At 73.9% G+C, this 94,334-nt stretch carries 78 protein-coding genes and 2 pseudogenes (1 of these 80 only partly in view); 37 read left to right on the top strand and 43 right to left on the bottom strand.

All coding sequences use genetic code 11. The annotated features are described in order from the left end of the window. Nucleotides 1-277: 277 nt before the first annotated feature. Together ACIBAI_RS15530 and ACIBAI_RS15525 are read right to left on the bottom strand one after the other, a co-directional pair. Entirely contained in the window at nt 278-727 is a 450-nt protein-coding gene (locus ACIBAI_RS15530) for an SSI family serine proteinase inhibitor (protein ID WP_399034414.1), read from the bottom strand. After that, nucleotides 724-2,082 carry a M14 family zinc carboxypeptidase gene (locus tag ACIBAI_RS15525; RefSeq protein ID WP_399034435.1) on the bottom strand — a complete coding sequence of 453 codons (1,359 nt, stop codon included), beginning with the start codon at nt 2,080-2,082 and terminating at the stop codon, nt 724-726. The genes ACIBAI_RS15530 and ACIBAI_RS15525 overlap by 4 nt, the downstream gene beginning before the upstream one ends. A 367-nt stretch (nt 2,083-2,449) precedes the next feature. Between ACIBAI_RS15525 and treZ the strand changes: the two genes are divergently transcribed. Further along, nucleotides 2,450-4,195 carry a malto-oligosyltrehalose trehalohydrolase gene (gene treZ / locus ACIBAI_RS15520; protein ID WP_399034412.1) on the top strand — a complete coding sequence of 582 codons (1,746 nt, stop codon included), beginning with the start codon at nt 2,450-2,452 and terminating at the stop codon, nt 4,193-4,195. A gap of 52 nt (nt 4,196-4,247) precedes the next feature. Here treZ and ACIBAI_RS15515 read toward each other — a convergent pair whose 3' ends face one another. From ACIBAI_RS15515 to ACIBAI_RS15485, 7 genes and pseudogenes are all read right to left on the bottom strand, one after another. After that, entirely contained in the window at nt 4,248-5,201 is a 954-nt protein-coding gene (locus tag ACIBAI_RS15515; RefSeq protein ID WP_399034411.1) for a phosphotransferase, read from the bottom strand. 111 nt (nt 5,202-5,312) lie between these two features. Then, nucleotides 5,313-6,440, bottom strand: coding sequence for an aminopeptidase P family protein (locus ACIBAI_RS15510; protein ID WP_399034409.1), 1,128 nt, complete (start codon nt 6,438-6,440; stop codon nt 5,313-5,315). Between the two features lie 245 nt (nt 6,441-6,685). After that, nucleotides 6,686-7,181 (bottom strand): annotated as a pseudogene (locus ACIBAI_RS15505) (phenoxazinone synthase); the annotation flags it as partial. Nucleotides 7,182-7,291: 110 nt separating this feature from the next. Beyond that, nucleotides 7,292-9,478, bottom strand: coding sequence for a germacradienol/geosmin synthase Cyc2 (gene cyc2 / locus ACIBAI_RS15500; protein WP_399034407.1), 2,187 nt, complete (start codon nt 9,476-9,478; stop codon nt 7,292-7,294). A gap of 137 nt (nt 9,479-9,615) precedes the next feature. Beyond that, nucleotides 9,616-10,794, bottom strand: a complete 1,179-nt coding sequence (locus ACIBAI_RS15495) for a damage-control phosphatase ARMT1 family protein (RefSeq protein ID WP_399034405.1) — start codon at nt 10,792-10,794, stop codon at nt 9,616-9,618. A gap of 52 nt (nt 10,795-10,846) precedes the next feature. Then, nucleotides 10,847-11,494: a ScbR family autoregulator-binding transcription factor gene (locus tag ACIBAI_RS15490; RefSeq protein ID WP_399034404.1), complete on the bottom strand. Its 648-nt coding sequence runs from the start codon at nt 11,492-11,494 to the stop codon at nt 10,847-10,849. A 242-nt stretch (nt 11,495-11,736) separates the two neighbouring features. Then, complete coding sequence (locus ACIBAI_RS15485; RefSeq protein WP_399034402.1) at nt 11,737-12,939, bottom strand: erythromycin esterase family protein; 1,203 nt, start codon at nt 12,937-12,939, stop codon at nt 11,737-11,739. Between the two features lie 58 nt (nt 12,940-12,997). On the opposite strand from ACIBAI_RS15485, the gene ACIBAI_RS15480 reads away from it, so the two are divergent. Further along, nucleotides 12,998-13,747: a TioE family transcriptional regulator gene (locus tag ACIBAI_RS15480; protein WP_399034400.1), complete on the top strand. Its 750-nt coding sequence runs from the start codon at nt 12,998-13,000 to the stop codon at nt 13,745-13,747. 222 nt (nt 13,748-13,969) lie between these two features. On the opposite strand, the gene ACIBAI_RS15475 is transcribed toward ACIBAI_RS15480, so the two are convergent. Then, a complete protein-coding gene (locus ACIBAI_RS15475; RefSeq protein ID WP_399034398.1) occupies nt 13,970-14,617 on the bottom strand; it encodes a Tat pathway signal sequence domain protein in 648 nt (215 codons plus the stop codon). A 479-nt stretch (nt 14,618-15,096) separates the two neighbouring features. Between ACIBAI_RS15475 and ACIBAI_RS15470 the strand changes: the two genes are divergently transcribed. Then, nucleotides 15,097-15,804: a DUF6230 family protein gene (locus ACIBAI_RS15470; protein ID WP_399034396.1), complete on the top strand. Its 708-nt coding sequence runs from the start codon at nt 15,097-15,099 to the stop codon at nt 15,802-15,804. Between the two features lie 4 nt (nt 15,805-15,808). Continuing rightward, nucleotides 15,809-16,294 carry a DUF6114 domain-containing protein gene (locus ACIBAI_RS15465; protein WP_399034394.1) on the top strand — a complete coding sequence of 162 codons (486 nt, stop codon included), beginning with the start codon at nt 15,809-15,811 and terminating at the stop codon, nt 16,292-16,294. On the opposite strand, the gene ACIBAI_RS15460 is transcribed toward ACIBAI_RS15465, so the two are convergent. Then, nucleotides 16,207-16,542 (bottom strand): ArsR/SmtB family transcription factor, encoded by a 336-nt coding sequence (locus tag ACIBAI_RS15460; protein WP_399034393.1) that lies wholly within the window; start codon nt 16,540-16,542, stop codon nt 16,207-16,209. The genes ACIBAI_RS15465 and ACIBAI_RS15460 overlap by 88 nt on opposite strands. A gap of 321 nt (nt 16,543-16,863) precedes the next feature. Between ACIBAI_RS15460 and ACIBAI_RS15455 the strand changes: the two genes are divergently transcribed. The 5 genes and pseudogenes from ACIBAI_RS15455 (at nt 16,864) to ACIBAI_RS15435 (ending at nt 21,852) form a co-directional block, all read left to right on the top strand. Then, nucleotides 16,864-17,862 (top strand): substrate-binding domain-containing protein, encoded by a 999-nt coding sequence (locus tag ACIBAI_RS15455; RefSeq protein WP_399034392.1) that lies wholly within the window; start codon nt 16,864-16,866, stop codon nt 17,860-17,862. A 132-nt stretch (nt 17,863-17,994) separates the two neighbouring features. Then, a pseudogene (locus ACIBAI_RS15450) lies at nt 17,995-20,382 on the top strand (nitrate- and nitrite sensing domain-containing protein); the annotation flags it as partial. 94 nt (nt 20,383-20,476) lie between these two features. Further along, a complete protein-coding gene (locus tag ACIBAI_RS15445) occupies nt 20,477-20,896 on the top strand; it encodes a roadblock/LC7 domain-containing protein (RefSeq protein ID WP_399034434.1) in 420 nt (139 codons plus the stop codon). 1 nt (nt 20,897) lies between these two features. Further along, complete coding sequence (locus ACIBAI_RS15440) at nt 20,898-21,257, top strand: DUF742 domain-containing protein (RefSeq protein ID WP_399034391.1); 360 nt, start codon at nt 20,898-20,900, stop codon at nt 21,255-21,257. Next, the gene (locus ACIBAI_RS15435; protein ID WP_399034390.1) at nt 21,244-21,852 is read left to right on the top strand and encodes a GTP-binding protein; all 609 of its coding nucleotides are present in this window, start codon (nt 21,244-21,246) and stop codon (nt 21,850-21,852) included. Before ACIBAI_RS15440 ends, ACIBAI_RS15435 begins: the two co-directional genes overlap by 14 nt. Nucleotides 21,853-21,881: 29 nt before the next feature. Here the strand turns inward: ACIBAI_RS15435 and ACIBAI_RS15430 are convergent, their stop codons facing one another. From ACIBAI_RS15430 to ACIBAI_RS15400, 7 genes are all read right to left on the bottom strand, one after another. Further along, nucleotides 21,882-22,838: an ABC transporter substrate-binding protein gene (locus ACIBAI_RS15430; protein WP_399034388.1), complete on the bottom strand. Its 957-nt coding sequence runs from the start codon at nt 22,836-22,838 to the stop codon at nt 21,882-21,884. A gap of 83 nt (nt 22,839-22,921) precedes the next feature. Beyond that, the gene (locus ACIBAI_RS15425) at nt 22,922-23,587 is read right to left on the bottom strand and encodes an ABC transporter permease (protein ID WP_399034387.1); all 666 of its coding nucleotides are present in this window, start codon (nt 23,585-23,587) and stop codon (nt 22,922-22,924) included. Beyond that, complete coding sequence (locus tag ACIBAI_RS15420) at nt 23,584-24,291, bottom strand: ABC transporter permease (RefSeq protein WP_399034431.1); 708 nt, start codon at nt 24,289-24,291, stop codon at nt 23,584-23,586. Before ACIBAI_RS15420 ends, ACIBAI_RS15425 begins: the two co-directional genes overlap by 4 nt. Before the next feature lie 8 nt (nt 24,292-24,299). Further along, complete coding sequence (locus ACIBAI_RS15415; protein ID WP_399034385.1) at nt 24,300-25,421, bottom strand: ABC transporter ATP-binding protein; 1,122 nt, start codon at nt 25,419-25,421, stop codon at nt 24,300-24,302. 433 nt (nt 25,422-25,854) lie between these two features. Further along, nucleotides 25,855-26,571: an FAD:protein FMN transferase gene (locus ACIBAI_RS15410; protein WP_399034383.1), complete on the bottom strand. Its 717-nt coding sequence runs from the start codon at nt 26,569-26,571 to the stop codon at nt 25,855-25,857. 1 nt (nt 26,572) lies between these two features. Then, a complete protein-coding gene (locus ACIBAI_RS15405; RefSeq protein ID WP_399034381.1) occupies nt 26,573-26,980 on the bottom strand; it encodes an FMN-binding protein in 408 nt (135 codons plus the stop codon). A 19-nt stretch (nt 26,981-26,999) separates the two neighbouring features. Beyond that, complete coding sequence (locus ACIBAI_RS15400) at nt 27,000-28,337, bottom strand: ferric reductase-like transmembrane domain-containing protein (protein ID WP_399034379.1); 1,338 nt, start codon at nt 28,335-28,337, stop codon at nt 27,000-27,002. A 91-nt stretch (nt 28,338-28,428) separates the two neighbouring features. On the opposite strand from ACIBAI_RS15400, the gene ACIBAI_RS15395 reads away from it, so the two are divergent. Then, nucleotides 28,429-29,178 (top strand): response regulator transcription factor, encoded by a 750-nt coding sequence (locus ACIBAI_RS15395; RefSeq protein ID WP_399034378.1) that lies wholly within the window; start codon nt 28,429-28,431, stop codon nt 29,176-29,178. Then, nucleotides 29,175-30,608 (top strand): ATP-binding protein, encoded by a 1,434-nt coding sequence (locus ACIBAI_RS15390; RefSeq protein ID WP_399034376.1) that lies wholly within the window; start codon nt 29,175-29,177, stop codon nt 30,606-30,608. The genes ACIBAI_RS15395 and ACIBAI_RS15390 overlap by 4 nt, the downstream gene beginning before the upstream one ends. Before the next feature lie 73 nt (nt 30,609-30,681). Here the strand turns inward: ACIBAI_RS15390 and ACIBAI_RS15385 are convergent, their stop codons facing one another. Both ACIBAI_RS15385 and ctaD read right to left on the bottom strand, forming a co-directional pair. Beyond that, on the bottom strand, nt 30,682-31,056 hold the full coding sequence (locus ACIBAI_RS15385; RefSeq protein WP_399034374.1) for a hypothetical protein: 375 nt from the start codon (nt 31,054-31,056) through the stop codon (nt 30,682-30,684). Further along, on the bottom strand, nt 31,053-32,765 hold the full coding sequence (gene ctaD / locus ACIBAI_RS15380) for a cytochrome c oxidase subunit I (RefSeq protein WP_399034372.1): 1,713 nt from the start codon (nt 32,763-32,765) through the stop codon (nt 31,053-31,055). Before ctaD ends, ACIBAI_RS15385 begins: the two co-directional genes overlap by 4 nt. Nucleotides 32,766-32,994: 229 nt before the next feature. Between ctaD and ACIBAI_RS15375 the strand changes: the two genes are divergently transcribed. Next, nucleotides 32,995-33,285 carry a DUF3040 domain-containing protein gene (locus ACIBAI_RS15375; RefSeq protein ID WP_399034370.1) on the top strand — a complete coding sequence of 97 codons (291 nt, stop codon included), beginning with the start codon at nt 32,995-32,997 and terminating at the stop codon, nt 33,283-33,285. Between the two features lie 103 nt (nt 33,286-33,388). Here the strand turns inward: ACIBAI_RS15375 and ACIBAI_RS15370 are convergent, their stop codons facing one another. The 5 genes from ACIBAI_RS15370 to ACIBAI_RS15350 form a co-directional block, all read right to left on the bottom strand. Next, complete coding sequence (locus ACIBAI_RS15370; protein WP_399034369.1) at nt 33,389-34,636, bottom strand: cytochrome P450; 1,248 nt, start codon at nt 34,634-34,636, stop codon at nt 33,389-33,391. A gap of 54 nt (nt 34,637-34,690) precedes the next feature. Next, on the bottom strand, nt 34,691-35,098 hold the full coding sequence (gene msrB, locus ACIBAI_RS15365) for a peptide-methionine (R)-S-oxide reductase MsrB (protein ID WP_344600250.1): 408 nt from the start codon (nt 35,096-35,098) through the stop codon (nt 34,691-34,693). A 13-nt stretch (nt 35,099-35,111) separates the two neighbouring features. Further along, on the bottom strand, nt 35,112-36,500 hold the full coding sequence (gene murC, locus ACIBAI_RS15360) for a UDP-N-acetylmuramate--L-alanine ligase (RefSeq protein ID WP_399034366.1): 1,389 nt from the start codon (nt 36,498-36,500) through the stop codon (nt 35,112-35,114). A gap of 72 nt (nt 36,501-36,572) precedes the next feature. Next, nucleotides 36,573-37,046, bottom strand: coding sequence for an indole-3-glycerol phosphate synthase (locus ACIBAI_RS15355; RefSeq protein WP_344600253.1), 474 nt, complete (start codon nt 37,044-37,046; stop codon nt 36,573-36,575). Nucleotides 37,047-37,236: 190 nt separating this feature from the next. Then, entirely contained in the window at nt 37,237-38,124 is an 888-nt protein-coding gene (locus ACIBAI_RS15350) for a pyrimidine reductase family protein (protein ID WP_399034363.1), read from the bottom strand. Between the two features lie 37 nt (nt 38,125-38,161). Between ACIBAI_RS15350 and zapE the strand changes: the two genes are divergently transcribed. From zapE to ACIBAI_RS15285, 13 genes are all read left to right on the top strand, one after another. Further along, nucleotides 38,162-39,265 carry a cell division protein ZapE gene (zapE, locus tag ACIBAI_RS15345; RefSeq protein WP_399034361.1) on the top strand — a complete coding sequence of 368 codons (1,104 nt, stop codon included), beginning with the start codon at nt 38,162-38,164 and terminating at the stop codon, nt 39,263-39,265. Nucleotides 39,266-39,466: 201 nt separating this feature from the next. Then, entirely contained in the window at nt 39,467-39,856 is a 390-nt protein-coding gene (locus ACIBAI_RS15340) for a hypothetical protein (RefSeq protein WP_344600259.1), read from the top strand. Nucleotides 39,857-39,932: 76 nt separating this feature from the next. Next, nucleotides 39,933-40,514 (top strand): carbonic anhydrase, encoded by a 582-nt coding sequence (locus ACIBAI_RS15335; RefSeq protein WP_399034359.1) that lies wholly within the window; start codon nt 39,933-39,935, stop codon nt 40,512-40,514. Nucleotides 40,515-40,522: 8 nt separating this feature from the next. Then, complete coding sequence (locus tag ACIBAI_RS15330) at nt 40,523-42,031, top strand: SulP family inorganic anion transporter (RefSeq protein WP_399034357.1); 1,509 nt, start codon at nt 40,523-40,525, stop codon at nt 42,029-42,031. Between the two features lie 115 nt (nt 42,032-42,146). Beyond that, entirely contained in the window at nt 42,147-42,932 is a 786-nt protein-coding gene (locus ACIBAI_RS15325; RefSeq protein WP_399034355.1) for a slipin family protein, read from the top strand. A gap of 89 nt (nt 42,933-43,021) precedes the next feature. Next, complete coding sequence (locus ACIBAI_RS15320) at nt 43,022-44,413, top strand: alkaline phosphatase PhoX (protein WP_399034353.1); 1,392 nt, start codon at nt 43,022-43,024, stop codon at nt 44,411-44,413. Between the two features lie 165 nt (nt 44,414-44,578). After that, entirely contained in the window at nt 44,579-46,102 is a 1,524-nt protein-coding gene (locus tag ACIBAI_RS15315) for an FAD-dependent oxidoreductase (RefSeq protein WP_399034352.1), read from the top strand. Between the two features lie 107 nt (nt 46,103-46,209). Then, nucleotides 46,210-47,067, top strand: a complete 858-nt coding sequence (locus ACIBAI_RS15310) for a polysaccharide deacetylase family protein (protein ID WP_399034349.1) — start codon at nt 46,210-46,212, stop codon at nt 47,065-47,067. Between the two features lie 36 nt (nt 47,068-47,103). Beyond that, a complete protein-coding gene (locus ACIBAI_RS15305) occupies nt 47,104-47,283 on the top strand; it encodes a hypothetical protein (RefSeq protein ID WP_399034347.1) in 180 nt (59 codons plus the stop codon). Between the two features lie 28 nt (nt 47,284-47,311). Then, on the top strand, nt 47,312-48,007 hold the full coding sequence (locus ACIBAI_RS15300; protein WP_399034345.1) for a peptidyl-tRNA hydrolase: 696 nt from the start codon (nt 47,312-47,314) through the stop codon (nt 48,005-48,007). Nucleotides 48,008-48,271: 264 nt separating this feature from the next. Next, nucleotides 48,272-49,624, top strand: coding sequence for a DUF692 domain-containing protein (locus ACIBAI_RS15295; protein ID WP_399034343.1), 1,353 nt, complete (start codon nt 48,272-48,274; stop codon nt 49,622-49,624). A 116-nt stretch (nt 49,625-49,740) separates the two neighbouring features. Beyond that, the gene (locus tag ACIBAI_RS15290) at nt 49,741-50,520 is read left to right on the top strand and encodes a TIGR04222 domain-containing membrane protein (protein WP_399034342.1); all 780 of its coding nucleotides are present in this window, start codon (nt 49,741-49,743) and stop codon (nt 50,518-50,520) included. A gap of 115 nt (nt 50,521-50,635) precedes the next feature. Continuing rightward, complete coding sequence (locus tag ACIBAI_RS15285) at nt 50,636-52,222, top strand: alpha/beta hydrolase (protein WP_399034340.1); 1,587 nt, start codon at nt 50,636-50,638, stop codon at nt 52,220-52,222. A 28-nt stretch (nt 52,223-52,250) separates the two neighbouring features. On the opposite strand, the gene hemQ is transcribed toward ACIBAI_RS15285, so the two are convergent. Both hemQ and hemG read right to left on the bottom strand, forming a co-directional pair. After that, nucleotides 52,251-52,982 (bottom strand): hydrogen peroxide-dependent heme synthase, encoded by a 732-nt coding sequence (gene hemQ, locus ACIBAI_RS15280; RefSeq protein WP_399034338.1) that lies wholly within the window; start codon nt 52,980-52,982, stop codon nt 52,251-52,253. A gap of 5 nt (nt 52,983-52,987) precedes the next feature. Then, complete coding sequence (gene hemG, locus ACIBAI_RS15275; RefSeq protein WP_399034336.1) at nt 52,988-54,442, bottom strand: protoporphyrinogen oxidase; 1,455 nt, start codon at nt 54,440-54,442, stop codon at nt 52,988-52,990. 210 nt (nt 54,443-54,652) lie between these two features. Here hemG and ACIBAI_RS15270 point away from each other — a divergent pair, with 210 nt between their 5' ends. Together ACIBAI_RS15270 and ACIBAI_RS15265 are read left to right on the top strand one after the other, a co-directional pair. Beyond that, entirely contained in the window at nt 54,653-56,050 is a 1,398-nt protein-coding gene (locus ACIBAI_RS15270; protein WP_399034334.1) for an FAD-dependent oxidoreductase, read from the top strand. A 117-nt stretch (nt 56,051-56,167) separates the two neighbouring features. After that, nucleotides 56,168-56,986: a rhomboid family intramembrane serine protease gene (locus ACIBAI_RS15265; protein WP_399034332.1), complete on the top strand. Its 819-nt coding sequence runs from the start codon at nt 56,168-56,170 to the stop codon at nt 56,984-56,986. A gap of 87 nt (nt 56,987-57,073) precedes the next feature. Here the strand turns inward: ACIBAI_RS15265 and hemE are convergent, their stop codons facing one another. Next, nucleotides 57,074-58,153 (bottom strand): uroporphyrinogen decarboxylase, encoded by a 1,080-nt coding sequence (gene hemE / locus ACIBAI_RS15260; protein ID WP_399034330.1) that lies wholly within the window; start codon nt 58,151-58,153, stop codon nt 57,074-57,076. Nucleotides 58,154-58,277: 124 nt separating this feature from the next. On the opposite strand from hemE, the gene ACIBAI_RS15255 reads away from it, so the two are divergent. From ACIBAI_RS15255 to ACIBAI_RS15245, 3 genes are all read left to right on the top strand, one after another. Next, nucleotides 58,278-58,955, top strand: coding sequence for a DUF3000 domain-containing protein (locus ACIBAI_RS15255; protein WP_344600292.1), 678 nt, complete (start codon nt 58,278-58,280; stop codon nt 58,953-58,955). Between the two features lie 414 nt (nt 58,956-59,369). Next, the gene (locus ACIBAI_RS15250; RefSeq protein WP_003972894.1) at nt 59,370-60,032 is read left to right on the top strand and encodes a response regulator transcription factor; all 663 of its coding nucleotides are present in this window, start codon (nt 59,370-59,372) and stop codon (nt 60,030-60,032) included. Between the two features lie 214 nt (nt 60,033-60,246). After that, nucleotides 60,247-61,524 carry an HRDC domain-containing protein gene (locus ACIBAI_RS15245; RefSeq protein ID WP_399034326.1) on the top strand — a complete coding sequence of 426 codons (1,278 nt, stop codon included), beginning with the start codon at nt 60,247-60,249 and terminating at the stop codon, nt 61,522-61,524. A gap of 78 nt (nt 61,525-61,602) precedes the next feature. On the opposite strand, the gene ACIBAI_RS15240 is transcribed toward ACIBAI_RS15245, so the two are convergent. The 3 genes from ACIBAI_RS15240 to ACIBAI_RS15230 are packed head-to-tail and all read right to left on the bottom strand — an operon-like array spanning nt 61,603 to nt 64,696. Continuing rightward, entirely contained in the window at nt 61,603-62,433 is an 831-nt protein-coding gene (locus ACIBAI_RS15240; protein WP_399034323.1) for a carbohydrate ABC transporter permease, read from the bottom strand. Then, nucleotides 62,430-63,380: a carbohydrate ABC transporter permease gene (locus ACIBAI_RS15235; RefSeq protein ID WP_399034322.1), complete on the bottom strand. Its 951-nt coding sequence runs from the start codon at nt 63,378-63,380 to the stop codon at nt 62,430-62,432. Before ACIBAI_RS15235 ends, ACIBAI_RS15240 begins: the two co-directional genes overlap by 4 nt. Beyond that, nucleotides 63,380-64,696 carry an ABC transporter substrate-binding protein gene (locus ACIBAI_RS15230; protein ID WP_399034319.1) on the bottom strand — a complete coding sequence of 439 codons (1,317 nt, stop codon included), beginning with the start codon at nt 64,694-64,696 and terminating at the stop codon, nt 63,380-63,382. Before ACIBAI_RS15230 ends, ACIBAI_RS15235 begins: the two co-directional genes overlap by 1 nt. A 150-nt stretch (nt 64,697-64,846) precedes the next feature. On the opposite strand from ACIBAI_RS15230, the gene ACIBAI_RS15225 reads away from it, so the two are divergent. From ACIBAI_RS15225 to ACIBAI_RS15210, 4 genes are all read left to right on the top strand, one after another. Continuing rightward, complete coding sequence (locus ACIBAI_RS15225) at nt 64,847-67,225, top strand: glycoside hydrolase family 2 protein (protein WP_399034318.1); 2,379 nt, start codon at nt 64,847-64,849, stop codon at nt 67,223-67,225. Then, nucleotides 67,222-68,298 carry a LacI family DNA-binding transcriptional regulator gene (locus ACIBAI_RS15220; RefSeq protein ID WP_399034316.1) on the top strand — a complete coding sequence of 359 codons (1,077 nt, stop codon included), beginning with the start codon at nt 67,222-67,224 and terminating at the stop codon, nt 68,296-68,298. The genes ACIBAI_RS15225 and ACIBAI_RS15220 overlap by 4 nt, the downstream gene beginning before the upstream one ends. A gap of 216 nt (nt 68,299-68,514) precedes the next feature. Beyond that, nucleotides 68,515-69,732: a thiolase family protein gene (locus tag ACIBAI_RS15215; protein ID WP_399034314.1), complete on the top strand. Its 1,218-nt coding sequence runs from the start codon at nt 68,515-68,517 to the stop codon at nt 69,730-69,732. Then, a complete protein-coding gene (locus tag ACIBAI_RS15210; RefSeq protein ID WP_399034312.1) occupies nt 69,729-71,858 on the top strand; it encodes a 3-hydroxyacyl-CoA dehydrogenase NAD-binding domain-containing protein in 2,130 nt (709 codons plus the stop codon). Before ACIBAI_RS15215 ends, ACIBAI_RS15210 begins: the two co-directional genes overlap by 4 nt. 79 nt (nt 71,859-71,937) lie before the next feature. On the opposite strand, the gene ACIBAI_RS15205 is transcribed toward ACIBAI_RS15210, so the two are convergent. After that, a complete protein-coding gene (locus ACIBAI_RS15205; RefSeq protein WP_399034311.1) occupies nt 71,938-72,951 on the bottom strand; it encodes a hypothetical protein in 1,014 nt (337 codons plus the stop codon). An 83-nt stretch (nt 72,952-73,034) separates the two neighbouring features. Here ACIBAI_RS15205 and ACIBAI_RS15200 point away from each other — a divergent pair, with 83 nt between their 5' ends. After that, nucleotides 73,035-73,406, top strand: a complete 372-nt coding sequence (locus ACIBAI_RS15200) for an NTP pyrophosphohydrolase (RefSeq protein WP_399034310.1) — start codon at nt 73,035-73,037, stop codon at nt 73,404-73,406. A gap of 37 nt (nt 73,407-73,443) precedes the next feature. Here ACIBAI_RS15200 and ACIBAI_RS15195 read toward each other — a convergent pair whose 3' ends face one another. From ACIBAI_RS15195 to ngcE, 9 genes are all read right to left on the bottom strand, one after another. After that, nucleotides 73,444-74,967 carry an amino acid permease gene (locus ACIBAI_RS15195; RefSeq protein WP_399034308.1) on the bottom strand — a complete coding sequence of 508 codons (1,524 nt, stop codon included), beginning with the start codon at nt 74,965-74,967 and terminating at the stop codon, nt 73,444-73,446. A gap of 152 nt (nt 74,968-75,119) precedes the next feature. Continuing rightward, nucleotides 75,120-77,042 (bottom strand): 1-deoxy-D-xylulose-5-phosphate synthase, encoded by a 1,923-nt coding sequence (gene dxs / locus ACIBAI_RS15190; protein WP_399034306.1) that lies wholly within the window; start codon nt 77,040-77,042, stop codon nt 75,120-75,122. Between the two features lie 196 nt (nt 77,043-77,238). Continuing rightward, nucleotides 77,239-78,540 (bottom strand): sugar ABC transporter permease, encoded by a 1,302-nt coding sequence (locus ACIBAI_RS15185; protein ID WP_344600317.1) that lies wholly within the window; start codon nt 78,538-78,540, stop codon nt 77,239-77,241. Beyond that, nucleotides 78,537-79,328, bottom strand: a complete 792-nt coding sequence (locus tag ACIBAI_RS15180) for an ATP-binding cassette domain-containing protein (RefSeq protein ID WP_399034303.1) — start codon at nt 79,326-79,328, stop codon at nt 78,537-78,539. The genes ACIBAI_RS15185 and ACIBAI_RS15180 overlap by 4 nt, the downstream gene beginning before the upstream one ends. Nucleotides 79,329-79,552: 224 nt before the next feature. Then, a complete protein-coding gene (locus tag ACIBAI_RS15175; protein WP_399034429.1) occupies nt 79,553-80,653 on the bottom strand; it encodes a sugar ABC transporter substrate-binding protein in 1,101 nt (366 codons plus the stop codon). A 133-nt stretch (nt 80,654-80,786) separates the two neighbouring features. Further along, a complete protein-coding gene (locus ACIBAI_RS15170) occupies nt 80,787-81,986 on the bottom strand; it encodes an ROK family transcriptional regulator (protein WP_399034427.1) in 1,200 nt (399 codons plus the stop codon). A 181-nt stretch (nt 81,987-82,167) separates the two neighbouring features. Further along, a complete protein-coding gene (locus tag ACIBAI_RS15165; RefSeq protein ID WP_399034300.1) occupies nt 82,168-83,091 on the bottom strand; it encodes a carbohydrate ABC transporter permease in 924 nt (307 codons plus the stop codon). A gap of 4 nt (nt 83,092-83,095) precedes the next feature. Beyond that, a complete protein-coding gene (locus ACIBAI_RS15160) occupies nt 83,096-84,022 on the bottom strand; it encodes a carbohydrate ABC transporter permease (protein WP_399034297.1) in 927 nt (308 codons plus the stop codon). Nucleotides 84,023-84,104: 82 nt separating this feature from the next. Then, the gene (ngcE, locus tag ACIBAI_RS15155) at nt 84,105-85,556 is read right to left on the bottom strand and encodes an N-acetylglucosamine/diacetylchitobiose ABC transporter substrate-binding protein (RefSeq protein WP_399034295.1); all 1,452 of its coding nucleotides are present in this window, start codon (nt 85,554-85,556) and stop codon (nt 84,105-84,107) included. A gap of 382 nt (nt 85,557-85,938) precedes the next feature. Between ngcE and ACIBAI_RS15150 the strand changes: the two genes are divergently transcribed. Both ACIBAI_RS15150 and ACIBAI_RS15145 read left to right on the top strand, forming a co-directional pair. After that, nucleotides 85,939-89,766 (top strand): GH92 family glycosyl hydrolase, encoded by a 3,828-nt coding sequence (locus tag ACIBAI_RS15150; protein ID WP_399034293.1) that lies wholly within the window; start codon nt 85,939-85,941, stop codon nt 89,764-89,766. A gap of 19 nt (nt 89,767-89,785) precedes the next feature. Beyond that, nucleotides 89,786-91,765, top strand: a complete 1,980-nt coding sequence (locus ACIBAI_RS15145; protein ID WP_399034292.1) for an alpha-glucuronidase — start codon at nt 89,786-89,788, stop codon at nt 91,763-91,765. Here ACIBAI_RS15145 and ACIBAI_RS15140 read toward each other — a convergent pair. Together ACIBAI_RS15140 and ACIBAI_RS15135 are read right to left on the bottom strand one after the other, a co-directional pair. Further along, nucleotides 91,759-93,765 (bottom strand): beta-galactosidase, encoded by a 2,007-nt coding sequence (locus tag ACIBAI_RS15140; protein ID WP_399034290.1) that lies wholly within the window; start codon nt 93,763-93,765, stop codon nt 91,759-91,761. The two genes, ACIBAI_RS15145 and ACIBAI_RS15140, sit on opposite strands and share 7 nt — an antisense overlap. Continuing rightward, nucleotides 93,762-94,334, bottom strand: partial view of a hypothetical protein gene (locus ACIBAI_RS15135; protein WP_344600330.1) — the 3' portion only. Its footprint extends 108 nt past the window's final position; only the last 573 of its 681 coding nucleotides appear in the window; the start codon falls outside the window, past its right edge; the stop codon is at nt 93,762-93,764. The genes ACIBAI_RS15140 and ACIBAI_RS15135 overlap by 4 nt, the downstream gene beginning before the upstream one ends.

Raw genomic sequence — 94,334 nt, 5'->3', positions numbered from 1 at the left:
TATCTCGATGTCGAGATAACTCTAGTACATGGGGGCGGTCTGGTCATGCCCGGGCCCGCATCCCCCTCCCCCGCCCCCACGCGCCGCGGCCGGTGCCCCCGGGGCGGCCCCCCCCCGCCCGCGCGGGCCCCCCCCGGGCCCCCCGGGCCCCCCCCCCGCGGGCGGGCCCCCCCGGGGCGGCGCGGCCCGCGGCCCGCCCCGGGGCCGGCCGGGGCGGGCGGGGGGGGGGGGCCCCGCCCCCCCCCCCGGGGCCCCCCCCCCCCCCCCGCCACGCCCGTCAGGCCGTGTGCGACGGACTCGGTCCCGCGCCGTCCAGGGCGAACACCGACCCCGTCCGGACCGCCATCACGCAGCCGTTGGGGAAGGTCGCCGTGTACTCGACCGGCCGGCCCCGCCACTGCCCGCGCGCGTGGGCGGTCACCGGGGCGTAGACCATCGGGCAGTGGGCGTCCTGCGGCCGCAGGCCCGCGATGTCGCCGTTCGCCGTGCCGAGCTCCGCGCAGGCCCGGGCGGCGCGGGGATGGCCCTGGGGCGGATCGCAGCGCAGCAGGGCGCCGCGCGTGACCGCGGACGGGGTCTCGCCCCGGGTGACCGTGAGGTGCAGCCAGGTGCCCGCGTGGGCGCCCCCGGCGGTCGCCGACGCCGGCGTGGCGCAGGCGGCGAGGAGGGCGGCCGCCGTCAGCAGGCCGCTCCGCAGCGCTCTTGTCGTGGTGGTGGTGTACGTCATTCCCGGTGCATCGGCACGGCGGCACCGGACCCCCAGCCCTGCTCACCCGAACGGGAGCGGGCGGGTGCGTACCGCGCCGCCAGTTCGAACGCGGCGAGCACCACGCGCGTCTGGTACTCGGCCTGGCGTGCGACCGGGATCCAGCGCGCCACGCAGCCGTCGCGGTAGTCGGCGCACCACGCGTCGATGAGCCGGTCCAGTTCCGGCAGCGCCCCGGCCGGATCGCGCCCGGCGCCCGTGACCAGCTGGTGCAGCAGCCCGGCCGTGCGCAGGGCCAGCCGCCGCCCGGCGATGCGCAGGGCGGTCAGGTGGGCGGTGCTCAGCGGCGGGAGCGCGTGTCCCGGGCCGTCGCCGGTGGCGGTGTCGGGGTCCCACGCGTCGGCGAGGCCGGGGCAGACCAGGAGGTAGTCGTCGACCGGCGCGAGCAGCCGGGCCGCTTCCGGCAGGGCGGCGAGGTGGGGCCGGACGCGGGCGAGGATGCCCCGCAGCAGCCGGGTGTCGTGCCGCAGCGTCCGGCTGACGGCGCGCAGCGCCCCGTCCCGGTCCGCGGGCGGTGAGCCGTCCTCCACGGCGGCCACCCCCCACATGGGCGCCTCGACGACGGCCGTGACGGTGCCGTAGCGGCGCGGGTGGCTCCACGTGGACTCGACGGCGGCCTCCGTGATGGCCGCCACGAGGTCGCCCCGGCGCGGCGGCGGGATCCGGTAGACGGCCGGCCCCAGGGCGGGCCAGTACAGGGTGTCGTACGCGCCGAGCTCGCGGGGGATGCCGAGGCGGGCCGCGGAGTGCGCGACCCGCCGGGCGAGGCCGGGCAGGTCGTGGGTCACCTCGGCGAAACCGCCGCCCACGTCGACGCCGTGCAGGGAGCACTGGAGGAAGGGCCGCAGCTCGTCCTGGAGGGCGAGCAGGGCGCGGGTCTCCGGCAGCGTGGCCGCGGCCGCGCCGTCGGGCAGCCACTCGGGCTGCTCCAGGAAGCCGGGCCGGAAGAAGTGGCGGGCGTAGCGGTCGAGGGTGTACGGGCCCGTGAGCCAGCCCTCGTTGCGGCGCAGGCCGTCGGGGTCCAGGCACAGCAGCAGGTTCCAGGTGGCGTCCGCGTCCTCGGTGAGCCGGGGATCGCCCAGCGCGCGTTCGGCCAGCCGCAGGACGGTGGCGCCGCCGACGGGCTCGTTGGCGTGCGGTCCGGCGACGACGAGGGCCTGGCGGCTGCCGTGCCCGACGGACAGCAGCCACAGGGGCGTGCCCGCGCGGGAGGTGCCGACGCGGCGCAGCCGGGCGTCGCGGGGACGGCGGGCGGCCAGGGCGGCGGCCCGGACGCCCAGCTCGTCGACGGTCGGGTAGCGGTGGAGGGGCGGCAGGGCACACCTCCACGTTGCGAAGCCGTCGGTTCACCCGGGGTGCGCGGGGTACGCACAGTCAGTCACGACTTCGGGGGTACGTCAACACCTCGACGGCGACGGGGACAGGGGCCGCCCACCGGCGCCGACGGTGCGTAATGCCCAGGCCAGAGCCGGGGCCCTTCCGGGGGTCCGCGCGGCGGCGGGGGCGGCGGGCGGAGTGCGCGCCGGGCGGCGCGGCGCGCACTCCGCCGGAAGGGCGCCGGGGTCCGGCTCGGCCCGCCGCGCGACGCGGCGGGTGAAAACCGGGGATGCGAAAGCGGAACGATCTCGTTTGACGCACCATGGACGGGCTACATCACGGTGAGCAGACGAAGGGGAACCGTCCGTGCAGTTCGAGGTGTGGGCACCACAGGCCGGCCGTGTGACGCTCCGGTGCGACGGCGTCACGCGTGCGATGGAACGCGATCCCGAGCGGGTGGGGTGGTGGCGGGGGGAGGCCGAGGCGCGGGACGGCTCGCGGTACGGCTTCGCGCTGGACGACGGCCCCGTGCTGCCGGACCCGCGCTCGCGCCGCCAGCCGGACGGCCCGGACGGGCTGAGCGCGGTCGTCGACCACGGGCGGTACGCGTGGCGCACCGAGTGGGCCGGACGCCCGCTGCCCGGCGCGGTCCTGTACGAGCTGCACGTGGGCACCTACACCCGCGAGGGCACCCTGGACGCGGCCGCCGAGCGGCTCGACCACCTCGTCGGACTCGGCGTCACCCACGTGGAGTTGATGCCCCTGTGCCCGTTCCCGGGCCGGCACGGCTGGGGGTACGAGGGGGTCTCGCTGTGGGCGGTGCACGAGCCGTACGGCGGCCCCGAGGCGCTGAAACGGTTCGTCGACCGGGCGCACGAACTCGGCCTGGGCGTCGTCCTGGACGTCGTCCACAACCACCTGGGGCCGTCCGGCAACTACCTGCCGCAGTTCGGGCCGTACTTCACGGAGACGCACCACACCCCCTGGGGCGCCGCCGTCAACCTGGACGCGCCCGGCTCGGACGAGGTGCGCGCGTACTTCGTGGGCAGCGCGCTGGCGTGGCTGCGCGACTACCGGCTGGACGGACTGCGGCTGGACGCGGTGCACGCGCTGGCCGACACGCGCGCGTGCCACTTCCTGGAGGAGCTGTCGGCGGCCGTGGACGCGCTCGCCGCCGAGGTGGGCCGCCCGCTGTTCCTGATCGCCGAGTCCGACCTGAACGACCCGCGGGTCGTCACCCCGCGCGAGGCGGGCGGCCTCGGGGTGCACGCCCAGTGGAACGACGACTTCCACCACGCCGTCCACACCGCTCTGACCGGCGAGTCCCAGGGCTACTACGCCGACTTCGCGCGCGCCCCCCTGGCCGCCCTGGCCAAGACGCTCACCGGCGGCTACTTCCACGACGGCACGTACTCCAGCTTCCGGGAGCGGCACCACGGCCGTCCCCTGGACCGCACCCGCACGGCCGCGCACCGGCTGCTCGGCTACAGCCAGACCCACGACCAGATCGGCAACCGCGCCCAGGGGGACCGCCTGTCGGCGCTGGTCTCCCCCGGGCTGCTGGCCTGCGCGGCCACGCTGGTCCTGACCGCCCCGTTCACGCCGATGCTGTTCATGGGCGAGGAGTGGGCGGCGGGCACGCCGTGGCAGTTCTTCACCGACCACACCGACCCCGAGCTCGCGGAGGCGGTACGGCACGGGCGGCGGCGGGAGTTCGCCGCGCACGGCTGGAAGGAGGAGGACGTGCCCGACCCGCAGGACCCCGCGACCCGCGACCGCTCCTGCCTGGACTGGTCCGAGCCGGAGCGCGAGCCCCACGCGCGCGTGCTGGCCTGGTACCGCCGGCTCATCGCCCTGCGCGCCGAGCAGCCGGACCTCACCGACCCGGACCTCGCCGACACCAAGGTGGCCTACGACGAGGAGGGACGCTGGCTCGCGTTCCGGCGCGGGGACATCCGCGTCGCCGTGAACCTCGGCACGCGGCCGGCGGCGATCCCGCTGGGCGCCCGCCCCGCGCGCGTGCTGGCCGCGTGGGAGCCCGTCGAGGCGCCGGGCGGGGACGGGGTGCTGCGGCTGCCCGGGGAGTCGGGCGTGGTGCTGCTGCAGTCGTGAGGGCGGCCCGGAGGGCGCGGGTGGCGCCGGAGGACGTCGTCGGAGGGCGCCGTCAGAGGGCGTCGTCCTCCCCGTCCTCCCGCGGTTCCGTCACCCGTTCGAGCAGGATCGCCTCCCAGGCGCGCCGCAGCCGGGTGCGCAGCGGCGGGAGGGGGCCCGCGGCGCGGCCGGCTAGGGCGTCGGCGAGGCGGACCACGCTGTCGCAGCGGGCGAGCCAGAGGCCGCGCAGGCAGGGGCGGGCACCGTAGCCGGCCAGGGTGGCGGCGCGGACGGCGGCGGGGGCGCCCACGGCGAGCGCGAGCCCCGCGATGTCCTCGGCGGGGTCCCCGACGACCGCGTCGGCCCAGCCCAGGACGCCGCGCACCCGCCCGTCGGCGCCGACCACGAGGTGCTCGTCGGTGAGCCCGTGGTGGACGAGGACGGCCGAACCGGGCTGGGCGGCGAGCTGGACCGCGGCCGGCGGCGTGAGCTGGGCCAGGCGGGCGGGGTCGAACTCGTCGGCCTCGGCGAGCCGCCGGGCGGCGCGTTCGGCGGCGCGGCGCAGCGCCTCCAGGGAGCGCGGGGCGACCCGCGGCACGCCGAGGGCCTCGGCCTGGCGGACGGGCACCGCGCGCAGCCCCGTGAGCAGCTCGGCCAGGTCGGCCTCGCCGAGCGCCGACACCTCGTGCCCCTTCCCCGAGCCGCCGGGCACCTTGGTGTCCAGCGTGTAGGTCATGCCGGGCGCCCACTCCCCGTGGGCCACGCTCACCGGCACCGCGACCGGGACGTGCGGGCGGACCAGGTCGCGCAGGCGCAGCTCGCGGCGCTGCCGCAGGGCGGCCTCGTGGCCGGGGGCGAGGCGCAGCACATGGCGGGTGCCGACCCACCACGTGGCGTGCCCGCCCCCCGCCGCGACGGGCCGGACGTCGGGCCAGGCGGTGTCGTCCGCGTCGCCCGGGCCTTCCTTGAGCAGGGAGCGGACCAGTCGGCGGACGGTGTCCGCGGTGGGTGTCGGTGCCTGGGTCATGGATCGCGCCGTTGTCGGTCGGGGGCTGCGGGGCTGCGGGGTCGGGGGCCGGGCGGCGCCGGGCCCGGGAGGCCGTCGCGGTGCCCGTCCGCCCCGGGTTCCCGGTGCCCGTCAGTCCACTATGACCATTTCGCGTGTCGTGTTGTTGAGGCGGCGGCCGCCGTCCTCGGTGACCGTGACGATGTCCTCGATGCGCACCCCGAAACGGCCGGGGAGGTAGACGCCGGGTTCCACGGAGAAGCACATGCCCGGCACGAGCGGTTGCGGCTCGCCCTCGACCAGGTACGGCGGCTCGTGCGTGGTGACGCCGATGCCGTGCCCGGTGCGGTGGACGAACCGCTCCCCGTGTCCGGCGCCGGCGATGACCGCGCGGGCGGCCCGGTCGACCTCCTGGCAGGCGACGCCCGGCCGCACGGCCCGGAAGCCGGCCTCCTGGGCCTCGCGCACGAGGTCGTGCACCCGGCGCTCCTCGTCGGTGGGTTCCCCGACGTGGACCGTGCGGGAGGTGTCGGAGCCGTAGCCGTCCCTGAGGCCGCCGAAGTCCAGGACGACCATGTCGCCGCGTTCGATGACGCGGTCGCCGGCCTCGTGGTGCGGGTCGGCGCCGTTCGGGCCGGAGGCGACGATGGTGAAGTCGACCTGGGAGTGGCCGAACCGGCGCAGCAGATCGGCGAGGTCGGCGGCGACGTCGCGCTCGCGGCGCCCTCCGAAGGGGACCTTGCGGATCTCCTCGAACGCCGCGTCCGCGGCCGCGCCCGCGGCCTCCAGCAGGGCCAGTTCCGACGCGTCCTTGACCGCGCGCAGCATCGGCAGCGCCTCGGTGAGGGAGGCGTACGAGGTGCCCGGCAGCGCCTGCTGGAGGCCGAGCAGGTGCATCGCCCAGGCGTTGTCGCTGATCCCGTACCGTCCCGAGGCGTCCAGGAGTGCGGCGGTGGCGGCGTAGGGGTCGTCGCCGTCGGTCCAGTCGCGCAGGGCCGGCACGACCGCCCCGGCCGCCTTCTCGGCGTCCGGGGCCTCCAGGGCGGGGACGACGAGGACGGGGTCCCGGCCGGGGGCGAGGACCAGCAGGGTGAGCCGCTCGGTGACCGCGGGCGGCGCGTACCCGGTGAGCCAGACCAGGTCCGGTCCGGGCGCCACCAGGAGCCCGGCCAGCCCCGCCTCGGCGGCCGCCCGCGCGGCGCGCTCCATCCGGGCCCGGTAGTCGTCGGCGGTGAAGGGCGCGGGCGTACTGCCGGTCATCCGGGCCTCCCTGGCGTGTGAGGGGACTACGGACAGCATCCTGCCCGGCGGGAAAGGGCCGCGCGAGCCGATCGGGGGGAGTGTCCGGGGCGCGGCCGCCGGACCGGGCGCCCGGCGCGAGCCGCGGCGGGCCGTGCGGCGCGCGGTCCGGGATCAGCCCGTGCGCCCCTCGCCGTGGCCGCCGTGCGCCCCGCCGTGGTCGAACCCCAGCGCCTTCGGGGGCAGGACGGCGAAGGGCCGCGTCATGCCCAGCCGTCGCTGCCGCCGCCCGTCCGGGCGGCGTGCAGGCGGGTGACCGACCGGGCGGGCAGGGCCGCGACGTCCTCGTCGGGTTCGGCGCCGCCGCGGCCGGGCCCGGCGGTGGCGGGCGGCGTGCCCCGGTCGCGCGAGGGCACCTCGACGGAGGTGACCGGGTACCCGCCGTCCCCGGGGATGCGGTCGGTCCAGGCGATGCGGACGCGCTGTCCGCGCCGCACCCCGATGGCCGGGCCGGGCACGTGCCCGTCGCGGCCCCGCGTCAGGGTCGGCGGGAGCTGCGGGTGCAGCCGCACCCAGGTCGGACGCGGGGCGGTCCCGGTCTCGCGCAGGACGTCGCCGGACGCAGGCCGCAGGACGGGCGGGATGGTCAACCGCGTACGGCGTCGGTTCGGTTCCCGCCGGTGCCTCCGCCCGCGTGGGCCGCTCCCCCGGGACGCCGTCGTGGTCCGCTCGATGACGCCGGTCGAGGTCGAGCACCCGCATGCGTTCCACTTGTTCGTTCCTTTCACTCGGAGGCCCCGGCACACCCCGCGAAGTTCCCTGAACACCGCATTCCGGACGAAAGGGTTCGGCGACGGGGTGACCGCGCGGGCTCATCCGTACGCGGGCGCGGCCGCGGGCGGCCGGGGCACGGGCAGGGCGGGCGGCCGGTCCGGGAGGAAGCCGTGGGCGCGACGCGCCAGGAAGTCCGCCTTGTAACGGTCCACGGTCAGGTGCCAGTGGAGGACGCCGGCGATCCAGTTCCGCAGCTCCTCCACGTACCGTTCCACCGCCGCGCGTTCCCGTTCCGACAGAGCCAGGTCCCGCTGGACGACGGGGAGTTCGTGCGCGTAGACGTGCTCGAACTGCCGCATGCGCTGGTTGGCCAGGTCGGCGACGATGCCGGCGGCCGTCGGGTAGTCGCACCGGAAGAAGTTCTGCACGACCAGGACGCCGTTGTGGAACTCCCCCTCGTACTCGATCTCCTTCTGGTACGACACGAGGTCGTTGGCGAGCATGAGGAAGTCCGTGGCGGAGTGTTCCAGCGACTGCACCGGGCCGCTGCGGTAGACCTGGTCCGGAATGGCCGGGCCGTGCCCCAGGCGGCTCAGGCTCCGGTGGAAGTCGCCCCCGAAGGTGGCTCTGCGCATCTCCAGGTAGTCGACGGGGTCGGGGACGCGGTTCTGCAGTTGGTTGGACAGCTCCCACAGCCAGCTGTGGGTCATGGCGTTCACCGAGTCGCGCACGCCGAGCCGCTGCCGCGGGGTCATGGCGGCGGTCGTCCGCGCCCAGAGGTCGGCCAGGGACCGCTCCAGCCCGTTCGCCGGCGGCGGGACCGGCTCGCCGGTCAGGGGCATGAACGCCGACAGGCGCTCGGTGCAGTGCCTGGCGCCGGCCAGGTCGCGGCGGTGCCCGAAGACGGCCGGGTAGTAGTCGTCGGCGTAGGTGCCCCACACCAGCCACCGGGTGATGAGGTCGATCTCCTCCGGGCCCGCCTCGGGGTGCATGCCGGCCGAGGCCAGGGGGAGGTCGTAGACCGTGAGCTTGTCCTCGTCCCACACGCCTTCGGAGAGCAGGCCCATACGGTGGCACCAGCCGGGGATGCGTTCGCGCGCCCCCTCCAGATGAGGGCTGAGCCTCACCTCGAACGGCATGTGGAGCTCGGGCAGGAGGGACGGGCCGACCCGCTGGAACGGCACGTGGGTGTAGGCGCGCAGCCGCTCGGCGCCGGCCGCGGCGAGGAGTGCCCCGACGTCGGCGGCCGAGGTGCCGGGCCCGGCGGGGAGCTGCCAGGGGGTGCGGGAGCGGGCACGCTCGTTCATGTAGCGGCTGGAGCGCGTGTGCCATTCGTGGCCGCCGGACTGCCAGTCCTGCAGGCCCTTCACGTAGGCCGCGACCGCCGCGGTCTCGGCGGGGGTGAGGCCCTTCTCCAGGGCCAGCGCGGGCACTTCGGTGAACGCGGTGTGCTCGAACTGCTGCAGCCGGGAGGTGAGGACGTCGTTGACGGTGTCGGCGGCCTCCTGCGTGGTGCAGCCGAAGAAGGTCTCCAGCACGAGCACGCCGTTGCTGAGCTCGCCCTCCTCCTGGACCTCCCGCTGGTAGGAGAACAGGTCGTTGCGCAGGTGCACCGCGTCGGAGAACGTCTCCGTCAGCACTCTCAGCGGCCTGGAGCCGGCGACGCGGGCGGGCACTTCGGCGGTCGCGTACTCCACGAGCCCGGCCGACCAGGGCGCGCCGCCCACCTTGCGGCGCATCTCGATGTACTCGACGGGGTTGGCGATCCGCCCCTCGTTGATGTTGGACAGCTCCCACAGGGACTCGTTGAGCAGGTGCTCGGTGGCGACGGAGAAGCGGCGGCGCCAGGCGGCCGACATCGACGGCACCGTGCGCGCCCACAGGTCGGCGAGACCGGCCTCGACCGGATTCTCCGGCTCCGGTACGGGCGTCGACGGGTCGAGCGGCATGAACAGCGGCAGCCGGTCCAGGTGGGCCTTGCCGGCGGCGCGGTCCTGGGTGCGCTTGTACCGCTCCAGGAAGTGGTCGTCGAAGAAGAAGACCCACACGTACCAGTCGGTGATGAGCGAGAGCGCGGGGCCGTCGCAGTCGGGGTGGGTGTAGGCGCAGAGCAGGCCGTAGTCGTGCGCGTCGAGGTCGGACCGCTCCCAGACACCGGAGCCCTCCAGCATGCCCATCTCGCGTGCCCACGCCGCCGAGTGCGCGCGGGCCTCGTCGACGTGCGGGTTCAGCCGCGCGGGATGCGGCAGGTAGAAGTGCGGGAGTTCGAAGGGCTGCTGCGTCATGGCCGGGGGCTACCCGTGGCCGTCCCGCGCCATCCGCGGGGCCGGACCCGATCACACCATCGCGTGAATCGAGGCGGGACCGGGAACGTCCGCCGACGTTCGCGCCGGCCGCCGGCGCGGCGGGGTGAGCCCGCCGGTCAGCCCCGCACCTGGATCAGCGCGTGTGTGCCGCTCGTCCGCCACCGCTGCCCCTCGGCGGCGGACAGCCGGGCTTCCGTACCGGCGTCGAGGCCGGTGATCACGTCGGACTTCAGGGTGCGCAGCGCGGCGACCGGGCCGGGGAAGTGGGCGGTGACGGCCGCGAAGGGGGTGGTGGGGGGCCAACGGCGGTCGCCGACCAGGCGGCGGTAGTTGAGGTCGCCCTTGACGACGGTGACCGTGGCCGCGGCGAACTCCTCGCGCAGGTCGCGCGGCATGGCCTGGTACGGCAGCGGCGCGCAGGAGAAGGGGTGGGCGCGGACGGCGAGGCGGCCGTCGGCCATGGCGGCCCACAGGCGGTGCCCGTACGCGGCGGCGGCTCCCCGTGCCCCGGTCAGCCGGCGCAGGGCGTCGACCACGTCGGCGGTGGTGGCGTCGGAGACGTAGTACGGGTGCGGTTTGACGTGCAGGACGGCCCGCGCGATGCGCCCCCGGGCGAGGAGGTGGGCGACGAGCAGCAGGTCGGGGACGAGTTCGCGGCCGGCGTTGTCCGCGACCAGGCACAGCGTGCCGGTGCCGGAGGCGCCGAGGAGCGACCGGAGGGCGTCGCTGTCGTCGGCGACCAGCCCGGGGGCGGCGGCCGCGGCCGTGGCGCCCTCGGCGGACAGGCGGAAGCCGAGGTCCGCGCGGTTGCCCCACAGGGAGCCGTGCAGCAGGGCCTCTTCCTGTTCGTCGGCGGGACGGCCGGCGAGGTCGTCGAGCGCGGCCAGTTCCTCGTCCGTCCCGGGGGCGTCCAGCTCGGCGCGCTTGAAGGGGCGGAAGGGGTCGATGCCCTGCCAGGGGCCGGGGGTGAAGTAGCCGACGGCCTGGAGCAGCCGGCGGTAGAAGTAGCTCTCGGACCACAGCCAGGGCACGTCGAACCAGGACCGGCCGGCGTGCTCGTCCATGCCCCAGGCCACCCAGCGGTCCCGGTCGTGCGCGTCGGCGGGCAGCGGTTCGATCTCGCCCTCGGTGCAGTTCGCCAGCAGCGCGTCGAGCGCACGGTGCTGGTCGGGGCCGTAGGGGAAGGCGTCCCGCACCTGACGGATGATCGCGGGGTGCCGCTCGGCCAGCACGCTGCGGGGGAACGACCCGGGCTCGTCGCCGAGGATCACGGGCGCGGACGGAATGTCGGGCATACGCCTCACCGTAGCGCGCGGGCCCGCCCGGCCCGCCGTTCCCGGACGCGGTTCAGGCGAGCCCGGCCTCCCGCTCCAGCCGCGCGGCGAGGCTCAGGTAGCGGGCGCGGCGGGTCACCGGCACCAGGCCCCGGATCACTATGTGCCACATCTCGGCCAGCCGGCGGGGCTGCCGGGCCACGGGTTCCTGGGTGCGGCCCACGACGCGGGTGCCGACGAAGGAGGAGACCAGGAAGTGGGCGACGGCGTCGACATCGATGTCCGGGTGGACGTCGGCCTCCTTGACCGCGCCGAGAAGCCTGCTGGTGACGATGTCCATCCACTCCTCGAAGGGGTGCCGGAGCGGTGGCTTCACCGGCACTCCCCCGGTGGCGAGCCGGAGGCCGGCCCGCAGGATCGGCCCCTCGACGGACAGCCGCGCGAGGCCGAAGGTGATGCGCATCAGTGCTTCCAGGGACGTGAGTCCCCGGCTGTCCATCTCCCTCGCCAGCTGGCGGGAGGCCCTGGACTGCAGCTCCATGATGGCGTGGGCCAGGTCTTCCTTGGCCGCGAAGTGGAAGTACAGCGCGCCCTTGGTGACGTGGGCGTGCTCCACGATGTCGCTGAGGCTGGTCGATTCGTAGCCGTGACGGTCGAACAGGTCAGCGGCGGCCGTGATGATCGTCGCGCGGGTCTGCTCGGCGCGTAACTGCCTCGCCATCGGCGGAACTCTCCTGGGAACGAGAAAGGAACGGGTCGTGCCGTTTGTTCGTAACCCGACGTACACAGTAACTCATCGCAGCGTAGCTGCGGTTGCGTTTTCGCAGGACGTGCCGGCCCTCCCCACGGAATGAAACGGGTTGTGCGGTATCTTACTCGCGCCGATGCCGTGCGGAAGGCGGGCCGGCCGGTGATCCGTTCCGCGCCGGGCCGGACCGCCGGGCCGGACCGCCGACGGTGGCGTCAGCCCTGCGGGACGTCCTTGACGAACACGAGGCCGTCGCTGTCCGCGAGGTGGGCCGGGTCCAGCGGGGAGTAGCCGAACCAGGGGGACACGCGGGGAGCGGGCCGGGTGTCCCCGAGGGCGGCGGCCAGCCGGGGGGCGTCGACGACGCAGCGGTCCTGCGGGAGCGCGTACAGGAGTCCCTCGACGGTGTCCGGGGGCGGGGCGTCCACTCCCCGGTGCCGGATGGTGCCGAGGGCCGTGGCCAGGAAGGCGTACCGCTCGCCCAGGTGGGCGCTCACGATCGCGCCGGCGCTCCACCACTCCAGCGGCGTCCCGCCCATCCGCGTCGCGCTCCTGTTCCGCTGGAGATGGCCGTTGTGGGCGTGGAGGAGTGCCGGGCCCCGTTCGGCGAGGGCGAGGAGGTTGCCGGCCATCATCTGGTCCCGCAGCCCCATCAGCCGCGCCATGCGGCTCGGTGCGGCGTCGGCCATCCGGAAGTGGTAGCGCAGCAGGCCGGTGGCGGTGCGTCCGTACAGGCGCGCCCGGTCCCAGTCGTCCCGCGAGGTCGCCTCGACGAGGTGCGGTGTCTGCGCGTCGAGCAGCGCCACCAGGTCGTCGGCGAGCAGCCGCAGCCGCCCGGCCTCGGGCGACCGGCCCACGGACCGGGCCGGATCCGTCATCGCGGCGGGATCGGTCCAGCGGTCGTCGTCGCCGAGCAGGCGGTCGAGCGTTTCCGCCGTGCAGGGGAGCAGGTCCGCTTCCACCCGGGCCGAGAGGTAGCCGTGGAGCGCGGTGAGGGCCTGCCGGGGGCTCGCGGCACCGGTGATCTCCAGCGGGCCGTCGAAACCGGCGAAGCGCACCTGCTCGGACGCGGGCCGGCCGTCGTTGTAGGCGCGCATCCAGCGCACGAGCTCGCGGTTGGCCGCGAAGGCGCCCCAGCCGTGGCTGAATCCGCGCTCCATGACCTCGTCGAGAGCGCCCGTGCCCGAGGTGACGTGGTCGTCCACGACCAGGCCCGCCAGGCAGTCGCTCTCGATCGCGATCGTCCGGTAGCCCTCCTGTTCGACGAGCTGCCGGAAGAGCTCGTTGCGCAGGCCGAGCAGAGCGTCCTCGCCATGGGTGGGCTCGCCCAGGGCGAGCAGCCGCGGCCGGGCCGGGAGCAGCCTCATCACGGCGGCGGCCTCGACGGCATGGACGGCGTTCTCGACGACAGTGGCCATGCCTTCAACGCTATCGTTGAACTCTCGGTTGAGACTTTTCCGCGATACCTTCGGCCGCATGGGGCGAAACCTTCAAAGGGGCGGACGGCTCCGGCCGGTTGATCTGGCCCGCGGGCACGGTCTGTCCACGCAGGCGATCAGGAACTACGAGGAGGCCGGCGTCCTTCCGGCCGCCGACCGCACCCCCCACGGCCACCGCGCCTACACCCCGCTGCACGCGCAGGCCCTGCGCGCGTTCCTCGCCCTGGTGCCCGGCCACGGCCACCGGACGGCGGCGTCGATCATGCGGGCCGTGAACCGGGGCGCGGTCGACGAGGCGTTCCACCTGATCGACGACAGCCACGCCCAGCTCCTCGACGACCGGCGGACCCTGCGGGCCGTGGAGCGCGCCCTCGGCGACCTGGAGTCCGGCACGGCGCCCGGGCCCGGTGCGGGGTCCGGGCCGGCCCCGGTGTCCGGGGCGGGCGGCACGTTCATCGGGCCGCTGGCCCACAAGCTCGGCATCCGGCCCGCGACGCTGCGCGCCTGGGAGCGGGCCGGGGTGGTGCGTCCGCGCCGCGATCCGCGGACCGGGTACCGCGTGTACGACGAGGCCGACGTGCGGGACGCCCGGCTGGCGCACCAGCTCAGGCGGGGCGGCTACCCGCTGGAGCAGATCGCCCCGCTGATCGCCCGGGTGCGGGAGGCGGGCGGGCCGGGGCCGCTCCGGGCCGCCCTGCGCGACTGGCAGGGCCGGCTGTCCGCCCGGGGGCGGGCGATGCTGGCCGGGGCCGCGGAGCTGGAGGCGTACCTGCGCGAGCGCGGATGAGGCTCCGGTCGCCGGCCGAGGAGAGCAGCCGAGGGGGCAGGGGCCGCCGACGGTTCCGTCCGCCGACGCCGCCCTGGTCCGGGCCGGCCCCGCTCCCCGCCGGCCGCGACCGGATCAGCCGCGGGCCGCGGGCCACCGGGCGGACCGGGGAGCCGCGCCGGCCTCCGCCTGCGCCCGCCCGGCCCTGGGCCCACGGCCGTACCGGCTCCTGCCGGGCAGCGGTCAGTTGACGAAGACCGCGGCTCCGCCGTCGGTCACCGGGGCGTACCTGGCGGTGAAGTAGCCGTTGCCGAAGCAGAGCGCCGAGCCGGAGACCTTCGTGAAGTGCTGGTCGGTGAAGGTGATGCTGTTGCCGGTGTTGCTCGCCGTTCCCGACAGGCCGGGCGCCTGGTAGACGCAGGTGACGGTGCCCAGCAGGGTGCGCAGCGCGACCGTGGCCCGGACGCTGGAGCCGCTCGGCGGGGTCACGGTGACCGTGCCGTCCGAGGAGACGGCGGTGGTGTACGGCAGTTGGTCGATCCGGATGCCGTTGACGCCGAGCACACCGGTGACGTTGCTGGTGCAGCTGCCGAAGGTGTGGGCGGTGAGCGACTCGGTGGCCGTGCCGGGGGCGGTCGGGTTGTCGGTGACGGTGACGGTGAACTGCGAGGACGCGCAGGACACTCCGCTGGTGCCGGTCGCGCTGGAGTAGAAGGTGGCGCTGGTGCCGCTCGCCAGCGACGCGGTGAGGGTGTCGCCGGCCGCGACCGGCGCGCCGTCGGCGGATCCGGTGGTCAGGACGGGGGTGTCGGCGGCGGAGGCGGGTACGGCCGCCGGGACCGACAGCGCGGCGACGGCGGCGGCGAGGGTGAGGAGGGTGCGCGTACGCATGCGGGTACCTCTTCTCGTACGTCGGAAGTGGGGGGAGGAGCTGCGAGAGCGACCGCGCCGAGGCCGGGCGGGCCGGGCTCGGGCGGTGACGTACGGCCGTACGGGGAAACGGGCCGGGAACGCGGGCTGCGCCGCGGGAACGGATCCGGCGCCACGGATCCGGGGAAACGAGAAGAGTTGTAGACCTGAAAGTCCGTCAGCGTCAATAACACGTACCGGAGTCGCCCGGCCGGGGCGAGTGCGGCGGACCCCTGGCCGACGCCGGGCGCACGACGGACGCATCATCCCCACCTTTTGCGCACAACTTGCTTGACCCTCCCGTGTAACCACCGGTAACTTCCTCGACGTGTACCGGGGCGTAACAAGGGCCCTCGCGACCGCCGGGAGTGGCGAGGGCGAGCGCGCCCCGGCCGCCGTCCGCGCCAGGACACCGTGCCACGGAAGCCGGACCCGCAGTGACCACGCCTCTGGGAGCAGACATGGCCTCGTCCTCGCACTCCACCCCACCCGCCGGCCCCGCCCCGGGCGGCCCCGGCGACCCCGGCGGCCCGGACAGCGCCTCCGGGCCCGACTCCTTCGACGGCCCCGCGAGAAGCGGACGGGTGCGGCTGCGCCGGGCCGCGGTGATGGCGGTGCCGGCCGTCGCGGCCACCGCGGGCCTCGCGATCCTCACCGCCCAGGGCGCGCTCGGCGTGCAGTTCGCGATCTCCGGCATGCCTTTCACGGTCACCGCGACGGAACTCGACGGCACCGGTTTCGCGCAGTTCGGCGGGCTCGACACCATGGCCGAGGGCAGTCCCAACGCGGGGGACACCGGCGGACAGGTGCTGGTGGTCACCTCCGTGATCAAGGAGGCGACGCTCACCAAGCTGTGCCAGAGCGTCGACCTGGGCGGCACCAACCTGGTCATCACGGCCGGCGGCGGCGCGCGCAAGGTCACCGCGAGCGACCTGACCACCGACTCCACGGAACTGTCGGGCGACGCCGCCTTCCGCGAGATGGAGATCGGCAACGACGCCGGCACGCTGGACAAGGCCGGACCCAAGGGCCGGGGGCCGATCGGCGTGTTCAGCCAGCAGTCCGACACCGTGCACATCGACGACCTGCGGCAGACCAACTACGCGACCACCGCCGGGGTGTTCCGGCTACCGGGGCTCAGACTCCGGTTCAGCGAGTCGGGGTGCTGACCCGATGCCGGGTACGCCGGGTGCCCCGCGCGACGGGTTCCGGGCCGCCTTCCGGCGCTGGCGGGGCCGCCGGCCCTTCTGGGGCGGGCTGCTGCTCGCCCTGGGCGGGGCGGAGATCCTGCTCACCCAGAAGGCGTCGCCGACGGTCGTCCTGCACGTCGGCATGCAGGGCCTGGCCGGCTATCTCCTCCCGGTCCTGATGCTGCTGTGCGGCCTGCTGACCCTCGTCAACCCCGCCCAGCGCCTCTTCTACTCGCTCACCGGCGTCCTGCTCTCCCTGGGCACGTGGCTCACCTCCAACCTGGGCGGTTTCTTCGTCGGTCTCCTGCTCGGCTGCGTCGGCAGCTGCCTGGTCTTCGGCTGGCTGCCGGACCAGGAGCCGCGCCGCAGCCGCCGGCGGTCTCAGCCGCGGCCGGCCGGCGGGGTGCGCCGGGCCAGGCGGCCCAGCAGCAGCCGTACGACGTCCACGACGTCCGGGTCGTCGACGTAGTACACCTGGCGGCGGCCCTCGCGGCGGGCCCGGACCAGGCCGGCGAGTTTCAGCTTGGTCAGGTGCTGGCTGATCGCCGGCAGCGCGCCGCCGACCCGCCGCGCGAGCCCGCTCACATCGCTCTCGCCCTGGGCCAGGGCCCACAGGATGCGCAGCCGGGCGGGCGTGCCCAGCAGCTGGAAGGTCGCGGCCGCCCGCTCGACCACGTCGGCGGACGGGTCGTCCGCGCCACTGCCGGCTGCCGCCACCTCGTCGCCCTCCCGTATCGGTCCGCAACCTCTTCCGCGGTGCCCGCCCGCGGGGACCGGCCGCAGCGGCGGCAGCGGCCCGCGGGCGGCCCCCTCCCCCGCGGGTTCCCTTGCGATTCCGTCGTGAACCGCTCGCCGCCCCGCGCACATCACGAAGCAGCGGCAACGACCCGCACCACGTGGTCGTTCACTTGACTACCACCGGTCACCCACGATGGGCTCCGGGCCAGCGAGAGTCACCCGGCCGACGCGCACGCCCCGCGGCCCGGCCCGCCTCGCCCCGTTCCGCCTGCTCGGCCGCACAGCGAGGTGCCGCACTCCATGAACACACCCCTGTCCTCCGCCTCCCCCCGGCCTGCCCGCGCGGCGGCCCTGACGGCCGCCGTCTGCCTGCTCCTCGCCGGCTGCTCCGGCTCCGGCGGGGACGGCGGGGACGCGGCGGGCCGGACCGGCACCGGCCGGACGAGGGTCGCCCTGGTCACCCACGGCGGGGCGGGCGACGCCTTCTGGGACCTGGTGAGGAAGGGCGCCGAAGCGGCCGCCGCCAAGGACGGCATCGACCTGGCCTACGCGAGCGACCCCGACACCGCGGGCCAGGCCGAACTGGTGCGGGACGCGGTCCGCGACAAGGTGGACGGCATCGCGGTGACCCTGGCCAAGCCGCAGGCGATGAAGGGTCCGGTCGCCGCGGCCGCGGCCGCGGGCATCCCCGTGGTCGGACTCAACTCCGGCATCGACGCCTGGCGGCCGGCGGGCCTGCTGGAGTACTTCGGGCAGGACGAGAGCGTCGCGGGCCGGGCCGTCGGCGACAAGCTCGACGGCCTCAAAGCCGAGCACGCCCTGTGCGTCGTCCACGAGCGGGGCAACATCGCCCTGGAGGCCCGCTGCGCCGGCGTGAGGAAGACGTTCGGGGGCCGCACCGACAACCTCTGCGTGGAGGGCACCGACACGGACGCGGCGAGCGCGGCGATCACGGCCCGGCTGCGTCAGGACCCGGGCATCGACGAGGTCGTCATGAACGGCGCGCAGTACGCGCTCGAGGCGGTCGAGGCGGTCGAGGAGGCGGGCAGCGGGGCCGAGGTCGCCACCTTCGACCTCAACGAGGACCTGGTGAAGGCCGTCCGGGCCGGGAACGTGCGGTTCGCGGTGGACCAGCAGCCGTATCTGCAGGGTTATCTCGCGGTGGACGCGCTCTGGCTGTACCGGACCAACGGCAACGTCAGCGGCGGCGGCGTGTCCCCCGTCCTCACCGGCCCCGCCTTCGTCACCGAGGCGAACGTCGACGCGGTCGCCCGTTTCGCCGCCGACGGCACGCGCTGACCGTTCGCTCCGCGCGGCGCCGAAGCCGAGGATTCGGCCAGACACGGCCCGTACGGTCACTTGTACGGATAGCATCCTGCGCACCCCGTTCCCCCGCCGTCCCCGCAGCCCCGCCGATCGTCTAGGACCACGATGTCTCCTCGGACAGGTGCCCGGCGCCGTCTCGGTTCCCTACGTCTTTCGCTGATCCTCCTGGCGCTGGTCCCCGGCGTCACGCTCACCGCCGTCCGGGGCGTGACGACGATCCGGATGTTCTCCGAAGGGCTGCGGCTGCGGACGCAGACGGAGCTGAGCCGGTCGACCGGGGCCATGGGCACCGAAGCGGCGCTCGCGCTGCAGTCGGAGCGCCGCCTGTCGGCCGCGTGGCTGGCCTCGCCGCACGGCTCCCGGGCCGACCTGGACGCGCAGCGGAAGAGGACGGACGCCGTGGTCGCCGAACTCGCCGGCCGGTCCGACGCCATCGCGCAGGCACCGTCACGCATCTCGGACCGGCTGTACTCGGTGCTCGGCGCGCTGGGCAGCCTGGAGTACTACCGGAACCAGGTCGACAACCCCACCGACATCACCGCCGAGCAGGCGCTCGACCAGTACAGCTCGATCATCGACGACCAGATCCACGCCTTCCAGGAGCTCTCCCAGGTCGACGACGGCGACCTCACCTCGCAGGCCGGTCCGCTGGTCGCGCTGGAGCACGCGGCGGAGCTGGTCTCGCAGGAGGACGCGGAACTCACCCTGGCCTGGCCGGCCGGCGAGCTGGACCAGGAGGCCTGGTCCCGGTTCACCGGGCTGGTCAACACGCGCCGGTGGCTGGTGGAGGACCAGATCATGCCGCAGCTGAGCGGCAGCGCGAAGACGCGGACCGAGCGGATCCTGCGCAGCCCGGAGTGGCGGACCCTGCAGGGCATCGAGGACCGGGTGCTGGCGGCCCGGCCCGCCGGCAGCGACGGCACCGTCGCCCTGCCCGACGCGCGGCGGCGGTGGAGCGAGGCGATGGACACGCTCACCGAGCGCTACAAGGCGCTGATCCGGCAGCAGACGGCGGACCTGCTCACCCGGAGCGCCGACGAGGCCCGCGGGCTGCTGCTGGTGGCCGCGTCGCTGAGCGCGGGCGGGCTGGCCGCCCTGCTGGTGTGCGTCGGCATGTCCTGGCGGATCACGCGGTCGCTCTCCCGGCGGCTGCGCGGCCTGCGGCTGGCCACCCTCGGCCTGGCGCAGGAGCGGCTGCCCGACGTGGTGGCCCGGCTGGAGCGGGGCGAGACGGTCGACGTGGAGTCGGCGACCCCGCCGCTGGACTACGGGCAGGACGAACTCGGCCAGGTGGCCCAGGCGTTCAACACCGCCCAGCGCACCGCCGTGCACACCGCGGTCGAACTCGCCGACATCCGGCGCGGCTTCCAGAAGGTGATCCTGGGCATCGCCCGGGAGAGCCAGAACCTGGTCAACATGCAGCTCACCAAGCTGGACGCGCTGGAACGCGAGCACACCGACCCGGACGTCCTCAAAGGACTGTACGAACTGGACTCCACCGCCAGCCAGTTGCGCCGGTACGAGGAGAACCTGGTCATCATCAGCGGTGAGCGGCCCCGGCGCAGCTGGCGGGAGCCGGTCGCGCTGATCGACATCCTGCGCGGCGCCGTCGGCGAGGTCGCCGAGTACCAGCGGGTGGAGGTGCACACCGACGAGGAGGTGCACCTCGCGCCGCCCGCGGTGGCGGACGTGATCCACCTGCTGGCCGAGCTGATCGACAACGCGACCGTGTACTCCCCCGCGCCCAGCCCGGTCGGGGTGCGCGCCGCGATGGTGGCCAGGGGACTGGCGATCGAGGTCGAGGACCGCGGCCTCGGCCTGTCGGAGGAGGACTACGCCGCGCTCAACGCCCAGCTGGCGGTGGCCCCGAAGTTCGACGTGGTGGCGCTCGCCGACGACCTGCGGCTCGGCATGTTCGTGGTCGCCCGGCTCGCCCGCCGGCACGGCATCACCGTCACCCTGCGCCCTTCGCCGTACGGCGGGACCACGGCGACCGTGCTGGTCCCGCACGACATCGTGGTCCGGGACGTGCCCGACGCCGGTGCCCCGGAGACGGTGGACGCCCGGGCCGCCGGGCGGGCCGCGCGGGCCGGAGCCGGCGAGGCCGCGCGGTCCGCCCGGCCGGCTCCGGCCCGGAGCGTCGCCGCCCCGCCGCTCGCCGCCCGCCGGGACGGCCTCGTCCCGCTGCCGCGCCGGGTGCCGCAGACCAGCCTGTCCGCCGAGCTGCGCGAGGAGGCGCCGCCCGCCGGTGACGACGGCTTCCCCGACGAGTTCACCGCGGAGCGTGCGGCCTCCTCGCTGGCCGGCTTCCAGCGCGGCACGCTCCGGGCGCGGGACACCGGCACCGACACCGACACCGACACCGACACCGACACCGACCGTACCGGCCCGGACCGCGCCGGCCCGGGTCCCCGCGACCCGCAGGGCCCCGCCGCACCGGGCGGCCCCGGTGCGCGGGTTCCCGGCCCCTCCCCGGCGCCGCCCGCCGACCGCGGTCCCCGGGCCGCGGTTCCCCGCCCCGGGGACCGCGGCTCTGCGACCACAGATCGCCGACTCCCGACTTCCGACCGCCGACGAAGGGCACCCCATGACACGCCCCGTTCCCGCCACGAACACCCAGCTGGACCAGCTGCTCACCGGCCTCGTGGAGAGGGTCGCCGACGTGAACCAGGCCGTCGTCCTCTCCGAGGACGGACTGGTTGTCAGCAAGTCCACGGGCTTCCTGCGCGACGACGCCGAGCGGCTGGCGGCGACCGCGTCCGGCCTGATGAGCCTCAGCAGGGGCGTCAGCAGGGACTTCCGCGGCGGTCCGGTGCGCCAGGCGCTGATCGAGATGGCCCACGGCTATCTGATCCTCACCTCCGCGGGCCCCGGCGCCCATCTCGTCGTGCTCACCGGTCCGAACGCGGACGTCGGTGTGGTGGCGTACCAGATGAACATGCTGGTGAAGAAGATCGGCGAGCATCTCAGCGCGGCACCGCGGGCCACCGCCGGCCCCGGCGAGTGAAGTGAGCGGAGGCGATGCGGGGGGCCGGCTCGTCAGGCCGTTCACCCTGACCGGCGGACGGACCCGGCCCAGCCGCGCCGACTTCACGCTCATCACGACGGTGACCGCGGTGGACCCGCAGCCCGAGCGGACCGCGCGGCCCCAGCCGGAGCACCTGCGGATCCTTCGGCTGTGCGCGGAGCCCGTCGCCGTGGCGGAGATCGCCGCCCGGCTCGACCTTCCGGTGAGCGTGGTGGTGGTCATGCTCAGCGATCTGCTGGACGCGGGGCGGATCACCGCCCGTGCGCCGCGCCCCGTCTCCCGCACCACCCCGGACCTGGACCTGCTGCAGAAAGTGAGGGACGGCCTTGACCGGCTCTGACGCCGCCTCCCCGGCGCCCACGGCACCCGACACGGTCAAGATCCTCGTCGCCGGGGGCTTCGGCGTCGGCAAGACGACCCTGGTCGGGTCGGTCAGCGAGATCGCCCCGCTGCGCACCGAGGAACCGCTGACCACCGCGGGCCTCGGCGTCGACGACCTCGCGGGCGTCGAGGAGAAGCGGGCCACCACCGTGGCCCTGGACTTCGGCCGCATCACCATGGGCCGGGACCTCGTGCTGTACCTCTTCGGCACGCCGGGACAGCAGCGGTTCTGGTTCATGTGGAACGACCTGGCGATCGGCGCGCTGGGGGCGGTGGTGCTGGTCGACGTCCGCCGGCCGCGGAGCAGCTTCGCCGCGATCGACTTCTTCGAGCGCCGGGGTATCCCCTTCGTCGTCGGCGTCAACGGCTTCTTCGGGGAGCACCCGTACCCGGCGGAGGACGTCCGGGAGGCGCTGGCGCTGCCCGAGGACGTCCGGGTGCTGCTGTGCGACGCGCGTGAGCGGGAGTCGTGCCGGGACGTGCTGATCGCGCTGGTCGACCAGCTGATCGCCTCGGCGGCCGGCGACAGCGCCGGCCGCCGCACCGCGCCCTGACCGGGGCGCCGCCGGGGCCCGGCGGTGTCCTAGCCGAGGCCGACGGACTTCAGCCAGGCCCTGGCCACGTCCAGGGGGTCCTTCTTCTCCAGCTGGACCTGGGCGTCCAGGTCCCGCAGCGTGGCCGTGTCGAGCTTGGCGGAGACGGCGTCGAGGACGTCGGCCCCCTTGTCGTCCAGGCCGTCCTCGTGGACGAGGGGCTGGACGTTCTGGAAGCCGAAGAGGTTCTTCGGGTCCTTCAGGACGACGAACTTCTCCCTGGCGATGGCGGGGTCGGTGGTGAAGACGTTCGCCGCCTGCACGGTGTTCTTCCGCAGCGCCGACTGGGTCAGCGGGCCGCCCGCGTCCAGCGCCTTGAAGGACTTGAACTCCACGCCGTACACGGACTTCAGTCCCGTCAGGCCCTGGTGCCGGGTCTGGAACTCCGGGGAGCCGCCGATCACCATCTCGTCGGCGACGTCCTTCAGGTCGGCGATGCCGGAGTCGGCGGTGAGGCCGTACTTCTTCGCCGTGGCCGCGTTGACGGTGACGGAGTCCTTGTTCTGCGCGGGCGCGGGACGGAGCAGCGTCAGTCCGTCGTCGAGCTTCGCCTCGATGGCGGCCGTGGTCTCCTCGACCGTCCTCGGGGTGGCCTCGGGGTCGAGGTAGGCCAGCAACGCGCCGTTGTACTCGGGCAGGACGGTGACGGAGCCGTTCTTCAGCAGGCCGTACGTCGTCTCGCGGCTGCCGATGTTGGGCTGGTAGGTGACCTTGACGCCCTTGGCCTTGAGGGCCTCGCCGTAGATGTCGGCGAGCAGGATGCTCTCGGCGAAGTTGTTCGAGCCGACGACGACCGTGTCGCCGCCGGCCCGGTCGTCCTTCAACGGGTCGTCGGAGGTGCCGGAGGAGGAGCAGCCCGCGAGGAGCGCCGCCGTGGCGGCGAGCGCGACGGCGGCCGCGCCCGGGTGCCTCGTTCTGGACCAGCTGCTCTTCGCGATGAAAGTCATCCACTGATCCAATCCAGCCGATCACGGCCCGTCAAGACCGGACCGGTCGTCGATCCGCGCCGGCGGGCGGGCCGGTCGCGACGTCACCTCCCGCGCACGCCGGGCGACACCGCGAGCCGCGCCACCGCCCAGAACACCGCCAGGGTCAGCAGGGCCAGCACGGCCACCAGCGTGGCGCCGCCGACCACTTTCTCGTAGTCGCGCTGGTAGAGCCCGTCCACGATGTACCGGCCGAGGCCGCCGAGGCTGACGTAGGCGGCGATGGTGGCCGTGGACACGATCTGGATGGCGGCCGAGCGCAGGCCGCCGAGGATCAGCGGCAGGGCGACCGGCAGTTCGACCCGGAGGAGGACGCGCGTCTCGCCCATGCCCATGCCGCGGGCGGCGTCCACCGGCGCGGGGTCGACGGCGCGGACCGCCTCGTACGTCGTGACGAGGATCGGCGGGACGGCGAGCACGACCAGCGGGATCATCACCGGCAGCAGGCCCAGCCCGAGCAGCACGAACATCAGCACCAGCAGGCCGAAGCTGGGCAGCGCCCGGGCGGCGGTGGCGATGAGGGCGAGCACGTTGCCGCCGCGCCCGGTGTGTCCGGTCAGCAGCCCGGCCGGCAGCCCGATCGCGGCGGCGAGGGCGAGGGCCAGCAGCGAGTACAGCACGTGCTGTCCCAGGCGGTGCGGGATGCCGTCGTAGCCGTGCCAGTGGGCGCTGTCGCCGAAGAAGGCGTGGACGAAGTTCAGTACGTTCACCGGGCCGCGTCCTCGAGGGCGGGGGCCGCCGCGTCGGGCCGGCCGGTCCGCGGGGCGCCGCGGGTCCCGCGCGGCATCCACGGCGTCAGCAGGGTCCGGAGCAGGACCAGCAGGACGTCGCACGAAAGGGCCAGCGCGGCCGTGGTGACCACGGAGTTCACCGCGAGCACCGGCCGGTCGTAGATCAGCGCGTCCGTGAGCAGGTTGCCCAGGGCGCCCTGATTGCCGATCAGGGCGCCGACGCTGACCAGCGAGATGCTGGACACGGTGGCGACCCGGAGCCCGGCGATGATGGCGGGCGCGGCGATCGGCAACTGCACCTGGAGGTAGCGGCGTACGGGTCCGAAGCCCATGGCGGTGGCCGCGGCGAGGGTCTCCCGCGGCACCGACCGGACGCCGTCGACGATGGCCGGGACCAGCACGACCAGGCTGTAGACGGCGAGCGGGATCATCACGGTGAGCTCGGTCTGGCCGGTGTAGTCGATCAGGACGACGAAGAACGCCAGCGACGGGACGGCGTAGAGCACGGTCGTCACGGCGAGCACGGGCGGGTACAGCCAGCGCAGCCGCACGCACAGCTGGGCGAGCGGCAGCGCGGTCAGCAGCCCGGCCAGCACCGGCAGCAGGGCTTCGCGCAGGTGCAGCCCGATCAGGCCCGGCCAGCTGTGCTGGAGGTCGCTGGGGATGTCGAAGAAGTCGTTCAGGAAGCCGCTCATCCGGCGACCCTGGCGTCGTCGCGGGCGCCGGCGTGGGCGCTGCGGATCGCCTCGCCGATGGACTGCTGCGACACCACCCCGGTCACCCGGCCGTCGGCGTCCACGGCGACGGCCCAGCCGGTGGGCGACAGCACGGCGCAGTCCAGGGCGGCGCGCAGCGAGTCGGCGCCGGGCGTGAACGGCCGTCCGTACGGCAGCAGCCGCTCCGGCCGGATGTCCCCGGCGATCAGCTCCCGCGGCTCGGCCCAGCCCAGGGGCCTGCGGTCCGCGTCGATGACCAGGAGGTAGGGGGCGTCCGGGGCGGCGAGCTGTTCGGCGGTGGCGTCCACGGGCACGACCGGGCCGGTGGTCAGCTCCAGGCCCGCGGCGGGGAAGAAGGACAGCCGGCGGATGCCGCGGTCGGCGCCGAGGAAGTCCTCGACGAAGGCGTCCGCCGGGTCGGACAGCAGTTCGGCGGGCGGCGCGAACTGGGCGAGCCGGCCGCCGGTGCGCAGCACGGCGACCATCGTGCCCAGCTTGACCGCCTCGTCGATGTCGTGGGTGACGAACACGATCGTCTTGCCCAGCTCGTCCTGGATGCGCAGCAGTTCGTCCTGCAGTCCCTTGCGCACCACGGGGTCGACCGCGGAGAACGGCTCGTCCATCAGCAGCACCGGCGGGTCGGCGGCGAGCGCCCGCGCCACGCCGACGCGCTGCTGCTGCCCGCCGGACAGCTGGTAGGGGTACCGCCGGGCGAGGGAGGCGTCGAGTCCGACCCGCTCCATCAGCTCCGCCGCCCGCGCGCGGGCCCGCCGCCTGCCCCAGCCGAGGAGGCGCGGCACGGTGGCGATGTTGTCGAGGACGGTGCGGTGCGGGAAGAGCCCGGCGTTCTGGATGACGTACCCCATGGAGCGGCGCAGGGCGGTGACCGGCTGCCGCTGGACGTCCTCGCCGTCGAGGAGGACGGTGCCCTCGCTGGGCTCGACCATTCTGTTGATCATGCGGAGGGTGGTCGTCTTGCCGCAGCCCGACGGGCCGACGAGGACGGTGATCGCCCGGTCGGGGATCTCCAGGGAGAGCCGGTCGACCGCCACCGTGCCGTCCGGGTAGCGCTTGCTGACTGAGTCCATCCGTATCACAACGCCGAACACCCTTCGGTTGGCGGCAGTTTCCGGCCGGGGGGCGCGCGGCCCGTCGCCGGGAGAGTCTAGACGCTCCGGTGCGCACGGTTCCGGTGGGCGAGGGGTGCCCGCTGCGCCATCTCCCCCAGTCCGGCCGGGATTTCGTGGGCCGCTCCCCTTCTCCCGGCGCTCCGGAGCCGCTGTGCGGCCGCGGCGGGACCGGCCTCCCCGCGTCCCGCGGCGTGCGTCCGGCGCCCCGTCGCGGTCCCGGCCCTCGGGGCCGCCGGCCCGCGCACGGCGGGAAGGCCGCGCGCGGCGGCGTCGGTCTCCGCGGGGCTCGCCCCCCACGCCGTCGGCCCGGACGGCGCAGGCCGGACCACCGCCGTCCGGTTCCTGTCCGCTCCGGTCCGCGCCGGCGGCGGCCGGGGCCGTGCCCGCCCGGTCCGGTCCCCTAGGCGGCCACCGGCAGTCCCGCCGTGCGGAACACCCGCCGGTCCGCGTCCACGGCGAACACCTCGCAGCCCTCCCGGGAGGCGGCCCACTCGACGCCCTCGGCGCCCAGGGCGAACGCCGCCGTGGCCACCGTGTCCGCCTCCGTCAGCGTGGGCGCCACCACCGTCATGCTGAGCAGACCGGTCGCCGGCCGGCCCGTGCGGCCGTCGACGATGTGGTCCCCGCGTTCGTAGCGGGCGGAGGTGGCGACCGCGGCGTCGGCGACCTCCAGCACCGTGCACAGCCGGCCGGCGTGGTCGGGGTGCCGTACGCCGACGCGCCAGGGCCCGCCGGCGGCGACCACGTCGCCGCCGGCGTTCAGGCAGAACCGGCGCGCCCCGGCCGCCGTCAGCAGCCCGGCCGCCTTCTGCACCGACCAGCCCTTCACCACCGCGCAGGGGTCCAGTCCCCGGCCCGGCAGCCGTACGTCGAAGGCGCCGCCGGTGGCGGCCCGGTACTCCTCGCACAGGGCGAGGACGTCCCGCAGCCCGGCGCTGGGACCGGTCACCTCGCCCCGGTCCAGCCGGGACACCTCGCTGTCCGGCCTGAACGGGCTGAACCGGGCGTCGGCCTCGCGCAGCCAGGCGAACACCGCGTCCGCCGCCCGCTCGGGCACGTCCGCGTCGTCCACCCGCAGCGAGACCGGGAACCCCATCACGTGTTCGACGCGCCGCACCTCAGGCGCCCCTCGCGTCGATGGCGGCCTGGAGGGACTCCCGGTAGCCGTCGCTGGTGACCGTCGCCCCGGACACCGTGTCGATGTCCGCGCTCTGCGCCCGCAGCGTCTCCTCGATCAGCTTCGGCACCGCCGCCGCGGTCTGCGGATGGTCCGGCTGCCGCAGCATCCGCACCGACGTGATCTCCTCCCCCTCGAAGACCACCTCCACCTGCACCGGGCCCTTGTCCGTGGTCACCGTGGGCCCCGCGACGACCCGGGTGGCGGAGCCGGTGGCAGCCGGGGCGTCCGGGGAGCCGGGGGTGGCGGCCGGGGCGGTGGCGGAGGGGGCGCCGGTCGGCGGTTCGTAGCGCCAGACCGGGATCAGGCCCGCGACGCTCAGGACCAGGACGGGTATCGCTCGTTTCACCGTGCTCGCCTCGTCTTCCTCATCCGGCCAGGCTGAAGCGCTCGAAGTGGATCTGCGGCCCCGGCACGCCCAGCTCGCGCAGGCCGGCCAGCACCGCCCGCATCATCGGGGGCGGCCCGCACGGGAAGACGTCCCGGTCGGCGACGTCCGGCACCAGCCGGGCCAGCTCGGCGGGGGCCAGCTTGTCGGGGACGGGCGGCCCGGTCACCAGGTGCAGCTCGGCGCCCTTGGCGCGGGCGAGGTCGCGCAGTTCGTCGTGGAGGACCGCGTCCCGCTCGGCGGTCACCCGGTAGACGACCACCGCGTGCCCCTGGAGTTCCTCCAGCAGCGCCCGGATGGGCGTGACGCCCACGCCGCCGGCGATCAGCAGGGAGTGCGGGCGGGTGCGGTGCAGCGCGGTGAAGGCGCCGTAGGGGCCCTCGGCGAAGACCCGCGTGCCCGCCTTCAGGTGCCGCAGGCCCGCGGTGCCGTCGCCGGCCGCCTTGACGGTCAGCCGGAGGGTGCGGCCGTCGGGCGCGGCGGACAGGGAGAACGGGTGGGCCTGCCACCAGCGGTCCCTCGTCAGGAACCGCCACAGGAAGAACTGGCCGGCCCGCGCGGGCAACCGGTCCAGGTCGCGGCCGGTGACGTAGACCGAGACGACCTGGTCGTTCTCGGGGACGACGGCGGCGACCCGCAGCCGGTGGCGCCGGTTCCGCCACAGCGGCAGCAGCACGCGGCCCGTCAGCACCGAGCCGAGCGCGACGCCCCACAGCCCGTACCAGTACGCCGTCGCGGCGGGCGAGGCGGTGAAGGTGGTCCCGGCCGCGACCTGGTGGGTGAAGGCCAGCACCACGGCGACGTAGGTGTACAGGTGGACGAAGTGCCACGTCTCGTAGGCGAGCCGGCGCCGGGCGGAGCGGGCGGAGACGGCGCCCACGACGAGGAGGAGGCCGAGCGCGACGACCGCGCGCAGCACGCCCTCGACGGTCCCGGCGAGGTCCACGAGCTGGTCCACCGGGTCCAGCGAGGACGCCCGGGCGTAGCCGAGGGCGAGGAACACGGCGTGCGCGAGCAGCGTCCACAGCAGGCCGAAGCCGGTCCAGCGGTGCCAGGAGGTCAGCCGGTCCATGCCGATGCGGCGGTCGAGCCACGGCAGGCGGGCCACCAGCAGCAGCTGGAAGGCCATCAGCAGCGCGCCGTACAGGCCGGTCAGCCGGCCCAGCACGATCAGGGCGTTCGACGCGAAGCCCGCCTGGGCGAAGAAGTACGCCACCACGGCCGCGTTGGCGGCCAGCACGGCGTACAGGGCCGTGCGGGCCGCCACCCCGGGACGGATCGCCCGGGGAGGCGCGGGGGGTGCTTGGAGGGTCGTCACGGGCGGCAGCTCCTCGGTCGGGTGCGGGGACACCGAGCTTGACCGGCCGGAGCTGTCGATCACCTGTCGTAGGGCTTTCAAGCGGTTATCGATGTGGCCGCGGCGCCGCACCGGCGTCGGCTTCCGCGGCCGGGTGCCGCACCATGAGCGGGTGGAGAAAGTACGACTTCTCGTCGTGGACGACGACCCGCCCATCGCGGACCTGGTCGCGACGGTCGCCCGATACGAGGGCTGGGACGCGGTCACCGCGAACTCCGGTGCGGAGGCGCTGCGGCTGGCCGGCGAGTTCCGGCCGGACATCGTGGTGCTGGACCTGATGCTGCCCGACGTGGACGGCTTCGGGGTGCTGGACCGGCTGCGCCGCTCGGGGACGATGGTGCCGGTGGTGTTCCTCACCGCGCGGGACGGGGTCGCCGACCGGGTGGCGGGGCTGACGCGGGGCGGCGACGACTACCTGGTCAAGCCGTTCGCGGTGGAGGAGCTGATGGCCCGGCTGCGGACCGTGCTGCGGCGCAGCGCCGGGCCCCGCTTCCAGCGGTCGGTGCTGCGGGTGGCGGACCTGACGATGGACGAGGACACCCGGGAGGTGCGGCGCGGGGAACGGCTGCTGAACCTGACCCCGACCGAGTACGAGGTGCTGCGCTACCTGATGCGCAAGTCGCCGACGGTGCTGACCAAGGCGCAGATCCTCGACCACGTGTGGGAGTACGGCTTCGGCGGCCGGTCCAACGTCGTGGAGCTGGTCGTCAGCCGGCTGCGCCGCAAGCTGGACGAGCCCGGCGACGGCCGGGCCCCGCTGATCCGGACCGTGCGCGGCTTCGGGTACGTGATCCGGCAGTGATCCGGCGGCTGCGGTCGGCGTACCGGCGGCTGCGGCTCGGCACCCGGCTGGCGCTGGGTCTCGGGGCGCTGTCGCTGGTGGTGTTCGCGGTCGTCGGCACCGCGCTGACCACGTACATGGGCGACTATCTGGAGCGGCAGCTGGGCGAGCAGATGAAGCTGGTCCAGGTCGTGCAGTCCAAGGACGCGGCGGTGCACGGCACGGTGCGGCGGCAGCCGTACTACGGCTGGTACACGGCCGTGTACGACGTGTCGGGCGGCTCGGCCAGGCTGCGCAAGCCGGCCGACGTGCCGGCCGACGTCCGCCCGCTCACCGCCCTCGCCGAGCAGCGGGCGCACTCCCGCGACGAGCTGGTGCGCACCGCGCGGATCGGGGGCCAGGGCCGCTACCGGCTGCGGGCCTGCGCGGTCGAGCCCGGGGTGGTGCTGGTCAGCGCCGCGCCCATGGACGGCATCGAGGACACCGTGGACCAGCTGATCACGGTGCAGGTCGTCGCGTTCGGGCTGGCGCTGCTGGCGCTGGTGCCGGCCGGGCGGCGGCTGCTGCGGCGCGGGCTGAAACCGCTGAGCGACATGGCGCACACCGCGCACGGCATCGCCTCCCACGACCTGACCGAGTCGGCGGCGCGGCTGCCGCTGCGCGACGACGGCCGGGACGGCGGGCCGGAGGTGGAGGAGCTGCGCACCGCGTTCAACACGATGCTGGAGCACATCGACGACTCCCTCGCGGTGCGCGCGGAGGCGGAGCGGCGGCTGCGGCGGTTCGTCGCGGACGCCTCGCACGAGCTGCGCACGCCGCTGATGTCGGTGCGGGGCTACGCCGACCTGTTCCAGTACGCGGCGGCCAACGCGCCCGGGGAGCGGGACCGGCACCTGGCGCGGCTGCGCGCCGAGGCGGCCCGGATGGGGGTGCTGCTGGACGATCTGCTGCTGCTCGCCCGGCTGGACGCGGCGGAGGCGGAGACGCCGCTGCGGCCGGCGGAGACGGACCTGGCGGAGCTGGTGCGGCAGGCCGCGGACGCGTTCCGCGCGAGCCACCCGGACCATCCGCTGACGGTGACGGCCGGCCCGCGGGCGGTGAGGCTGCGGCTGGACCCGCAGCGCGTCCGGCAGGTGCTGGACAACCTGCTCACCAACGCGGCCGTGCACACCCCGGCCGGCACGGACGTCTCGGTGGCGGTCCGCGTCGCCCCCGGCACGGCGCGTGTGACGGTCGCCGACGCCGGTCCCGGCATCCCGCCCGCGGACCGGGAGCGGGTCTTCGACCGCTTCTACCGCGTCGACAAGGCCCGCAGCCGCGACCGCGGCGGCAGCGGCCTCGGCCTCGCGGTCGCCCGGTCCCTGGTGCGGGCCCACGGCGGCGCGATCGACCTGACCAGCCGGCCGGGGGAGACGGTGTTCACGGTGTCGCTGCCGCTCGGGGAACGGTGAACGAGGACTCGCCGGGGGCCCCCGCCCGCCCGGCCCGCACCCGCCGGGGCCGGCGGGCACGCGGCAGGCGCCCCTACCGCGCCAGCGTGCCCACCGCCGCGCCGAGGCCGGTCGCGCAGGACAGGACCGCGCAGGCGCCGACGGCGTGGCGGCGGAGCAGGGCGCCGCGCAGTTCGCGGTAGCGGGCCTCGTACTCCTGGCGCAGTTCGGCGGCGCGCCGGACCGTGCTGCGCAGCATGTGGCGGGTCAGGTCGAGCCGCAGGTCGACGTAGTGGCGGGCCACCTCCTCGGCCTGACCGGTGGTCAGCCACGGCATCCGGGTGCACAGCTCCCGGGCCTCCCGGCGCGCGGCCTCGTAGTGGTCGTGCGCCAGGAGGTAGCCCTCGGCCTCGGCGGCCAGGGACGCGCCGGTACCGGTCCGCGGCCGGCCGTCCCGGTCCTTGATCATGACCGGTCGCTCTCGTGTCCGGCGGCGTCGATCGTGTCGCGCTTGCCGACGTTCTCCTTCTCGTCCAGCTGGGCCACGTCGGGGTGGTGCAGGTCGAAGGCGGGGGACTCGGAGCGGATCCGCGGCAGGGTGACGAAGTTGTGGCGGGGCGGCGGGCAGGAGGTCGCCCACTCCAGCGAACGCCCGTATCCCCAGGGGTCGTCGACCTCGACCTTCGTGCCGCTCTTCGCCGTCTTCCAGACGTTGTAGAGGAACGGCAGCGTGGACAGGCCCAGCAGGAACGCGCCGATGGAGGAGATGGTGTTCAGGGCCGTGAAGCCGTCGGCGGCCAGGTAGTCGGAGTACCGGCGGGGCATGCCCTCGGCGCCGAGCCAGTGCTGCACCAGGAACGTCAGGTGGAAGCCGGTGAACAGCGACCAGAAGTGCACCTTCTCCAGCCGGTCGTCGAGCATGGTGCCGGTCATCTTCGGCCACCAGAAGCTGAATCCGCCGAACATCGCGAACACGATGGTGCCGAACAGCACGTAGTGGAAGTGGGCGACGACGAAGTAGGAGTCGGTGACGTGCCAGTCCAGCGGGGGCGAGCCGAGGATGACGCCGGTCAGCCCGCCGAAGAGGAAGGTCACCAGGAAGCCGACCGCCCACAGCATCGGGGGTTCGAACGACAGGGAGCCCGTCCACATCGTGCCGATCCAGTTGAAGAACTTCACCCCGGTCGGCACCGCGATCAGGTAGGTCATGAAGGAGAAGAACGGCAGCAGGGCCCCTTGGGTGGCGAACATGTGGTGCGCCCACACCGTCGCCGACAGGCCCGTGATGGCGATGGTCGCGCCGACCAGGCCGGTGTAGCCGAAGATGGGCTTGCGCGAGAAGACCGGGATGATCTCGGTGATCACGCCGAAGAACGGCAGGGCCAGGATGTAGACCTCGGGATGGCCGAAGAACCAGAACAGGTGCTGCCACAGCAGCGCCCCTCCGTAGTGGGCGTCGAAGATGTGGGAGCCGAAGCGCCGGTCCGCCTCCAGCGCGAACAGGGCCGCCGCCAGCACGGGGAAGGCGAGCAGCACCAGCACCGAGGTGAGCAGCACGTTCCAGGTGAACAGCGGCATCCGGAACATCGTCATGCCGGGCGCGCGCATGCAGATGATGGTGGTGATGAAGTTGACCGCGCCGAGGATGGTGCCGAAGCCGGACAGCGCCAGGCCCATGATCCACAGGTCGCCGCCGAGATAGCCGGTGCGGGTCGGCCCGCTCAGCGGCGTGTAGGCGGTCCAGCCGAAGTCGGCGGCGCCCTGGGGCGTGAGGAAGCTGCTGATCACGATCAGGCCGCCGAAGGCGAACAGCCAGTACGAGAGCATGTTCAGCCGGGGGAAGGCCACGTCCGGCGAACCGATCTGCAACGGCATGATCGCGTTGGCGAAGCCCGCGAAGGTGGGGGTGGCGAACAGCAGCAGCATGATCGTGCCGTGCATCGTGAACGCCTGGTTGTACTGCTCGTTGGACAGCAGCTGCAGCCCGGGCCGGGCGAGCTCCGCCCGGATCGCCATCGCCAGTACTCCACCGACCAGGAAGAACGCGAACGATGTGATCAGATACAGGTGCCCGATCTTCTTGTGGTCCGTCGTGGTGATCCAGGCGATGATCACCTGGCCCCGGCCACGGCGTTCCGCCGCCGGAACCGGGGCAATCGGTTCAGTGTGTGTGGCCATCTGCGTCCTAGGTTGCAACCCTGAGTGTCGAGCAGTGCGTAACCAGATCACGGGAAGCCAATCCCGTCGTCCCGGCGCCGCGCCACGGAACGGGGGAGATTGAGCTGAATGGCCCAATGTTCAGTCCGGTGGCGCGCCCCGGACCGTCGAACGCATCGCCGGGTGCAGGCTCCGTTCGAACGGGTACTCGTGGCGGTGTCCCGTCTCCGCCGAACGCAGGGCACACGTCATGGATGACCGGCGACTGAGCACACGCGAGGCACGCATCCTCAGGGAGCTGGAGGCCTCCTTGCGCCAGGACAGACAGTTCGCGGCGGCCTTCGACGCCTTCCCCGCCCCGCCGGACGGCCGGCCCTCGCGGCTGGGGCCGTTCTACTGCTTCGGCCTCGTCGCGGGATCGGTGCTGACCGTCTTCCACCCCGCGCTCGGCGGCCTCATGTTCTCGGCGGTGCTGGCCACCGCGGTCCTGTCCCGCGTCACCCGGGGCCGGCGCCGCGGCGGCCGTGAGCGGCGGCCGTGAGCGCGGCTCCGGGCGGCCGACGGCGTCCGTGACGGCGCGCCCGGCCGTCCCGCCCCCCGGAACCGCCGGCCGTCCCGGTCCCCCGGAGCCGGCCGCCGGACGCTCAGCCGGCGGGGGCCCGTACGTCGGCGACGACGAAGCCGCTGCGCGGCCGTGCCGGGATGCGCCGCAGGGAGATCGTCAGGTCCTGCTCGGGGACGCTGTGGTCCAGCCGGGCCAGGCGTACGGCGAGGGCCTCCAGCAGGCCGATGGTGATGCCCTCGCCCGGGCAGCGGTGGTTGGTGTCCGGCGCGCCGCCGCCCTGCGGGATCAGCTCGTCGCGCTCGACCGGCCGCTCCAGGAACCGCTGGGGGCGGAAGGCGTACGGGTCGCCCCACAGCTTCTCGTCGTGGTTCTGCCCGTACACGTCCAGCAGCACCAGCCCGCCGGCCGGGAGGCGCTCGCCCTGCCAGGACAGGTCCGTGACCGCGCGGCCGCCCAGGAACGGGGCGAACGGGTAGAAGCGGCGGACCTCGTGAGCGAACGCCGCGGCGTACGCGGCGTCCCCGGCCCGCAGCCGGTCCCGGTGCTCCGGCCAGCGGTGCAGCGCGTGCGCCGAGAAGGCGACGAACCAGCAGACGGCGACCGTGGGGCGGATGACGTTGAGGAGTTCCACCGCGGCCGTCCCCGGCTCCAGCGGCTCGCCGTCCGGGTGGCGGTGCCGGGCCACCCGCGCGAGCACCGAGTCCGCGGGCGCGGTGACCGCGCCGGAGCGGACGTCCCGCACCAGCCGGGCCAGCCGGGCCTCCTGCCGGCCGCGGGCGCGCCGGGCCCGCCAGTGGCGCGGCCCGGCGGTGGCGAACCCGTCGACCATCGCGACCAGGTCGCGGGCCAGCGGCTCCGCCTCCTCCTCGGCCAGCGGGATCCCCGCCCAGCGGCAGACCCCGCGGGTGAGGACGACGCTCGCCGCGTCGAACAGCGTGACGCGGGGCCGCGCGGCCCAGGAGGGGACCGCCTCGTCCCACGCCGCGGTGACGTGCTCGACGACGCCGGCGATCCGGTCGACGTGCAGCAGCGGCAGGAACAGCGCCTTGCGCGCGCGGTGGGCGTCCCCGTCGAGGGTGTGCACCGCGCCGTGGCCGAACAGGGTGCCCCGCACGGGTTCGGGAATGGCCCGGTGGCGGCGTACGTGCCGCTCGTCGTAGAAGAACCGCACCGCGTCCGGGCCCCGCACGGCCAGCGCCGGGCGGCCCATGAGGCGGGTCCGCACCACCTGGCCCCCGCTCTCGCGCATGCGGTTGGGGAGCCAGGCGTAGCCCTCGGCCAGCAGGGCCGGGCTGCGGTCGAGCAGGGGCCGGTGGAGTGCGTCCATGCGGGACGGGTTCCCCGGCCGCCCGCCGGAACACCCGTCACCGGCGCCGCCCGGTCAGCGCTCGGCCGGCTCCAGCCGCAGCGCGATGCTGTTGATGCAGTACCGCTGGTCGGTCGGGGTCGGATACCCCTCCCCCTCGAACACGTGCCCGAGGTGGGAGCCGCAGCGGGCGCAGCGCACCTCGGTGCGCACCATCCCGTGCGAGCGGTCCTCCAGCAGTTCCACGGCGTCGGAGTCCTTCGGGTCGAAGAAGGACGGCCAGCCGCAGTGCGACTCGAACTTGGTGTCCGAGGTGAACAGCTCGGCGCCGCAGGCCCGGCAGGAGTAGACGCCCTCGGTCCTGGTGTCGGTGTACTCACCGGTGAAGGCGGGCTCCGTCGCGGCCTGCCGCAGCACGGCGTACTCGGCCGGGGACAGCTCCGCGCGCCACTGCTCGTCCGGCTTCTCCACGTCGTACGGCATGAGCCTCAGCCCCTCACTTCGACAGCTGGTCCAGGATGCGCGGTCCGAGGTCGGTGACGTCGCCCGCGCCCATGGTGAGAACGAGATCACCGGCCTTCGCCATTCCCGCGATCACCTCCGGGACGTCCGCCTTGTCGTGCACCGGCGTCACGTCCGCGCCCGCGGCCCGCGCCGCCTCGACGATCAGCTCGCTGGTCACGCCCGGGATCGGGTCCTCGCGGGCCGGATAGACGTCCAGGACGACGGAGGCGTCGGCGAGGGCCAGGGAGTGGCCCATCTCCGTGCCGAGCTCCTGCGTGCGCGAGAACAGGTGGGGCTGGAAGACGACCAGGATGCGGCCGTCGCCCGCCGCCGCGCGCATCGCCTCCAGGTCCGCCGTCATCTCGGTCGGGTGGTGCGCGTAGGAGTCGACGACCTGCACGCCGGCCGCCTCGCCCGTCAGCTGCAGGCGCCGCTTGACGCCGGTGTACGCGGCGAGCGCCGGGGCGAGCTCGGCGGCCGGGACGCCGAGCGCCGCGCCCGCCGCGAGGGCGGCGACCGCGTTGTGCGCGTAGTGGCGGCCGGGGACGGAGACCGCGAAGGTGAGCCGCGCGCCGTCCAGCTCGACGGTCACCTCGCTCCGCAGGCCCTGCGGCACGACCGACAGCACGCGCACGTCGGCGTCCTCGGCCTCGCCGTACGTCACCGTCCGCACCGAGCCGGCCAGCCGCCGCGTCAGCTCCCGGGCGCCCTCGTGGTCCGCCGAGATCACCAGCGTGCCGCCGGGCACGATCCGGCCCGCGAAGGTCTCGAAGGACTCGTAGATCTCGTCCATCGAGGCGTAGTTGGCGTGGTGGTCGAGTTCGACGTTGAGGACGATGGCGACCTCGGGGGCGTACTTGTGGAAGCTGCGGTCCGACTCGTCGGCCTCGGCGACGAAGATCTCGCCCGCTCCGTGCAGCGCGTTGGAGCCGGGGGCGTCCAGGTCGCCGCCGATCGCGTACGACGGGTCCAGGCCCAGCTCGGTCAGCGCCACCGCCAGCATCGAGGTCGTGGTGGTCTTGCCGTGGGTGCCGGCGACGGCGATCGGGCGCAGGCCCGCCATCAGGGCGGCCAGGGCGTCGGAGCGGTGGATCACCGGGATGCCCAGCTCGGCCGCGCGGGCCAGCTCCGGGTTGTCGGTGCGGATCGCCGAGGAGACGACCACGCAGCTCGCGTCGTCGGCGAGGTGCTCGGCCGCGTGCCCGATGTGCACGGTGGCGCCCAGCGCGCGCAGGGCGTCGGCGGTGGCGGAGTCCTTGGCGTCGCTGCCCGCCACCTCGGCGCCGCGTTGCGCGAGGATCTTGGCGATGCCCGACATCCCGGCACCGCCGATGCCGATGAAGTGCGGTCGGTCCATGGCGGGGGGAAGGCCGGGTGCCATGCGCTGTTCTCCCAGGTGCGGCTCGGGCGGTACGACGGTCGCGGCGCCCTCGGCCGAGGGCGCCGCCCCAGCCTATGCCTTGCTGTGGGAGAACAGTTTCAGCACCGGCACCCCGACCTTGTGCCGGGCGCGGGACGCCCAGTCGCGGTGGAAGAACTCCTCCACGTAGTGCGGGTCGGTCAGGACGATCACCTCGTCCGCCCCCACCTCGTCGACCAGGGTCTTCAGCGCGTCCAGCGGGTGGTCCTCGACGAGGCGGCCCTCGGCCTCGCTGCCGGCCGCGTGCAGGGCCTGCAGGGACACGTCCAGGGCCTGCCGGCCGACGCTCCTGGCCTCCTCGCCCTCGGGGGTCTCGCCCTCCCGGACGGCCTCGTCCAGCTCGCCGATCGCGATGTCGTCGATGGCGCGCAGCAGGCGGTCCGCCTGCTCGCCGCGCGGCTGGAGCAGCACGTGGAAGAAGACCGGCTCGTCGCCGTGCAGGGTGGTGACGAACTCCACGTCGGCGGACGTCAGGGCCTTCTCGATCATCAGTACGCTCGTGAACATCAGACGCCCCTTCTCCTTCGAGAACCTCGCCGGCCCTCTTCCTCCACGGGCCGCGCCGGGCCCTGCCGAAACCATCCTGCCTGCCGGAAACCGGGCGGAGCGGTAGATTCCGCCGTTTCCGGGAGGTGCGGCACCGACCGGGCGCACAGGCGCGCGGTACCGACCGGACGTATATCCGGGCCGGTTCCGCTCACGCCCTCCGGTACCGGCCGAAGAGGAAACCCTCCTCCTCCAGCAGGGACACCAGGGCGAACCGCCGCGGCACGGCGAGGGACGGCCCGCCCGCGATGCGCTGCGCGCCGCCCGCGGCGAGCAGGGGCGAGACGGTCAGGCAGAGCTCGTCGAGCACGTCCGCCGCCACCAGCTGCCCGAGCAGCCGCGGGCCGCCCTCGGTCAGCAGCCGGGTGTGGCCGAGCCCGGCGAGGGCCCGGACGGCGCGGGCGGGGTCCACGCCGGTGCCGTCGCCGGCGACCACCACCCGGGCGCCCGCCTTCTCCGCCGCCGCGACGCGGTCCGGAGGCGCCGCGGCGCCCGTGAGGACCAGCGTGGGCACCAGCGGCGAGGTGAACAGCGGCAGACCGAAGTCCAGCTCCAGGCCGGCGGTGACCACCGCGATCGCCGGGGCCGGGCCCTGGCCGGCCGCCTTGCGCGCCGCCGCGAACTCGGCCCGCGCGCGGGCCGGCCGGTACCCCTCCTGGCGCACCGTCTCCGCGCCGACGACGACCACGTCCGCCAGCGCCCGCAGCGTGCCGAAGATCCGCATGTCGGCGGCGCCGGAGATGGGCTGCGAGCGGCCCTCGTGCTGCGCGGCCCCGTCGAGCGTGGACACCATGTTGGCCCGCAGCCACGGCCGCCCGCCGGGTCCGGGGTCGGGGTAGGCGTAGGCGGCGGCCAGTTCGCCGAGGCTCCACTCGCGGTCCGCGTGGCCGAAACCGTTCGGTTCGGCGGCGCCGGCGGTCCCGTACGCCTCCGGCGCCGCGGTCGCCCCGGAAGGCTCGGGAGCCCCGGAGGGCCCACCGGCCCCCGGAGCCGGGGCGCCGGCTGCTGTCTCGTCGGTCACAGGGAACAGGCGTCGCATGTCGTGCAGTGTGGCACGGCGCTTAGCATGGGGAACCGTGCCGACCTCCTCCGCCGCCTCCGGACCGACCCCGACAGCCGACACCGCTCCGCTGTCCCTGTGCGCCCGTGAGCCGCACGTCCCCGCAGAGCGGCTGGTGGCCGAGATGGTGCCGCCGCCGCGCTTCGACTCGGTGCGCTTCGCCACCTACCTCCCGGACCCGAACCAGCCCAGCCAGTCCGAGGCCGTGCGCGTCCTGGAGGAGTTCGCGGCCGGGCTGGGCGGCGCGCCGGCCGCGGGATCCGGCAGGCGGCGGCTGTTCGGCTTCGGGAAGGCGCCGAGGAAGGCCCCCTCCGGCCCCCGCGGCGTCTACCTCGACGGCGGCTACGGCGTCGGCAAGACCCACCTGCTGGCCTCCCTGTGGCACGCCACCGACGCCGAGCCCGCCCGCAAGGCGTTCGGCACGTTCGTGGAGCTGACCAACCTGGTCGGCGCCCTCGGCTTCCAGCAGACCGTGCGGACGCTCTCCGGCCACCGGCTGCTGTGCATCGACGAGTTCGAGCTGGACGACCCGGGCGACACCGTCCTGGTCTCCACCCTGCTCGGCAAGCTCGTCGACGCGGGTGTCGCGCTCGCCGCCACCTCCAACACGCTGCCCGGCAAGCTCGGCGAGGGCCGGTTCGCGGCGGCCGACTTCCTGCGCGAGATCCAGGGCCTGTCGGCCCACTTCCGCACCCTGCGCATCGACGGCGAGGACTACCGCCACCGCGGTCTGCCCGAGGCGCCGGCGCCGTTCTCCGACGAGCAGGTGACACGGGCGGCGCACGCCACCCGGGGCGCCTCCCTCGACGCCTTCCCGCAGCTCCTGGAGCACCTCGCCCGCGTCCACCCCAGCCGGTACGGCGCCCTGACCGACGGCGTGCGGGCCGTCTGCCTCACCGGCGTGCGGCCGGTGCCCGACCAGTCGACGGCGCTGCGGCTCGTCGTCCTCGCCGACCGGCTCTACGACCGCGAGGTACCGGTCCTGGCCTCCGGTCTGCCCTTCGACCAGCTGTTCTCCGAGGAGATGCTCAGGGGCGGCTACCGCAAGAAGTACTTCCGGGCGATCTCCCGGCTCACCGCGCTCGCCCGGGACGCCCGGCACCTCGTCGAACCCCGGTGACCGGGCCCCGATAACTCACGGACTCCCTCTCCGCAAGGGCGTTTTCACGCCGCGTCAGGTGCGGTTTTCAGGCTCTCTTCAGCTTGAAACGTCCAGTTAACCCTGCAAACGACTTTGCCGGGCTAAGGTGTTTCTTGACCATCCGTTGACCAAGCGTTGGTGCGCGCTAAACGGTGTGAACTTCCTGGAGGGAGGGGCAGGATGCGAGGCACGACAGTCCGGATCGCGGTCGCGTTCCTCGCCGTCGTCCTGTTCTCCCTCCAGTTCTCCTCCCTCACCGCGTCCTTCGCATCCGCGCACACGACGAGTCGCACCCTGGCCGAGCCCGGAGCGAACCCCTCCGCGAAGGCCCAGCGCGACGAGCACGCGAACTGCCAGAAATCCGGCACCCTCGGGGATCCGACCGGTCCCCTGCGCGTCCGCGACCGGCACCGCACCACCGACTGCGCGGCCGAGTCGCCCGACCGCCCGCTGCCCGGGCCGTGCGCCCCGGCCGCACCCGAACCGGCCGCACCCCACGCCGCGTACGACAGCACACCCAGACGGCCGGCCGCCCACTCCCCGGCCGCCCTGCAGGTGTTCCGCTGCTGAGCAGCAGAGCAGTCCCCCCACCTCTGTCCTGTTGGCCCGACGCGCCCCCCACTGGCGCGCCAGGAGGAAATCCCCTATGCAGCCCCTCATCGACAACGCCCGCACGTTCGGACAGCGCCCTGAGGAGTTCGCCAAACTGGCCGAAGGCCAGTCGCCCGAGGTCCTGTTCATCACCTGCTCCGACTCCCGGGTCGTACCGGCCCTGATCACGGGCGCCCGCCCCGGCCAGCTGTTCGAGCTGCGCACCGCGGGCAACATCGTCCCGCCGTACGGCTCCGGCACCCCCACCGGCGAGGCGGCCACCATCGAGTACGCGGTGGAGGTGCTCGGCGTCGGCGACATCGTGGTCTGCGGCCACTCCCACTGCGGTGCCGTCGGCGCGCTGGTGCGCGGCGACGACCTCGCCGCCGTGCCCGCCGTGCGCGACTGGCTCGCGCACGCCGCGGAGGACCCCAAGGCGTCCGACGCGAACGACCCGACGGTCGCCGAGGCCGTGCAGAACCACGTCCTGACCCAGCTGCTGCGGCTGCGGTCCTACCCGTGCGTCGAGCAGCGGCTGGCCGACGGCCGGCTCCGGCTGCGCGGCTGGTACTACGAGGTGCACACCGGAGCCGTGCGGGAACACCGCGCGCAGACCGACTCCTTCGAGGCGCTGTGAGGGACGCGATGAGCAAGTTCCCTTACCTGAGGCAGGACTTCACCGCCTCCATCGTCGTGTTCCTGGTCGCCGTGCCGCTGTGCGTGGGCGTCGCCGTCGCCTCCGGCGTCCCGGCCGAACTCGGCCTGGTCACCGGCATCGTGGGCGGCATCGTCACCGGTCTGCTGCCGGGCAGCAGCCTGCAGGTGTCCGGGCCGGCCGCCGGCCTGACCGTGCTGGTCTTCGAGGCCGTCAGCGAGTTCGGGCTGCCCGCGCTCGGGGTCATCGTGCTGGTCGCCGGACTGCTCCAGCTCGTCATGGGCGCCCTGAAACTGGGGCGCTGGTTCCGGGCGATATCCGTCTCGGTGGTCGAGGGCATGCTGGCCGGAATCGGCCTGGTGATCATCGCCGGTCAGCTGTACGCGGCGGCCGGGCTGGAGGCCCCCGCCTCCGGCATCGACAAGATCCTGGGGCTGCCCGGGGCCACCGTCGACGCCCTCGGCAGCACCGCGGCGCTCGCCTCGCTCGCCATCGGCGCGGGCACCATCGCGGTGGTGGTGCTGTGGAAGAAGCTGCCGAAGGCGGCGCAGACGGTGCCCGGCGCGCTCGCCGCGGTGGTCCTGGCGACGCTGGCCACGCTCGCGTTCAGCCTGCCGGTCGCCACCGTCGAGGTGCACGGCCTGCTGGGCGCCATCCAGCCGCCCGGCCTGGACGCCTTCGGGGAGCTGGCCAGCCCGGCTCTGATCGGCACCATTCTCGCCTTCACCCTGATCGCCTCCGCCGAGTCGCTGTTCAGCGCCGCCGCGGTGGACCGGCTGCACGACGGTCCGCGCACCCAGTACGACAAGGAGCTGATGGCGCAGGGCGCGGGCAACGCCGTCTGCGGCGTGCTGGGCGCGCTGCCGATGACCGCGGTGATCGTGCGCAGCTCCGCCAATGTCGGGGCCGGCGCGCGGACCAAGGCGTCCCGGGTGCTGCACGGCGTGTGGCTGCTGCTGTTCGCGGCGCTGCTGCCGGCCGCGCTGGCGCTGATACCCCTGCCGGCGCTGGCGGGCATCCTGGTCCACGCGGGGTGGAAGCTGATCCCGTTCCGCAGCGTCGCCGCGCTGTGGCGGTCGCACCGCGGTGAGGCGCTGATCCTGGTGGTCACCGCCGTGTCGATCGTCGCGGTGAACATGTTCGAGGGCGTGCTCATCGGTCTGGCGCTTGCGGTGATCAAGACCGCCTGGGAGGCCTCGCACGTCAAGCTGGAGATCGTCGACAAGGGCGCCGGACCCGTCCAGGCGCACCTGTCGGGCAACGCGACCTTCCTCCGGCTGCCGAGGATCCTGGACAGCCTGGAGGCGCTGCCCCAGGACCGGCCCGTCGAGCTGGACCTGTCCGGGCTGCACCACCTCGACCACGCCTGCCGGACGGCCCTGGAGGACTGGGCCGAGCGGCACAGCATGGTCGGCACGGTCCCCGTGAAGGTCACGGAACCGCCGAAGGCCACCGAGCGGGCGAAGGTCGCCGAGCCGCCGAAGGTCACGGCGGTCTGACGCCGGCGTCCCCGCCGTCCGTTCCTGTCGCCCGGTCCGGGGCATGGCCCCGGACCGGGCATCGGGCATATCGTGACAGGAACACACATAACGGACCTCTGGACGGGAGGTCGTCATGCTCCAGGAGCTGCTGACGGCGGCGGTGGCGACCGGCTCCGCGGGCGTGCTGTACGCGGCCGCGGCGGCGCGGGTCGTCAAGCAGTACGAGCGCGGGGTGGTCTTCCGCCTCGGACGTCTGCACGGCGATGCCCGCCGGCCCGGCTTCACGCTGATCGTCCCCGCCGTGGACCGGCTGCGCAAGGTCAACATGCAGATCGTGACGCTGCCCGTCCCCGCCCAGGAGGGCATCACCCGCGACAACGTCACCGTGCGGGTCGACGCGGTCGTCTACTTCAAGGTCGTCGACGCGGCGGCGGCGATCGTCAACGTCGAGGACTACCGCTTCGCGGTCTCCCAGATGGCGCAGACCTCGCTGCGCTCGATCATCGGCAAGAGCGACCTGGACGACCTGCTGTCCAACCGCGAGAAGCTCAACCAGGGCCTGGAGCTGATGATCGACAGCCCGGCGATCGGCTGGGGCGTGCAGATCGACCGTGTGGAGATCAAGGACGTGTCGCTGCCGGACACCATGAAGCGGTCCATGGCTCGGCAGGCCGAGGCCGACCGCGAGCGGCGCGCCCGGATCATCAACGCCGACGCCGAGTACCAGGCGTCGAAGAAGCTGGCGGAGGCCGCGCAGGCGATGTCCGACACGCCGTCCGCGCTCCAGCTGCGGCTGCTGCAGACGGTGATGGCGGTGGCGGCGGAGAAGAACTCCACACTGGTGCTGCCCATCCCGGTGGAGCTGCTGCGCTTCCTGGAGAAGGGCCAGGAGACGCCGCCGGGGCGCATCGCCGGGTGACGGGCGCCTTCCGCATGGTTCCCGCACCGGGCGGCGGGTGATAGACACGGCGGGTCACAGTTCCTGTCCGCCAGCAGGAAGGCCGTTCCATGACAGAGACCGGTCGTGCCACGACCCGACGTCAGCTGCTCGCCCGCACCGGTGCCCTGGGAGCGGGCATCGTCTTCACCGGGGCCCTGTCCGAGCTCTTCGCCGGCACCGCCGCCGCCCAGGACCTGGGCCACACCGGCTACGGCCCGCTCGTGCCGGACCCGGACGGGCTGCTCGACCTTCCGGAGGGCTTCCGCTACCGGGTGCTCTCCCGTGAGGGCGACCCGCTCCGCTCCGGCGAGGGCCCGGTGCCCTCCCACCACGACGGCATGTCGGCCTTCGCGGGCGGACACGGCCGGGTCCACCTCGTCCGCAACCACGAGAACCGCGCCGACGCCCGGTTCCCGGTCCCGCCGGTCGACGGCCTCACCTACGACCCGGCGGCCAAGGGCGGCTGCACGGCACTGACCCTGGACTCGCGCGGCCGCGTCCTGTCGGAGCGGGTCGCGATCGCCGGCACGGCCGTCAACTGCGCGGGCGGGCCCACCCCGTGGGGCACCTGGCTGACCTGTGAGGAGACCGAGGACCGGGCCGGCACCGCCGGCTACGCCGAGGACCACGGCTTCGTCTTCGAGGTCGACCCGGCCGACCCGCGCCGCACCGGAGCGGTCCCGCTGACCGCGCTGGGCCGCTTCCCGCACGAGGCGGTCGCCGTCGACCCGCAGCGGGGCGTGGTGTACGAGACCGAGGACGCCTTCCAGCGTCCCTTCGGCCTGTTCTACCGCTTCCTGCCGGACAAGCCGCTGGGCGGCCCCGGCTCGCTGCGCGCGGGCGGCCGGCTGCAGGCGATGCGGGTGCCCGGCGTACCCGACCTGTCCTGCGTCCAGGAGCCCGGCGCCCGCTTCGACGGCGTCGAGTGGGCCGACGTGCCGGACCCGCGGGCCGCCCGGACCCCCGTCCGGCTGCAGGACTTCGGCCCGAGGGGCATCACGCACGCGCAGAAGCTGGAGGGCTGCTACTGGGGCGGACGGTCGGTGTACTTCGTGTCGTCCTTCGCCCGCAGCGCGGAGGGGTCGCAGGCCGACCACCACGGGCAGGTCTGGCGGTACGACCCGGACCGGCGCCGCCTGACCCTGGTGGTCGTCTTCGGCCCGGACACCGACGTCCGGCTGCCCGGCGAGGCCCCGGACAACATCTGCCTCGCCGCCGGCGGCGGCCTGATGGTCTGCGAGGACGGCGCCGGCGCCCAGCACGTCTTCGGCGTCACCCGGCACGGCGAGGTGTACGCGATGGCCCGCAACCGCCAGGCGATCGCGGCGGGCGGCGCCGCGGACCCGGAGTGGGGCGAGTTCGCCGGCGTCACCTTCTCCCCCGACGGGCGGACGATGTACCTCAACTGCTACGCGCCCGGGACGACGTTCGCGGTGACGGGCCCCTGGCGCCGCCGCTAGGCCCGGTCGTCGCCCTCCCGCCTCCGCCCGCGGGGCGGGCCGCGCGGCGTCGGACGCGCGCTCCCGGCGCGCGTGCACGGCGGCGCGCGGCAGGCGGGCGGGAGGGCGACGGCGGGGCCCGGCCGCGCCCGGTGAGGTCCGGGCGCCACGGGGTACCCGGGCCGTATGGCAGACACCCCGCGCGTCAACGGCTCGTACTGGCTCCAGACCGCCCCCGGCGGCACGTACCCCGCGCTGGAGGACGACCTCGACGTCGACGTGGCCGTGATCGGCGGCGGCATCGCCGGACTGAGCACGGCGTGGGAGCTGGCGCGGGCCGGGCGGAGCGTGGCCGTGCTGGAGGCCGGGCGGATCGCGGCCGGCGTCACCGGCCACACCACCGCCAAGTTCACCGCCCTGCACGGCCTGGTCTACGACAAGCTGCGGCGCACCCGCGGCCCCGAGGGCGCCCGCCTGTACGCCCGTTCGCAGTCCGAGGCGGTCGAGCGCGCCGCCGGGATCGTGGCGGAACTCGGCATCGACTGCGACTGGGAGCGCCGCAGCGCCTACACCTACGCGTGCGACGCGGGCCGGGTGGACGAGCTGCGCGCCGAGGCGGCCGCCGCCCGGGAGGCGGGCCTGCCGGCCTCGTTCGTGACGGAGACGGGACTGCCGTTCCCCGTGGCGGGCGCGGTCGAGGTCACCGGGCAGGCGCAGTTCCATCCGCGCAAGTACCTGCTGGCCCTCACCGACGACCTGGTCCGCCGCGGCGGGCGGGTCTTCGAGCACACCACCGTGCACGGCCTGGACGAGGGCGAGCCGTGCCGGGTGTCGACCGGCACGGGGGCGACGGTGACCGCCCGGGACGTCGTGGTCGCCACGCACTACCCGGTCTTCGACCGGGCCCTGCTGTTCACCCGGCTCTCCCCGCGCCGCGAGCTGGTGGTCGCCGGGACCGTCGAGGCGGACCGCGACCCGGGCGGCATGTACATCACCCCGGACGAGGGCACCCGCTCGGTCCGCACCGCGCCCCACGGCACCGACGGCACCCGGCGGCTGCTGGTGATCACCGGGGAGCACTTCACGCCCGGCACCGGCGACACCCGCGCCCGCTTCGAGAAGCTGTCCGCCTGGGCCGGCGAGCACTTCCCCGGCGTCGAGCTCACCCACGCCTGGGCCACGCAGGACAACGACCCCACCGACACCGTGCCCCTGGTCGGCCCGCTGCACCCGGGCGCCCGGCACACCTACGTGGCCACCGGCTTCGGCGGCTGGGGCATGAGCGGCGGCGTGATGGCGGGCCGGCTGCTCACCGCGCTGATCACCGGCGAGCCGTGCGCGTGGAGCGAGCTGTACGACCCGCGCCGGCTGCGCACGACGGTGCGCGAGGCGCCGCAGTTCCTCATGACGCAGGCCAAGGTCGCCGGTCACTTCGTCGGCGACCGGCTCAGGCCCGCGCCGCCGGTGGACGCCCTGTCGCCCGGCGAGGGCGCCGTCGTCCGGGTCGACGGCCGGCGCGTGGCGGTCTACCGGGACGACGACGGCGCCCTGCACGCCGTCTCCGCGCGCTGCACCCACCTCGGCTGCCTGGTCGACTTCAACGCCGCCGAACGCGCCTGGGAGTGCCCCTGCCACGGCTCCCGCTTCGACACGGACGGCAAGGTGATCCAGGGGCCGGCGACGCGGCCGCTGGAGCGGCGGGACATCTGACGGCGGGCGGCGGGCGCGGGGGCGGCGCACCGCCGGACGGGTGACCGCGCGGCCGGCGCCCCGGCGCGCCGGCCGTCCCGTCCGGCACACCACCGTACGTTCGTACGGTGATCACACGTGCACGACGTGTCGCCGCCGCCTGTCTGCTGAGCGCCGCTCTCGCCGCCTGCGGCACCGTCCAGGCGCCCCGCGCGCCCCGCCCGGCCTCCGCCGCGCCGGCCTCCGCCGCGCCGTCCGCCGTCCCGACGCGGGTTCCCACCCTCGCCCCCGGCCCCGCGGGCCTCACCCCCGTCTTCCGGCACGGTCCGCGCACCGGGGGAAAGGCCGTCGCCCTCACCTTCGACGCCGACATGACCGCCGGGCAGGGAGCGCGGGCCGCGGCGGGCGAGCGGTTCGACAACCCGGGCCTGATCGCGGCGCTGCGGGAGCTGAGGGTGCCGGCCACGGTGTTCATGACGGGCCGGTGGGCCGAGGAGTACCCGGGCCAGGCCCGGTCCATCGGGCGGGACCCGCTCTTCGAGGTCGCCAACCACTCCTACAGCCACCACGCCTTCACCGGCGACTGCTACGGCCTGCCCACCATGCCCCGCAGCCGGATGCGGGCCGACGTCGAGCGGGCCTACGCGGCGTTCCGGAAGGCGGGCGTGCCCGATCCCAAGCCGTACTTCCGCTTCCCCGGCGGCTGCTACGACCGGCGGGCCCTGCGGGAGCTGACCGCCACCGGCGTCACCGCCGTGCAGTGGGACGTGGTGAGCGGGGACGCGTTCGCGACGGACGCGGACGCGGTGGCCCGGCAGGTGCTGGACGGGGTGCGGCCGGGCTCCGTGGTCGTCCTGCACTGCACCCGCAGCGCCGCCCCGGCGACCGAGCGGGCCGTGCGGACCGTCGTGCCGGAACTGCGCCGGCAGGGCTTCCGGTTCGTCAGGGTGTCCGAGCTGGTCGGCACCACCGCCGGCCGGAGCTGACCGCGCCGCGGCCGGCGGTGGTCCTAGGCTGGAGGCATGAGCGAGGACTACTGCCTCATCACCGAGGTCGAACCACCGCCCAGGGCCGACGGGCCGCCGTACGCGGAGTGCGTGCTGTGCCGGGAGCCGACGGAGTATCCGGAGTCGTACCGGGGGATCACCCTCTGCCCGGTCTGCGAGTGGCAGGAGGCCCAGCGCACGGCCTGCTCGGGGTGAGACCGGGCCGGTCCCGTACCCTGCATCCGTGAGCGACAGCCCTTTCCGGACCGAACCCGACCCCCGCGACCGGGCCCCCCAGTTCGTCCTCCCGCTGGTCGTACGGATCGAGCGGGCGGCCCCGCCGGCCCGTACCGACGCGCTGGAGACCGCGGCCCGCGCCGTGCTGGTGCTGCTCGCCGACGAGCGGTCGGCGGGCGACGGCGTCTGGGCCGGGGCCGTGCGGGACTGGCAGGACGCCCGGATCCGCAAGGTGGTGCGGCGGGCGCGCGGCGCCGAGTGGCGGCGCGCCGAGGCGCTGCCCGGGATCACGGTCACCGGCAAGACGGCCGAGGTGCGGGTCTTCCCCCCGGTCCCGCTGGACGGCTGGCCCAGGGACCTGGCCCGGCTGCAGGTCTCCGGCACCGACCTCGACGACCCCGAGCCGCCGCCGGCGGCGGACCCGTCCGCGCCCGTGCTGTGGCTGAACCCCGAGCTGGAGATGTCGGCCGGCAAGGCGATGGCGCAGGCGGGCCACGGGGCCCAGCTCGCCTGGTGGGAGCTGTCCGGCGAGGAGCGCGCCGCCTGGCGCGACGCGGGCTTCCCCCTCGCCGTGCGCACCGCGGATCCCGCGCGCTGGCCCGGCCTGACCGCCGCCGGGCTGCCGCTGGTGCGGGACGCGGGCTTCACGGAGATCGCGCCGGGCTCCTGCACGGTCGTCGCGGACCATCCCGCGCTGCGGTAGGCGCGTTCGCGCCGTCCGGGTCCGTGCCCCCTTCCGGGCGCCCCGCGGCGCCCCACGGCCGCCGCGCGCACCCTCCCGCGGCGGGCCGGGCCCCGTCCCGCCGGGCCGGACCGGCGGCGGGCTTCCCGGAACCTCAAATGTTGCTCTGAACGTGTCCGTGAGGGGGTTCGGCCGCGCACCGCGGGGCCATATCCCCGTCACGTCCCGCGGGGACGCCCCGGGGGGTCCGGGTGAGCGAGCGGCCGGGTGGAGGAGGGGGCGACGATGGAGCGACTGGGCACGGGCATCGGGTGGCGGCCGGAGATCGCGGACGCCGTGGAGCGCATGCCGGGCATCGACTGGGTCGAGGTCGTGGCCGAGAACGTCTGCCCCGGCCATCTGCCCGAGTCGCTGCTGCGGCTGCGCGAGCGCGGCGTGACCGTCGTGCCGCACGGCGTCGCGCTCGGCCTCGGCGGCGCGGACCGGCCCGACGCGGGGCGGCTGAGGGCGCTGGCCGAGCGGGCCGAGGCGCTGGGCTCCCCCCTGGTCACCGAGCACATCGCGTTCGTGCGGGCGGGCGGCCCGCTGACCGCCTCCCCGCGGCTGGAGGCCGGACACCTGCTGCCGGTGCCGCGCACCCGGGACGCCCTCGACGTGCTGTGCGAGAACGTGCGCATCGCGCAGGACGCGCTGCCCGTGCCGCTCGCCGTGGAGAACATCGCCGCGCTGTTCTCCTGGCCCGGCGAGGAGATGACGGAGGGCCAGTTCCTGTACGAGCTGGCCGACCGGACCGGGGTGCGGCTCCTCATCGACGTAACGAACCTGCACACCAACCACGTCAACCGCGGCGAGGACCCGGCCGAGGCGCTCGCCGAACTGCCGCTGGAGGCCATCGCCTACGTCCATGTCGCGGGCGGCTTCGAACGCGACGGCGTCTGGCACGACAGCCACGCCCACCCCGTGCCCGAGCCGGTCCTGGGCATCCTCACCGACCTCGCGTCCCGCGCCGACCTGCCGGGCGTGCTCCTGGAACGGGACGAGAACTTCCCCGAACCGGCCGAGCTGGAGGGGGAGATGAGGGCGATCGGGGAGGCCGTGGCGAAGGGCCGCGCGTCGGCCGGGGAACCCGCCGGGCCGGCCGGAACTCCCCGGCGCGTCCGGGAGCGCGCCCCCGCCTCCCCCGGGACGCCCGCCCCCGCGGGCGAGGAGTCCGCCCCGGACGGCTCCGTCCGTGAGCGGCTCGGGCTCGCCCAGGCCGCGCTGCTGTCCGCGCTGGTCGCCGGGACGCCGGCGCCGGAAGGGTTCGACCGGGTGCGGCTGCGGGTGCAGGCGCGGGCACTCGCCGGGAAGCGGGCGGACGTCGTGGCCAAGGTCGCGCCCGAACTGCCGGAGATCCTCGGCGGGGAGTACCGGCCGGCCTTCCTCGCCTACGCCCACGGCCGCCCGATGACCGGCGGCTACCGCCGGGACGCGCTGGACTTCGCCGGGCACCTGCTGCGCGGCGGCCGGCCGCGGGACCCCCGGGCCCGGCACGAGCTGCGCCGGTGGTGGCGGGAGCGGTCGGGTCCGGTGCCGTGGTCCGCGCGGCCGGCGGTCCGCCTGGCCCGCGCCACCCGGCGGGTGCTGCTGCGCCGCTGACCGCCGCGCCCGCCCCGACCGGGCGCGGGGCGCGGGACGTCGCAGGCCGGGGGCGCCGCGGCCCGGAGGGCGAAATCCCCTGGCGTCCGGGCCCGGCCCTGGCGTACAAACACGGCATGTCATGGCTCCTTCTGCTGCTGCCGGCCTGGGCCGTGGCCGGCACGGCGTGCGCGCGGCTGTGCCTGGCCGCCGCCCGGGCGGCGGCCGTGGACACCGGCGGCGCGGCCGCGGCCCGGGAACGTGAACTGACGCTGTACGAGGCCGCGTTCCTGTCCGGCGGGCCCCGGCGGGTCGCCGACCTCACCCTGGTCTCCATGGCGCGCCGGCGCCGGCTGCTGCTGGCGCGCACCGGGTGGGCGACCGTCGTCGATCCGCACGGACGCGACGAGATGGAACGGTCCGTCATCGGGGCCATCGGACCCGGGGGGCAGTCCCGGATCGCGCCGGTGCGGGCCGCCACGGCGGCGGCGGACGCGGTGCGCGGCCTCGCCGACCGGCTCGTCGAAGCGGGCCTGGCCGTGCCGGACGGCGCCGGGAACGGCGTCGCGGACGGGGTGCGGCGGGTGCGGCTCGCCGCGGCGGCCGTGTCCGCGCTGGGCGCGGCCGCCCTCGCGCTGCCGGTGCCGCCGGACGTGCCGCGGCACCTGGTCGCCCTGTGGTTCGCGCTGCCGCTCGCCCTGACGCTGGGCTGCCTCGTCCTGGCGCGGATCGAGGCCCACCCGTACTCGCGCTGGGCCTCCCCGGCCGGGCAGCGGCTGCTGCACGCGCTGGCCCGGCGCACCGGCGGCGCCGAGGACGACCGTGCGTACCTCGCCGCCGTCGCCGTACGCGGCATCCGCGCGGTCGGCGAGCCGGAACTGCGCGCGGCCCTCGCGCACCGCGAACGGCACGGCTGAGGGCGCCGGGGCGCACCGGGCGTTCGGCGCCGACACCGGCGGACGGTGCTTGCCTTCCCCCGGCACCGGGCGAAACATCCCTTCTGCCGCTGTCTGCACCCCGAAGGGATACGCGATGAGAGCCGCCGTCCTCTGCTCGGCCGCCGGGTCCTTGCTGCTGAGCACCCTCGCTGCCGCCCCCGCCGACGGCGCCCCCGCGGTCCCCGGCGCGGCCGAGCGGCGCGGCACCGCGGTGGCCGCCGCGCGGGCCGCGGCCGCCGGCATCGACTTCGGCCCCTGCCCCGCGGAGCAGGACCTGCCGGACGGCGTGCGGTGCGGCACGGTGACCGTCCCGCTCGACTACGCGCGTCCCGACGGCCGGCAGATCGGGCTCACCGTCAGCCGGGTGCGGGCCACGCGGAAGGACCCGCGCGACAGCGGGCGGAAGGTGCCCCGGCAGGGCGCCCTGGTCCTCAACCCGGGCGGGCCCGGCGCCTCCGGCATGGCGTTCCCGCTGATCGGCGTGATGCCCGAGTGGAAGCGGATCGCGGCGGCGTACGACCTCGTCGGCTACGCACCGCGCGGGGTCGGCCGCTCGGCGCCCCTGTCGTGCCAGGACCCGGAGCGGTTCGCCGAGGCGCCCGCGCGGGCGCCGGCGCATCCCTCGGAGGCGGACAAGAAGGAACGCATCGCGCGGGCCAGGGCCCTGGCCCGCGGCTGCGCCGAGCGGGCGGGCTCCGCGCTGCGGCACTACCACTCCCTGAACAACGCCCGCGACCTGGACGTGCTGCGGGCGGCGCTCGGCGAGGAGCGGCTGACGTTCCTGGGCTCCTCCTACGGCACGTACTTCGCGGCGCTGTACGCGACGCTGTTCCCCTCGCACGTGCGGCGGATGGTGTTCGACTCGGTGGTCGATCCCGCCCCCGGGGAGATCTGGTACCGCAACAACCTCGACCAGTCGCTGGCGTTCGAGACCCGCTGGGCGGACTTCCGGGCGTGGGCGGCCCGGCACCACGCCGTGTACGGGCTGGGCGGCACGCCCGAGGAGGTGCGGCGCGGCTACGAGCGGGCGAGCGCGCGCCTCGCGGTGGAGCCCGCCGGGGGCACGGTGGGGCCGGAGCAGTTGCGGAAGGCGTTCCTGCAGACCGGGTACCACGACGACTTCTGGCCGCACCGCGCGCACGCCCTGGCGGCGTACCTGAGGGGGGATCCCGGGCCGCTGGTCGAGCAGGCGGGGCCGCATCCCGAGGCGGCGGCGGAGGCGGAGAACACGCGCGCGGTGTACCTGGCCGTCGAGTGCAACGACGCGCCCTGGCCGACGGAGTGGGAGGTGTGGAACCGGGACAACACGCGGCTCGCGCGGGTGGCGCCGTTCGGGACGTGGGACAACGTGTGGACGAACCTGCCGTGCGCCTACTGGCCGGCGCCCCGGCAGCGACCGCTCGACGTGCGGACCGCGCCGGGACGGCTGCCGCCGACGCTGCTCCTGGCCGCCGAGCGGGACGCCGCCACCCCCTACGACGGCGCCCTCGAACTCCACCGCCGGCTGCCGGGCTCGGTCCTGGTGACCGAGCGGGGCGCCGGCTCGCACGGCCTGGCGGGCGGCCCGAACCGCTGCGTCAACGCCCATGTGGAGGCGTACCTGCTGGAGGGCCGCCTCCCGGCGCGGAACGCGTCCTGCGCCCCGCGCCCGGAACCGCGGCCCGTCCCGGCGGCGCGCTGATCAGGCCGCCCGCCCGTGCCGCGCCGGGTCAGGCCAGCCCCGCCACCAGCTCGGCGACGTCCTTGCGGCGCCCGGTGAAGAACGGCACCTCCTCCCGGACGTGCAGGCGGGCCTCCGAACCGCGCAGGTGACGCATGAGGTCGACGATGCGGTGCAGCTCGTCGGCCTCGAAGGCGAGGATCCACTCGTAGTCGCCCAGCGAGAACGAGGCGACCGTGTTGGCGCGCACGTCCGGGTAGCCGCGGGCCATCTTGCCGTGGTCGGCGAGCATCCGGCGGCGGTCCTCCTCCGGCAGCAGGTACCAGTCGTAGGACCGCACGAAGGGGTAGACGCTGACGTAGTTGCGCGGCGTCTCGTCGGCGAGGAACGCCGGGATGTGCGAGCGGTTGAACTCGGCCGGGCGGTGCAGCGCCATGTTGGACCACACCGGCGTCAGGGCGCGGCCCAGCCGGGTGCGGCGGAAGAGGTTGTACGCCTCCTGGAGCTGGTCGCTGGTCTCGGCGTGCCACCAGATCATCAGGTCGGCGTCGGCGCGCAGACCGGAGACGTCGTAGGTGCCGCGGACGGTCACGTCCTTCGCGGCGAGCTGGTCGAACAGCTCCTGGACCTCGTCGGCGTACCCGGTGCGGTCCGCGGGCAGCGCGTCCTTCAGCCGGAAGACGGACCAGAGGGTGTAGCGGATGACCTCGTTGAGGTCCTTGGCCAGCTTGCCCTTGTTCGGGATCCGGTCGGGCGCGGTGGTGGGGGCGTCGTCACTCATGTCCCTCATTCTCCCGCTCCGCCGTGCAGGCTCTGCACCGGGTCGGCGGTGAGCCGCCGCATACCGCGCAGGTCGCCGTGGATCTGGTCCACGGCCGCGTACGCGCTCGCGATGCACGCCGGGATGCCGACGCCGTCGTACGGCGCGCCGCACACGGCGAGGCCCGGCAGCCCGGCGACGTGCTCGCGGATGCGGGCCACGCGCGCGTGGTGGCCGACGGGGTACTGGGGCAGGCCGCCGTCCCAGCGGGTGACGCGGGCGGCGACCGGGACGGCGTCCAGGCCGGTCGCCTCCCGCAGGTCGCGCCGGGAGGCCTCGACCAGGTCCGCGTCGTCGCGCTGGAGGATCTCCGTCTCGCCGTACCGCCCGACGGAGGTGCGCAGGACGACGAGGCCGGGGTCCTCGGCGGCGATCCAGCCCCACTTGTTCGAGGCGAAGGTGGACGCCTTGACGGTGCGCCCGTCGACCGGCGGCACGAGGAAGCCGCTGCCCTCGGGCAGGGCGGCGTCGGCGCGGCGGTAGGCGAGGGTGACCAGGGCCATGGAGGCGTACTCGACGGCGGCCAGCTCGGCGGCGGCCGCCGGGGCCTCGGCGCGCAGCAGGCCGGCTGCGGCGGGCGCGGGGACGGCGACGACCACGGCGTCCGCGCGCAGGACGCGGTCACCGGCGACGACCCGCCACCCGGTGGGCGCCTCGCGGCGCAGCCGTGTCACCGGCGTCCCGGTCAGGATCTCGCCGCCGCGCGCCCGCACCGACTCCGCGACCGCGAGCGGCAGGGTGCCGACCCCGCCCTCGACGCCCATGAACACCGGCCCGGTCCCCTGGCCGCCGGCCGCCCCGGCCTGGACGGCGCGCACCGCCTCCAGCAGGGAGGTGTGCGTCCGCGCGGCCCGGAACAGCTGCGGGACGGCCAGGCGCATGGAGATGCGGTACGCGTCGCCCGCGTACACCCCGCCCAGCAGCGGCTCCACCAGGCGGTCGACGACCTCGCGGCCCAGGCGCGCCGCCACGTACTCCCCCACCGCCACGTCGTCGCCGATCTCGGTGCGGGGCAGGTCGGCGTCGCGCCCGATGCGCTCCAGCCCCTCCTCGGACAGGACGCCGGCGAGGGCGGAGGCGGTGCCGGGGACGCCCATGACGTGGCCCCTGGGCATGGGGCGCAGGGCGCCGCGGGTCCACAGGGAGGCCGTCGCGGTGGCCGGCGGCTGGAGGCGGTCGGCGAGGCCCACCTCGTGGGCGAGGCCGACGGCCTCGGGGCGGCGCGCCAGCATCGACTCGGCGCCGAGGTCGACGCGGACACCGGCGATCTCGCCGGGCAGCAGCTTGCCGCCGACGCGCTCGGCCGCCTCCAGGACGGTCACCCGCGATCCGTGCCCCAGCAGCCGGTGGGCGGCCGCCAGCCCGGCGATGCCGGCCCCGATGACGACGACGTGGTCCGTGCCCGTACGTGATCCGCTCATGGCTCCACCTTCTCAGACGCCGCCGACGGCGGCCGTCGCGACCGGGCGCCCGGACCGGGTCCCCGCCGTGCCCGCGCCGCAACCGTCCCGGCCGAACGTCCGCGACCCGCCGGCGTCGCGGGGGGGCCGGTCCCCACGGCCCCGGGGATGCCCGTACGCGCGTACGGCCTTGCGCACGCCCCGTCCCGGCCCGCCCCGTAACGTGTGCGCATGGACCTGAGCCGTGCACGGGGTGCCGCGGAGCGACTGGTGGTGATCGGCGGCGACGCCGCGGGGATGTCCGCGGCGTCGCAGGCCCGCCGTATGAAGGGGCCCGGCGAGCTGGAGATCGTGGCGTTCGAGCGGGGCCACTTCACCTCCTACTCGGCGTGCGGCATCCCGTACTGGGTGGGCGGCGCCGTCCCCGACCGCGACCGGCTGATCGCCCGCACGCCCGAGGAGCACCGGGCGCGCGGCATCGGCCTGCGGATGCGCACCGAGGTCACGGAGATCGACCTCGACCGGGGGCGGGTGCGCGCCCGGGACGTGGACTCCGGCGCCGAGTCCTGGACGTCGTACGACCACCTCGTCGTCGCGACCGGCGCCCGCCCGGTCCGGCCCGGCATCCCCGGCGTCGACGCGCCCGGCGTGCACGGGGTGCAGACCCTGGACGACGGCCAGGAACTGCTCGACAGCCTGGCCCGCGCGCGGGGCCGCCGGGCGGTGGTGGTCGGCGCGGGCTACATCGGCGTGGAGATGGCGGAGGCGCTCATCGACCGCGGCTACGAGGTGACGGTCGTCGACCGCGCCGGCGAGCCGATGTCCACGCTCGACCCGGACATGGGCCGCCTGGTGCACGAGGCCATGACGGGCCTGGGCATCACGATGGTCGGCGACGCCGAGGTCACCGGGGTGCTCACCGGCGACGACGGCCGGGTGCGGGCGGTGGCCACCCGGGACGCCGAGTTCCCGGCGGACGTGGTCGTGCTCGGCCTCGGCGTACGCCCGGAGACGGCGCTCGCCGAGGCGGCCGGTCTGCCCCTCGGCGCCCACGGCGGCCTGCTGACCGACCGGGCCATGCGGGTGCGCGGCCAGGAGAACGTCTGGGCCGGCGGCGACTGCGTCGAGGTCCTCGACCTGGTCTCCGGCCAGGAGCGGCACATCGCCCTGGGCACCCACGCCAACAAGCACGGCCAGGTCATCGGCACCAACGTGGGCGGCGGCTACGCCACCTTCCCCGGCGTGGTCGGTACGGCCGTCAGCAAGGTGTGCGACCTGGAGATCGCCCGCACCGGCCTGCGCGAGAAGGACGCCCGCCGGGCGGGTCTGCGGTACGTCACGGTCACCGTCGAGTCCACCAGCCGCGCGGGCTACTACCCCGGCGCCTCCCCCATGACGGTCAAGATGCTCGCCGAACGCCGCACGGGCCGTCTGCTGGGCGTGCAGATCGTGGGCCGGGAGGGCGCGGGCAAGCGGGTGGACGTCGCGGCGGTGGCCCTCACGGCAGGGATGACGGTCGACGCGATGACCTCCCTGGACCTGGGCTACGCCCCGCCCTTCTCGCCGGTGTGGGACCCGGTGCTGGTGGCGGCCCGCAAGGCGGCGCAGGAGGTGCGGCGGGCGGGGTGAGGGCCGCACCGGCCCACCGAGCGGCCGCTCGGCCCGCCGTGCGGCCGGGGAGCCGTACGCGGACCCGGACGGCCGTGTCCGCCGATTCGCCCCCTGCGCAGCGGGCACTAGTCCCCCGTGGTCATCCCCGTGCATGACGTGAACCCCGTGCGCCGCACCCCCTGGGTGACGTACGCGCTGCTCGCCGCGAACATCCTGGTCTTCCTGTTCACACCGGGCCTCGCCGGCTCCGTGACGGGCGAGGGCGGCCTGGCCCAGCTGTGTCACCTCCAGGCGTTCCTAGACCAGTACGCGGCGGTGCCGCGGGAGCTGATCCACCACCGGATGCCGCAGGTGGTGCCCACGGGCGAGATCGGCATGGGCCCGCAGGGACCGGGCTGCGTGGTCGGACCGCCGGGCTACGACAAGTCGCCGGAGCTGAGCGTGCTCACGGCGATGTTCCTGCACGGCGGCTGGCTGCACCTGCTGGGCAACATGCTCTTCCTGTGGATCTTCGGCAACAACGTCGAGGACCGCATGGGGCACGTGCGGTTCCTGCTGTTCTACCTCGTCTGCGGCTACGCGGCCGCGTACGTCTTCGCCCTCGCGAACTCCGGCTCGGGCGAGCCCCTGATCGGCGCCTCCGGGGCGATCGCCGGGGTGCTGGGCGCCTACCTGGTGCTGTATCCGAGGGCCCGGGTCTGGGTCCTCGTCCCCTTCCTGATCTTCCTGCCGCTGCGGCTGCCGGCCTGGATCGTGCTGGGCCTGTGGTTCGTGCTGCAGGCGGTGTACTCCTCCGGCGGGGGCGTCTCCCAGGCCGGCACCGTGGCCTACCTGGCGCACGTCGCCGGTTTCGTGGCGGGCATGCTGATCGCCTGGCCGCTGCGCCCCGGCACCCCGCCGCCCCCGGAGCCGCGCGGCGCGCTGTTCGGCAGGCGGGCGCGGCCGGGCTGGTGAGGAGCGGGGGCCGGCCCGCACGGGGCAGGCTCACGTGCCCCGGGCCGGCCCCCGGAACTCGGGGCCGCCGGCCCGGGCGCGGGCGGCTCAGCGGGCGGTCTGCGTGTGGACGTACTCCACGAGGCGGGTGAGCACGTCCGGGTCGGTGGACGGCATCACGCCGTGGCCGAGGTTGAAGACGTGGCCCTCCAGGCCCGCCGCGGCGTCCAGGACCTCGCGGGTCCTGGCCTCCACCGCCTCCCGCGGGGCGAAGAGGACCGCCGGGTCGAGGTTGCCCTGCAGCGCCTTGCCGGGGCCGACCCGGCGGGCGGCGTCGTCGAGCGGGACGCGCCAGTCCACGCCGACGACGTCGGCGCCCGCCTCGCCCATGAGGCCGAGGAGTTCACCGGTGCCGACGCCGAAGTGGATGCGCGGCACGCCGTAGGACGCGACCGCCTGGAAGACCTTCGCCGAGGCGGGCAGCACCGAGCGGCGGTAGTCGGCCGGGGAGAGCGCCCCGGCCCAGGAGTCGAAGAGCTGGACGGCGCTCGCGCCCGCCTCGATCTGCACCTTCAGGAAGGCGGCCGTGATGTCGGCGAGACGGTCCAGCAGGTCGGCCCACAGCTGCGGGTCGCCGTACATCATCGCCTTGGCGTTCTCGTACGTGCGGGACGGGCCGCCCTCGACGAGGTAGCTCGCGAGGGTGAACGGGGCGCCCGCGAAGCCGATGAGCGGGGTGGCGCCGAGCTCGCGGGTGAGCAGGCCGATCGCCTCGGTGACGTAGGGCACGTCCTCGGGGGCCAGGTCGCGCAGCTGCGCGAGGTCGGCGCGGGTGCGGACCGGGCGCTCGACGACCGGGCCGACGCCGGGCCTGATGTCGAGGTCGACGCCGATGGCCTTGAGCGGGACCACGATGTCGCTGAAGTAGATCGCCGCGTCCACGCCGTGCCGGCGCACCGGCTGCAGGGTGATCTCGGTGATCAGCTCGGGCCGCATGCAGGACTCCAGCATGGGGACGCCCTCGCGCACCTTGCGGTACTCCGGCAGGGATCGCCCCGCCTGCCGCATGAACCACACGGGCGTGTGCGGCACCGGTTCGCGCCGGCACGCCTTCAGGAAGGCGGAATCCTTGACCGCGTCGGAGGTCGCTGTCGGCTGCTGGCTCGCGGGGCTGTCGTTGGCACTCACGACGGCAAGTCTCGCACGGCCGCGGAACCGCTCCGCCCGCGCCCGGCCCCGGTGGCGACGCGGGCGCCCGGCAAGAGGGTGTCTTGCCCTGCGCCGGGCGCCCGTTCCCCTTAATCTTCCCCGCATGGCTGCGGCTCAGGGACGACTGTCGGACGACGCTGGCGGAATGGACGAACCGAAGAACACCGAGGAGGACGTCCGGGACGGGGGCAGGACGGTTCCGCCGCCCTTCCGGGCCGCCGTCGACGCGCTGAGGACGGCGCGGCTGCGGCCCCAGGTCGAGGTGGAGCCGATCCCGGCGCCGCAGCGGCTCGCGCCGTACGCGTACGCGGTGGAGGCGACGGTCGTCGACGGCGAGCAGGACCTGGCCGACGGCCGCCTGGTGCTGCTGCACGACCCGGCCGGGCACGAGGCCTGGCGGGGCGCGTTCCGGCTGGTGACGCTGGTGCGCGCGGAGCTGGAGCCGGAGATGGCCGCGGACCCGCTGCTGCCGGAGGTGTGCTGGTCCTGGCTGACCGGCGCGCTGCAGGCGCGCGGGCTGGGGTACGGCGAGCCGAGCGGCACCGTGACGCGTGCGAGCTCGCACTACTTCGGCGGGCTGTCCGCGCGCCCGGCCGCCTCGCAGATCGAGATCCGCGCGTCCTGGACGCCCCGGGAGGGCCTGGGCGGGGTGCCGGACACCGCCGCGCACCTGGCGTCCTGGTGCGATCTGCTCGCCCAGGTCGCGGGTCTGCCGCCGGCCGGGCCGGGGGACGCGTCGGTGGTCACGCTGCCGCAGCGGCGCGGTCCGCAGTCGCGCTGACCGGCCGCGCCCGCACCGGCCGGCCGCAGCCACGCCCACCGGCGGGACCGTCGGCCGGCCGAGGGCCCGCAGCCGGCCGCGGGACCGCCGACCGGGCCGTCACCGGCCCCGGCGCGGGGCGGTTCCGGGCCGATCATCCGCTTGTTCCCGACCGATCACGCCCCCGTCCCTCACTTGGTCGAGTCACTTTGTCGATACGGACATTTTCGAGCGCAGAGCAGCGCAGAGCGAAGCCGCGCGGGCTTCGAATGATCGATCGACTGTCCGAATTGCACGGATTGTTACTCACTGGATCGTGATCATCCCCTAAAGGCGGACGGGTTCGGTGCCGAAGACGACTGTGACCTTGAAAGCACGGTTCGTCCCGGCTTCATCCCCCATGAGCCGACCCCGTCCCGCACCCCAGGAGGCCTGGTGTCCGTTCTCCTAGAGCAGCCCGCAAGCCTGGTCGCCTATCGCCCGAACAAGCCGACCGCCATGGTGGTCGTGGCCGATCCACGCGTCCGTTCCACCGTCACCCGCCACCTGTGGGCGCTCGGCGTGCGCGATGTCATCGAAGCCTCGTCCGTCGCGGAGGCTCGTCCCCGCATCGGCAACCCCCGCGACATCTGCGTCGCCGACGTCCATCTGCCCGACGGCTCCGGCCTCACCCTGCTGTCGGAGACCAGAGCCGCGGGCTGGCCCAACGGGCTCGCCCTGTCCGCCGCCGACGACATCGGCGCCGTACGCAACGCCCTCGCCGGCGGCGTCAAGGGCTACGTCGTCACCGGCACCCGCACCAACGTCGGGCTCCCCACCCGGCCTGGTGCCGCCCCCATCGGCGCCGCCGCCGCGCGCCTGCACCGCCGCCCCCCGGGTGCCCCGAGCCACCCGGGCGGCTACCGCGAGCTGTCCGGCCGCGAGGTCGAGGTGCTGCGCCTGGTCGCGGAGGGCCAGTCGAACAAGGCGATCGGCGTCTCGATGGGCCTGTCCGCGCTGACCGTCAAGAGCCATCTCGCCCGCATCGCCCGCAAGCTGGGCACCGGCGACCGCGCCGGCATGGTCGCGGTGGCCCTGCGGACCGGCATCATCCACTGACACCCGCCCCGCCCACCCCGCTCCCGCCCCGTCCGCCCCGCTCCCGCCCATCCGCGTTCGCCGCGGTGAACCCGGTCGGCCCCCCGATCCCCGGCCGCGCCCCGCCCCGGCCGGGAGCCGTCCCGCCCGGCCCTGACCGGTTCGCGACCCCACGGCGCCCGTCGACGGAACGTTCCGTCGGCGGGCGCCGTCCTCGCACGGATACTCTTGACATGTGACCGACGCCCATGAGACCGCAGCAGACAGTTACCTGCGAACCACCGGAGGCGCCCCTCCGGACGACGGCGGACCTTCTGCTACGGGGGCGCCGACCCCTCTGCTGGCGCCCCGCGAGGGCGTTCCGCCCGTGATCGCGGACGAGGCCGCCCTCGCCGAGGTGACCGCCGCCTTCGCCGCCGGTTCCGGACCCGTCGCCGTCGACGCCGAACGCGCCTCCGGCTACCGCTACGGCCAGCGCGCCTACCTGGTCCAGCTGCGCCGCGAGGGCGCCGGGACCGCGCTGATCGACCCCGTGGCCTGCCCCGACCTGTCCGGCCTCGGCGCGGCCCTGGCCGACGCCGAGTGGGTGCTGCACGCCGCCACCCAGGACCTGCCGTGCCTGCGCGAGATAGGCATGGTGCCCAGCCGCCTGTTCGACACCGAGCTGGCCGGGCGGCTCGCCGGGTTCCCGCGGGTCGGCCTCGGCGCGATGGTCGAGGGCGTCCTGGGCTACGTGCTGGAGAAGGGGCACTCGGCCGTCGACTGGTCGACCCGCCCGCTGCCCGAGCCGTGGCTGCGTTACGCCGCCCTCGACGTCGAACTCCTCGTCGACCTGCGCGACGCGCTGGAGAAGGAGCTGGAGCGGCAGGGCAAGCTGGAGTGGGCCCGCCAGGAGTTCGACGCGATCGCGTCGGCCCCGCCCCCGGAGCCCCGCAAGGACCCGTGGCGGCGTACGTCCGGGATGCACAAGGTGCGGCGGCGCCGGCAGCTGGCCGTCGTGCGGGAGCTGTGGCAGACCCGGGACCGGATCGCCCGGCGGCGGGACGTCTCGCCGGGCAAGGTGCTCGGCGACGCCGCCATCGTGGAGGCGGCGCTCGGGATGCCGCCCAACGCGCACGCGCTGGCCTCGCTGAACGGGTTCGGGCGCATGGGGCGGCGGCAGCTGGAGCAGTGGCAGGCGGCGATCGACCACGCCCGGGCGCTGCCCGAGGCGCAGCTGCCGCAGCAGGGGCAGCCGGTGACCGGGCCGCCGCCGCCGCGGGCCTGGGCCGACAAGGATCCGGCCGCCGCGGAGCGGCTGAGCGCCGCGCGGGCCGCCGTGTCCGCGCTGGCCGAACGGCTCAACACGCCGCAGGAGAACCTGGTGGCGCCGGACGCGGTGCGCAGGGTGTGCTGGGAGCCGCCGGCGGTGGTCGACGCCGCGTCCGTGGGGGCGGCGCTGGCCGGACACGGGGCCCGGCCCTGGCAGGTGGAGCTGGTGGCGCCGGTGCTGGCCGAGGCCCTGTCCGCCTGAGGCCCGGCCGCCGCCTTCCCGCCGGCCGGGCGCCGCGGCGCCGGCGCCCGCCGGGCCGCGCGTCCGCGTCGCGGCCCCTCATCTGGTCGCCCCCCGCATGAAGCCGTTGTAGATGAACCGCTGCAGGAACAGGAAGACGATCAGCGTGGGGAGGATGACCAGGACCGTCCCGGCCGAGATCGTCTCCCAGTGCGCGCCGAAGGGGCCCTTGAAACGGAACAGGGAGGTCGAGATCACGCCGAGCTCCTCCGACGGCATGTAGAGGAACGGGATGTAGAAGTCGTTGTAGACGTTGATCCCCTTCACGATCACGACCGTCGCGATCGCCGGCTTGAGGAGCGGGAAGATGACCTTCCGGTAGATCGTGAACGCGTTGGCGCCGTCCAGGCGGGCCGCCTCGTCCAGGGAGACCGGGATGGAGCGGACGAACTGCAGGAAGATGTAGATCGACACGATGTCCGTGCCCATGTAGAGCGCGATCGGCGCCCACAGCGTGTCGAACAGGCCGAGGCTGTTGACGATCTGGAAGGTCGCCACCTGGGTCGTCACACCGGGCACCAGCGCGGCGACCAGGAACAGGGTCACCACCAGTTTCTTGAAGCGGAAGGTGAAGCGGTCGATGGCGTAGGCCGTCATCGAGCCGATCAGGATCGTCCCGCCGATGGCGACGACGAGGATGACCGCCGTGTTGGCGAAGGCGGTCAGCATCCGGCCGTCCTCGAAGGCCGTCACGTAGTTGCCGAGGTGGAACGGGTCGTCGGGCAGCGCCAGGGCACCGCTGTCGTCCGCCATCTCCCTCGAGGTCTTCAGCGAGGTCAGGAAGACCACGACCAGCGGCAGCAGCACCATCAGCGTCGCGAGGACCAGCGACAGGTACACCAGGGCGCGGGCCACGGCACGGCGTGTCATACGAGGTCCACCTTGTCGTCGGGGACGAGGCGCCGCTGCACCCAGGTCACCGCCAGGATGATCAGCAGCAGCACGACCGCGGCCGCCGAGGCGAGCCCCGTCTTGTTGAACTGGAACGCCAGCTTCACGGTCTGGATCACGAAGGTCTCGGTGCCGGTGGCGCCGCCGGTCATGACGTACGGGATCTCGAAGACCGACAGCGAGCCGGAGACGGACAGGATCACGGTCAGGCTCAGGATGGGCCGGATGCCGGGCGCGATGATGTGGCGGAACTGCTGCCAGCGGTTCGCCCCGTCCAGCTCGGCCGCCTCGTACAGCTCCCCCGGGATGGACTGGATGGCGCCGAGGAACAGCACGAAGTTCAGGCCCAGGTAGCGCCAGACGGAGACGCCGGCCAGGGAGAGGTTCGCCGAGGCGGGCGTGGACAGCCAGGCGTGGTCGGCGTCGTGGCCGAACAGGCGCAGGATCGAGTCGAGGGTGCCGCCGCCCTGGAAGAAGTACAGGAAGACGAAGCCGATCGCGACCCCGTTGATCAGGTACGGGAAGAAGAGCACGCCCTTGAAGAAGTTCCGGAAGCGGACGCTGAAGCTCAGGACGGTCGCGAAGTAGAGCGCGGCGGCGATCTGCACCACGGACGCGGCGAGGTAGTAGCCGCTGACGAGGAACACCTCGAACAGCTCGGGGCGGGTGAGGAGCTCGGCGTAGTTCTCCGTGCCCGTGTAGTGCAGCCCGGGGCTGACGCCGTCCCAGTCGGTGAAGCTGTACGCGACCATGTTGACGATCGGCGCGTAGGTGAAGGCGATCAGCAGGGCGAGCGGGGCGGTCAGGAACAGCCAGGGCGTCACGCGCCGCCACCGCGGCGCGCCGCGCGGGACGGGCGCCGGTCCGGATCCGGCGGGCGCGGCCGTCGGCACCGGCCGCGCCGCCTTCTGCGTCGCGCCGACCATCAGGACCCCAGGTTCCGCTGCGCCTCGGTCCACCGCTCGCCGAGGCCGGCCAGGAAGTCCTCCAGGTCGCCCTCGCGGGCGCCGCGGGCGAGGTCGACGAGGTCCTGGCGGTAGTCGGGCTTGTAGATGCCGACCTCGGACCGGTTGTCGATGGACTTCACCTCGGCGCCCTTGGTGTCGTCGAGGTCGATCAGCCTCACCCCCGCGTCCCGGTACGGCTTCAGCACGTCGGGCAGCGGGGCGTCCTTGAGCGGGGACAGCGCCAGGTTGGCGGCCGCGTACCCGGACTTGTCGGTGAACCAGTCGATCCAGGCGCGCGCGGCCGCCTTGTGCTCGGAGTGGACGTTGACCGCCTGCTGGTAGTCGGGGGACGTCACCGCGCAGAACGTGCCGTCCCGCTGCGCCGGGAAGGGCATGAAGCCGATGTCGTCCGGGTCGGCGCCGGCCTGCTCGGCCGCGTCCCGCAGCTGCACGATCGCCCAGGAGCCCAGCCACATGGTGGCGATCTCGCCCTTGGCCAGCTTCGGCTTGGACGCCTCCCAGTTGGTGGTCGTCGGGTCCTTCTCCGCGAGCCCCTGGCGCACGATGTCGTACAGCAGCGTGTCGGCGACCCTGAGGTCGGCGCCCTCGGCCCACGGGTCGCCCTCGGCGAGCTTCGTGGTGGCCTGCGGGTCGCAGCCGACCGAGCCGTTGACGTTGGTCCACTGGGTCAGCGGCCACATGTCCTTGAAGTTGGTGTAGTACGGCACCGCGTCCGTCCGCGCCTCGACGGCCCTCAGGGCGTCGAGGAACGCGGCCGGGGTCGTGGGCCAGTCGGTGACGCCGGCCTCCCGCCACACCCGCTTGTTGTAGGCGAAGCCCGGGACCACGCCGAGGGAGCTCTGGCCGTAGACCTTGCCGTCCACGGTGGAGTAGTCGGTGAAGCGGTACTTCTCGCTCAGCTCGGCCCGGCTGCCCAGCGAGGCGAAGAACTTCGGGTAGTCCTTCTTCTCGATCACCGCCGGGATCATCAGGACGTCGCCGTAGTCCTCCGTGTTCATCCGGATCTTGACCTCGCCCTCGTAGTCGGTGAGGGCGTCGAACTCGACCTTCACCCCGGGATGGGTCCGGTTGAACTCCGCGGCGTACTTCTTCATGGTCCCGTCCTGCACCAGGTCGGTCCGGTGGGTGAGGACCGTGATGGTCCCGCGGACCTCGGACGGATCGTCCGGGGCCGTCGCGTCCGCGCCCTCGGCGGAGCCTCCGGTGCCCGTGCAGGCGGAGGCCAGGAGGGCGAGGGCGGCGATCGATCCGGCGAGGACTGTGCGGCGCTTCATGGGCACCAGCTCCGTTCCGAAACGGGCGAGCACGACTGGTTGGCTGGTTCGGCACTCTGGCAGGCGCTTACTGAACCGGTAAAGTCTCTATTCCGCCAACGATGCCAAAATGTTTCCCAGCACTGGGGTAGACCGGTTTAGGGAGTGTGCATGCTTCAGGCCACACCGCTCACCGAGGGATGGATCCTGCGACACCCGGACGACCCCGCGGAGGTGCTGCCCGCCGAGGTGCCCGGCTGCGTGCACACCGATCTGCTGGCGGCGGGGCTGATCCCGGACCCGTTCCTCGGCCTGGGCGAGAAGGAGGTGGCGTGGGTCGGGCGGCGGGAGTGGACGTACGAGACGGACCTGCGCGCCGCGTCGGCCCACGAGCGGACCGACCTCGTCTTCGACGGCCTCGACACCGTCGCCGAGATCCTGCTGGACGGGCGGGTGCTGGGGCGGGCGCGGAACATGCACCGCTCGTACCGGTTCGACGTGACCGGGCTGAGCGGGCGGCTCGCGGTGCGGTTCGCCTCCGCCTACGCCGAGGCCGAGGCCGTGCGGGGGCGGCTGGGCGAGCGGCCCGCCGCCTACGCCGAGCCCTACCAGTACGTCCGCAAGATGGCCTGCTCCTTCGGCTGGGACTGGGGGCCGACCCTGGTGACGGCCGGCATCTGGCGCCCGGTCCGGCTGGAGCACTGGTCGACGGCCCGGATCGCCCGGGTGCGGCCCCTCGTCACCGTCGACGGGGACACGGGGGTCGTCGAGCTGTCCGTCGACGTCGAGCGCACCCGGGGCGAGGCGCCCCTGGTCCTCGAGGCGGCGGTCGGCGGGGCGCGGGCGCGCGGGGAGGTCGACGGGGCGCGGGGGACCGTACGGCTCCGGGTGCCGGACGCCGCGCTGTGGTGGCCGCGCGGGTACGGCGAGCAGCCGCTGTACGAGGTCGAGCTGACGCTGCTGCACGGCGACGAGGCACTGGACCTGTGGCGGCGGCGCGTCGGCTTCCGGACCGTGGAGCTGGACACCTCGGCCGACGCGCACGGCACCGGGTTCACCCTCGTCGTCAACGGCGAACGCGTGTTCGCGCGCGGCGTCAACTGGATCCCGGACGACGTCCTCCCCTCCCGGATCACCCGCGAGCGCTACCGGCGGCGGCTGGCGCAGGCGGCCGGCGCGGGCGTGGACCTGGTCCGGGTCTGGGGCGGCGGCATCTACGAGAGCGAGGACTTCTACGACGCCTGCGACGAGCTGGGGCTGCTGGTGTGGCAGGACTTCCCGTTCGCGTGCGCGGCCTACCCGGAGGAGCAGCCGCTGCGCGGCGAGGTGGAGGCCGAGGCCCGGGAGAACGTCGTACGGCTGATGCCGCACCCCTCCCTGGCGCTGTGGAACGGCAACAACGAGAACCTGTGGGGCTTTCGCGACTGGGACTGGGAGCGGCGGCTGGCGGGGGACTCCTGGGGCGAGGGGTACTACCTGGGCCTGCTGCCGCGGGTGGTGGCCGAGCTGGACCCGACGCGGCCGTACACGGCGGGCAGCCCCTGGTCCGGCTCCTGGCACCGCCACCCGAACGACCCGGCGCACGGCACGCACCACTCGTGGGAGGTGTGGAACCGCGCGGACTACGCCGACTACCGGCTGAGCGTGCCGCGGTTCGTCGCCGAGTTCGGCTGGCAGGCGCCGCCCGCGTACGCCACGCTGCGCCGCGCGCTGCCCGGCGAGGAGCTCGCGCCGGACTCCCCCGGCATGCTGCACCACCAGAAGGCGGACGACGGCAACGGCAAGCTGGAACGCGGGCTCGCCCGGCACTTCGCCGTCCCCGAGGGCGACTTCGACCGCTGGCACTACCTGACGCAGCTCAACCAGGCGCGGGCGGTCGCCGCCGGGATCGAGCACTGGCGGTCGCACTGGCCGGTGTGCGCGGGCACCGTCGTCTGGCAGCTCAACGACTGCTGGCCGGTGACCTCCTGGGCCGCGATCGACGGCGACGGCCGCGAGAAGCCGCTCTACCACGAGCTGAAACGGCTGTACGCGGACCGGCTGCTCACTCTCCGGGCGCGGGACGGCGGCCTGGAGCTGGCGGCCGTCAACCAGTCGGCGCGCCGGTGGTCGGGGACCCTGGTCCTGCGCCGGATGTCCGTGCAGGGCGCGCTGCTCGGGGAGGCGAGCGTGCGGCTCGCGGCCGGGGCGCGGGCGGTGGCCCGGATCGGCGTCCCCGGCGACCTGGTGCCCGCCGGCCCCGAGGAGTTCCTGGTCGCCGACGCGGACCGGCTGCGCGCCCTGTACTTCCCCGTCCCCGACCGCGAGGTGCCCTACGTACCGCCGGAGTTCGACGTGGCGCTCGCGCCGGGCGGGATCACCGTGACGGCCCGCACCCTGGTCCGGGACCTGCTGCTCCAGGCCGACCGGCTGGACCCCGGGGCGCGGGCCGACCGGGGGCTGGTCACCCTGCTGCCCGGCGAACGGGTGACCATAGGAGTAAGCGGCTGGAAGACCCCGGACGCGGAGCACGCCCGTTCGGCCCTGTACTGCGTGGAGCCCCTGCGATGACGGCAACCCCGACTCCCCCCGGTTCCCCACCGCGCCCGGCCGAGGGGGAATCCCGGCGCGTCACCATCAAGGACGTCGCCGCGCGCGCCGGCGTGTCCAAGGGGGCGGTGTCCCTCGCCTTCAACCACAAGCCGGGGCTGTCGGAGGCCACCCGGGACCGGATCTTCCGGGCCGCCCGGGAACTGGGCTGGGCGCCCAACCTCACCGCCCGGACGCTGGCCGGCTCACGGGTGGACGTGGTGGGGCTGGCGGTGTGCCGGCCGGCCCGGCTGCTCGGGCTGGAGCCGTTCTACATGGAGTTCGTCTCCGGGGTGGAGAGCGTGCTGACCGAGCGGTCCTGCTCGCTGCTGCTGCGGCTGGTGCGGAACGTGGAGGAGGAGGCCGGGCTGCTGGAGTCGTGGTGGCGGGGGCGGCAGATCGGCGGGTCGATCCTGGTGGACTTCCACGACGGCGACCCCCGGGTGGACACGGTCCGCCGGCTCGGCCTGCCGGCGGTCGCCGTCGGGCATCCCTCGCTGACCGGCGGGCTCACCTCGGTGTGGACCGACGACGCCTCGGCCGTGGCGGAGGCCGTGCGGTACCTGGCGGCGCTCGGGCACCGGCGGATCGCCCGGGTGGGCGGCGCGGCGGCCCTCGGGCACACCGCGATCCGCACCGCCGCCTTCGACGAGGCGGCCCGCGCGCTGGGGCTGGCCCGGGCCTGGCAGGTCGCCACCGACTTCTCCGGCGACGCGGGCGCGCGGGCGACGAGGTCGCTGCTGACCGCCGCGCCGCCGGAGCGGCCGACGGCGATCGTGTACGACAACGACCTCATGGCGGTGGCGGGGCTGTCGGTGGCCGCCGAGATGGGCCTGAAGGTGCCCTCCGACGTGTCGCTGCTGGCCTGGGACGACTCCCAGCTGTGCCGGCTCACCCACCCGACGCTGTCCGCCATGAGCCACGACGTGCACGGCTTCGGCGCGGACGTGGCCCGGACCCTGTTCGGGCTGATCACCGGGGAGGGGCCGGGCTCGCACCCGGTCCCCACGCCGGTGCTGACGCCGCGGGGCTCCACGGCTCCCCCGAGGGCCTGACCCGGCTCCGGGGAGGCGGTTGCGCGGCCCCGGTCCGAGGGCGTGCGCCCGGGCAGGCGCGTCCGGGGCCGGGTCCGAAGGGGTGATCCGGGGGTGTGACCTTCACCGCTCCGGGCGGGGGGACTGGGCACCGACATTACCCGCGAGTAGCATGGATCTGAGCGCACGCTCAGCGTGCCGCAGCAGTGCCATCCCGCACCCTGGAGGAGAGCCATCGTGCCTCGTACCGTCAGGGACGTCGTCTTCGTCGACGGCGTCCGCACCCCGTTCGGCAAGGCGGGCCCGAAGGGCATCTACCACGAGACCCGCGCCGACGACCTCGTCGTGAAGGCGATCCGGGAGCTGCTGCGCCGCAACCCCGGCCTGGACCCGAAGAAGATCGACGAGGTCGCCATCGCCGCGACCACGCAGATCGGCGACCAGGGCCTGACCATCGGCCGCACGGCGGGCATCCTCGCCGGTCTCCCCCAGTCCGTCCCCGGCTACTCGATCGACCGCATGTGCGCGGGCGCCCTGACCGCCGTGACCACGGTGTCCGGCTCCATCGCGTTCGGCGCGTACGACGTCGCCATCGCGGGCGGCGTCGAGCACATGGGCCGCCACCCGATGGGCGAGGGCGTCGACCCCAACCCGCGGTTCGTCTCCGAGAAGCTCGTCGACGAGTCCGCCCTGTTCATGGGCATGACGGCGGAGAACCTGCACGACCGGTTCCCGCACCTCACCAAGGCGCGCGCCGACGAGTACGCGGTGCGCTCCCAGGAGAAGGCCGCCAAGGCCTACGCCAACGGCAAGATCCAGGCCGACCTGGTGCCGATCTCCGTGCGCCGCACCGACCCCGAGGGCGGCGAGACCGGCTGGGGCCTGGTCACCGCCGACGAGCCGATGCGCCCGGGCACGACCCTGGAGTCCATCGCCGGCCTCAAGACGCCGTTCCGCGTGCACGGCCGGGTCACCGCGGGCAACGCGGCCGGCCTGAACGACGGCGCCACCGCCTCGGTCATCGCCTCCGAGGAGTTCGCCCGCGAGCACGGGCTGCCGGTGAAGATGCGCCTGGTCTCCTACGCCTTCGCGGGCGTGGAGCCGGAGGTCATGGGCTACGGCCCGATCCCGGCCACGGAGAAGGCCCTCGCCAAGGCGGGCCTGTCCATCTCCGACATCGGCCTGTTCGAGATCAACGAGGCCTTCGCCGTCCAGGTCCTGGCCTTCCTCGACCACTACGGCATCGCCGACGACGACGAGCGCGTCAACCAGTACGGCGGCGCCATCGCCTTCGGCCACCCGCTGGCCTCCTCCGGCGTCCGCCTGATGACGCAGCTGGCCCGCCAGTTCGAGGAGCAGCCGCAGGTCCGCTACGGCCTGACCACCATGTGCGTCGGCTTCGGCATGGGCGCCACGGTCGTCTGGGAGAACCCGCACTTCGAGGGGGACAAGTGAGCACCACCGCCGAGCTTCTGCAGCAGGCCTCGGACCTGTTCCCGGACGAGGTCGTCACCCAGGCCCACGTACGCCACTTCGACCTGCCCCTGGGCGCGGGCCGGTTCGCCCTGATCACCCTGGACAACGGGCACGACCACACCAAGCCGACCACCTTCGGCCCGCAGTCGCTGGCGAACCTGAACGCCGCGATCGACCAGGTCGAGAAGGAGGCCGCGGACGGCGAGATCGTCGGCGTCGGCATCACCGGCAAGCCGTTCGTCTTCGCCGTCGGCGCCGACCTCAAGGGCGTGGAGCTGCTGAAGGAGCGGGACCACGCCCACGCCATCGGCAAGGGCGGCCACGACGTCTTCAAGCGCCTTTCGGGCCTCGCCGTGCCGACGTTCGCGTACTACAACGGCGCGGCCATGGGCGGCGGCGTCGAGGTCGGCCTGCACTGCACCTACCGCACGGTGTCCGCGGCCGTCCCGGCGTTCTCCCTGCCCGAGGTCTTCCTCGGCCTGGTCCCCGGCTGGGGCGGCTGCACCCTGCTGCCGAACCTGATCGGCGCCGACAAGGCCGTCTCGGTGATCATCGAGAACAGCCTCAACCAGAACAAGCAGCTCAAGGGCAAGCAGGTCTACGAACTCGGCATCGCCGACGCGCTGTTCGAGGGCGCCGACTTCCTGGAGCAGTCGCTCATCTGGACCGCGGCCGTCCTCAAGGGCGAGATCGCCGTCGAGCGCCCGGCGATCGACCGCGGCGAGGCCTGGGACCAGGCCGTCGCCCGGGGCCGGTTCATCGCCGACTCCAAGGTGCACGGCGCGGCCCCGGCCGCCTACCGCGCCCTGGACATCATCGCCGCCGCCAAGGACGGCGACCTCCAGCGGGGCTACGACGCCGAGGACCAGGCGCTCGCCGACCTGATCATGGGCGGCGAGCTGCGCGCCGGCCTCTACGCGTTCAACCTGGTGCAGAAGCGCGGCAAGCGCCCCGCGGGCGCCCCGGACAAGAGTCTGGCCCGCCCGGTCACCAAGGTCGGCGTCGTCGGCGCCGGCCTGATGGCCAGCCAGCTCGCGCTGCTGTTCCTGCGCCGCCTGGAGGTGCCGGTCGTGCTGACCGACATCGACCAGGAGCGGATCGACAAGGGCGTGGGCTACGTCCACGCCGAGATCGACAAGCTGCTCGGCAAGGGCCGCATCAACCAGGACAAGGCCAACCGTCTCAAGGCGCTGGTGAGCGGCGTCCTGGACAAGGCCGAGGGCTTCTCGGACGCCGACTTCGTCATCGAGGCGGTCTTCGAGGAGATGGGCGTCAAGCAGCAGGTGTTCGCCGAGGTCGAGGCGGTCGCGCCGGAGCACGCGATCCTCGCCACCAACACCTCCTCGCTGTCGGTGTCGGAGATGGCGTCGAAGCTGAAGCACCCCGAGCGGGTCGTCGGCTTCCACTTCTTCAACCCGGTCGCCGTCCTGCCGCTGCTGGAGATCGTCCGCGGCGAGCGGACCGACGACGCCTCGCTGGCGACCGCCTTCGCGGTGGCCAAGAAGCTGAAGAAGACGGCGGTGCTGGTCAAGGACGCCCCGGCGTTCGTCGTGAACCGCATCCTGACCCGCTTCATGGGCGAGATCCAGAACGTCATCGACGAGGGCACGCCGGTCGAGGTCGCCGAGAAGGCGGTCGAGCCGCTGGGCCTGCCGATGTCGCCGCTGGTCCTGCTGGAGCTGGTCGGCCCGGCCATCGGCCTGCACGTCTCCGAGACGCTGAACCGGGCGTTCCCGGACCGCTTCACGGTCTCCCCGAACCTCAAGGCGGTCGTGGCGGCGGGCAAGCGCGGCTTCTACGTCTACGACAGCGGCAAGCCCGAGCTGGACCCGGAGGTCGCCGCGCTGCTGAAGCAGGGCGACGTCGTCCTCACCGAGGAGCAGGTCCGCACCCGTGTCCTGGAGGCGGTGGCGCAGGAGATCGGGCTCATGCTCGACGAGGGCGTCGTCGCCGAGGCGCAGGACATCGACCTGTGCCTGATCACCGGCGCCGGCTGGCCCTTCCACCTGGGCGGCATCACGCCGTACCTGGACCGCGAGGGCGTCTCCGAGCGCGTCACCGGCAAGCGGTTCCTGGAGCCGGGCGTGGCGAGCGTCCCGGCGTAACCCGAAGCCCGCTCAAAGGGGGGTGGGGCGTACGGCGGCGGTCCGTACGCCCCACCCCCCTTTCCGTGCGCCCCGGGCCTCAGACGGCCCGCCAGGCCTCCAGCGCCAGCCCGGGTTCGGCCTTGCGGCGGGTCAGGAGGAGCTGCCCGGTGGAGGGGGACAGGGTGGCGGCGGCCACCCGGCCGTCCCCGTCCAGCGCGAGGGACACCTCGGCGTCCGCGGGCAGCGCGGGGCCGGACTCGGTCCACCAGGCGCCGGCCGACTCCCGCTGCGTGGGATACGCGGCGAAGGCGACGCGGCCGCTCGTGGAGCGCTGGGCGAGCAGCGTGCAGTCGTGGCCCCCGATGTCGCAGCGGACGGCGCGGACCGGGCCGGGACCGGCCGAGGCGATCAGCGGCGCCGGCTTGCCGGCGGGCCGCCAGGCGCACACCTCGCCGGAGCCGTCGGTGAAGAACAGCGTGGTGCGCTCCGGGGACGTGGCGAGCGCCCGCAGGGTGCCGGGCCGCGCCGACGCCTCGGTCTCCTCCTGGAGCACCGGCGGGGTGCCCGGCGTCTCCTGCCGCCAGTGCAGCAGCCCGCCGGGCACGGCCGCGTACAGCTCGACCCTGCCGGACTCCCCCGTCACGGCCGCGAGCTCCTGGACGTCCTGCCCGCCGAGGTCCCGCCACGGGCCCCAGCCGCCCTTCTCCTTCTGCCCGAGCATGCTCACCCCTCCGCCGTCGTTGCGGACGAACAGGTGGGCCCGCCCCTGGGCGTCGACCGCGACGGCGGGCGGCCCGGTGCGCTTCCCCTTCTTGTTCGGGTGGCCGACCGGGTTCCAGTCCAGGGGCGCCAGCAGCGGCCGGAAGTGGGTGGAGTGCACCAGGCCCGACTCGCCCCGCACGGTGGGCCGCCAGGCGACGAGGTGGGCGTAGCCGTCGGCGCCCTGCCCGACCGCGAGGCCGGGGTGCAGCTTCTGGTCGCCGCCGATCCTGCGGGGCGCCTCCCAGGGTCCTCCGGGGAAGCGCTCGGCACGGCACAGGACGGCGTCGCCGGACGGCAGGTAGACGGTGAGGCGGCCGTCACGGCCGCGCAGGAGCCAGTCGCCGATCACCGGTTCACTTTATGCGGAACGCCGCGGATGCCGCGGCCCGGCCCGGCCCTGCCCGCCGGCGCCGGGCGTGCGACCCTGGCCGCATGGACGACAGCGCTCCCCTGCTCGTGATCGTGGACGCCGCGAACGTCGTCGGGTCGGTGCCCGACGGATGGTGGCGGGACCGGCGGGGAGCCGCGCGGCGGCTGCGGGACCGGCTGGCCGCGGACGGGGTGCCGGGGCGCCCCGGCCCCGTGGAGATCGTCCTGGTGGTGGAGGGCGCGGCCCGCGGGGTGGACTCCGTGCCGGGCGTGCGGGTGGAGCCGGCGCCGGGCAGCGGGGACGACCACATGGTGGAGCTGGTGGCGCGGGCGGACGGGCGTCCCGTCCTGGTGGTCACCGCGGACCGGGAGCTGCGCCGCCGGGTGGCGGAACTGGGGGCCGAGGTGGCGGGGCCGCGCACCGTCCGCCCCTGACCCGCGCCCGGCGGCCCGCCTCCCGGTCCGCGCCCGGCTACCGCCGGTCCGGGCCCTGCGGCCCCAGCACCTCGCCGACCGTGGTCTCCTCGCCGCGGGCGAGCCGGCTGTGGGTGCGGCCGTACAGGAAGTACACGACGAAGCCGATCGCCATCCAGACGGCGAAGCGGACCCAGGTCTCGGCGGGCAGGTTGAGCATCAGCCACAGCGAGGCCAGCACCGACAGGACCGGCAGGACCGGCACCCACGGGGTGCGGAAGGACCGGTGCAGGTCGGGGCGCGTCCTGCGCAGGATGATCACGCTGATCGCGACGACGACGAAGGCGAACAGCGTGCCGATGTTCACCAGCTCGGCGAGTTCGCTGAGGCTGGTGAAGCCCGCGACGATCGCGATGAGCACGCCGAGCAGGATGGTCGGCCGGTGCGGGGTCCTGAACCGGGGGTGGACGCGGGAGAAGAACCGGGGCAGCAGCCCGTCCCGGCTCATCGCGAAGAACACCCGGGTCTGGCCGAGCAGCAGGATCATGCACACCGTGGTCAGGCCGACGGCGGCGCCGAAGCTGATGAAGCCCGCGTACCAGGGGTGCCCGGTGGACTTGAAGGCGTCGGCGAGCGGGGCGTCCTCGGACAGCCGGCTGTAGTGCTGCATGCCGGTGACGACGACCGACACGGCGACGTACAGCACGGTGCAGATGAGCAGGGAGCCGAGGATGCCGCGCGGCATGTCCCGCTGCGGGTTCCTGGTCTCCTCGGCGGCGGTGGCGACGATGTCGAAGCCGATGAAGGCGAAGAAGACGACGGAGGCGGCGGTGAAGATGCCCATCACGCCGAAGTTGGACGGCGCCCAGCCGAACATCAGCTGGATCAGCGGCGCGTGCAGGCCGCCGTCGGCCTCCACGGGCTGCGCCTTCGGGACGAACGGGTCGTAGTTGTCGGCCGTGACGAAGAAGGCGCCCGCGATGATCACGACCAGGACGACGGTCACCTTGACGGCGACGACCAGGGAGGTGACCCGCGCCGACAGCTTCATGCCGAGGACGAGGACGCCGGTGAGCACCAGCACCAGGGCGGCGGCGAGGATGTCGAAGCTGAAGCCGTCGGCCGCGGTGGGCCCGGCGAGCCCCTCCGGCATCCGCCAGCCCGCGTTGTCCATCAGCGAGCGGATGTAGCCGGACCAGCCGACGGCGACCACCGCCGTGCCGAGCGCGAACTCCAGGACCAGGTCCCAGCCGATGATCCAGGCCGGCAGCTCCCCGAGCGAGGCGTAGGAGAAGGTGTACGCCGAGCCGGCCACCGGGACCGTGGAGGCGAACTCGGCGTAGCAGAGCGCGGCGAGCGCGCAGACGACACCGGCCGCGACGAAGGACAGGGCCACGGCGGGCCCGGCGTTGTTCTTGGCGACCGTGCCGGTCAGCACGAAGATGCCGGTGCCGATGATGACACCGACGCCGAAGACGGTCAGGTCGAACGCGGACAGGGATTTCTTGAGCGCGTGTTCCGGCTCCTCGGTGTCGAGGATGGACTGCTCGACCTTCTTCGTCCGGAAGAGGGTGCTGCTCATCGGGATGACCTCCCACGCTTGTCGTCCTCGACACGATCGAGAGGGGGCGTGGTAGGTATGCCCCGATACGGGTTGATTAACGCGGACGGGCCGGGGCCGCCACCGCAAAGAGTGGCGGCCCCGGCCCGTCCGGACCCGCGGCGGGGGGGGCGTCAGTCGCGCGCGGCCTCCACCGAGCCGACCTCGGCACGGCCGTACCGGCCGTCGAGCTTGGCGACGAGTCCGGTGACCTGGCGGGCGATGTCGGGGGCGGTCAGCCCGATCTCGGCCAGCACCTCCGCGCGGGAGGCGTGGTCGAGGAAGCGCGGCGGGATGCCGAAGTCGCGCAGCGGTACGTCGACGCCCGCGTCCCGCAGGGCCTGCGCGATCGTGGAGCCGACGCCGCCGACGCGGGAGTTGTCCTCGACGGTGACGACCACGCGGTGCCGCTCGGCGAGCGGGGCCATGGCCTCGTCGACCGGCTTGACCCAGCGCGGGTCGACGACGGTGGTGGAGATGCCCTGCTGGTCGAGCAGGGCGGCGACCTCCAGGCACATCGGCGCGAGGGCGCCGACCGAGACCAGCAGCACGTCCGGGCGGTCGGTGCCGGGCTCGCGCAGTACGTCCATGCCGCCGACGCGGCCCACGGCGGGGACGGCGGGGCCGACGGCGCCCTTGGAGAAGCGGACCACGGTCGGCGCGTCCTCGACCTCGACGGCCTCGCGCAGCTGGGCGCGGACCTGGTCGGCGTCGCGCGGGGCGGCCAGGCGCAGGCCGGGCACGACCTGGAGGATCGACATGTCCCACATGCCGTTGTGCGAGGCGCCGTCGGTGCCGGTGATGCCGGCCCGGTCCAGCACGAAGGTTACGCCGCACTTGTGCAGGGCCACGTCCATCAGCACCTGGTCGAAGGCGCGGTTGAGGAAGGTGGCGTACACGGCGAAGACCGGGTGCAGGCCGCCGGTGGCCAGGCCCGCCGCGGAGACCGCGCCGTGCTGCTCGGCGATGCCGACGTCGTACACCCGCTCCGGGAAGCGCTTGGCGAACTTGTCCAGGCCGACCGGCTGGAGCATCGCGGCGGTGATGGCGACGATGTCCTCGCGCTCCTCGCCGAGCCGGACCATCTCGTCGCCGAAGACGGACGTCCAGTCGGCGCCGGAGGTGGCGATCGGCAGGCCGGTGTCGGGGTGGATCTTGCCGACGGCGTGGAAGCGGTCCGCCTCGTCCTGCAGGGCGGGCTGGTAGCCGCGGCCCTTCTCGGTCAGGCAGTGCACGATGACGGGCCCGCCGAAGCGTTTGGCGCGGGCGAGCGCGGACTCCAGGGCCTCGATGTCGTGGCCGTCGATCGGGCCGACGTACTTCAGGCCGAGGTCCTCGAACAGGCCCTGCGGAGCGATGAAGTCCTTCAGGCCCTTCTTGGCGCCGTGCAGGGTGTCGTAGAGCGGCTTGCCGACGACCGGCGTGCGCTCCAGCACCTCCCGGGTGCGGGCCAGGAAGCGCTCGTAGCCGTCGGTGGTGCGCAGGGTCGCGAGGTGGTTGGCGAGGCCGCCGATGGTGGGCGCGTAGGAGCGCTCGTTGTCGTTGACGACGATGACCAGCGGGCGGTCCTTGGCGTCGGCGATGTTGTTCAGCGCCTCCCAGGCCATGCCGCCGGTCAGCGCGCCGTCGCCGATGACGGCGACCACGTGGCTGTCGCGTTCCAGCAGTTGGTTGGCCTTCGCCAGGCCGTCGGCCCAGCCGAGGACGGTGGAGGCGTGGCTGTTCTCGATGACGTCGTGCTCGGACTCGGCCTGCGAGGGGTAGCCGGACAGGCCGCCCTTCATCTTCAGCCGGGAGAAGTCCTGACGGCCGGTGAGCAGCTTGTGCACGTAGGACTGGTGGCCGGTGTCCCACAGCACCTTGTCCCGGGGCGAGTCGAAGACGCGGTGCAGGGCGATGGTGAGCTCCACCACGCCGAGGTTGGGGCCGAGGTGGCCGCCGGTCTTGGAGACGGCGTCGACGAGGAAGGTCCGGATCTCCTCGGCCAGCTGTCCCAGCTCCTCCAGGCTGAGCCGGTCCAGATCGCGCGGTCCCCTGATGCGGGTCAGCAGCGGCACCCGTGCCTCCTTGCAGTAGAGCTGTTCGAGCTGTTGCCGGGCGTGTCGAGTCTAATGTTCCGCCGTACCGGAACTGCCCCGGGCGGTGCGTCGTAGGTCACGCGTCAGGCCGTACCCGGCGACGGCCCGTCCCACGACACGGCTGCGCCCGGCACCGACGTCGGTGCCGGGCGCGGGGCCCTTCGAAAGCGGGCGGTTACGCGCGCCCCGCCGTCTTCTGCGTCTTGCGGGTGACGGCGTCGATCACCACCGTGGCCAGCAGCACACCACCGGTGATCATGTACTGCACCGGCGAGGCGATGCCCTCCAGCGCGAGGCCGTACTGGATGGACACGATGACCAGCACGCCGAGCAGCGCGTTCCAGGTCCGCCCGCGGCCGCCGAACAGCGACGTGCCGCCGATGACGGCCGCGGCGATCGCGTTCATCAGCAGGTCGCCGCCGCCGGCGCCCTGGTTGGCGGAGGCGATCTTCGACGCGATGAACAGGCCGCCCAGCGCGGCGAACGTGCCGGAGATCGCGAAGACCGAGATCCGCACCATCGCCACGTTGATGCCGGCCCGGCGGGACGCCTCGACGCTGCCGCCGAGCGCGAACACCTTCCGGCCGTACGCGGTGCGCCGCAGCACGAAGTCGGTGACCAGCAGCATCGCGATGAAGATCACCACGGCCAGCGGCAGGCCCTTGTACTGGTTGAAGACGACCGCGACGACGAAGGCCACGATCGCCAGCAGCGCGGTCCGCAGAACGGTCTCGCTCAGCGGCTGGGACGGCACGCCCGCGGCCTCGCGGCGGCGGTTGCCGTAGAAGGAGCTGAGGAAGTAGACGGCGGTCACCACGGCGGCCAGGCCGTAGGCGGCGGCCACGTCGGAGAAGTAATAGCTGGTCAGCTTGGCCACCACGCCCTCGGAGTCGAGGTTGATGGTGCCGTTGTCGCCCAGGATCTGGAGCATGAAGCCGTTCCAGAACAGCAGGCCGGCCAGCGTGACGGCGAACGCCGGGACGCCGATCTTGGCGAAGAAGAAGCCGTGTATCGCGCCGGCCACCGTGCCGGTGAGGATGGCCAGCAGGAAGGCGAGCCACTCGTTCATGCCGTTGGTGACGTTCAGCACCGCGAAGGTGGCGCCCGCGACACCGCTGACCGAGCCGACCGACAGGTCGATCTCGCCGAGCAGCAGCACGAAGACGATGCCGACGGCGATCATGCCGGTGCCGACCATCGCGACGGACATGTCGGAGAGGTTGCCGGCGGTGAGGAAGTTGGAGTTCAGGCTGGTGAAGATGGCCCAGATGACCGCCAGGCCGATGACGACCGGGATCGAGCCCAGGTCACCGGACTTCATCTTCCGCTTGAACTCGGAGACGTAGCCGGCGAGACCCTGTTCGCGCACCAGCAGCCGGGGGTCGACGACGGTGACGGCGCCGGCCGGTGCTTCGGGGTTCTCCACGACGGTGTCCTCGGAGGTGGCCGGAGCCGTGGAGGTCTTGTCGATGCTCACTTCTTGATCTCCCCATTGGTGCGCGCCGCACGACGGGTCACGGCGTTGTCCGTGGCGCCCGTGATGGCGGAGATGATCTCTTCCTGCGAGGTCGACTCGACCTCGAAGACGCCGTTGTTGCGCCCCAGGCGCAGGACGGCGACCTTGTCGGCCACCGCCTTGACGTCGGCCATGTTGTGGCTGATGAGGATGACGGCGTGGCCGCGCTCGCGCAGCCGCTCCACGAGGTCGAGGACCTGGGCGGTCTGCTCGACGCCGAGGGCGGCGGTGGGCTCGTCGAGGATGACCAGCTTGGGCTCGCCGAGCATGGACCGGGCGATCGCCACCACCTGGCGCTGGCCGCCGGAGAGCGAGGCGATCGGGATGCGGACGCTGGGGATGCGGATCGACAGCGTGTCCAGCAGCTCGCGGGAGCGGCGCTCCATCTCCACCTCGTCCAGGACACCGCGCTTGCGGAGCTCCCGGCCCAGGTAGAGGTTTCCGACGACGTCGATGTTGTCGCACAGCGCGAGGTCCTGGTAGACGGTCGCGATGCCCAGGTTCTGGGCGTCGTGCGGCTTGCTGATCGTAACGGCCTTGCCCTCCCACTCGATGACGCCCTCATCGATGGGGTGCACGCCGGCGATCGTCTTGACCAGCGTGGATTTTCCGGCGCCGTTGTCGCCCACCAGGGCGACCACTTCACCGGCGTGGACCTCAAGCTCTACGTCGGTGAGCGCCTGAACGGCACCGAACCGCTTGGAGACCCCGCGCAACGCCAGCACGGGCGTAGCGGACACGTGAACCATCTCCTTCGCCGCCTGACCCGGCGGAAGGTAGTACAGGAAAGTTTGAGGGGGGACGCTGCGGGATCCGCGGGAGTCGCGGGGCCACGGCGTCCGTGGAATCCGTCCGGCGCCCCGCCTAGCTCGCGGGGCTGAATGGGCGCGGGGCGCCGGAGGAGTTTCGCGCAGCCGGTCCCGTACGGGAATCCGCGCGGACTCCCGTGTTCTGCAGGGGACCTGACCGGCGCTTACTTGAGGCCGATCTTGTCGCAGGCCGACTTGTACTTGTCGGTGCAGATCTCGTTGACCGTGTAGATGCCGTCCTTGATGACGGTGTCCTTGATGTTGTCCTGGGTCAGCGAGACGACCGGGACGATGATGGCCGGGATGCCCTTGGCGGTGGGGCTGTCGACCTTGTCGGTGGCGATGGAGTCCAGCGACTTGCCCTGGGCGAGGGCGACCGCCATCTCGGCGGCGACCTCGGCCTCCTTCGGGTACGACTTGTAGACGCTCATGTACTGCTCACCGGTGATGATGCGCTGCACACCCGCGAGTTCCGCGTCCTGGCCGGTGACCGGGATGTCGTCGATGCCGGCCGCCTTCAGCGCGGTGATGATGCCGCCCGCCATGCCGTCGTTGGCGGAGTACACGCCGACGATCTTGTCCTTGCCGAGGGCGGAGATGGCGCCCTCCATGTTGGAGTTGGCGTTCTCCGGCTTCCACTCCTTGGTGTCGTACTCGCGGCCGATCTTCACCTTGCCGTCGAGGACGGAGTGGGCGCCCTTCTTGAACTGGGCGGCGTTCGGGTCGGTGGCCGACCCGTTCATCATGACGATCTGGCCGTCCTTGGCCTTGTCGCCCAGGGCCTTCAGGAGGGCCTCGCCCTGCGTCTTGCCGACGGTCTCGTTGTCGAACGAGGTGTAGGCGTCGATCGGGCCCTCGGCCAGGCGGTCGTAGGCGACGACGGGGATGCCCGCGTCCTTGGCCTTCTTCACCGAGCCGGCGATGGCCTTGGAGTCCACCGCGTCCACGATCAGCACGTCGACCTTGTTGGTCACCATCGTGTCGACCTGCTGGTTCTGCAGGCTGGCGTCCTGCTTGGCGTTGGCGTAGACGACCTCGCCCTTGTTGTTCGTGAGCTCCTTGACCTTCTTCTCGATCAAGGGTTTGTCGAACTTCTCGTAGCGCGCGTTCTGGTTCTCCGGGAGCAGCAGACCGACCTTGATGTCGTCGCCCTTGGCGGCGGATTCCGAGCCGTTCTTGCTGTCGCCGGCCTCCTTCGCGCTGCCACAGGCGGCCAGCGAGACGGCCATCGCACCTGCTGCGATGGCAACGGCGGCACGACGCATACGCGTGTTCACTTCAGAAACCTCCCTGACGAGGCCGCGTCGTTGCGGCCGAGGTGGCTGGAAGTCAACTCGGCCACGCGTACGACGTCAAGAAGTAAATCCTTAACGGGTTGGCAACGGTGCCATCCGTTCTCTAAGTGAAGGCGGGAGCGGTCGCGGAGAGGGCGCCCTCCAAAAGGGTCGAATCTCCCATCTCGCTGAGCGCGAGGGCCAGGGCCCCCAGCACCTCGGCCCGGCCGCCGAGCGCTCCGGGCAGAACGGAGAGCTGGCGCGCGGCGCTGGGGATCGCGTAGCGCCCGACGGACTCCCGGATCGGCCCGAGGACCAGTTCGCCGGCCTCGGCGAGATCACCGCCGAGGACCACCCGGCTCGGGTTCAGCAGGTTGCAGAGATTGGCCACTCCGCTGCCGATGTGGCGGCCGACGTCGGCGATCACCCGGCGGCAGCCCGGGTCGCCGTTCCGCGCCAGCCGTACGATGCCCTCCAGCGTCAAGTCGGCGCCGTGGCTGGGCTGGAGGAGCGGGAGCACGTAGCGTGCGGCCGCGAACGTCTCCAGGCAGCCCCGGTTCCCGCAGCGGCAGACGGGGCCGGCCTCGTCGAGGGTGATGTGCCCGATCTCCCCCGCCGTGCCGCCCGGTCCCCGGTAGATCTTGCCGTCGATCACCAGCCCCGCGCCGACGCCGCTGGCGACCTTGATGTACGCCAGGTCCTTCACGCCCCGGCCGCTGCCCCACACCAGCTCGCCGAGGGCGCCGAGGTTGGCGTCGTTGTCCACGTGCACGGGCACGCCGAGCCGCTCCCGCAGCTCCTCGGCGGGCCTGGTGCCGCCCCAGCCGGGCAGGATGGCGGTCGAGCCCAGCTTCCCGGACTCGACGTCGATCGGGCCGGGCACGCCGAGCCCCACGCCGGCGATCTTGGACCGGTCGACCCCGGTGGCCTCGATCAGCCGGTTGACCAGCTGTTCCGCCCGGTCGAAGCCCTGCGACGAGGAGGCGTCCACGTCGAGCGGCTCGGACTCCTCGGCCAGCACCTGGTGGGCGAGGTTCCCGATCGCGACCCGCAAATGCGTATGCCCGAAGTCGACGCCGATGACGATGCCCGCGTCCCCGCTCAGCGAGACCGCGCGGGCCCGGCGGCCCCCCGCCGAGGTGGGCGTGACCTCGACCGTGCCGCCGTCCTTCAGCTCCCGGACGATGTTGGAGACCGTCGCCGCGGACAGGCCCGTCGTCCTCGCGATCTCCGCCTGGGTGAGCGAACCGGCCAGCCGTACGGCTCGGACGACCCGCTCCAGGTTGGCTCGGTGCAGCGACGACTGCGACCCCGGAGTCTCCACGACGACCTCCTGCGCGCGGGACCGCTTCCATGAGGCCCCGTCCATGTCCAACTAGTGAACTCTAAGCTGAGCTGTTCGGGTTGCCTCCCGTCAAGAGGTTGAACCGCATCCGAATCGTGCACAGGCGTGTACGCGCTGTTTCCGTTCCGGAGACAGCGCGTACCCGAAAGGGCGCGGAGCGCTACTTCAGCGCGCCCGCCGTCAGGCCCTGCACCACCTGCCGCTGGAAGACGACGTACGCGGCGAGCACCGGCAGCATCGCCATCACCAGGCCGGCGAACAGGCCGGACCAGTCGCCCTTGTAGCCCTGGCTGACCGCCAGCTGCACCAGGCCCTGGGTGAGGACGCGCCGGTCGGGTTCGGTGTTGAGCACCGTCGGCAGCAGGTACTGGTTCCACTGCCCGAGGAAGTTGAAGATGCCGACGCTGACCAGGCCCGGTCTGGCCATCGGCAGCATGATCTGGAAGAACGTCCGGCTGTGCGAGGCGCCGTCCACGAACGCGGCCTCCGCCACCGAGGCCGGCAGGGTGCGGAAGAACGCGGTGAGGAAGAACACCGTGAAGGGCAGCGAGTAGGCGATGTAGACCAGGATCAGCCCGTGGACGGTGTTCAGCAGGCCCATGTTGTTCACGACGTAGAACAGCGGGACCAGCGCCAGCATGACCGGGAAGCTCATGCCGCCGACGAACAGGTAGTAGACGAACCGGTTGCCCGGGAAGTCGAAGCGGGCCAGCACGTACGCCGCCATCGAGCCGAGCACCAGCGTGCCGACGAGCGAGCCGCCCACCACCAGGACGGTGTTGAGGAAGTAGTCGCCCATGTCGGCCTCGGTCCAGGCCCGCGACCAGTTGTCGAAGCGCAGCCGGTCCGGCAGCGACCAGGGCGAGCCGAAGATCGAGCCGTCGTCCTTGAAGGAGGTCATCACCGCCCACAGCAGCGGCAGCACGACCATGACCGCCCAGATGACGAGGATGCCGTGGGAGAAGACGTCGAGGACGGCGCCCTCCCTCTTCTCCTTCGGGGGCGGGCCGGCCCGGCGGTCCGCCCCGGCGACGGGGGCACCGGATCCGGCCGGTACGGGAGCGGGGTTCTCGGTGGTCTTCATCCGTTCAGTACTCCAGCCGCTCGCGCCGGCCCAGCCGCATCACCACGGCGGCGAAGGCCAGCGTGACGACGAGCAGGGCGACGCCGATGGTGGTGGCGTAGGCGGCCTGACCGTCGCGGAAGGCCTTCTGGTACACGTACAGCACCATGACGGTGGTCGAGTAGTCGGGACCGCCGGGCCCGGTCGTCATGATCTGCACGACCGCGAACGACTCGGCGCCGAGGGCGAGGATCCCCAGGTACACCCAGCCGGACTGCACGGTGTCCCACAGCAGCGGCAGGGTGACCCGGAAGAAGGTGGTGACGCGGTTCGCCCCGTCCAGCAGCGCGGCCTCGTACAGCTCCGCCGGGATGGAGGCCATGCCCGCGGAGAAGAGGACCACGAAGAAACCGACGGTGGACCAGACGAGCACCGCCATCACGCACCACAGCGCCAGGTCCGGGTCCCCGAGCCACAGCGGCTGGACGCCGTCGAGCCCGATCCCGCGCAGCAGGGAGTTGACCGCCCCGCTGTCCGGGTTGTAGGCGAAGGCGAACAGCAGGGCGACGATCGCGATCGACAGGACCTGCGGGAAGAAATAGACGATCTGGTAGAAGGAGGCGCCCCGGACACCGGTGACGGCGGGGCCGCCCTTTCTCTTCCGGCCGCCCGCATTGATCATGAAGGCGAAGAACAGTGCCAGGGCGATGGTCACCAGCGGCAGCACCAACGCGAACAGCAGACTGTGCCGCAACGACTTCCAGAAGATCTCGTCGTCCAGCATCCGCTCGTAATTGCCGAAGCCGACCATCTCGAATTCGGGGCTCAGGCCGGTCCAGTCGGTGAACGAGTAGTAGATCGACTGGATGAACGGCCAGACGACGAAAAGCGTGTACAGCCCCAGGGGAACCGCGAGGAACCCCGCGATGAACCGGTACTTGCCGTGCTGCATCGCTACCGACCCCGATCTGCGCGCGGGTGCCGCCCGGCCCCGTCCGGCGGGGACAGGCCGGGCAGGCCCCGGTGACGGATCCTCACGCGTGCTTGTAGTGCTTGATCGACGTGTCCCTGGCGGTCTCGTCGGCGAAGCCCTGGATCTTCTTGACGGCCTCCGCCGGGGTGAGCCGGCCGGCCATCATCTCGCCGAGGCCGGCCACCCCGATCTTCTCCTTCTGGAGCTGCACGTACCAGTCCTGGATGCGCGGGTTGACCACGTTGTCGCCGGCTTTCTCCAGCGCCGCGACAGCGGACTTCAGGCCCGGGGTCAGGGTGATGCCGTCGGTGCCGCCGTCGAAGGCGGTCAGCGACTTGACCTTGCTGGTGAAGTTCTTCGAGGCGGCCTCGCCGAGCATGATGCGCAACTGCTCCATGCCGCCCGCCCCGTTCCTCGCCCCGGCGGGGACGACGAAGGGCTCGCCGCCGGAGGCCCACAGGGTGCCGAAGGGCAGCTTGTCGGAGGAGTCGAGGCCGGTGGGCGCGGAGACGGCGAGGCCGAAGTCGGCCGGGATGACGTTCGCGGACTCGTTCTCCACCCAGGAGCCGTTGGGGAGGAACAGCGCCTTGCCCCGGGCCCACGCGGTCTGCGACTGGATGTGGTCCAGGCCCGGGGTGCCCCTGAGGACGTAGCCCTTCCGGTAGAGCTCGTAGTAGGCCTCGAAACAGGCCTTGACCGCCGGGTGCTTCCAGGCGTTCGGCTCCAGGTTGTCGATGGCGTCGAGGACCTCGCGGCCGCCGACCTTGCCGATCATCGGGTAGAGCGAGAAGGGGATGTAGTACGGGTACTTGCCCGCGTACGTCCAGCCCGCCATGCCCCTCTTCCTGGCCTTCGCGCACACGGCGAGCATCTGGTCCCAGGTCTGCGGGTACTGCTCGTCCAGCGCGTCCAGGGCCTTCTGCGAGTACCAGACGCCGTAGACCGTGTAGGCGTAGTAGAGGACCCACACCTTCTCGCCGTCGAACCGGCCCATCTCCACGATGCCGGGGCGCAGCGTGTCGCGGACCTTCTTGTCCGGGTCGTCGTAGGACGGCGCGTCCAGCAGCGGGGTGAGGTCGGCGAGCTGGCTCTTGCCGACCAGGACGCCCATGTCCATCTGCTCGGCGCCGGAGTTGTCGATGAGGTCGGGCGGGTTGCCCTGGTTGAACCGCGGCTGGAGCGTGGACTGGATCTTCTGGGTGGCCGAGAACTTCACCTCGGCCCGGGGGAAGTTCTTCTCGTAGACCCTCACGGCGTCCTCGGCGTACTCCGTGCCGAAGCCGCCGTCGAACAGCACGAATTCCATCCGGGCGCCGTCGTTGACGCCCAGCGGGTTCTTCGCGGTCCTCTCGCCCGACTCCGCCTTGTCCTCGCCGCCTCCGCCGCTGCTGGCACACGCGGACAGGAAACTCGTCGCGGGCACGGAGACCAGGCCGAGCGCGGCGGACCGCCTGATCAGATCACGGCGGCCGACGCCCGCGGATTCGTGGTTCTCGCCGGAAGTGGATCCCATGCTCAAGTCCTCGCCTTCCGAAGTGGGGCTCGGGCGGTGAACCGGATCCTTCCCGGCACCGCGGTCGGGTCAAGCAGGGTCGTGCGGGGCATTGCGGATCGTACGGACGGACCGGTGGCGCGGATCACATGAATTGCCGACAGGTATAGTCCACTTTCCGCCGACGGAGCAAGATCGAATACACGGTTGGCCGTTTGTCTTTTCCGAGTTGAGACCTCGCGGAAATACGGGCCGCTCGCGCGCCGCCCGCCGGACGAATCCGCGCCGCGGGGCACGTGGGCCGCGGTCGGCACTCTTGACAGCACTTGCCGCTTGGCCCACTACTGGTCCTTGCGCACGAAGTTGACAACGTTGTCCCACGTGCGGGGAGGGTCATCAGCACATGCATCACAGAGTTCGCCACGGGGCTCGCCGCAGAGCCCGCCACAGATGGGCCACGGCGGCCGCACTGGCGGCCGCCTTCGCTCTGGCCGCGGGGTCGCAGGGCGCGGCGGTCGCCCTGCCCGCCGCGCGGGACGCCGCCGACCGGGAGTTCGCCTCCTCCTTCGAGACGGACGATCCGGCTCCGGACTGGCTGAACACCGTCGACGAGGCACCGGGCGGCGGCAAACGGACCGCGGGCGTGGACGGCGGGTACAGCAGCGGCATCCCGGGCAACGTCACCGACCACGTCACGCAGGTGCGGGCCAGCGGGGAGAACACGGGCGCCGGGGAGGTGAAGGAGAATCTCGCCGACGGCGAGCCCGGCACCAAGTGGCTGACCTTCGAGCCCACCGGGTGGGTCGAGTTCGAGCTGGACGCGCCGGTCCCGATAGCCCGGTACGCGCTGACGTCGGCCAACGACCACGCCGAACGCGACCCCGTGGACTGGACCCTGAAGGGCTCCGCGGACGGCACGCAGTGGCGGACGCTGGACTCCCGTTCGGGCGAGTCGTTCCCCGAGCGGTTCCAGACGCGGACGTACGACCTCGCCGAGCCGGCCGAGTTCCGGCACTTGCGGCTGGAGGTGGGGAAGAACAACGGCGGGGACATCCTGCAGATAGCCGACGTGCAGTTCGCCGCGGCCGGCGGCGGCGGTCCGGTGCCGCAGGACATGCTCTCCCTGGTCGACCGCGGCCCGAGCGGCTCCCCCACCGCGAAGTCGGGCGCCGGGTTCACCGGGAAGCGGGCCCTGCGGTACGCCGGACGGCACACCGCGAACGGGCGCGCGTACTCGTACAACAAGGTCTTCGATGTGGACGTGGCGGTCGGCCGGGACACCCGGCTGTCGTACCGGATCTTCCCGTCGATGGCGGACGGCGACCGGGACTACGCCGCCACCAACGTCGCCGTGGACCTGGCCTTCACCGACGGCACGTACCTGAGCGGGCTGGGGGCGACGGACCAGCACGGGTTCGCCCTGACCCCGCGGGGACAGGGCGCGGCGAAGGTGCTGTACGTCAACCAGTGGAACAACGTGGTCTCCCGCATCGGGTCGGTCGCCGCCGGAAAGACGGTCGACCGGATCCTGGTCGCCTACGACTCCCCCGGGGGCCCGGCGAAGTTCCGCGGCTGGCTGGACGACGTCGTGCTCGACCGGGCGGCGCCGGAGCGGCCGAAGGCGCACCCGTCCGACTACGCCCTGACGACCCGGGGCACCAACTCCAGCGGCGCGTTCTCCCGCGGCAACAACTTCCCCGCGACCGCCGTGCCGCACGGCTTCAACTTCTGGACGCCGGTGACGAACGCGGGTTCGCTGAGCTGGCTGTACGACTACGCGCGCGGCAACAACGCGGACAACCTGCCGACGATCCAGGCGTTCAGCGCGAGCCACGAGCCGAGCCCGTGGATGGGCGACCGGCAGACCTTCCAGGTGATGCCGTCGGCCGCGCGGGGCACTCCGGACACCGGCCGGGAGGCCCGGGAGCTGGCGTTCCGGCACGAGAACGAGACCGCGCGCCCGTACTACTACGGGGTGCGGTTCGAGAACGGCCTCAAGGCGGAGATGACGCCCACCGACCACGCGGCGGTGCTCCGCTTCACCTACCCCGGCGACGACGCGAGCGTGCTGTTCGACAACGTCACCGACCAGGCGGGGCTGACCCTGGACCAGGACGACGGCGTCGTCACCGGCTACTCGGACGTGAAGTCCGGGTTGTCGACGGGCGCGACCCGGCTGTTCGTGTACGGCGAGTTCGACAAGCCGGTCACCGGGGGCTCCGCCGACGGCGTCAAGGGCCACCTGCGCTTCGACGCGGGCGAGGACCGCACGGTCACGCTGCGGCTGGCGACCTCCCTGATCAGCGTCGACCAGGCCGAGGACAACCTGCGCCAGGAGATCCCCGAGGGCACCTCCTTCGAGGCGGTGCGCAAGCACGCCCAGAAGCAGTGGGACCGGCTGCTCGGCAAGGTCGAGGTGGAGGGCGCCACGCCGGACCAGCTGACCACGCTCTACTCCAGCCTGTACCGGCTGTACCTGTACCCGAACTCGGGCTTCGAGAAGGTCGACGGGACGTACAAGTACGCCTCCCCCTTCTCGAGGATGCCGCAGCCGGACACCCCGACGCACACCGGCGCGAAGATCGTCGACGGCAAGGTGTACGTCAACAACGGCTTCTGGGACACCTACCGGACGACCTGGCCGGCGTACTCCCTGCTGACCCCGGAGCAGGCCGGTGAGCTGGTCGACGGGTTCGTGCAGCAGTACAAGGACGGCGGCTGGACCTCGCGCTGGTCCTCCCCCGGCTACGCGGACCTGATGACGGGCACCTCCTCGGACGTGGCGTTCGCGGACGCGTACGTCAAGGGCGTCGACTTCGACGCGAAGGCGGCGTACGACGCGGCCGTGAAGAACGCGACCGTGGTGCCGCCGTCCTCGGGCGTGGGCCGCAAGGGCATGGCGACCTCGCCCTTCCTCGGCTACACCAGCACCGAGACGCACGAGGGCCTGTCGTGGGCGCTGGAGGGCTACCTCAACGACTACGGCATCGCCCGCATGGGCCGGAAGCTGTACGCGGAGACCGGCGAGAAGCGCTACCGGGAGGAGTCCGCGTACTTCCTGAACCGCGCCCGGGGCTACGTCAACCTGTTCGACCCGAAGGCCGGCTTCTTCCAGGGCAGGGACGCGGAGGGCGACTGGCGGGTGGAGTCCTCGGCGTACGACCCGCGCGTGTGGGGCCACGACTACACGGAGACCAACGGCTGGGGCTACGCCTTCACCGCCCCGCAGGACAGCCGGGGCCTGGCCAACCTCTACGGCGGCCGCAAGGGCCTCGCGGACAAGCTCGACGCCTACCTGGCCACGCCCGAGACGGCCGCCCCGGAGTTCGTCGGCTCCTACGGCGGGGTCATCCACGAGATGACCGAGGCCCGGGACGTGCGGATGGGCATGTACGGGCACTCCAACCAGGTCGCCCACCACGCGCTGTACATGTACGACGCGGCCGGCCAGCCGTGGAAGACGCAGAAGAACGTCCGCGAGGTGCTGTCGCGGCTGTACGTGGGCAGCGAGATCGGGCAGGGCTACCACGGCGACGAGGACAACGGCGAGCAGTCGGCCTGGTTCCTCTTCTCCGCGCTGGGCTTCTACCCGCTGGTCATGGGCAGCGGCGAGTACGCCGTCGGCTCCCCGCTGTTCAAGAAGGCGACCGTCCACCTGGACGACGGCAGGGACCTGGTGGTCGAGGCGCCGAGGAACAGCGCGCGGAACGTCTACGTGCAGGGGCTGCGGGTCAACGGCCAGAAGTGGACCTCCACGTCGCTCCCGCACTCCCTGCTCGCCAGGGGCGGCGTCCTGGAGTTCGACATGGGGCCCCGGCCGTCCGCGTGGGGCACGGGCCGGAACGCCGCGCCCGTGTCGATCACCCGGGACGACAAGGTGCCGGCGCCGCGCGCGGACGTCCTGGCGGGCGACGGCGCGCTGTTCGACGACACCTCGGCCACGGACGCGAGCGTGACCTCCGTGGACCTGCCGGTGCCCAAGGCGGCCAGGGCCGTGCAGTACACCCTGACGTCGTCGGCGGACCGGGCCGGGGCCCCGGCCGGGTGGACGCTCCAGGGTTCCTCCGACGGCGGGGCCACCTGGCGGACGCTGGACGAGCGCTCCGGCGAGTCCTTCGCCTGGGACCGGCAGACCCGCGCGTTCTCCGTGCGGTCCCCGGGTACGTACGACAGGTACCGCCTGGTCCTCGACGGCGAGGCGACCGTGGCGGAGGTGGAACTGCTCGCCTGAGCGACCGAGTGGGGGACCCATGCCGCTTCCCGTGCCCGTGCCGCCCGAGGGGGTCGACCCGGCCTGGCTGCCGCCGGCCGCCTTCCGGCCGCTCGGCTCCCGGCGGACCCTGATCCGCGGCTCGGGGCCGCTGGTGGACACGGTGCACGGGGAGGTGGCCGAGGCCTGCGCCCGGTTCGGCGGTCGTGTCGTACGCGACGCCGGGCCGGGCGCGGCGCCGTACGACCTGGTGCTCGCCGTGACCGGCTCCGGGGGCGAGGAGTTCACCTGCGCGCGCCGGGACGGCACGACGACCGTGACCGCGGCCGGCCCGGCCGGGCTGCTGTACGGCCTGTTCCACGTCGTCCGGCTCGGCGCGGCCGCCTTCCGCGGCGGGCGGGCGCCCGAGACGCACCGCCCGGCGGTGGCCTCGAGGATGCTCGACCACTGGGACAACGTGGCCGTGCATCCGGTGATGGGCCAGGTCGAGCGGGGGTACGCGGGCGGCTCGCTGTTCTGGGCGGACGGCCGGGCGCGCGGCGACCTGGCGCGGGTGCGGGCCTACGGCAGGCTGCTGGCGGCCTGCGGGATCAACGCGGTGGCGGTGAACAACGTCAACGTGCACGCCGTCGAGGCGCACCTGCTCACCGACCGGATCGGCGAGGTCGCCGCGATCGCGGACGCGTTGCGGCCGTACGGCGTCAGGACGCACCTGTCGGTGACGTTCGCCGCGCCGGTGGTGCTCGGCGGGCTGCCCACGGCCGACCCGCTGGAGGAGGCGGTGCGCGCGTGGTGGGCGCGGGCCACGCGGCGGGTGTACGAGGCGATACCCGACTTCGGCGGGTACGTGGTGAAGGCGGACTCGGAGGGGCAGCCGGGCCCGTTCGCCTACGGGCGCAGCCACGCCGACGGCGCCAACGCGCTGGCCGCCGCGCTGGAACCGTACGGCGGCACCGTGCACTGGCGGGCGTTCGTCTACGACCACCGCCAGGACTGGCGGGACCGGACCACCGACCGGGCCCGTGCCGCCCACGACCACTTCACGCCGCTGGACGGCGCGTTCGCGCCGAACGCGGTGCTCCAGGTCAAGCACGGGCCGATGGACTTCCAGGTGCGCGAACCGGTCTCGCCGCTGATCGGGGCGATGCCCCGCACCCGGCTCGCGGTGGAGGTGCAGGCCACCCAGGAGTACACCGGCCAGCAGCGGCACGTGTGCTGGCTGGGGCCGATGTGGAGCGAGGTGCTGCGGTTCCGGCCGGACGGGCGGACGGCGGTCGGGGAGCTGGCGCGCGGCGGGCTGGTGGCGGTGTCCAACGCGGGCGACGACCCGTTCTGGACCGGGCATCCGCTGGCCCAGGCCAACCTGTACACCTTCGGGCGGCTGGCCTGGCAGCCGGACGCGGAGCCGCGCGCGCTGCTGGACGAGTGGATCGCGCTGACCCACCCGGACGCCCCCGGGCGACTGGCGGCCGGGCTGCACGCGGTGCTCGACGGCTCGTGGCGGACGTACGAGAAGTACACCGCCCCGCTCGGGGTGGGCTTCATGGTGCAGCCGGGGCACCACTACGGGCCGAGCGTGGACGGCTACGAGTACAGCCCCTGGGGCACCTACCACTTCGCCGACCGGGACGGGGTCGGCGTCGACCGCTCCCGTGCCACGGGCACCGGGTACGCGGGGCAGTACGCCGAGCCGTGGGCCCGGCTGTACGAGTCGCCGGACACCTGCCCCGACGAGCTGCTGCTGTTCTTCCACCACGTGCCGTACGGGCACGTGCTGCACAGCGGGAGGACGGTGATCCAGCACATCTACGACACGCACTTCGAGGGCGTGGCGGAGGTGGAGCGGGCCCGCGAGGTGTGGGCCTCGCTGGCGGGGCTGATGGACCCGGCCCGGCACGCGCGGGCCGCGCAGCGGTACGAGGAGCAGCTGCGCGGCGCCCGCGAGTGGCGCGACCAGGTCAACAGCTATTTCCTCCGCAAGTCCGGGGTGCCGGACCGGCGGGGGCGGCGGATCTACTGAACGCGCAGCACGACGACGCCGAGCGGGTCCAGGGTGAGCGGGGCGTGCGCCTCGACGCGTTCGCCGGTCAGCAGGTCGGTGCCGGCGGCGTGGGCGGTCAGGCGGGCCGGCTCGGGGGCGTGGTTGAGGAGGAACAGCAGGCGGGTGCCGTCGGGGGCGACGCGGGTCGCGCTCTCCACGGCGGGATGGCCGGCGTAGGGGCCGACGAGGCCGTGGCGGGCGAGGACGCGGCGCACCACCGCGTCGACGCCCGGCTGGTCGAGGGCGGTGGCCACGTACCAGCCCTCGCCCGCGCCGTAGGTGTTCCTGGTGACGGCGGGGGTGCCCGCGTAGAAGTCGGCGCCGTAGACGGCGACCGGTTCGGCGCCGCGCGGCAGCACGATCTCGAAGACGAGGCGGGCCTCGAAGACCGACTCCCCCAGCCGGACCGGCTGGACGACCTCGGGCGGGCGGGCGTCCCACTCGTCGACGCGGACGCCCGTCAGGGAGGCGAGCGGGCCGGGGACGTCGGCGAGGAACGCGCGGTCGCAGAGGTCGACGCGGCCGGAGAGGAAGGTGGCCAGGACCGTGCCGCCCCGGGCGGCGACGGCCTCCAGACGGGCGGCGAGATCGCCCTTGACCATGTGCAGGACGGGGGCGAGGACCACGTCGTACGGGGTGAGGTCGGCGGTGACCGGGACGACGTCGACGTCGGCGCCCGCCGTGCGGGCCGCCCGGTAGTAGGCGTGGACGACGTCCTGGTAGCGGACGAGCCGGGACGGGCCGTCGGAGATCTCCAGGGCCCACCAGCTGTCCCAGTCGAACAGCAGGGCGGTGCGCGACGGCGTGCGGGCGCCCAGGGTCGCGTCGCCGAGGGCCTCCAGCTCCCTTCCCAGGGCGGCGACTTCACGGAAGACGCGGGTGTCGTCGCGGCCCGCGTGGCCGATGACCGCGCCGTGGTACTTCTCGCAGGCGCCGCGGGAGGCGCGCAGCTGGAAGTACAGGGCGGCGTCGGCGCCGTGCGCGATCGCCTGGAAGGTGGCCAGGCGCAGTTCGCCGGGTCGGCGCAGCGGGTTGACGTCCCGGCAGGCGGTGGTGGAGGGGGTCTGCTCCATCAGCCAGAAGGGGGCGCCGTCCTTCAGGCCGCGCATCAGGTCGTGGGCGAGGGCGGGCCGGGTGGGCGGGGCGTCGAGCGGCGGATAGCTGTCCCAGGAGGCGAAGTCGAGGTGGGGCGCCCAGCGGTGGTAGTCGAGCGGGCGGTAGGCGCCCATGAAGTTGGTGGTGACGGGGGTGGCCCCGTCGTGCCGCCGGATGGCCTCCTTCTCGGCGCGGAAGCAGCCGAGCAGGGCGTCGGTGGTGAAGCGGAAGTAGTCGAGGGTGGTGCCCTGGAAGGCGGTGTGGTCGGGGCCGCGCCAGTGCTCGGTGAGGGCGTTCGGCGGCTCGATCTGGTCCCAGTCGGTGTAGCGGTGGGACCAGAAGGCGGTGCACCAGGCGTCGTTGAGGGCGTCGAGGGTGGCGTACCGGTCCCGGAGCCAGGCGCGGAAGGCGTCGGCGCACAGGTCGCAGTAGCAGGCGCCGCCGTACTCGTTGTTGACGTGCCAGGCCAGCAGCGCGGGGTGGCCGGCGTAGCGGGCGGCGAGGCGCTCCGCCAGCGCCGCGGCGTGGTCGCGGTAGGCCGGTGCGCTGGGGCAGAAGTTGTGGCGCTGGCCGTAGCGGTGGCGGCGGCCCTCGAAGTCGGTGCGGTTGACCTCGGGGTGCTTCTTGGCGAGCCAGGGCGGGAGGGCGGCGGTGCCGGTCGCCAGGCAGACCCGCCGCCCCTGCGGGACGGCGCGGTCCAGGACGCGGTCCAGGGCCGTGAAGTCGTAAGCGCCGGGCGCGGGCTGGGTGAGGGACCAGGAGAAGACGCCGACGGTGAGGGTGTCGATCCGCGCCTCGGTGAACAGGCGGTGGTCCTCCTCCCCCACCTGTTCGGGCCACTGCTCCGGGTTGTAGTCGCCGCCGTAGGGGATCGTGGGCGTCATGCGGTGAAGTCCTTCCGGGTCTCGGCGATGACCGGGCGGCTGCCGTGCAGCAGGGAGAGCAGCAGCGGGGCGGCCAGCAGGGCGGGCAGGGCCTCGGTCAGCAGGGCGGTCGCCGCGGCCGTCAGGACGAGCAGCGAGGCGGCGGCGAGGGTGGCGCGGCCGTGCCGGAGCAGGAAGTACGCGGCGAGGCGGGCGGTGTCGCGGGCGCGGAAGGCGAACAGGGAGGTCAGGACGAGGGCGTGCGCGCCCCACAGCAGGGAGCCGGCGCCGATCACCGCGAGCAGCGCCGCCCACCAGCCGGGCAGGCCCGTGGCGGGGAAGTGGGTGAGGGTGAAGGCGATGACGGTGAGCCAGGCGAGGAGCGGGGTCCACAGCTTCAGCGCCGGGAGGGCGTTGAGCCGCCAGCCGCGCCCGTAGGCGCGGGCCGGGTGGAGGTCGGTGAGGTCGCGGCCGCGGTGGTGCAGGGCGTACAGGGCGGCGGAGAGGGCCGGGCCGAGGGGCAGCAGGCAGCCGGCGGCCAGGGGGAGGTGGGCGGCGTCGGGGCGGAGCAGGAACAGGCCGGCCAGGCC

The organism is Streptomyces sp. NPDC051041 (assembly GCF_044456065.1).
In the GTDB taxonomy this organism is placed as follows: domain Bacteria; phylum Actinomycetota; class Actinomycetes; order Streptomycetales; family Streptomycetaceae; genus Streptomyces; species Streptomyces glaucus.
The sequence above is the reverse complement of the archived record's forward strand: the minus strand, read 5'-3'. Positions and strand labels throughout refer to the sequence as shown.

Coding starts and splice junctions, on each gene's coding strand:
- ACIBAI_RS15530 (WP_399034414.1), bottom strand. CDS start 727: ATGACGTACACCACCACCACGACAAGAGCGCTGCGGAGCGGCCTGCTG.
- ACIBAI_RS15240 (WP_399034323.1), bottom strand. CDS start 62,433: ATGACACGCCGTGCCGTGGCCCGCGCCCTGGTGTACCTGTCGCTGGTC.
- ACIBAI_RS15290 (WP_399034342.1), top strand. CDS start 49,741: ATGTCATGGCTCCTTCTGCTGCTGCCGGCCTGGGCCGTGGCCGGCACG.
- ACIBAI_RS15370 (WP_399034369.1), bottom strand. CDS start 34,636: ATGGACGCACTCCACCGGCCCCTGCTCGACCGCAGCCCGGCCCTGCTG.
- ACIBAI_RS15475 (WP_399034398.1), bottom strand. CDS start 14,617: ATGCGTACGCGCACCCTCCTCACCCTCGCCGCCGCCGTCGCCGCGCTG.
- ctaD (WP_399034372.1), bottom strand. CDS start 32,765: ATGGCCACACACACTGAACCGATTGCCCCGGTTCCGGCGGCGGAACGC.
- ACIBAI_RS15445 (WP_399034434.1), top strand. CDS start 20,477: ATGACACGCCCCGTTCCCGCCACGAACACCCAGCTGGACCAGCTGCTC.
- ACIBAI_RS15295 (WP_399034343.1), top strand. CDS start 48,272: ATGGAGCGACTGGGCACGGGCATCGGGTGGCGGCCGGAGATCGCGGAC.
- hemG (WP_399034336.1), bottom strand. CDS start 54,442: ATGAGCGGATCACGTACGGGCACGGACCACGTCGTCGTCATCGGGGCC.
- ACIBAI_RS15385 (WP_399034374.1), bottom strand. CDS start 31,056: ATGATCAAGGACCGGGACGGCCGGCCGCGGACCGGTACCGGCGCGTCC.
- ACIBAI_RS15335 (WP_399034359.1), top strand. CDS start 39,933: ATGCAGCCCCTCATCGACAACGCCCGCACGTTCGGACAGCGCCCTGAG.
- ACIBAI_RS15305 (WP_399034347.1), top strand. CDS start 47,104: ATGAGCGAGGACTACTGCCTCATCACCGAGGTCGAACCACCGCCCAGG.
- ACIBAI_RS15355 (WP_344600253.1), bottom strand. CDS start 37,046: ATGTTCACGAGCGTACTGATGATCGAGAAGGCCCTGACGTCCGCCGAC.
- ACIBAI_RS15165 (WP_399034300.1), bottom strand. CDS start 83,091: ATGAAGACCACCGAGAACCCCGCTCCCGTACCGGCCGGATCCGGTGCC.
- ACIBAI_RS15455 (WP_399034392.1), top strand. CDS start 16,864: ATGAACACACCCCTGTCCTCCGCCTCCCCCCGGCCTGCCCGCGCGGCG.
- ACIBAI_RS15340 (WP_344600259.1), top strand. CDS start 39,467: ATGCGAGGCACGACAGTCCGGATCGCGGTCGCGTTCCTCGCCGTCGTC.
- ACIBAI_RS15230 (WP_399034319.1), bottom strand. CDS start 64,696: ATGAAGCGCCGCACAGTCCTCGCCGGATCGATCGCCGCCCTCGCCCTC.
- ACIBAI_RS15225 (WP_399034318.1), top strand. CDS start 64,847: ATGCTTCAGGCCACACCGCTCACCGAGGGATGGATCCTGCGACACCCG.
- ACIBAI_RS15320 (WP_399034353.1), top strand. CDS start 43,022: ATGACAGAGACCGGTCGTGCCACGACCCGACGTCAGCTGCTCGCCCGC.
- ACIBAI_RS15495 (WP_399034405.1), bottom strand. CDS start 10,794: ATGCCCGACATTCCGTCCGCGCCCGTGATCCTCGGCGACGAGCCCGGG.
- ACIBAI_RS15510 (WP_399034409.1), bottom strand. CDS start 6,440: ATGACCGGCAGTACGCCCGCGCCCTTCACCGCCGACGACTACCGGGCC.
- ACIBAI_RS15465 (WP_399034394.1), top strand. CDS start 15,809: ATGCCGGGTACGCCGGGTGCCCCGCGCGACGGGTTCCGGGCCGCCTTC.
- ACIBAI_RS15175 (WP_399034429.1), bottom strand. CDS start 80,653: ATGCGTCGTGCCGCCGTTGCCATCGCAGCAGGTGCGATGGCCGTCTCG.
- ACIBAI_RS15140 (WP_399034290.1), bottom strand. CDS start 93,765: ATGACGCCCACGATCCCCTACGGCGGCGACTACAACCCGGAGCAGTGG.
- ngcE (WP_399034295.1), bottom strand. CDS start 85,556: ATGGGATCCACTTCCGGCGAGAACCACGAATCCGCGGGCGTCGGCCGC.
- ACIBAI_RS15485 (WP_399034402.1), bottom strand. CDS start 12,939: ATGGCCACTGTCGTCGAGAACGCCGTCCATGCCGTCGAGGCCGCCGCC.
- ACIBAI_RS15255 (WP_344600292.1), top strand. CDS start 58,278: ATGGCTGCGGCTCAGGGACGACTGTCGGACGACGCTGGCGGAATGGAC.
- ACIBAI_RS15395 (WP_399034378.1), top strand. CDS start 28,429: ATGTGGCCGCGGCGCCGCACCGGCGTCGGCTTCCGCGGCCGGGTGCCG.
- ACIBAI_RS15285 (WP_399034340.1), top strand. CDS start 50,636: ATGAGAGCCGCCGTCCTCTGCTCGGCCGCCGGGTCCTTGCTGCTGAGC.
- ACIBAI_RS15350 (WP_399034363.1), bottom strand. CDS start 38,124: ATGCGACGCCTGTTCCCTGTGACCGACGAGACAGCAGCCGGCGCCCCG.
- ACIBAI_RS15330 (WP_399034357.1), top strand. CDS start 40,523: ATGAGCAAGTTCCCTTACCTGAGGCAGGACTTCACCGCCTCCATCGTC.
- ACIBAI_RS15430 (WP_399034388.1), bottom strand. CDS start 22,838: ATGACTTTCATCGCGAAGAGCAGCTGGTCCAGAACGAGGCACCCGGGC.
- ACIBAI_RS15220 (WP_399034316.1), top strand. CDS start 67,222: ATGACGGCAACCCCGACTCCCCCCGGTTCCCCACCGCGCCCGGCCGAG.
- ACIBAI_RS15315 (WP_399034352.1), top strand. CDS start 44,579: ATGGCAGACACCCCGCGCGTCAACGGCTCGTACTGGCTCCAGACCGCC.
- ACIBAI_RS15160 (WP_399034297.1), bottom strand. CDS start 84,022: ATGCAGCACGGCAAGTACCGGTTCATCGCGGGGTTCCTCGCGGTTCCC.
- hemQ (WP_399034338.1), bottom strand. CDS start 52,982: ATGAGTGACGACGCCCCCACCACCGCGCCCGACCGGATCCCGAACAAG.
- ACIBAI_RS15375 (WP_399034370.1), top strand. CDS start 32,995: ATGGATGACCGGCGACTGAGCACACGCGAGGCACGCATCCTCAGGGAG.
- ACIBAI_RS15195 (WP_399034308.1), bottom strand. CDS start 74,967: ATGAGCAGCACCCTCTTCCGGACGAAGAAGGTCGAGCAGTCCATCCTC.
- ACIBAI_RS15515 (WP_399034411.1), bottom strand. CDS start 5,201: ATGACCCAGGCACCGACACCCACCGCGGACACCGTCCGCCGACTGGTC.
- ACIBAI_RS15235 (WP_399034322.1), bottom strand. CDS start 63,380: ATGGTCGGCGCGACGCAGAAGGCGGCGCGGCCGGTGCCGACGGCCGCG.
- ACIBAI_RS15480 (WP_399034400.1), top strand. CDS start 12,998: ATGGGGCGAAACCTTCAAAGGGGCGGACGGCTCCGGCCGGTTGATCTG.
- ACIBAI_RS15200 (WP_399034310.1), top strand. CDS start 73,035: ATGGACGACAGCGCTCCCCTGCTCGTGATCGTGGACGCCGCGAACGTC.
- ACIBAI_RS15270 (WP_399034334.1), top strand. CDS start 54,653: ATGGACCTGAGCCGTGCACGGGGTGCCGCGGAGCGACTGGTGGTGATC.
- cyc2 (WP_399034407.1), bottom strand. CDS start 9,478: ATGACGCAGCAGCCCTTCGAACTCCCGCACTTCTACCTGCCGCATCCC.
- ACIBAI_RS15325 (WP_399034355.1), top strand. CDS start 42,147: ATGCTCCAGGAGCTGCTGACGGCGGCGGTGGCGACCGGCTCCGCGGGC.
- ACIBAI_RS15180 (WP_399034303.1), bottom strand. CDS start 79,328: ATGGTTCACGTGTCCGCTACGCCCGTGCTGGCGTTGCGCGGGGTCTCC.
- ACIBAI_RS15145 (WP_399034292.1), top strand. CDS start 89,786: ATGCCGCTTCCCGTGCCCGTGCCGCCCGAGGGGGTCGACCCGGCCTGG.
- ACIBAI_RS15490 (WP_399034404.1), bottom strand. CDS start 11,494: ATGGCGAGGCAGTTACGCGCCGAGCAGACCCGCGCGACGATCATCACG.
- ACIBAI_RS15470 (WP_399034396.1), top strand. CDS start 15,097: ATGGCCTCGTCCTCGCACTCCACCCCACCCGCCGGCCCCGCCCCGGGC.
- ACIBAI_RS15150 (WP_399034293.1), top strand. CDS start 85,939: ATGCATCACAGAGTTCGCCACGGGGCTCGCCGCAGAGCCCGCCACAGA.
- murC (WP_399034366.1), bottom strand. CDS start 36,500: ATGGCACCCGGCCTTCCCCCCGCCATGGACCGACCGCACTTCATCGGC.
- msrB (WP_344600250.1), bottom strand. CDS start 35,098: ATGCCGTACGACGTGGAGAAGCCGGACGAGCAGTGGCGCGCGGAGCTG.